Annotated in this window: 94 protein-coding genes and 2 tRNA genes (1 of these 96 cut by a window edge); 30 read left to right on the top strand and 66 right to left on the bottom strand. The window is 58.5% G+C overall.

The features are described 5' to 3' along the window. Positions 1-227: 227 nt before the first annotated feature. Together ykgO and HMPREF2681_RS01605 are read right to left on the bottom strand one after the other, a co-directional pair. Positions 228-350 (bottom strand): type B 50S ribosomal protein L36, encoded by a 123-nt coding sequence (ykgO, locus tag HMPREF2681_RS01610; protein WP_005511141.1) that lies wholly within the window; start codon positions 348-350, stop codon positions 228-230. Between the two features lie 251 nt (positions 351-601). Beyond that, positions 602-2083, bottom strand: a complete 1482-nt coding sequence (locus tag HMPREF2681_RS01605; protein WP_141744329.1) for a sugar porter family MFS transporter — start codon at positions 2081-2083, stop codon at positions 602-604. Between the two features lie 38 nt (positions 2084-2121). Here HMPREF2681_RS01605 and nadE point away from each other — a divergent pair, with 38 nt between their 5' ends. After that, on the top strand, positions 2122-2973 hold the full coding sequence (gene nadE, locus HMPREF2681_RS01600) for an ammonia-dependent NAD(+) synthetase (protein WP_070545790.1): 852 nt from the start codon (positions 2122-2124) through the stop codon (positions 2971-2973). 51 nt (positions 2974-3024) lie between these two features. Here the strand turns inward: nadE and HMPREF2681_RS01595 are convergent, their stop codons facing one another. The 6 genes from HMPREF2681_RS01595 to pgm form a co-directional block, all read right to left on the bottom strand. Next, positions 3025-3621, bottom strand: coding sequence for a TetR/AcrR family transcriptional regulator (locus tag HMPREF2681_RS01595; protein ID WP_052317807.1), 597 nt, complete (start codon positions 3619-3621; stop codon positions 3025-3027). 179 nt (positions 3622-3800) lie between these two features. After that, positions 3801-4235: a pyridoxamine 5'-phosphate oxidase family protein gene (locus tag HMPREF2681_RS01590; protein WP_070545787.1), complete on the bottom strand. Its 435-nt coding sequence runs from the start codon at positions 4233-4235 to the stop codon at positions 3801-3803. Between the two features lie 135 nt (positions 4236-4370). Beyond that, positions 4371-4446, bottom strand: a tRNA-Ala gene (locus tag HMPREF2681_RS01585). 175 nt (positions 4447-4621) lie between these two features. Continuing rightward, complete coding sequence (locus HMPREF2681_RS01580; RefSeq protein ID WP_070429782.1) at positions 4622-5353, bottom strand: DsbA family protein; 732 nt, start codon at positions 5351-5353, stop codon at positions 4622-4624. A 144-nt stretch (positions 5354-5497) separates the two neighbouring features. Next, positions 5498-5938, bottom strand: coding sequence for a MauE/DoxX family redox-associated membrane protein (locus tag HMPREF2681_RS01575; RefSeq protein WP_048733317.1), 441 nt, complete (start codon positions 5936-5938; stop codon positions 5498-5500). Positions 5939-5992: 54 nt separating this feature from the next. Next, the gene (gene pgm / locus HMPREF2681_RS01570) at positions 5993-7648 is read right to left on the bottom strand and encodes a phosphoglucomutase (alpha-D-glucose-1,6-bisphosphate-dependent) (protein WP_048733320.1); all 1656 of its coding nucleotides are present in this window, start codon (positions 7646-7648) and stop codon (positions 5993-5995) included. 282 nt (positions 7649-7930) lie between these two features. Here pgm and HMPREF2681_RS01565 point away from each other — a divergent pair, with 282 nt between their 5' ends. The 3 genes from HMPREF2681_RS01565 (at position 7931) to HMPREF2681_RS01555 (ending at position 10269) form a co-directional block, all read left to right on the top strand. Next, complete coding sequence (locus tag HMPREF2681_RS01565) at positions 7931-8350, top strand: fluoride efflux transporter FluC (protein ID WP_224784093.1); 420 nt, start codon at positions 7931-7933, stop codon at positions 8348-8350. Continuing rightward, complete coding sequence (locus HMPREF2681_RS01560; RefSeq protein ID WP_049172850.1) at positions 8347-8772, top strand: fluoride efflux transporter FluC; 426 nt, start codon at positions 8347-8349, stop codon at positions 8770-8772. The genes HMPREF2681_RS01565 and HMPREF2681_RS01560 overlap by 4 nt, the downstream gene beginning before the upstream one ends. 69 nt (positions 8773-8841) lie before the next feature. Continuing rightward, entirely contained in the window at positions 8842-10269 is a 1428-nt protein-coding gene (locus HMPREF2681_RS01555) for an alanine/glycine:cation symporter family protein (RefSeq protein WP_048733326.1), read from the top strand. A gap of 38 nt (positions 10270-10307) precedes the next feature. Here HMPREF2681_RS01555 and HMPREF2681_RS01550 read toward each other — a convergent pair whose 3' ends face one another. Then, on the bottom strand, positions 10308-11381 hold the full coding sequence (locus HMPREF2681_RS01550) for a YlbL family protein (protein WP_048733327.1): 1074 nt from the start codon (positions 11379-11381) through the stop codon (positions 10308-10310). A 139-nt stretch (positions 11382-11520) separates the two neighbouring features. On the opposite strand from HMPREF2681_RS01550, the gene HMPREF2681_RS01545 reads away from it, so the two are divergent. Beyond that, on the top strand, positions 11521-12999 hold the full coding sequence (locus HMPREF2681_RS01545) for a zinc-dependent metalloprotease (RefSeq protein ID WP_069359468.1): 1479 nt from the start codon (positions 11521-11523) through the stop codon (positions 12997-12999). Positions 13000-13003: 4 nt separating this feature from the next. Here the strand turns inward: HMPREF2681_RS01545 and HMPREF2681_RS01540 are convergent, their stop codons facing one another. Beyond that, entirely contained in the window at positions 13004-13534 is a 531-nt protein-coding gene (locus HMPREF2681_RS01540; RefSeq protein WP_016422236.1) for a YgjP-like metallopeptidase domain-containing protein, read from the bottom strand. A 68-nt stretch (positions 13535-13602) separates the two neighbouring features. Between HMPREF2681_RS01540 and HMPREF2681_RS01535 the strand changes: the two genes are divergently transcribed. Beyond that, positions 13603-14538: a TOMM precursor leader peptide-binding protein gene (locus tag HMPREF2681_RS01535; RefSeq protein ID WP_070545786.1), complete on the top strand. Its 936-nt coding sequence runs from the start codon at positions 13603-13605 to the stop codon at positions 14536-14538. 26 nt (positions 14539-14564) lie between these two features. On the opposite strand, the gene HMPREF2681_RS01530 is transcribed toward HMPREF2681_RS01535, so the two are convergent. From HMPREF2681_RS01530 to HMPREF2681_RS01500, 7 genes are all read right to left on the bottom strand, one after another. Beyond that, positions 14565-16634 carry an ATP-dependent DNA helicase UvrD2 gene (locus HMPREF2681_RS01530; protein ID WP_070545807.1) on the bottom strand — a complete coding sequence of 690 codons (2070 nt, stop codon included), beginning with the start codon at positions 16632-16634 and terminating at the stop codon, positions 14565-14567. A gap of 119 nt (positions 16635-16753) precedes the next feature. Beyond that, on the bottom strand, positions 16754-17821 hold the full coding sequence (locus HMPREF2681_RS01525) for a potassium channel family protein (RefSeq protein ID WP_016422233.1): 1068 nt from the start codon (positions 17819-17821) through the stop codon (positions 16754-16756). A gap of 115 nt (positions 17822-17936) precedes the next feature. Beyond that, entirely contained in the window at positions 17937-21431 is a 3495-nt protein-coding gene (locus HMPREF2681_RS01520) for an ATP-dependent helicase (RefSeq protein ID WP_048733333.1), read from the bottom strand. A gap of 2 nt (positions 21432-21433) precedes the next feature. Further along, positions 21434-24784, bottom strand: a complete 3351-nt coding sequence (locus HMPREF2681_RS01515; protein ID WP_239272284.1) for an ATP-dependent helicase — start codon at positions 24782-24784, stop codon at positions 21434-21436. 103 nt (positions 24785-24887) lie between these two features. Next, entirely contained in the window at positions 24888-25739 is an 852-nt protein-coding gene (locus tag HMPREF2681_RS01510) for a TIGR02569 family protein (protein WP_048733339.1), read from the bottom strand. 9 nt (positions 25740-25748) lie between these two features. Further along, positions 25749-26657 carry a DUF3152 domain-containing protein gene (locus HMPREF2681_RS01505; RefSeq protein ID WP_049172838.1) on the bottom strand — a complete coding sequence of 303 codons (909 nt, stop codon included), beginning with the start codon at positions 26655-26657 and terminating at the stop codon, positions 25749-25751. Then, the gene (locus HMPREF2681_RS01500; protein ID WP_042388469.1) at positions 26657-26881 is read right to left on the bottom strand and encodes a DUF3107 domain-containing protein; all 225 of its coding nucleotides are present in this window, start codon (positions 26879-26881) and stop codon (positions 26657-26659) included. The genes HMPREF2681_RS01505 and HMPREF2681_RS01500 overlap by 1 nt, the downstream gene beginning before the upstream one ends. 94 nt (positions 26882-26975) lie before the next feature. Between HMPREF2681_RS01500 and HMPREF2681_RS01495 the strand changes: the two genes are divergently transcribed. Together HMPREF2681_RS01495 and HMPREF2681_RS01490 are read left to right on the top strand one after the other, a co-directional pair. Next, positions 26976-28340, top strand: coding sequence for a DEAD/DEAH box helicase (locus HMPREF2681_RS01495; protein ID WP_049172835.1), 1365 nt, complete (start codon positions 26976-26978; stop codon positions 28338-28340). 68 nt (positions 28341-28408) lie between these two features. Then, on the top strand, positions 28409-29740 hold the full coding sequence (locus tag HMPREF2681_RS01490) for an Rv3212 family protein (RefSeq protein WP_049172833.1): 1332 nt from the start codon (positions 28409-28411) through the stop codon (positions 29738-29740). Here HMPREF2681_RS01490 and HMPREF2681_RS01485 read toward each other — a convergent pair. Next, positions 29737-30195, bottom strand: coding sequence for a hypothetical protein (locus HMPREF2681_RS01485; protein WP_224783785.1), 459 nt, complete (start codon positions 30193-30195; stop codon positions 29737-29739). The genes HMPREF2681_RS01490 and HMPREF2681_RS01485 overlap by 4 nt on opposite strands. Positions 30196-30295: 100 nt before the next feature. Here HMPREF2681_RS01485 and HMPREF2681_RS01480 point away from each other — a divergent pair, with 100 nt between their 5' ends. From HMPREF2681_RS01480 to HMPREF2681_RS01450, 8 genes are all read left to right on the top strand, one after another. Continuing rightward, positions 30296-31402: a diacylglycerol/lipid kinase family protein gene (locus HMPREF2681_RS01480; RefSeq protein WP_246815961.1), complete on the top strand. Its 1107-nt coding sequence runs from the start codon at positions 30296-30298 to the stop codon at positions 31400-31402. A gap of 485 nt (positions 31403-31887) precedes the next feature. Then, complete coding sequence (locus HMPREF2681_RS01475; RefSeq protein WP_005511107.1) at positions 31888-32157, top strand: WhiB family transcriptional regulator; 270 nt, start codon at positions 31888-31890, stop codon at positions 32155-32157. Between the two features lie 75 nt (positions 32158-32232). Further along, entirely contained in the window at positions 32233-32307 is a 75-nt protein-coding gene (locus HMPREF2681_RS11310; protein ID WP_014300525.1) for a 50S ribosomal protein bL37, read from the top strand. 327 nt (positions 32308-32634) lie between these two features. Further along, positions 32635-32710, top strand: a tRNA-Ala gene (locus tag HMPREF2681_RS01470). A gap of 408 nt (positions 32711-33118) precedes the next feature. Further along, complete coding sequence (hsdR, locus tag HMPREF2681_RS01465) at positions 33119-35503, top strand: EcoAI/FtnUII family type I restriction enzme subunit R (RefSeq protein WP_083301574.1); 2385 nt, start codon at positions 33119-33121, stop codon at positions 35501-35503. 13 nt (positions 35504-35516) lie between these two features. Then, on the top strand, positions 35517-36989 hold the full coding sequence (locus HMPREF2681_RS01460; RefSeq protein ID WP_070545782.1) for a class I SAM-dependent DNA methyltransferase: 1473 nt from the start codon (positions 35517-35519) through the stop codon (positions 36987-36989). Then, positions 36986-38422, top strand: coding sequence for a restriction endonuclease subunit S (locus HMPREF2681_RS01455; RefSeq protein WP_070545780.1), 1437 nt, complete (start codon positions 36986-36988; stop codon positions 38420-38422). Before HMPREF2681_RS01460 ends, HMPREF2681_RS01455 begins: the two co-directional genes overlap by 4 nt. A 32-nt stretch (positions 38423-38454) precedes the next feature. After that, complete coding sequence (locus tag HMPREF2681_RS01450) at positions 38455-39012, top strand: hypothetical protein (RefSeq protein WP_141746265.1); 558 nt, start codon at positions 38455-38457, stop codon at positions 39010-39012. 303 nt (positions 39013-39315) lie between these two features. Here the strand turns inward: HMPREF2681_RS01450 and rsrA are convergent, their stop codons facing one another. Both rsrA and HMPREF2681_RS01440 read right to left on the bottom strand, forming a co-directional pair. Further along, complete coding sequence (gene rsrA, locus HMPREF2681_RS01445) at positions 39316-39624, bottom strand: mycothiol system anti-sigma-R factor (RefSeq protein ID WP_083295705.1); 309 nt, start codon at positions 39622-39624, stop codon at positions 39316-39318. Further along, complete coding sequence (locus HMPREF2681_RS01440) at positions 39621-40250, bottom strand: sigma-70 family RNA polymerase sigma factor (RefSeq protein ID WP_070545775.1); 630 nt, start codon at positions 40248-40250, stop codon at positions 39621-39623. The genes rsrA and HMPREF2681_RS01440 overlap by 4 nt, the downstream gene beginning before the upstream one ends. 98 nt (positions 40251-40348) lie before the next feature. Here HMPREF2681_RS01440 and ybaK point away from each other — a divergent pair, with 98 nt between their 5' ends. Further along, on the top strand, positions 40349-40861 hold the full coding sequence (ybaK, locus tag HMPREF2681_RS01435; RefSeq protein ID WP_070545773.1) for a Cys-tRNA(Pro) deacylase: 513 nt from the start codon (positions 40349-40351) through the stop codon (positions 40859-40861). Between the two features lie 39 nt (positions 40862-40900). Here the strand turns inward: ybaK and HMPREF2681_RS01430 are convergent, their stop codons facing one another. After that, positions 40901-41596 (bottom strand): SOS response-associated peptidase, encoded by a 696-nt coding sequence (locus HMPREF2681_RS01430; protein ID WP_070545770.1) that lies wholly within the window; start codon positions 41594-41596, stop codon positions 40901-40903. A 70-nt stretch (positions 41597-41666) separates the two neighbouring features. On the opposite strand from HMPREF2681_RS01430, the gene aroA reads away from it, so the two are divergent. The 3 genes from aroA to HMPREF2681_RS01415 are packed head-to-tail and all read left to right on the top strand — an operon-like array spanning position 41667 to position 45566. After that, the gene (aroA, locus tag HMPREF2681_RS01425) at positions 41667-43145 is read left to right on the top strand and encodes a 3-phosphoshikimate 1-carboxyvinyltransferase (RefSeq protein ID WP_070545768.1); all 1479 of its coding nucleotides are present in this window, start codon (positions 41667-41669) and stop codon (positions 43143-43145) included. A 2-nt stretch (positions 43146-43147) separates the two neighbouring features. Then, positions 43148-44194 (top strand): ribosome small subunit-dependent GTPase A, encoded by a 1047-nt coding sequence (gene rsgA, locus HMPREF2681_RS01420; protein ID WP_070545764.1) that lies wholly within the window; start codon positions 43148-43150, stop codon positions 44192-44194. Beyond that, positions 44181-45566 carry a chloride channel protein gene (locus HMPREF2681_RS01415; protein ID WP_070545763.1) on the top strand — a complete coding sequence of 462 codons (1386 nt, stop codon included), beginning with the start codon at positions 44181-44183 and terminating at the stop codon, positions 45564-45566. Before rsgA ends, HMPREF2681_RS01415 begins: the two co-directional genes overlap by 14 nt. On the opposite strand, the gene HMPREF2681_RS01410 is transcribed toward HMPREF2681_RS01415, so the two are convergent. The 4 genes from HMPREF2681_RS01410 to HMPREF2681_RS01395 all read right to left on the bottom strand — a co-directional run bounded on the left by HMPREF2681_RS01410 (position 45563) and on the right by HMPREF2681_RS01395 (position 49268). Beyond that, positions 45563-46903 (bottom strand): fatty acid desaturase family protein, encoded by a 1341-nt coding sequence (locus HMPREF2681_RS01410; protein ID WP_070545760.1) that lies wholly within the window; start codon positions 46901-46903, stop codon positions 45563-45565. The two genes, HMPREF2681_RS01415 and HMPREF2681_RS01410, sit on opposite strands and share 4 nt — an antisense overlap. 69 nt (positions 46904-46972) lie before the next feature. Beyond that, positions 46973-48037: a flavin reductase family protein gene (locus tag HMPREF2681_RS01405; protein ID WP_070545757.1), complete on the bottom strand. Its 1065-nt coding sequence runs from the start codon at positions 48035-48037 to the stop codon at positions 46973-46975. 329 nt (positions 48038-48366) lie between these two features. After that, the gene (locus HMPREF2681_RS01400) at positions 48367-48858 is read right to left on the bottom strand and encodes a DUF6912 family protein (RefSeq protein WP_070429792.1); all 492 of its coding nucleotides are present in this window, start codon (positions 48856-48858) and stop codon (positions 48367-48369) included. After that, positions 48858-49268: an HAD-IA family hydrolase gene (locus tag HMPREF2681_RS01395; RefSeq protein ID WP_038627918.1), complete on the bottom strand. Its 411-nt coding sequence runs from the start codon at positions 49266-49268 to the stop codon at positions 48858-48860. The genes HMPREF2681_RS01400 and HMPREF2681_RS01395 overlap by 1 nt, the downstream gene beginning before the upstream one ends. A 290-nt stretch (positions 49269-49558) precedes the next feature. On the opposite strand from HMPREF2681_RS01395, the gene HMPREF2681_RS01390 reads away from it, so the two are divergent. After that, positions 49559-50182, top strand: coding sequence for a hypothetical protein (locus HMPREF2681_RS01390; protein WP_049172812.1), 624 nt, complete (start codon positions 49559-49561; stop codon positions 50180-50182). Positions 50183-50185: 3 nt separating this feature from the next. Here the strand turns inward: HMPREF2681_RS01390 and secA are convergent, their stop codons facing one another. The 9 genes from secA to HMPREF2681_RS01345 form a co-directional block, all read right to left on the bottom strand. Beyond that, complete coding sequence (gene secA / locus HMPREF2681_RS01385; RefSeq protein WP_070545755.1) at positions 50186-52888, bottom strand: preprotein translocase subunit SecA; 2703 nt, start codon at positions 52886-52888, stop codon at positions 50186-50188. Between the two features lie 161 nt (positions 52889-53049). After that, positions 53050-53709 (bottom strand): ribosome hibernation-promoting factor, HPF/YfiA family, encoded by a 660-nt coding sequence (gene hpf, locus HMPREF2681_RS01380; RefSeq protein ID WP_016422210.1) that lies wholly within the window; start codon positions 53707-53709, stop codon positions 53050-53052. Between the two features lie 161 nt (positions 53710-53870). Further along, positions 53871-54269 carry a hypothetical protein gene (locus HMPREF2681_RS11155; protein WP_210384523.1) on the bottom strand — a complete coding sequence of 133 codons (399 nt, stop codon included), beginning with the start codon at positions 54267-54269 and terminating at the stop codon, positions 53871-53873. 352 nt (positions 54270-54621) lie between these two features. Further along, positions 54622-56463 carry an LpqB family beta-propeller domain-containing protein gene (locus HMPREF2681_RS01370; RefSeq protein WP_049193303.1) on the bottom strand — a complete coding sequence of 614 codons (1842 nt, stop codon included), beginning with the start codon at positions 56461-56463 and terminating at the stop codon, positions 54622-54624. Continuing rightward, entirely contained in the window at positions 56464-58137 is a 1674-nt protein-coding gene (mtrB, locus tag HMPREF2681_RS01365; RefSeq protein WP_210384522.1) for an MtrAB system histidine kinase MtrB, read from the bottom strand. 78 nt (positions 58138-58215) lie between these two features. Continuing rightward, positions 58216-58890: an MtrAB system response regulator MtrA gene (mtrA, locus tag HMPREF2681_RS01360; protein ID WP_016422206.1), complete on the bottom strand. Its 675-nt coding sequence runs from the start codon at positions 58888-58890 to the stop codon at positions 58216-58218. Between the two features lie 54 nt (positions 58891-58944). Continuing rightward, the gene (locus HMPREF2681_RS01355) at positions 58945-59574 is read right to left on the bottom strand and encodes a dTMP kinase (protein ID WP_070545752.1); all 630 of its coding nucleotides are present in this window, start codon (positions 59572-59574) and stop codon (positions 58945-58947) included. Between the two features lie 45 nt (positions 59575-59619). Continuing rightward, positions 59620-61074, bottom strand: a complete 1455-nt coding sequence (gene ahcY, locus HMPREF2681_RS01350) for an adenosylhomocysteinase (protein WP_070545750.1) — start codon at positions 61072-61074, stop codon at positions 59620-59622. Between the two features lie 67 nt (positions 61075-61141). Next, positions 61142-61516 (bottom strand): DUF4259 domain-containing protein, encoded by a 375-nt coding sequence (locus tag HMPREF2681_RS01345; RefSeq protein WP_049191146.1) that lies wholly within the window; start codon positions 61514-61516, stop codon positions 61142-61144. 349 nt (positions 61517-61865) lie between these two features. On the opposite strand from HMPREF2681_RS01345, the gene HMPREF2681_RS01340 reads away from it, so the two are divergent. Next, complete coding sequence (locus HMPREF2681_RS01340; RefSeq protein ID WP_048731662.1) at positions 61866-62624, top strand: hypothetical protein; 759 nt, start codon at positions 61866-61868, stop codon at positions 62622-62624. Here HMPREF2681_RS01340 and manA read toward each other — a convergent pair. The 4 genes from manA to HMPREF2681_RS01320 all read right to left on the bottom strand — a co-directional run bounded on the left by manA (position 62621) and on the right by HMPREF2681_RS01320 (position 66869). After that, a complete protein-coding gene (gene manA / locus HMPREF2681_RS01335; RefSeq protein WP_048731660.1) occupies positions 62621-63823 on the bottom strand; it encodes a mannose-6-phosphate isomerase, class I in 1203 nt (400 codons plus the stop codon). The genes HMPREF2681_RS01340 and manA overlap by 4 nt on opposite strands. 86 nt (positions 63824-63909) lie before the next feature. Beyond that, positions 63910-64926 carry a hypothetical protein gene (locus HMPREF2681_RS01330; RefSeq protein ID WP_070545747.1) on the bottom strand — a complete coding sequence of 339 codons (1017 nt, stop codon included), beginning with the start codon at positions 64924-64926 and terminating at the stop codon, positions 63910-63912. 38 nt (positions 64927-64964) lie between these two features. Further along, entirely contained in the window at positions 64965-66344 is a 1380-nt protein-coding gene (locus HMPREF2681_RS01325; protein WP_080971513.1) for a phosphomannomutase/phosphoglucomutase, read from the bottom strand. A 117-nt stretch (positions 66345-66461) separates the two neighbouring features. Next, positions 66462-66869 carry a DUF3499 domain-containing protein gene (locus HMPREF2681_RS01320; protein WP_005509890.1) on the bottom strand — a complete coding sequence of 136 codons (408 nt, stop codon included), beginning with the start codon at positions 66867-66869 and terminating at the stop codon, positions 66462-66464. Between the two features lie 172 nt (positions 66870-67041). On the opposite strand from HMPREF2681_RS01320, the gene HMPREF2681_RS01315 reads away from it, so the two are divergent. Further along, positions 67042-67524, top strand: coding sequence for a metallopeptidase family protein (locus tag HMPREF2681_RS01315; protein WP_049172790.1), 483 nt, complete (start codon positions 67042-67044; stop codon positions 67522-67524). Positions 67525-67894: 370 nt separating this feature from the next. On the opposite strand, the gene HMPREF2681_RS01310 is transcribed toward HMPREF2681_RS01315, so the two are convergent. The 4 genes from HMPREF2681_RS01310 to rfbD all read right to left on the bottom strand — a co-directional run bounded on the left by HMPREF2681_RS01310 (position 67895) and on the right by rfbD (position 71692). Next, the gene (locus HMPREF2681_RS01310) at positions 67895-68263 is read right to left on the bottom strand and encodes a WhiB family transcriptional regulator (RefSeq protein ID WP_005510060.1); all 369 of its coding nucleotides are present in this window, start codon (positions 68261-68263) and stop codon (positions 67895-67897) included. Between the two features lie 320 nt (positions 68264-68583). Continuing rightward, positions 68584-69741, bottom strand: a complete 1158-nt coding sequence (locus HMPREF2681_RS01305) for a mannose-1-phosphate guanylyltransferase (RefSeq protein ID WP_048731655.1) — start codon at positions 69739-69741, stop codon at positions 68584-68586. Between the two features lie 41 nt (positions 69742-69782). Next, positions 69783-70706 (bottom strand): glycosyltransferase family 2 protein, encoded by a 924-nt coding sequence (locus HMPREF2681_RS01300; RefSeq protein ID WP_048731652.1) that lies wholly within the window; start codon positions 70704-70706, stop codon positions 69783-69785. An 11-nt stretch (positions 70707-70717) separates the two neighbouring features. Further along, a complete protein-coding gene (gene rfbD / locus HMPREF2681_RS01295; protein ID WP_070545744.1) occupies positions 70718-71692 on the bottom strand; it encodes a dTDP-4-dehydrorhamnose reductase in 975 nt (324 codons plus the stop codon). Between the two features lie 184 nt (positions 71693-71876). Between rfbD and HMPREF2681_RS01290 the strand changes: the two genes are divergently transcribed. Beyond that, positions 71877-73463 carry an LCP family protein gene (locus tag HMPREF2681_RS01290; protein ID WP_048731647.1) on the top strand — a complete coding sequence of 529 codons (1587 nt, stop codon included), beginning with the start codon at positions 71877-71879 and terminating at the stop codon, positions 73461-73463. On the opposite strand, the gene HMPREF2681_RS01285 is transcribed toward HMPREF2681_RS01290, so the two are convergent. Together HMPREF2681_RS01285 and HMPREF2681_RS01280 are read right to left on the bottom strand one after the other, a co-directional pair. Further along, positions 73460-73720 (bottom strand): HypC/HybG/HupF family hydrogenase formation chaperone, encoded by a 261-nt coding sequence (locus HMPREF2681_RS01285; RefSeq protein WP_016422191.1) that lies wholly within the window; start codon positions 73718-73720, stop codon positions 73460-73462. The two genes, HMPREF2681_RS01290 and HMPREF2681_RS01285, sit on opposite strands and share 4 nt — an antisense overlap. A gap of 21 nt (positions 73721-73741) precedes the next feature. Further along, complete coding sequence (locus HMPREF2681_RS01280; RefSeq protein ID WP_070545741.1) at positions 73742-75079, bottom strand: nickel-dependent hydrogenase large subunit; 1338 nt, start codon at positions 75077-75079, stop codon at positions 73742-73744. Between the two features lie 40 nt (positions 75080-75119). Here HMPREF2681_RS01280 and HMPREF2681_RS01275 point away from each other — a divergent pair, with 40 nt between their 5' ends. Beyond that, positions 75120-75479, top strand: coding sequence for a hydrogenase maturation nickel metallochaperone HypA/HybF (locus tag HMPREF2681_RS01275; protein WP_172954599.1), 360 nt, complete (start codon positions 75120-75122; stop codon positions 75477-75479). On the opposite strand, the gene HMPREF2681_RS01270 is transcribed toward HMPREF2681_RS01275, so the two are convergent. The 6 genes from HMPREF2681_RS01270 to HMPREF2681_RS01245 form a co-directional block, all read right to left on the bottom strand. Beyond that, on the bottom strand, positions 75476-76060 hold the full coding sequence (locus HMPREF2681_RS01270; RefSeq protein WP_070545799.1) for a hydrogenase maturation protease: 585 nt from the start codon (positions 76058-76060) through the stop codon (positions 75476-75478). The two genes, HMPREF2681_RS01275 and HMPREF2681_RS01270, sit on opposite strands and share 4 nt — an antisense overlap. 61 nt (positions 76061-76121) lie before the next feature. Then, a complete protein-coding gene (gene cybH, locus HMPREF2681_RS01265; protein WP_016422187.1) occupies positions 76122-77390 on the bottom strand; it encodes a Ni/Fe-hydrogenase, b-type cytochrome subunit in 1269 nt (422 codons plus the stop codon). Next, complete coding sequence (locus HMPREF2681_RS01260; protein WP_049193295.1) at positions 77387-79135, bottom strand: nickel-dependent hydrogenase large subunit; 1749 nt, start codon at positions 79133-79135, stop codon at positions 77387-77389. The genes cybH and HMPREF2681_RS01260 overlap by 4 nt, the downstream gene beginning before the upstream one ends. Before the next feature lie 13 nt (positions 79136-79148). Beyond that, positions 79149-80387: a hydrogenase small subunit gene (locus HMPREF2681_RS01255; RefSeq protein ID WP_016422185.1), complete on the bottom strand. Its 1239-nt coding sequence runs from the start codon at positions 80385-80387 to the stop codon at positions 79149-79151. Between the two features lie 332 nt (positions 80388-80719). Next, positions 80720-81538 carry a hydrogenase nickel incorporation protein HypB gene (hypB, locus tag HMPREF2681_RS01250; RefSeq protein WP_049193294.1) on the bottom strand — a complete coding sequence of 273 codons (819 nt, stop codon included), beginning with the start codon at positions 81536-81538 and terminating at the stop codon, positions 80720-80722. Positions 81539-81554: 16 nt separating this feature from the next. Next, positions 81555-81872, bottom strand: a complete 318-nt coding sequence (locus HMPREF2681_RS01245) for a hydrogenase maturation nickel metallochaperone HypA (protein WP_081636710.1) — start codon at positions 81870-81872, stop codon at positions 81555-81557. 76 nt (positions 81873-81948) lie between these two features. Here HMPREF2681_RS01245 and HMPREF2681_RS01240 point away from each other — a divergent pair, with 76 nt between their 5' ends. Then, entirely contained in the window at positions 81949-84357 is a 2409-nt protein-coding gene (locus HMPREF2681_RS01240) for a carbamoyltransferase HypF (RefSeq protein WP_083301571.1), read from the top strand. Here the strand turns inward: HMPREF2681_RS01240 and hypE are convergent. Then, on the bottom strand, positions 84354-85496 hold the full coding sequence (hypE, locus tag HMPREF2681_RS01235) for a hydrogenase expression/formation protein HypE (protein ID WP_049193292.1): 1143 nt from the start codon (positions 85494-85496) through the stop codon (positions 84354-84356). The two genes, HMPREF2681_RS01240 and hypE, sit on opposite strands and share 4 nt — an antisense overlap. Positions 85497-85619: 123 nt before the next feature. Here hypE and HMPREF2681_RS01230 point away from each other — a divergent pair, with 123 nt between their 5' ends. Beyond that, complete coding sequence (locus HMPREF2681_RS01230) at positions 85620-85889, top strand: HypC/HybG/HupF family hydrogenase formation chaperone (protein ID WP_049172773.1); 270 nt, start codon at positions 85620-85622, stop codon at positions 85887-85889. A 16-nt stretch (positions 85890-85905) separates the two neighbouring features. Beyond that, positions 85906-87057, top strand: coding sequence for a hydrogenase formation protein HypD (gene hypD / locus HMPREF2681_RS01225; RefSeq protein WP_049193290.1), 1152 nt, complete (start codon positions 85906-85908; stop codon positions 87055-87057). Here hypD and HMPREF2681_RS01220 read toward each other — a convergent pair whose 3' ends face one another. The 14 genes from HMPREF2681_RS01220 to HMPREF2681_RS01155 form a co-directional block, all read right to left on the bottom strand. After that, positions 87058-87921: an HpcH/HpaI aldolase/citrate lyase family protein gene (locus HMPREF2681_RS01220; protein ID WP_070545736.1), complete on the bottom strand. Its 864-nt coding sequence runs from the start codon at positions 87919-87921 to the stop codon at positions 87058-87060. It lies immediately after the preceding gene. A gap of 132 nt (positions 87922-88053) precedes the next feature. Then, positions 88054-89262 (bottom strand): acetyl-CoA C-acetyltransferase, encoded by a 1209-nt coding sequence (locus tag HMPREF2681_RS01215; protein WP_070545733.1) that lies wholly within the window; start codon positions 89260-89262, stop codon positions 88054-88056. A 58-nt stretch (positions 89263-89320) separates the two neighbouring features. Continuing rightward, on the bottom strand, positions 89321-89989 hold the full coding sequence (locus HMPREF2681_RS01210) for a CoA transferase subunit B (protein ID WP_005509864.1): 669 nt from the start codon (positions 89987-89989) through the stop codon (positions 89321-89323). Then, positions 89990-90742 carry a CoA transferase subunit A gene (locus tag HMPREF2681_RS01205; protein ID WP_049172764.1) on the bottom strand — a complete coding sequence of 251 codons (753 nt, stop codon included), beginning with the start codon at positions 90740-90742 and terminating at the stop codon, positions 89990-89992. A 4-nt stretch (positions 90743-90746) separates the two neighbouring features. Next, entirely contained in the window at positions 90747-92501 is a 1755-nt protein-coding gene (locus HMPREF2681_RS01200) for an AMP-binding protein (protein WP_048731620.1), read from the bottom strand. 103 nt (positions 92502-92604) lie between these two features. After that, complete coding sequence (locus HMPREF2681_RS01195; RefSeq protein WP_049172762.1) at positions 92605-93483, bottom strand: HpcH/HpaI aldolase/citrate lyase family protein; 879 nt, start codon at positions 93481-93483, stop codon at positions 92605-92607. A gap of 7 nt (positions 93484-93490) precedes the next feature. Beyond that, a complete protein-coding gene (locus tag HMPREF2681_RS01190; protein WP_049172760.1) occupies positions 93491-94033 on the bottom strand; it encodes a MaoC family dehydratase in 543 nt (180 codons plus the stop codon). Between the two features lie 2 nt (positions 94034-94035). Then, complete coding sequence (locus tag HMPREF2681_RS01185; protein WP_049193284.1) at positions 94036-95205, bottom strand: acyl-CoA dehydrogenase family protein; 1170 nt, start codon at positions 95203-95205, stop codon at positions 94036-94038. A 62-nt stretch (positions 95206-95267) separates the two neighbouring features. Beyond that, the gene (locus HMPREF2681_RS01180) at positions 95268-97361 is read right to left on the bottom strand and encodes an acetyl-CoA carboxylase biotin carboxylase subunit (RefSeq protein ID WP_049172756.1); all 2094 of its coding nucleotides are present in this window, start codon (positions 97359-97361) and stop codon (positions 95268-95270) included. A gap of 54 nt (positions 97362-97415) precedes the next feature. After that, positions 97416-98996: a carboxyl transferase domain-containing protein gene (locus HMPREF2681_RS01175; protein ID WP_049172754.1), complete on the bottom strand. Its 1581-nt coding sequence runs from the start codon at positions 98994-98996 to the stop codon at positions 97416-97418. Between the two features lie 307 nt (positions 98997-99303). Further along, positions 99304-99897, bottom strand: a complete 594-nt coding sequence (locus HMPREF2681_RS01170; RefSeq protein ID WP_070545730.1) for a TetR/AcrR family transcriptional regulator — start codon at positions 99895-99897, stop codon at positions 99304-99306. Between the two features lie 199 nt (positions 99898-100096). Further along, positions 100097-101644, bottom strand: a complete 1548-nt coding sequence (purH, locus tag HMPREF2681_RS01165) for a bifunctional phosphoribosylaminoimidazolecarboxamide formyltransferase/IMP cyclohydrolase (protein WP_016422167.1) — start codon at positions 101642-101644, stop codon at positions 100097-100099. Continuing rightward, a complete protein-coding gene (gene purN, locus HMPREF2681_RS01160; protein ID WP_016422166.1) occupies positions 101641-102294 on the bottom strand; it encodes a phosphoribosylglycinamide formyltransferase in 654 nt (217 codons plus the stop codon). The genes purH and purN overlap by 4 nt, the downstream gene beginning before the upstream one ends. Positions 102295-102351: 57 nt before the next feature. Then, the gene (locus HMPREF2681_RS01155) at positions 102352-104181 is read right to left on the bottom strand and encodes a cell division protein PerM (RefSeq protein WP_016422165.1); all 1830 of its coding nucleotides are present in this window, start codon (positions 104179-104181) and stop codon (positions 102352-102354) included. Positions 104182-104716: 535 nt separating this feature from the next. On the opposite strand from HMPREF2681_RS01155, the gene HMPREF2681_RS01150 reads away from it, so the two are divergent. Together HMPREF2681_RS01150 and HMPREF2681_RS01145 are read left to right on the top strand one after the other, a co-directional pair. Beyond that, on the top strand, positions 104717-105424 hold the full coding sequence (locus HMPREF2681_RS01150; protein ID WP_016422164.1) for a M23 family metallopeptidase: 708 nt from the start codon (positions 104717-104719) through the stop codon (positions 105422-105424). Positions 105425-105576: 152 nt separating this feature from the next. Continuing rightward, positions 105577-106068 carry a hotdog fold domain-containing protein gene (locus HMPREF2681_RS01145; RefSeq protein WP_038627827.1) on the top strand — a complete coding sequence of 164 codons (492 nt, stop codon included), beginning with the start codon at positions 105577-105579 and terminating at the stop codon, positions 106066-106068. Between the two features lie 67 nt (positions 106069-106135). On the opposite strand, the gene HMPREF2681_RS01140 is transcribed toward HMPREF2681_RS01145, so the two are convergent. Beyond that, a protein-coding gene (locus HMPREF2681_RS01140) for a UvrD-helicase domain-containing protein (RefSeq protein WP_070545727.1) crosses the window boundary here: on the bottom strand, positions 106136-108780 show its 3' portion. The gene runs 55 nt beyond the window's last position; only the last 2645 of its 2700 coding nucleotides appear in the window; the start codon falls outside the window, past its right edge; it ends in the stop codon at positions 106136-106138.

The following is a 108780-nucleotide window of genomic DNA, read 5'->3' as shown; positions in this document are numbered from 1 at the left end:
GTGGTGATGCATTCACCGCCTGAACCTACCGGGCCAATTTTGACATAAACGCAGTCAGTAACTTCCATCGCCCCACCGCCCCCAGCCATAAACGCTGTCACCGCCTGAACCTACCTCCTCCAAAAACCAAAAACCGCAACCTTTGGCCACAGTAAAACTGCGACTTCAGATTGCGGTTTTGGCAATAAATGAGGAAGCTATTTGCTTCGCGCTAGCCTAAATAAGGCTTAGCCCTGACGGGCCTTGAAGCGCGGCTCCTTCTTGTTGATCACGTAGACCTTGCCACGACGGCGCACGACCTGAGCGCCCGGCTTGTTCTTCAGCGACCGAAGGGACTTGCGGACCTTCATTCGGGCGCTCCTTTCTACTCGGCTCCGAAACGGGAATGTGCACACTGCACTCTCCCCGGACAATCACCCCAGTGACTGCCTGGCAACGCACCCTTCCTGATAATCCGAAGAAATATCAAAGAGGATGCGTTACGACACGAGTTGCCATACTACCTAATAAGCGGAATAACTCCAAAAATCCGGGGGAAACATGTTCTTTGACGGGCAACCCCAAGATCGCGACTCCCCACGTTGCAACTGCTTCCACTTCTCTACTTGGCAGCGGCAATCATGTACTCGCGGACCTCGGCAAGCGTCTTACCTGAGGTCTCCGGCACCGCCTTGATGGTGAATACCAGCGCAATTGCGCCCGTAATGGCAAAGAAGAAGAACGACCACGCACCACCGACAGCATCCACCATCGGAAGAAAAGCCTGCGCCACAAACCAATTCGCAACCCATAGCGCGAGCCCTGCCAGCCCCATACCCAGGCCACGAGCCTCTGTCGGGATGATCTCGGAAATCAGGAGCCAGGTCGCCACCGACACAGCCGCCTGCTGAAACACGATAAATACGGTCATCAGCAGAAGCGACATCATGGCACCCGTCGAAGAGTTACTCGACAAACCATAGACGGGCGCCAGCACGAGCAGCGAGCTTGCACAGCCCACCAAACCGATAATCAGCATTCGCCGACGACCAACGCGGTCAATGATGCTCATACCAATTGCACACGAAATCACCGAGGCGATACCGATGATGATGGAGGTATAGACAGAGCTTTCCGTCGACAAGCCAACCTTGTTCATCATCGTCGGCGCGAAATACATAATCGCGTTCGCGCCCGTGACCTGTTGCGTCACACCAATGAGCATCGCAATAATGACGGTGCGTCGCACCCACGGGGTTTTCACGGCAAGGCGCTCGGCTGCACGCTGATCGGCGCTTGACGACGCCTCATCAACGGCAACCTCAGCCAGGGTCGCCTCATCTCCCTGCATCTGACGCAGCACGGCCAGCGCCTTGCCCTCCTGTCCTCGACGGACGAGGTAGGCCGGAGTGTCCGGCAGAACCAGCATGCCGATGAGCAGCACGATGCCGGGGACAGCGCCGAGTCCAAGCATGAGTCGCCAGTTACCGGAGGAGGCTAGGGCGGAGTTGGTGAGGAACGCCACCAGCTGACCAATCACGATCATCAGCGAGTTCAGGCTGACCAGGCGTCCACGCACATGCGGTGGTGCCATTTCGGAGATGTACATCGGTACGACGATGGAAACACCACCGATACAGACGCCGAGCAAAGTACGCGCAGCACCCAGCGAAAACGCACTAGTAGCGAAAGCACACCAGATACTGCCGATGATGAAGCCGACCGCTCCGAGCAGGATGGTGCCACGGCGCCCCAGGGAGTCCGCTACGCGACCGCCCAGGAACGCACCGATAGCCGCACCGACCAAGAGCATGGCGGTGACAGTGGACTCCTGTCCTGGAGTCAGCTCAAAAGAGCGCTGGATATACAGCAGCGCGCCCGAGATGACACCGGTGTCGTAACCAAAGAGGAGGCCGCCCAGAGCGGCGATGATAGCCACGGCTATCGACCGAGTTGTGGTGGTTTCCCGGTTCGGTCCAGTCTTATTCTGTTCGGTTGTACTCACGCTGGAAATCTTGCCACCGTCCGGCCAAAGACCCCCTATCCGAACAGCACTTACTCGATAAAGATGAGAGTTTTGGCACTCTTCTGGCAGGAAAATCATCCCTTTTCCCGTCCTGAACTAGCGGTAGAGTGAGGCTCATGACACCAGTAGGCACACAGGATTTCCCACACCCCCTCCAGTCGGAGATTATTAACGACCTCCACGTCCAGCCCACCATCAATGCCGCCGAGGAAATCAGCCGCCGAGTCGATTTTCTCTGCGATTATTTCCGCGCCGCGCACGCCAAGGGATTCGTGCTCGGAATTTCCGGCGGTCAAGATTCCACGCTAGCCGGACGTCTAGCGCAGTTGGCCGTCGAAAAGCTTCGCGACGGCGGCGAGGACGCCACCTTCATTGCCATTCGCCTCCCCCACGGCGTGCAGGCCGATGAGGACGACGCACAGGTGGCACTGCAATTCATTCAACCTGACCAAAGGCTAACTATCGATATCGAACCGGCCACCGCCGCGATGACCGCCCAGGTCACCGATGCCCTGGCCGGCAGCGCTATCAGCGACTTCAACAAGGGAAATATTAAGGCCCGCATGCGCATGATTGCCCAGTACGCAGTGGCGGGTGTTGACGGCGCTTTGGTCATCGGCACAGATCACGCCGCGGAGGCTGTCACCGGCTTCTACACCAAGCACGGCGACGGCGCCTGCGACCTCGTTCCGCTGCAGGGGCTGAGCAAGCGCCAGGGCGCGGCCTTACTCCGTCACCTCGGCGCACCAGCCAGTACGTGGGAGAAGGTGCCGACGGCCGACCTGGAAGAAGATCGCCCTGCGCTTCCCGACGAAGTTGCACTCGGGGTGACCTATACCGCCATCGACGACTACCTCGAAGGCAAGGCCGTCTCAGATGAGGATGCCGCGCGAATCGAGTATCTCTACTCCATTTCCCGGCACAAGCGAGCCGTCCCTCCCGGACCGGCCGATTCCTGGTGGCGCTAGGCTACTGCCCCGGGCCACCGATCCAGCGTCCCGGACAGAGCAGCAAACCCCTTAAGAGAAGGCCTCCGCGCCAGCGTCCCAAATAGCCCCAACTGCGGCCAAGCTGTCTGCCACACCGGCTTCGGCGCTGGGTTCCAGCGCAGGTGAACCATCCTGGACGAGCTCGGCGGTCACCAAACCGTGGGCGAACGCCCACATGGCCAATCCCTTAGGCTCATCGCCGGCAACCTTAATGAATGCATCACGAATCCAGGCATCCAACGACGAAGGCGAGACGACATTCACGAAATTAGTGCGACTCATCAGCCGGTAACCATGCGGATCGTCGAGAACTGCCTGGCGGTACGCCTGCAGCAGAGACGCCGAAGTGCATTCCTCATCAATGGCAGCGTGAATACGCTTGCCCAGATTCTCGAGGCTCTCGGTCAGCAGCAGCTGAAGGAGCTCTTCTTTGCCGCTGATGTGCTTGTACAGCGATGGCGCCTTCACATCGAGCCGCGCCGCTAGGCGGCGCATGCTGATAGCACTCCAGCCCGATTCGCGCAGCATCGCGCGCGCTTCATCTACGATCTTCTGCATACGTGGGGACTGCCTGCGCACATCGGGCTGCGCTGGCACCCCATCGGTCGATTCTATGGTGCACGTCACATTTGCGACTGTAACGCGTTGAATCTCACTTAGGGCGCTTTTGGGTAATTTAACCCAACAATTTTTTAAAAAACAGCTAACGGCGGTGCTCAGTCACTAAAAGCTGCCTTTGCACGCTACAAGCTTTGCTTCACGACGGAGCCCCCACCGTCGTAAAGCAAAAGTGCCGTATGCCACCGCTACACTTCGTAGCGATTCGGCTCCTCCCCGAGGTGGAAATGGCGACCCGAAACATCGTTCGGGGTAATGCGCACGTAGTTGTACTTTAACGTCGGCAGCCAGGGCTTCAGCGGCAGCTCATCTGCAGCGTTAATATCCGCGCGGGAGGTGAGAACCTCTGCGTCACCCTTTACGATGACCGACCAGGCCTTCTGAGCATCCTTGTCAACAAAGTCGGCCTCAAAAAGAACATCGTGGTTCAGAGAAACAGTAAAGAGCTTCGACCCCTCGGCAGTGCGGAAGTAAATGTTCCCCTCATGAACGACGTAGTTCAGTGGGAAAAGATCCATATCGTCTTTACGACGAACAACCAGTCGCCCAAAAGTCTGCGTAGCCAGCAGCTCAAGGGATTCTTCGGTGGACAGTTTCTGAATAACGGAGTCGTTGTGTGCCATACCCCCAGTATTCCACCGTTCAGACAAAGTTGCTACAGCCATACGGATTACCAATCATTGAGGTAAACGGCGAGCACACTACCCAGGGGCAGATACAAGAAAACCCCCGGTCATAACGACCGAGGGTTTTTCTACTGGTGGAGCTAACGGGACTCGAACCCGTGACCCCCACACTGCCAGTGTGGTGCGCTACCAGCTGCGCCATAGCCCCAGAATCAACATCGAAGTGGCTTTCACCCTCCGCTGTGGACTCCTCAAAGGCTACATGGCACTGTCATGTATCACCAAATCCGCATGTAGAACACTCTTTTACGTATTCGCCGAGTGCCCCAGAGTGGATCTGCCGAACATGAACTGAAGATGAATCGTGTGAGCGTGCACGGAACCTAGCGCAGGGCCACCTTGACCCACTGCCCCAGTCCGCCATCACCGGAAATGTTCTCCAGAATATCCTTGCCATCGACAAAGACGTGCGGTGAGGAAACCTTGCCCAAGCGCTTCTCAAGGTCATCGAAGTTGGCATTTGCGCTTGCCTTAGCCTCGGTGGTGTCGATGCCGGAACGGACTTCGCTGACAATTTCGTCAGCAACACCGAGCTGCTCCAGACGGTCAGCCAACTCATCATCGCTCCACGTGACAGAGTTCTGCTGGTCAGCCATCATCATCGTGCGGAAGTTCCAATATGCGCGAGCATCACCGGTCTCAGCAATCTTGCGGGCAACCGCGAAGACGCGAGTGGAGTGACCGTCACGCTGCTCCTTCTCCTGACCATCCAGGAAGTTCAGCGTGCGGTATTCAGCGACAAGCTTGCCGTCGTTTAGCGCCTTGAGCTCATCATCGTGGCCCTCTTCGCTCATCTGAGCACAGTAGTGGCACGAGTAGTCCTCAAAAATCGTGGCTGTTTTAGCCCCTTCGGCGCCGTCCTTGCTCAGTCGGATGACATCGCCGTCGAGTGCGACGGAGAAGTCGACGTCCTCATCTGGCAGTCCCTCAATCGGCTGCGACCGGCCGATGTAGATAACGCCACCAATAACAACTGCAACGACAGCAAGAAGAGCAATCAGGCCGACGACGAAGCCACTGCCCTTTTCATTTGGATTCTTAATCTTCTGACTCACACCGCTTACGATAGCGGTGTTTTCTTGCCAATGACACAATTGCGCCTGAGAAAACGGAAATGGTTGTTAGGCCGCATCGCTAGGCCCCATCACCTTGCCCCATTCCCCTGGCCTATCCCCTAGGCTTCCCCTCTAGCCAGCGGACTAGGCGTAAATGGCAAACTTCTTCCACGGCCACACGTACACAAATACAGCCAAGGCCAGAAAACCGATGTCTCGGGCGATTGACTTTAGATATGAAACCGCGTCAGCGTTCTCGTCGTAGCCACCGCCACCAAAGCAACCGCAGTCAATCTGCAGGCCGCGCGCCCACGCCGAGATAATGCCGCCGATAAACACCAGCAAGAGCGCGCCAGACAACACCGCTACCGGGCGCAGGAAAAGCCCCAATACCAGCAGGAGTCCAAGGATGACTTCGAAAGCGGGCAGCGCAACCGCTACCATCGGCACCAAATCGCTCGGCAGCAGCTCATAAGCTTGAACTGCCTGACGCGATTCCAGCGGGTTCAGCAGTTTGATAAGACCCGAGTACAACCAAACTGCAGCCAGGCCGAATCGTGCCACCACGCCTACGAAATTCTTCATACACAGAAATGTTAGTACAGGCTAACTGTTTACAGCTAGCCCAATGGTTACCGATTACCCGTTCAGGACTGCCGAGACCACGTCCTGCGCCTCAGCCTGAACCTGTGCCAGGTGATCCGCGCCTTTGAAGGACTCCGCGTAGATCTTGTACTTATCTTCAGTGCCCGACGGACGCGCCGCGAACCAAGCGTTCTCCGTAACCACCTTGAGGCCACCAATCGCAGCGCCGTTGCCCGGTGCTTCAGTCAGTTTGGCTGTAATGGTCTCCCCTGCCAGGGTGTCGGCCTTGACCTGCTCCGGCGAGAGCTTCTTCAGGATTGCCTTCTGCTCACGGGTTGCGTCCGCATCGGTGCGGGCGTAAGCCGGGGCACCGTACTTATCGGCGAGTTCTGCGTAGAGCTGCGATGGAGTCTTCTCGGTCACAGCCTTGATCTCGCTGGCCAGGAGGTCCAGGATGATGCCGTCCTTATCGGTAGACCACACAGTTCCGTCGTGACGCAGGAACGATGCACCAGCGGATTCTTCACCGCCGAAGCCGATGGTGCCGCCGAGCAGACCCGGGACGAACCACTTGAAGCCGACTGGAACTTCCACGAGCTTGCGGCCCAAATTGGCAACGACGCGGTCAATCATCGACGAAGACACCAGCGTCTTACCGACCGCGGTCTCCTGCGACCAGCCCGGACGGTGCGCGAAGAGGTAGTCAATGGCAACGGCCAGGTAGTGGTTCGGGTTCATCAGACCCGCGTCCGGTGTCACAATTCCGTGGCGATCGGAGTCCGCGTCATTGCCGGTGGAGATGTCGAACTTATCGCGGTTACCAATCAGGGACGCCATCGCATTCGGCGAGGAGCAGTCCATACGAATCTTGCCGTCTGTATCCAGCGTCATAAAACGCCAGGTCGCATCAACCAGCGGATTGACCACGGTCAGGTTTAGGTTATGCGCATCGCCAATTGCGCCCCAGTAATCCACCGACGCACCACCCATTGGGTCGGCGCCGATACGCACGCCGGCATCACGGATGGCGTCGAGGTTGACAACATTCGGCAGGTCCGACACGTATGCGTTGAGGTAGTCGTGCTTTACGACGAGGTCTCCGGCCTTATCCACCAGCTGGCGCTTAACCCCATCCAGGCCCTTAGCCAAGTATTCATTAGCACGAGCTGCAATCCAGTCCGTCGCATCCGCGTCCGCCGGACCACCGGTCGGCGGGTTGTACTTAAAACCACCATCCCGTGGCGGATTGTGGGAAGGGGTAATCACGATGCCGTCGGCACGCGCGGCGCTACTCCCCGTCGGACCTCCCTCCACGTCGCGGTTGTACGTCAGAATCGCGTGGCTGACTGCCGGAGTCGGCGTGTAGCGATCCTGAGCGTCAACCATCACGGTGATGCCGTTGGCCGTGAGCACCTCGAGGGCGGAAATCATTGCCGGCTCGGACAGGCCGTGGGTATCGCGACCGACGTAGAGCGGACCTTCAATGCCCTGGCCCTTGCGGTAATCCACGATTGCCTGAGTAGTGGCGTGAATGTGGTCTTCGTTGAAAGCGCCGTCGAGGGAGGAACCGCGGTGACCGGAAGTACCGAAGACGACCTTCTGGTCGGGGTTATTCGGGTCCGGGTGCTTTGTGTAGTAAGCAGTGACCAGTTCCGCGACATCGATAAGGTCGGATGGCTGGGCCAATTGCCCGGCGCGCTCATGAGCCATTGTGGGTATCCTCCTGCTGAATCGGCGAACTGCGCAACCACCGATTTCACCGCCGACGAGCCGGCCGGAATGGGGAAACCGGACTTAAATGCGCTTCCTCTTCCCCAGTGTCCCCGTTTTAGGGTCAGCGCGCATGGCAAGAACCACTCGGTAAGGCAAACTCGCCCCTGCAATAGGGTGCAGTAGGTAGATTGTCGCGTGCCGACGGGAACACCTCCTGGTGAAAGATTCCGAATTGTCGGCGCCTACCTCCCCTTTCGCCACTGTGCTAGCGTTTTCACCGTGAATGAGGAATCTGTCGTTGCGAAACTGCCATCAGCAGGACGGGCGCAGGTTCTCATGGCCCTGGTTGTCGCCGGCGGTGCCGCTATTGGCGCGGTAAGTCGCTTTCTGCTCGGCGCGGCAATCGATGCGATTGTGAGCTCGGGAACTAGCGCAGTTTCGACCACTGCCATCAACTTGTTGGGCTGCTTTCTCTTCGGCCTGGTCAGCAGTATCGCGTTTGCTAATCCTCGGCTTTCCGCTTTCTGCGGTACTGGCTTTTGTGGCGGTTTCACCACTTTCTCCGCATTTGTCATTCTCTTGTTGGTGCAAGCGGACACGTCAGTCGTACTGATTGTGAGCGTCGGACTTATTCATCTGCTGTGCTGCCCTCTCGCCTACTGGTTGGGCACCAAGTGCGCACGGGAGGTCGCGGAATGACCGGCGATCTCCTCGGCTCTTTTTCCTCGGCACTCTCTGCCATCCTCGCTATCGCAGTTGGCGCGGCAGTAGGTGGAGCGCTGCGCTATGCGCTGGCCGAACTTGCGGTGAAGTGGGCTGATTCCAAACTACCCGGAACGTGGACCGCGAATATGATTGCCTGCTTCGTCGCCGGTGTCGCTGCTGTGGTGTGGTCGCGGGGAACGTCGATAAGCAATGGCATGACGCCTGCTCTGGCCTATGCGACGGTAATGATTGGCTTCGCCGGCGGCCTGTCGACGTGGTCCACACTCGCCGGAGAGATCGTACGCCTTAAGAACCAACACTTTTGGAGGGCATGTGGGTACCTTGCTCTCACACTGATTGGCGGAATAGTTTTTGCTTTCGTCGGAATGTGTTTACCCCCACTTGTGGCGAATTAGTAGCACAATAATCATTTTCTGAGAAATTAATGATCGAATTTAGGCTTTCTACCAGTAAAGTTCCACAGCATGGAAAGCTTCAGCGATTTTGCCTCAGCGGCGGATAGTTTTATTTGGAGTCCGTATCTCCTGATCCCCGCGCTGATCGGCACCGGAATCATTTTGACCATTCGCCTGGGTGCAATTCACCTGGTCAAACTCGGCCCGGCACTGCGCCTCGGACTCATCGACCGTAACGACGAAGACGCCGAGGGAGATATCACCAACTACCAGGCGCTTGCGACGGCTCTCGCGGCAACAGTCGGTGTCGGCAACATTGTCGGTGTCGCTACCGCGATCGGCCTGGGTGGACCCGGTGCGCTGTTCTGGATGTGGGTGACCGGCCTGCTTGGTATGGCATCGAAGTACTCCGAGGCATTCCTGGGTGTGAAGTACCGTCAGGTCGATGCAGCTGGCGAACAGTCCGGTGGCCCGCAGTACTACCTGCGCAAGGCCATCCCGAATGGTTTTGGTAAGACGCTCGGTATTCTCTTCGCCGTCTTTGCTGCGCTGGCAGCGTTTGGTATCGGCAACCTGACCCAGGGCAATGCCGTGGCCTCGAACCTGGAAAACAGCTTCGACATCGATCCGACGCTCTCCGGCATGATCATGTTCATCCTGGTAGGTGCGGCGCTGATGGGTGGCATTAAGTCGATTGGCCGCATCACCGCCGGCTTTGTGCCGATGATGATTGTGCTCTACATCGGTGCGGCCGTGTGGGTGCTCGTCGCCAATGTCTCGGCGCTGCCCGAGACCTTCAAGCTCATCTTCACCGATGCTTTCACCGGCACCGCGGCCGTTGGTGGGTTCGCAGGCTCCACGCTCATTCTCGCCCTGCAGATGGGTGTTGCCCGCGGCCTGTTCTCCAACGAGTCGGGCCTGGGTTCCGGTGCTATCGCCGCTGCCGCCGCATCGACCACTCACCCGGTTCGTCAGGGTCTGGTCTCCATGACTCAGACCTTCATTGACACCATCATCGTCGTGTCCTTCACCGGCCTGGTTATCATCAGCACCGGTGTTTGGCAGGATGGCAACGTCGACACTGGCGCTCTGACTGCTGAGGCATTCTCCCGCGGTCTACCTGGCCACTGGGGTGGCACAATCGTCACGCTGTCGGTTGTCTTCTTCGCATTCTCCACCATGCTGGGCTGGTCCTACTACGGTGAGCGCGCATTCGAGTCCCTGGTCGGTCGCCGCGGCACCGGTCTCTACCGTGCGGTCTTCACCTGCGTAGTCTTCGTCGGCGCTGTTACTCATCTGGAAACCGTCTGGTCCGTCGCCTCGGCTCTCAACGGCCTGATGGCGCTACCGAACCTCATCGGTCTGATTGTCCTGTCCGGGCTCATTGCGCGCGAGACAAAGGCCTACCTCAAATTTGACCCGCAGTTGCGCGCAACGGCGGCAGAGATTGATAAATGGCAGTCTCAGCAAAACTTCGAGGCCTTCAGCAAGAACTAGCTGAAACTAGCAGCTGCTCGTAGGGACTACGACAAAAACTACGAGCAGGTCTGCGCGGTCTCCGGCTTTTCGATTGCCGCAAGCGCGTCGTCAAGCACAGAGACCTTTACCAACTTCATATCGCCTCGGTCGGCAGTCACAGCCTCTGCGCAATTGCCTTCCGGCACGAAGAACATCTCGGCGCCCTCATCTCGGGCGGCCGAGATTTTGTGTGTAATGCCACCGATTTCGCCCACGTTGCCGGCAGCGTCAATAGTGCCGGTGCCAGCGAGGTGCTGCCCCTCGGTCAAATCGCCTGGACTCAGCTTGTCAATCACTCCGAGCGTCATCATGAGACCCGCAGACGGACCTCCAATGCCGCTGAGCTGGTACTCAACCTTGGTGTCGTCCGCGGATTGCGCCCCCATCCCAACGCCGAGCAGCGCGGCATTCTTCTGATGCGGATTTTCCGCCAGTGTCACAGAAATATCGACGGCTTTCTCGGGGTCAGAGTCCTCGCCCTTAGCAGTCTTCTGCTTGTCGACGGTCGCAGACTTGACCCTCAACGTGACAGTATCGCCCGGGTTGCGTCCGGCAATAATCGCCTTGACTTGCTCAGGCTTGCTTACGGCCACCCCATCCACGGCGAGAATCACATCGTCTTCATGCAGTCGCCCATCGACGGGACTATCCGGCACTGTGTAGGCGACGGTGACTTCCATCGGCAACCCGAGATGTGCCAGCGCAGCGGAGGTGGCGTTGGCCTCTGACTCGGTGAATGCAGCCTTGTTCTCCTCTTCCACCTCGTCCTGACTCTGGCCCGGAGGGAAGACCGCCTCAATGGGGACGATATCGTTGTCACGATCGAACCACAGGCCAATGACCTGCGGCAATGTCAGGTTATGTCTGACTGCGACGGTTGTCATATCCAGCGTGCCCTTAGAGAGTTCGGAGTCCGCAGCACTGCCACTGACCGAGATAATGCTCTTGCCCTCGACATCGCTGAGAACATCGAAGACCGGGCCAGGCCCCTGCGCGGCATAGGGCACTGTCAGCGTTGGCAGCGAGAGCACAGTTGCCAACGCGGCGATGGGCACAGCGCCCGCAACAAGAGTTTGGGTACGACGATTCACAAATAACACCCTACATTCTCGCTATCTGCCTACTGGACACCTGATGAATCTTGTCCGTGTCTGTTCGCTGGGCGCGAAGTTGCCAATAAAGTGGTGCTTTTAAGTACTCACGCGGGTCATTGCCCGGTACGGTGGGAGCATGAGTTCTAACGGATTTGGCTTTGGTCCGAACGACAATGATGACGATCGCGACGACGCTGGCAACAATGACTCCGGTCAGGGCGGTCAGGGCGGCCAGGGCGGTCCTTTCGGTTTCTTCGGGTTTCCCTTCGGTGGCATGGGCGGCGCCGGTGGCTTCGGTTTCGGCGGCCCCGGGCAGCCCGGCAGCGGCGCCTCCGGCAAGGGGGACCAGCCGAACTTGGGCGATATTCTCAACCAGTTCGGCGAGATGTTCTCCGGCATGGGGCAGCGATTCCAGGAGTCTAACTCTGGCCCTGTCAACTACGACGCGGCCGAGCGCGTTGCGCGGACCCGTCTTGGTAACCCGGCTCCGGTGAAGGACTCGGCCCGCGAGGCGCTGACTGATTCCCTGCGCCTGGCCGAACTGTGGCTAGATGACGTCACCTCCCTGCCGGCTGGTGTCAACCGCGTAGAAGCGTGGAATAGCCTGCAGTGGTTGGAGAACACCAAGTCGACATGGACTCGCCTTGTCGATCCCGTCGCCAGCCGCATGAGTGATGCCTCCCTCGAGGGTGTTCCAGAGGAAGCTCGCGAGATGATGGGGCCGATGCTGGGCATCATGCGCCAGATGAACTCGATGAGTTTCGGTACTCAGCTAGGAAATGCGCTGGCGGAGTTGGCACAGACGAGCCTGACTGGTTCTGACCTCGGGCTGCCGCTACACACCACTGGTGCGGCGGTACTGCTGCCAACGCATCTCGTCGCTCTCGCGGAGGAACTCGAGGTTCCAGCGCGCGATCTGTTTATCTACGCCACTGCCCGCGAAGCTGCCCACCAACGTCTCTTCGACCGCGTGCCATGGCTGGCTGAACGCATGATTTCCTCTGTCGAGGAATACGCTGCCGGCATCGTCATCGATTACTCGGCGATTGAAGAGGCCGCCCGCGGTCTGGATATTGAGAACATGCAGGATCCGCAGCGTATGCAGGAGGCTATGAGCGAGCTGCAGAATATGGATCTGAGCCCGAAGATTCGTTCTCGTAACGAGAATGCTCGTACTCGTTTCCAGACGCTGCTAGCACTGGTCGAGGGATGGGTGGACATGGTTGTCACCGATGCCCTCGGTGAGCGTCTATCGGGTGCCGCACAGCTGGATGAAGCCTGGCGTCGTCGCCGCGCCACCGAAGGTGCTGAACAGGCGCTGGAGAAAGCCACCGGCATTGACCTCGGATCCCCCAAGGTGCGTGAGGCAACCAACTTGTGGCACCGTCTGACCACCGCTGTGGGCATCGAGCGACGCGACAAGGTCTGGGATCACCCGGACTTCCTGCCCGTGGCAGAGGATTTGGATGAACCCGCGGCCTTTATTGATTCGGTCCTTGGCGGCTCGGAAAACGATGACTTCGACCCGATCGCAGAGCTTGAAGAGCAGCTGCGCAAAGAGGCCGAAAAGCGCGCGGCTGAGGGCAACGACAGTGACGCCGACGACGATAAGTAGCGAGTTAGCTCTGGGTTCCCCAGCGTTGATACGCCTCTAAATAGCCCCGTGCCCGTTCGTGGTACGGGGCTTTTGCCGCCCAATACCAGAACTCTTCGGTATGACCACCGTCGACGAAAGTGTGCACCAGTTCGTGCACAATGACATCGTCGAGGACGTACCCCGGGACGTCGGCAAGCCTGTGCGAAATGCGAATGCGCCCAGGACTATCGACACCGCCGGTGACGGATGCCCACCTGCGCGACATGTTCTTGACCCATTTGATTGACTCGAACCGCGGGCGATCTTCCAGCACCGTACGAGAGAGCAGCCGTGCGCGGCGCTCCAGCTCGGAATTATCCAGGTTGCTGCCAACTTTCTTCCGCACTCGCGCAACAATTTCATTGACCTGCTGTTTTTCCGCAGCGGCGCTGAGATCGTCCGGAACCATGACAATGATCCGGTTTCCCTCCGCGCGGGCGGACACAGTACGGCGGCGGCGCTTCGAGCGCCGAACCTCAACATCCGGGCCGTACTCAGGTCGCTTGGTGCTCATGCTTTTTAAGCGTATATGCTCTGCGCTGCGATTGCGTAAAAGCTGGCCCCGGGGTAAAAGATATTTTTATGGGGGAATACAGGGATACGTCTCGGGGGCGGGATGGTACGGCTGGCGTAATAGGTTCGCACGCACCCGCTGCACAAACACTTGCCGCGCCTGCCACGGACTACGCACTGCGGCCGGAGGTACCGATTGTCATGCGCCCAGGCGCGCGGATTCAGTTCGGCGTGGAACCGGAGCGCAGCATGATTCTGCCGCTTTCCGACGGCACCCCGCCGGGGCCTGTCTTCTCGGCGCTTCTTGCAGCTCATAGAGGTAGCACCTTAAGCGAGGCCTTTACTGACAGTCACGACAAACTGTCACCGCAGTTCATTACCGCACTTATCTCCGACCTTCACCGAGCCGCGCTGGTCCAAAAACCACCGACACGGCGGAGGATTACGCTGATTGGTCGGGACAGCTTGCGCACCGGACTTTTAAAGGAGCTTCGTCGCACGGGTTGTGGTAGTTGGACGACGGCAATGTCGCCCACCCGCAATGCGACGCTGAAAATATCTCAATCCACACCGGAAGAGATCGGGCTCGCGGTGGTCACGGGCATGGAAGTACCGAGCATGCCCTTGGTTCGCGCTCTGTTTCATCGTGGAATTGAGCATCTGCACACGCATTTCCGCGATGGGGCACTGATTCTTGGGCCACTTGTTCAACCAGGTCAAGGACCCTGCTCGATGTGTTTCGAAGCTTATCGACGAGACCGCGACCCCGTCCGGGCACTGATTGCGCTACAGCTTCGCACTTTTACGCCCGTGGCCGCACCGGAATGGCTGAACACAGCGGTGCCACTGTTGGTTGGGCAGCTGCGGCGGCCGGATCTCTCAGATCTATGTGCAACGGAGGTGCGCATAGATCTGGAAAGCCTCGATATCACTCGCACTACTGTTGCTCCCCACCCGCAGTGCCCAGTGTGTGGTCATGGAAACTCGCAGATGCAGTTCATGTAATTCGAAGTGCCTTGAGCAGAATCTGACTAGGAATTCACGAAAGAATTGACGATTCCCAAGATGCCTTCGCCGAAATGATTGAGCTTCGCTTCTCCAATTCCGGGAATCTGCAGAAGTTCCTCCGGCGTAGTCGGCTGCTGCTCACCGATGGCCAGAAGGGTCGCATCGGAGAAGATTACGAATGCGGGGACCGTCATTTCCCTCGACATTTCCAAGCGCCATGCACGCAATGCTTCCAGTAGTGCAGGATCCGCACTGACTGGGCACTCTTCACAACGCCCTGAAATCCGCTCGGCATCGGTGTGCAATGGCTTAGTACAGCCCTTGCACTGTTTGGACTGCTGACGCTTACTGCGGGAACTAGAGCTCCTTGAGCTTCGCTGTGCCTCAGCCGAGTAGTCAGAGACATCAATGTCGAGTTCATCGAGGAATCGTGTGCGGCGACGTGACCTGCGGCCGCCTTCTGTCCGCGACAATGACCAAGATAGCTCCAGATGTTCGCGGGCTCGAGTAATGCCGACATAGAACAGACGGCGCTCTTCTTCGATGGCTTCCGCCCCCTGCGCAGGAGAACGGTCGAATTTATTCAGCGCATGTTGGATAGGCAGCGAACCGTCGGTAAGCCCAACGAGGAACACCGCATCCCACTCCAGCCCCTTGGCTGCATGCAGGCTAGCCAGCGTCACGCCATCCAGCGTCGGTGGATGTTTGGCCTGCTGCCGAGTGTGCAATTGGCCGAGGAGCGCCTGGATATTGACCTCGGTGTTGGCATGAACGATGTCTTTACACAGGTCAAATAGGGCGCGTAGTGACTGCCAACGTTCCCTGGCACCAGCGCCTTCCGGCTCTTGGTCAGTCATGCCAAGACCCGCGAAAACCTGCTTGACCAAATCCAATAGATTCGTGCCCTGCAATGTCGGAACAGTCCGTGAGGAACGGGAAACTCGCACAAGTGCAGCGATGGCATCGCGGATCTCGGGACGCTGGTAGAAACCGCCCCCGCCACGAACCTGGTAGGCGACTCCTACCTCGGACAAAGCCTGCTCAAAAACTGCGGACTGTGCGTTGATGCGGTACAAAACGGCAATCTCCGATGCCGGTGTACCCGCGTCGATAAGTCGCTTGATGCTGCGCGCGGTCGCGCGAGCTTCCATCGGCTCATCGTCGTACTGGTTGAAAGTCGGCTCCGGGCCGTCTTGACGCTGTCCAATCAGCTTCAGCCGCGAGCCGGCGATACGCCCCTGTGCACGGCCGATGACATTGTTGGCCAGCTCAACGACCTGTGGGGTCGATCGGTAGTCCCGCTGCAGGCGGACCACTGTGGCTTCGGGGTAGTCCCGAGAGAAGTTCATCAGGTATTGCGGAGTCGCACCTGTGAAGGAGTAAATCGTCTGGTTGGCGTCCCCGACAACTGTGAGGTTGTCACGGTCTCCCAGCCAGGCGTTGAGAACTCGCTGCTGTAACGGGGTGACATCCTGGTACTCATCGACGACGAAGCACCGATACTGGTTGCGGAATTCCTCCGCCACTGCACGGGAATTCTCCATCGCACCGGCGGTGTGAATGAGTAGGTCGTCGAAGTCAAGCAATAGCCCGTCAGGAGTAGTTTTTATGTCCTCGTAAGCGCGATAGCAATCGACAATTTTTTCCGCAGACAGAGGCGCCGTGCGCCCATGTTCCCGCAACGCGACCTGGTACTGATCCGCACCGGCCAGAGTGGCCTTCGCCCACTCAATCTCGCCCATGACATCGCGGATCGTTTCCTTGGAGGTGTCCAGGCCCACCCGGCGTACTGCTTGGGCGACGACACGGAATTTCTTGTCATCCAACAGCTGCCAGGGCATATCACCGGCGACTTGGGGCCAGAAGTAGCGCAGCTGGCGAAGAGCTGCCGAGTGGAAAGTACGCGCCTGGACTCCAGGCGTTCCCATCTTTGCCAGGCGGTCGCGCATCTCCCCTGCTGCACGCGAGGTAAATGTCACCGCTAATACCTTCTGCGGCTGCACAAACCCCTGGTCAATGAGGTACTTGATGCGATGAGTAATTGTTCGGGTCTTACCTGTACCGGCTCCAGCAAGAATGCACACCGGCCCCATCGGAGCCGTTGCTGCCTCGCGCTGGTCTGGATCCAGCCCAGCTAGATAATCCGGCTCGTTCACATCCGCCTCTGAGTAAGTCAAAAGTTGTTAGACCCCATTTTTAAACTGGTCGAGTGCTATTCGTCATTGCTGTAGACACGGCGGACGTACAGCAGCCGGTCGCCTGGCTCCACCGACTCACACTCCGGTGAATCAATTCGGTACAGCTCACCCGAGCGCACCACGCCGAGTGCAATATCCGCGAGGTGCCGTGGGCTGGCACCGATTTCCTCTTCGGTGACCAGCCTCTCTGCAACAGAGAATCCTTCATCCGGGCTCAGGAGATCTTCCATCATCTCAACCACCGAAGGAGTCACCGTGGCCAGCCCCAGCATTCGGCCGGCGGTTTCAGAAGAAATAACCACTTGGTCTGCACCTGACTGCGTCAACAAGTGGCGGTTTTCTGATTCACGCACCGAGGCCACAATTGAGGCACCCGGCGCCAACTCACGGACCGACAACGTGACCAGCACCGCTGTGTCATCTTTGTTCGGTGCAACGACTATAGAGCGGGCACGCTGAATACCAGCTAACTTCAGCACATCGGATTTAGTAGCCGACCCATGCACCGTCGCCAAGCCTTGATTCGAAGCGTGGTCGAGTGCTTCCTTGTCCGTATCAATGACAACGATTTCTGCCGGATCTACGCCGTCCGCGAGAAGAGCTGCAATGGCAGAACGACCCTTGGTGCCGTATCCGATAACGACGGTGTGGTTGCGCAACTGTCTCCTCCAGCGCTGAATTTGCAGGGTTTTCCGAGATTCTTGGGTCAAAACGGTCAGAGTAGTACCGACCAAGAGAGCAAGGAAGGCCACACGCAGTGGCGTAATGATCAAAATATTGAGTAATCGAGCCCTCTGTGTCACCGGCGTGATGTCACCGTAGCCCGTCGTCGACAGGCTGACAGCCGAGTAATACACCGCATCGATGAAGGTGAGAGGCTCCGTATATCCGTTGCGGTCGTAGTAAACCACGACGGATGCAATCAGCAGCAAAAATACGGCGTAGTTCAAACGACGTATGATTAGCCGCCAAGGATTCTTCGGCGCGGACTCAGGCAGGCCAATGACTCCCAGCAGTGCATGCCCGGGAAGATCATTGAGCCCGGTTTCGTATCCCGAAGATTTCCGAATTGGATTACGCAACCGCTCCTCGCCTGCCTTTCATGAAAATTCCTCCCGGTGAAAAATAGCGCATACAAACTGCTGCTTTCACCTGGATAACTGGCCACGGCCACGCGGCAGTTACATACGTAGATGATTATCCAATCAGCTCGCGCATTTTCCTGTCTAACTCTATCCTGCTTGGCAGTAGCGCTTCATCTGGTATTAGCGTCCGTCCTGCCGAAACGTAGAAGAACCCGGCTTCAATGTCTTCGGGGGCAGTTTCCATTCCCATCTCGCGCAGCCTATCCGACCACGCCAGGCGGTAAATCGCCAGCTGTAGCGCCGCTACTTCCCTTTCCTTTCCGCGCGGCATCTGGCCTGTCTTCCAGTCAATGACGCTCCACTTCCCGTTGTCGTTAAACACCGCGTCGATTCGGCCGACGACCCGCCTCTGCCCGATGGCAATTTCAAACGGCACCTCTACATGCGTTGGCGTGCGGTCAGCCCACTCAGATGCCTCGAAATTCGCCTTCAATTTCTCCAGTTCGCGTTCGGACGCGACTTGCTCTGTGCCGAGGAAGTCATCCAGTTGATCCCCGAAGAGATCCTCATCGTCCAGCAGACTGTGTGCACCGAAGCGATTCTCCAACCAAGCGTGGAATGCCGTACCTCGGCGCGCGAATCGGTTTGGCTTAAACGGCACCGGGCGTGCTTTCCGACGAGCAAACGCGACCGGATCCGCAATCATCGCTTGGTATTCGCTAGTGGACATGCTTGTCGGCATTGGTAGATGAATCTCCGCGGCCTTAGCTCGAAGGATTTCATCCACGAGAATGGTCGTTTCCGTTTCCCATACCTCAGACAGGTCACCTGCAATGGGGCGCTCATCCTGGTCTTCGCCCATGTAGCGCATGACGCTTTCGGCTGCTCGCTGCACACTATCTCGGCGGTTGCCCAGGGTATCGACGGGCCAGACCACCCCATCAACCGCAGTGTCGCAGTCCAAATCGACTTCAGTGTCCTCTACCTCAGGGTCCTCCCCATCTGTCCACGACACCACATAGTCACTGAATTGAGTGGCGATGGCTGCGAAGTCCGCCGACACGTCGGTGGGTTTCTTCAAGCTCGGATTAGGCCGCCTGCTTGCAGTGACAATGAGCTTTTTCGCGGAGCGAGTCATGGCAACGTAGAAGAGGCGCTGTTTTTCTTCCCTCTCCACTTCTCGCAGCTCTTCCTTGTAGGCTTTGATCACCTTGTTGAGGTCGGTCTGGTTATCGGTGCCTGATATGTCCAGTTCGGGGGCGTTGCTATCGACAGAATCAGCGACAGGAGCCCAATCGCCTGCTGCAAGCTGCGTTGCATCCTCTGTTGTTTCTGCACTAGCCGTTAGCGGATCCACTTGAGTAATTGCGCCAGGAGGAAGCTGAACTGAATTGGTGAGCCACGATGACAAATCAACTCTGTCGAACTTGCTAGTGGTGATGCCCGGAACAGCAACCGTTTCCCACTCCAAGCCCTTTGACTTGTGCATAGTCATGATTTGGACACAGTTTTCCGGCATGTTCATAGGTGCCCGTTCCAAGCCATCATCGTGTTCGACAGCGAATTCCAGATAGTTCAAAAACCCTGTCACATCGTCCGAGATATTTTGAGAATACGTCGCAGCGATATCGACAAACCTATCCAGATGTGCGGTTGTCGGCCTGGTTATCGCGGTAGCAGAACCGTACTGTCCAGCCGCTGCTTCTACGCGAATTCCAAACTCAGTAGCGATGTCCTCGACCAGTTCCGGCAGAGGCTTATTCAGCGAGAACCGGCGTAGTTTTCGTAGGCTTGCACCCAACTGTGCGATGCGCACCATTGCTTCATCTGTGTAGTTCAGTGACTCGCTACAGACCAACCGCCCATTTTTTTCCACACTGCCGCGCGCCAGCGGGGTGCCGTCGTAAAAACGAATATCCGGGTCGGCGATGGCGTGCCCCAACCCCACCGCAGACGATGCTGCTTCGGCATCTTCCACGAGCTTGTCATACTGGCGAGCGAGCTGGGAAAGCGGTGAGGAGTCTGAAGTCTCTTCGACATTGCCCTTCTTTCGGGCCAACTCGTCCTTGCCTGCCATTGCCAGCTGGTCTACACGAGTGCGAAGTGCCTCCACGTCCGCGGCACCCAAATTGAACTGTGGGCTGAGCAGCAGACGCAGAGCATCCGGGTCTGAACTGGGGTCGACCAATATCTTCATCACCGAGGTGATATCCATGACCTCGGGCAAGTGCAGCAATCCAGCGAGTCCCACAATGATTGCAGGCACACCCCGCTCAGACAGTGCCTCTAAATAGACAGCCGATTCAGCATTTGTCCGAACCAGGATGGCGGCATCGAGCTTGTTGCCAGCTGCTTCACATTCGCGTAATTGCGCCTCCATGCAATCTGCGATGTATGCAACTTCTTCCTCACCGGTTGCAGTGAAAGCAAGCTGCACCTCGCCCTGGCCTGCTTTTGGCCCTGCATCCAGTGCCTCTACCGTACGAGCCTGCCCCGCAAAAGCACGGTCGGAGACTGCGTTAGCAAGCTGCAGCACTGACTGCGGGTTTCGCCAAGAAATGGTCAGTTGCTTTTTCTCCGCTGGCTGCCCATCCGACCGCGGAAAATCATTGACAAACTGCACAAGGTTTTCGGCCGTTGCTCCTCGCCAGCCATAAATTGCCTGCATCGGATCGCCGACAGCGGTGACACAACCACCGGAGAACAGCGCACGCAGGAACAGCCGCTGTGTGTGCGACGTGTCCTGGTACTCGTCGAGCATGATGATCTTAAAGCGACGCCGCTCCTCCTCCCCGACTTCCGCGAAGTCGGTGGCTAGCCGGGCCGCCCGAGCCATCTGCATACCGAAGGTGGCGACATTTTCTTCATTGCACCGAGCTCGAACCTGCTCTACCAGCGGCAAAATCTCTAATCTCTCCCGCTGCTTATCGACGATGCCCTGTAGATCGCCAATTAGTCCCTCGCGTTTACCCTTCTGCGGGGTCTGCTCAATATTGCTGATGAACGCTTCGGTTTCCTCGCGAATCGCCTGCGGGGTAGATAAGTTTGAGTCGATGTTCGACCCCAGCTCAATAATGCGACTAGCCAGCGTTGATGGTGCAATATCGACATCAATTTCGGTCACATTGCGAGCTGTTTCCCAGGCCAACTGCCACTGCGTCGCGCCATCCATAATGGTGACCCCCGGCTCCGTCGGCAGCAAAAGACCATAATTGCTCACGACTTCAGAGGCATAAGCATCGTAAGTAAGCGTGGTTGGGGCAATGACCTCGAGGCTTGCTAATACCTCTGGTGAAGCTTGTGCACGAAATGCAGCGGAGGAAGCAAGCGCATTCAGCTGTTGGCGGATACGGACGCCGAGCTCGCGCGCTGCCTTCCTGGTGAAGGTCAAACCTAGAACTTCTTCTGGGCGGATAAAGCCGTTGGCGACCAACCACACGACACGGGCAGCCATTGTCGCTGTTTTACCAGCACCGGCACCGGCGACAACAAGCATTGGTTCCATCGGTGCACCGATTACCGCCGCTTGTTGCGGAGTGGGCGGAAAGTCCTGCCCCATCATCTCCGACAGGGTGACGGGATCAATGATGGTTCGTTCCTCCGACATGACTACCGATTCCCTTCTGCTGCCGGGCACGCCTTCGAAAGCGTGCAGAACTTGCAATGATCACCAGCGAGCGCCAAGGCACGCGGGCCAGACGTCGCACGTGCTACCTGCTCCACGCGACGCTCCCAGTCAGCCAACTTGTCTTCCGTGAGCTTTGACTGTTCTCGGCTAGTGATAATGGTCTTATTGTGTGACTTTCGCGGAAATACCAGGTATGCCCCAGATTGTTCAATGCCTTCGCCGTTGTCCACAGCGAGCCCATCTCCGCTTTCAACGAGCTTCCCCTTCGACAGCGCTAGTTGATATGTAGCTAGCTGTGCGTGTCCTTCTACTTCTTTACCGGAGGGCGCTGTCTTACCGGTTTTGATATCGACGATTTGAACTGCACCATCAGCGTCTTCAATCAACCGGTCGATTCGTCCGACAATCACGATGTCATCGTTGATGTTGACATTTACTGGGACCTCGGTTCCGATATCTTTCTTAGTCTCAATCCACCGCTGCCAATCCTCCAGCCCGGTCAACCAGGTCTCTTCCTCAGTACGCTTACGCCACTCCGGATCATCGGACAGGTCCCCAAAAACACGCCGGATCTCAGACTGAGCCTCAGGCACAGTCACTCCCTTCGCGACTGCTTCTACCGCCTGATGCAGTAGAGAGCCCAGATACATGGCCGATGTCGGTGCTGATTTATCCAACATGGCCTTCAACGGACAACTCAGGGTTGCTTCCACCTTGGAGGGATTGATCCTCATCGGCTTCTTGTCATTTACCGGCTTCGAAGTCGACGGTGCACGGAGCCCCCACCAGGTGTCTGGATGTGCGCCAGCAACCTCAACCTGCGCCAATCGCGCGAGTTGACGTGCAGCTTGTCGACGCCGCGTCTCAGTCTCCGCATCGTCCACAACGGCTGCACGCAGTTCTGCCAGCAGTGACTCCACAGAGAGCACCCGTGGCAGGCCTTCACCGGCCCATGCGACATCTTCTGCCTCTGCAACATCCGGATTGCCGGCGTTTACTTCATTAGCCGTAGCCCCGACTCCGTTCGCAGACGACGAGGCTTCCGATTGTTTCGCCAGCTCCGTCACCGAATTACCGAGCTTTTCAACGAGCTCGATAATAAACGGACTGGGAACTCCAACATCGTCAGGAGAATCGACTGCGGTCAGCAGTACCCTGTCGCTCGCCCGTGATACCGCGACGTGCAGCAAACGACGTTCCTCCGCCAGCGCATCCGCCATGGAATTGATGTACTCCCGCGGCTCAATTCCGTGATCGACGAGACCGATGAACTCGTTCTGCTTCATCACCGAGCCAGTCACACCGAGGCTGGGCCACTGGCCTTCCTGGACTCCGACAACCGCTACTGCTTTCCACTGCCTGCCCAGAGCCGCATGGGCTGAGAGAATGCGCACGGCATCGCGCTCTACCCCGCTACGGTCACGTGCGCCGATGGGCAGCTCCTGCTCTTCCACAGAAGCGATAAAACCGTCAACCGTCAGTTTTGGATTCAGCTCCACACGGTCACCAGCAAAGTCGAACAGTGCCATCACAGCATCCAAATCGCGGTCAGCCGATGCGCCAGCTGTACCGCCGCGCAACGATGCCGCCACCAGATGGTCTGCCAAACCAGTGGACTGCCAAATTGCCCACAAAGTTGCTTCCACACCATCGCGCAACGCTTCACGAGCTGCGCTCAACAGATCCAGCGGCACCTGCAGCGCCTGACGTTCACGCTGCGACAGAGACTCAATAAGCTCCAGCTGTTCAGCTGTGAGTCCCTCTGCCTTCAAGATTCCGATGAGCTGAGTCATCGCGGCCCCGCCGAACAGGTCGGCCTTCCGGATTCCGCGCAGCAGACGCTCTTTGACAATCGGATCCATGTTGACCAATGGGCCGGAGAGGAACTCGTCCCACTCCACGTCATCGAGCTGGTTCATAGTTGCCCGCAACGCCACCATCAGCGCTCGCACCAATCGCTGATGACTTAGCACGATGTCCGTTGGGTCAATCTGCACAGGCACACCCGCACGCGACAACGCACGGAACAGAGAGGACTCCCCTGCACCGGACCGGACGATGACCGCCATATCCTTCCATGCCACTCCCTCGTCAATATGAAGGCGCCGGAAGTAGTCCGCGACTGTGGCTCGCTGTGCACGTTCAGAAGGATGAATAGCTATTTTTACTGCACTTTTAGCTGCGTACGAGTTTTCCGCTGCGACGGTATCGCTGTTGTTTCCAACTTCGGATTCACGAGCTTCCTGTGCTCCAACTGAACCGACAATGCCACGGTATGCAGGCGCCTTAGGCAAGCGCTGAGAAACTGCGTTGACTAAATCCGCGATATCAGCGTTACAGCGGTAAGACTGCTGCAAGTGGATTGCCTTGTACTCGACCTCACCAGTCCCCCGGAGATAGTCATTATTAGCACCGCGGAAATGGAATACCGATTGATCTTCATCACCAGTAATGACGGCTACGGCCGCCTGCGACACAAACCGATCCACAAGACGCGCAGCTTCCGGGGATAGGTGTTCAGCATCATCGACCAGCACCACCGACTTTCCCCACCGAGCCAGTGCTTGCGCGTCTGTATCCAGCTCCATCAATGCCGCAGAGACAATCTCTGCAGCGTTCAGGCTGGGCTCCCACGCCAACCGCATAGTCTGCTGATACTCCGCCATAAACTTGCCAGCCGCACACCACGACTCAATGCCATAGTCCACGCCGAGCTGCTGAAGCCTCGGGGCGTCAATCCCCCGCTCAGCTGCACGCAGCAGAAAGTCACGAACCGCACGGGAAAAACCGACTAACGGAAGAGCCGGGCGCAACCGCTCTGGCCAATACGCACCACCATCTTCCGCATGTCCGGCCAAAAGTTGCCGCACGACAGCATCTTGGCGTGCACCAGTGGTCAACGATGGTTCAGGCTCTCCCCGACTGACAGCGGCATCACGTACTACTGCATAGGCAAGCGAATGCACGGCACGCACCATGCCACCTTGACCTGCCCCGACCGAACCACCTTCCCCCAGTTCAGAGGAAAAACGCCTGTCAATATCCCGCCTCAATTCCGCAGCGGCCTCTTTTGACTGTGACACCACCAAAATGCTGTCCGCCGGAATGCCCGCCTGCATGTAGTCCACCGCGAGATCTGCCAGCAGCGAACTCTTTCCAGTCCCTGGGCCGCCTAAAACGCGCACAACAGACTGGTTTACAAGCTTGTTCTCTACCACGAGCGCCTGATTATGGGAAGGGAAAAGCGCCTCTACCGCAGTACCCAACCACTGCCGACGACGAGGAGGTTCCTCCTGGACGAACCGAACCTTCGGCATTCCATCTACGTTCATGTGCACCATTGTGGCACAACCTCCGGACCGATACTCGAACCCCCATTCGAAATAAGGAGAAAAATACCCCCGCCCCAAAAACTCCCGTAAATACTGCCCGGCGTTACTTAGACACAAACGCGCGAACTAGCGAAGCCGCGCGGAACAGACCGCGATACGCACTCGGCTGCGATTCTGGACTAACAGCGTGGACAAAAAGTCGATAACACATCGCACGAACGAGCAACTGACCGAAATCCGGCAGGTGATCGAAGCGCCGCAGTAGCTCCTCATCAGCCCCCATCATGGACAGGCAATCCACTGCCGCCAAGGCAGCTGTCCAACCACGGACATGCCACGCTGGCACGATATCGGTGAGAACCGGGGCGGCCGTGCCGTCGTAAAGCAGCGTGCCGACGAGGTCTGCGTGACAGACCTGCAGAAGCTCCGTTGGCACAACCATCTCTGCCCGCAGCTGGAGAAGATCACCGGAGATCGTGAGAGCCTCGGCACAATCGGCGCGGGGGACGCTATCCGCGTCGAGAAGCTGCTCGAGGATGCCGATTGGGTCAGAGTCCCAAGCTGCGCGATTACACATGACGAAGTAATCGGGCTCCTTATCAAGGAGAAACTGTGGCCGTTCAATACTGGCAAGCGACTCTTCCACGCGACCAGCGGCCACAATGGTTTCATCGGCACGTGGCGCGAATCCCCCCGGGATGAAATGACGAGCCTGCCACCCAGCAATAACCAAGCGGCCGTCACTGGTACGCACAGATTTCGCCACTCGGACGCCATCGACATCTAGCGCACTGCGAACCTTTGCAGACCACAGCGCCTGCGCCGAATTATGTACCGGCGAAAGGACAATGGAATCGTCGTAGACCCAGCCATTGTCCCAAGCTCGCCCGGCACGATGCGGCTCGCCCTCGGCACCAAAGGCCTCTAAAACACGGTCGGGAGGAGTGGCGATCATAATCTGCTACTACCTTGCTTTCTGAGTCGGTGCGGCCGTATCGTCGTCCGCCCCAAATGGGTACGGCCAGCCGTTGACAGAACACGTCTTACCATCGACCTGATAGACCTCGCTGCTGTCGATTTTGTGCAGTTCATCGTTCGACACGCTCAGGGTCTGCTGCATCATGATTGGCGCGATACCGCCGTCCCTCGGACAGGGCTCGTGAACCGCGTACCCAAGTCCGTGACCAACCTCGTGATTAATAAGGTATTGGCGATACAATCCCAGGTCCCCCTCAAAAGGCAGGGCACCTCGAACCCACCGGGCGATACTGACGACCACGCGCCCAGGCTCACCTTCCCGCTGCCCAGACAGGTAACAGGAGGTCTCCATTCCCAAGGTGTTGCCGCACAGCTGATGTGCGGTTCCAGTCGCGGAAAGCTGCACGACAATCGTCGGATCCTGGTCGCGAGGCACTGCCTCGAAAGAAAAATCTGGATTAGCTGTCCAGCCACGTGGATCGGCCAGAATCGAGTTCACCGTCTCTGCAAAGGCGCGCTCGCCACCAATCGAAGGAACATCAATGTTGTCTTCAATTTCCACGGAATACCTGACCGCATTGTCGCGCCCCTCCCCAACACGGGGATGCGCCACGGTGACATCTTTAAAATTTCCCGAGGGTTCCGTGGCAAAGGCCGGACCGGGTGGCAACTGCCCTCCCTCGTAACCATCACCGTATCCCTCACCGGGCACCGGACCAGGGCGACCATTGCCACTCTGCGAGGCGACAGTGCCAGTGCCGGAACCTGAAGAATCATCTTCAGCAGTGAAGATGTCGAAGAGAATGATGACTGTGAGCACCACAAGTACAGGGATGGCATAGGCTCGCCACCCCCAACTCCTTGCAATGCGTACGAGAAAGGGTTCTTGCGTCATTAGGCGAAGAAGCCAACCTTACGGTCTGCGTTATTACCGGTACGGACGTAGGCGACCTTGTCAGCATTAATCAGGTACTCCTGACCAGCGCCGTCGCTGAGCTCAATCACACCTTCGCCAGCAGCCAGCTTCTGGGAGATCGCAGCCTTGACCTCCTCACCACCAGCGACGTTTTCAATGTTCAGCTCACGCGTATTGTCTGCAAATCCAATAGTGATGTCCATAGGTGACATCATAACCATTCCCAAAGCGGCTAGGATTAGAGAGACCGATTAAGCCGTCGTGTCACGTGAGGTTACAAACAGCAAAGGAGTCGCCGTGGCAGAGTCCCAGTCCCCGACATTCGTCGAATTGGGGGTCGCCGCGGAAATCTGCGACGCACTCGCCGACGAAGGAATCACCCGCACATTTGCAATCCAGGAACTGACGCTGCCCTTGGCACTCGACGGCACGGACATTATCGGCCAAGCCCGTACTGGCATGGGAAAAACTCTTGGTTTTGGTGTCCCCCTTATTGACCGCGTCTTTGATGACGCCCGCATTCCAGAACCGGATGGCACTGCCCGCGCAATCATCATCGTCCCCACCCGTGAGCTATGTGTGCAGGTCGGCGAGGATTTGGCCCGCGCTGCGCACTCAACCAATCTGCGTGTGTGCACTATTTACGGTGGCCGCCCCTATGAGGAACAGATTGAACAGCTAGACCGCGGTGTGGACATCATCGTCGGTACTCCCGGCCGTCTCATCGATCTTTACCAGCGCAATAATCTAGAGCTGTCAGGCGTAAAGATTTTGGTTCTCGACGAGGCCGATGAGATGCTCGACTTGGGCTTCCTGCCGGACATCGAGAAGATTCTGGCTGCGGTGCCAGATGAACGTCAGACCATGCTCTTCTCGGCAACAATGCCGGGCCCAATTCTGACTCTCGCACGTACCTTTATGAATCGCCCGGTGCACATCCGCGCCGAATCAGGCGAGGAAGAGGCCACAGTCCACGAGACCACTAAACAGATTGTTTTCCAATCGCACCAGATGGATAAGGTCTCGGTCATTGCCCGCATCCTGCAAGCCAACGATCGTGGTCGCACCATCATTTTTGCTCGCACGAAGCGCGGCGCCGCCTCGGTTGCTGAGCAGCTCGGCGAGCGCGGCTTCCTGGTCACCGCCGTCCACGGCGATATGGGCCAGCCTGCACGTGAGCGCTCGCTGACGGCGTTCCGCAATGGCGACGTCGACGTCCTGGTCGCAACCGATGTCGCGGCTCGCGGTATCGATATCGACGATGTCACCCACGTCATCAACCACCAGGTGCCCGATGACGAAATGACCTATGTCCACCGCATCGGCCGCACCGGCCGCGCGGGACACAGCGGTGTCGCCGTTACGCTCGTCGGCTGGGATGAAACCACAAAGTGGAAGGCTATTTCAGATGCTCTCGACCTGGACATGGCCGAGATTCCGACGTGGTTTTCCACCTCCCCCGAGCTCGCCGAAGCTCTAGACATCCCCGAGGGGATCGATGAGAAGGTCGGGCCAGCCCGCCCGGTATTGGGTTCCCGGCCACCTCGCGGGCGTGGCGGAAGAGGCCCGCGAAACAACCGCTCACAGTCTCATCATCGCAATCGCGGCCAAGGACGAAGCTCAAAGCGGGACGGCCACTCCAATTCTCATCGTCGCAGCTAGGCCGCTGCGCGTGCCAACTCCCCACCTCACCTCTCGCCACGACCACTCGTCGACAGGACATTCCAACCGTGCTGCAGTCACCACAAGCCAACGCTGAGCCCACCACTGCAGAGACCCGACTGCGCCGCAATCGAATCGCATCAGTAGTTCTCATCATCGCCGTAGTGCTAGTCGTCGGTTGGACATGGGTCGCTTCTCCGGCTCGTAAGGTCGATCGCACTGAATCCACGGCACCGACGAGCAGCACAGCGCAAGCCCCGGCCGCGAACGATCCGGAGGCAATGCCACATACTCTCCGGCCGGTGTGGTCCACCGAATCGTCGGCAAGCACAAGCACGCACACCATCTCCCCGGCGCCACTGGTGATGGACAACTCCCTCATCGTTGCTGAGGACCGGGGCGTGCGTGCTATCTCGCTTAACGACGGCACGGAGCGCTGGCACTATCGACGAGATATTCCGCTTTGTGCGCTCTCGGGCAGTGATGGCCAAGTTTTCGCGACTTTTCGTGGGGCAGCTGGCTGCGGTGAGACCGTTGCACTCAAGCCCGACTCGGGGCAGTATGTCGCGACCCGTAAATCGATTGCGGCTGACAGCCCTGCCGCCGTGCGCTCGAACTCATACGCGGGTGTCTACGACTCTGGATTCCTGGAGCTGTGGCGCTCTGACCTGGTCCGAGTAGTCGAGTACGGCAAGATTCCAGCGTCTCCAGAACCGAAGATGCAGCCGCATCCGGAGTGTTCGATTATCAGTGCGCTCACGCGCGTGGAGCTGCTGGCCCTCGTAAACAACTGCGATGGTCACGGACGCCTGGTCATGCAGGCGGCAAATCCGGAGGAATCTCGGAAGCCGGAGGTCAAGAGCGATATTGACCTTGGTCCGGCAACTGCAGATATGTCGCTGGTATCGATTGGCCAGGACACGGCGGCGGTACTGTCAGACAATCGCATCCGAGTTTTTCGTATGGACGGCACGATGCTGACTGAATTGGCGCTGGATGAGACTACCCTGCGCCCAGCACCGGCGGAAGCTAACTCCGACGGCGATGCCCCGCGTGCGCCTTTTACGACGGATCTTCCCCATCACATGACGTGGTGGTCGCCGCGTGGTTTACTGGGCTTCCGCCCGAGCACCCTGGCGCCGGATTTCGAGTTTCCTGAGGCCACAGGAACCCCAGCTCCATGGGGTGAGCATGTTTTCATGCCAGTCACTGACGGAGTCGCGGTATTGAATGCCAAGACTCTGGAGATTATCGGCACACTCCCGTTGCCTGCAGCTGCGAAGTCCACTCAAGCAAATAATGCGGACAAGCCGGAAGTGCCCGTGCGCCTTGCGGTTGTCGGTGACACGCTACTAGTTCAGCGCGGTGAGTCAGTCGACGCGTTCGCCATCGAAGCTTAGAAAGAGCGGGCAGCCCAATCAATCGCCTTCGGACTAAACATACAGGCCAGCGCAGCAATTGAAGCTGCCGCCGTCGGTAGAGCGAGCAGAAAAGCGCTCGAGCGGAACATGTAATAGGCCACGCCCAGCAAGCAGAGGTTGAGCATAATAATCGGCCCGCGCCCCCATCGGGCGCCACGCAGCAACATAATCGCACCAGCGAGAACAGCGCCGAAAATGAGAAGGAACCACAGCGCGGTACCCCAACCGGAAATGACCGCGGCCTCGTCGCGGTACCCCATCAAATCACGAATGAGAAGGAAGATCCCGTAGCCCAGACCGAGGGCACATTCGGCGACACCAATCCACGCACCGACCATAACAACCTGAGGTGCGGCAATCGGCCCGTCGGCTGCCGCAAGCTGGTCGGTAGTACGCGATTTGGGCGCATTGCTGCTGTTTTTCTGGTTACTCACGCCCTACATGTTAGCCCGGTGCGAACCGATGAATACACCCTGGAGGCATACCGGCTAATGCGCCCATCACAAGTCTGCTCATGCACTATTCTTGGTGCCTGTGCGTGCGTTGCTAATCTCCAATCCGAATTCGACCAGTAACACTGCTCGACGTATGCCCGGCGTTGTGCGGGCGCTTCGCTCGGTCGAGGGGATTCGCTTGACATCCATGTTTACCGCCTACCCTGGCCATGCTGCGGAAATGGTGGCGGGTAAAACGGTTCGCGATTACGACGTCATTATTTCTCTCGGCGGCGACGGAACCATTAACGAGATTGTCAATGGGCTCATGAACTCCAACCCATTCTCCGCACTGTCTGCCACTGACCTGCCTGCCATCGCGACAATTCCCACCGGCAGCGCCAACGTTTTGGCAGGTGCGTTGGGTATTCCCCGCGACCCCGTAGATGCCGCGTGGTACATCGCAAGTCTGCTGCGCTCCCGAACCCGCAGCACTATCAGCGTTGGACATGCAGCGGAGCGATGCTTCGTGGTCAATGCCGGTATCGGCATCGATGCGGAAGTCATTTCCACCATGGAACAGCTCCGACAAAACGGTACCCGCGCCAAAGCCGTGCGCTATTTGCCGGCAATTTTCACCGCATGGAATCAGTTGCGCAAAAGCCCGCCACAAATCACCGCAACTATCGACGGCACGGAGTTTGGCCGTGATCTCGCAATGGCCGTGGTGTCCAACTCCAATCCATGGACATTCCTCGGCGACCTCCCCATCGTCACCAACCCCACTGTGTCACTGCGCAGGGGTCTGGGGTTTTATGGCTTCACTTCTTTAAAGGGAGTGACGGGGCTTGTCGCCGCAGCCAATTTGGCCGGTTTCTTCACCCGACTGCGCTCCCCCTTCCACATAGAAGCCCGCGAACGACGCGTTGACAACGCTCAGCGCATCCAGCTCACCGCTACTGCTCCACTTCGTCTCCAATTGGACGGCGAGTACATCGATCAGTGCGACTGCCTCAACATCCGCGTTAAGCAAGGCGCAATCAATTTTGTGGCGCGTGCCGACGATTACACCGAGGACCAGTTCACCAAGAAGGTCGCTACCCGCCCCGTGGACGAGCGCTTGCTCGTTGTGGTGACCAAAAAGGCCATGGATCGCACACGCCGCCTGTTCAGTACTAGCCAAAAGACCGAGGCAAACCCGGCTTAAGCTGTAACTGTTTACTGACAAGCCAACAAAAACGCGCTATACACCCTTACTACTGCAATTACCAAAACTAAAATCACCCCCACAAGGGGCTAGTTTTGACCTGGCGTTTTAACCAAAACTTCACTTTTCTGTGAGGTTTGGCACTTTTATTCATTTTGCTCTTTACGAACCGCTCCAGTCGTGAAAACATGTAAATCGTCAGCGAGACAGGCACGCAGTTCACTGGATGTGCAACCATGCAAGTCTCGCCTTTTTAGGCGCAAACTCTTTGGTGAGTCCCCACTACCTTTCACGTCGCATAGGCGATGCAACAGGTAGCCCCTCCCAAGATGCCTAATACCCCTGGGCAACCGGGAATGAACCCCAACCCTCGTTGAGATACGGCGATTTGTCGTGTCTGACGAAATCCATTTCCGGAGCTGCCTTCCCGCAAGGAAATTTAACCCTGCCCTCACCCGGGGCTCGTAATGTTTTAGGAGTTTGTCATGGATTGGCGTCACAAGGCCGTTTGTCGTGAAGAGGATCCGGAGCTGTTCTTCCCGGTCGGTAACTCCGGCCCGGCTCTCGCCCAGATTGCTAAGGCCAAGGTCGTTTGCAACCGCTGCCCCGTTACCGCTCAGTGCCTGGCTTGGGCACTTGAGACCGGCCAGGATGCAGGTGTCTGGGGCGGCATGAGCGAGGACGAGCGTCGCGCACTGAAGCGCCGTCGCAACCGCGGCCGCACTCGTCGCACTCGCACCAGCACCGCAGTCTAATTAAAAGACTTACCCCTTACCGTGTAATCTATAGCGGTTGATACCTGTTTAACCCGATAGAAAGAGAGCCCAGCTATGAGCAAGCGTGGCCGTAAGCGCAAGGACCGCCGTAAGAACAAGGCTAACCACGGCAAGCGTCCGAACAGCTAAGTTGCCCTTAGTTGCAGCAGCCTTAGCCATCGTCGGCTAAGGCATCTCGCTCCACCCCGACATAACTCGGTATTGCGCCGATGCAGTGGGGTGGAGTTTTTATGTCTCCAGCGAATGTCTCAACGAGTAGCTAATAACGGGTAGCAGATGACAAGGAACAGATAGCAGGTAGCAGAACTGAAAGTGACTCGTCGATGCCTAATCCCCGCTTTCAGGACTAACCATCCGCCAGATGCCTATCAGCGAGTTTGGAGCCCAAACCCCACCGGAGTAACGTCTAAAAACAGAGCTTTTACAGCAGCTTAAGCTAGGTTGCTCAAAAGCAATGGGGCTATAGCTCAGTTGGTAGAGCGTCGCGTTCGCAATGCGAAGGTCAGGGGTTCGATTCCCCTTAGCTCCACCATTTGTACTCACCTTTGGATACAAGGATCGCAACCTCTTGCAGTGAGCGTTTGGCCTAGTCAGATGCTTACGGCGAGAGGTTCTTTCTTTGTATGACGTTTGTGGCGGATTCAATTATCGGGATCTCTTGCCATTGTCGACTCCTTTGGCAACAAGACGAACCGAAGGGCGTCAAAAAGTATGGGTCTCCGACAGAAAGTGTGGGTGGGTGTCAAATTGTTTACCCCGTGGCGTCCAAAGGTGTCCGCGCCGGTGCAGCGTGGAGCTTGCTGACTCCGGTGCTCATGTCGCGTGGCAGGACCAGATCGGGTGATTGCGCGGTAAACTTGTTAACTGAAGATTGTCCCGCTTCGGGTGGATTTGCGGCTGTTCGTATCCGGCGGCGTTGCCGATGAGAGAAGGAGTTCACATGAGTGATATCTCTGGCGAGCGGCTGAGCGAAGAGGACGTCAAACTCCGCTACATCACTCCCGCGCTGGTTGATATTGCTTGGTGGAAGCCAGAGCAGATCAAGATGGAAGTGATCACGCCGGGGCAGATCATCGTTCGCGGCGAGAAGGCAGTGCGTGGCAAGTCGGGCAGTGCCGACTATGTGCTCCGGCGGGCACGCAACCGCAAGCCGCTGGCTGTGGTTGAGGCGAAGAAACTTGAGCTCAGTGCTGATGCTGGCCTCCAACAAGCTCTCGACTACGCCGAGAAGCTCGATGCACCGTTCGCTTATTCAACGAATGGTACGTCCTTTGTTGAGCATGACCGCCTGACTGGTCGTGAGCGTGAGTTCAGGATGGATGAGTTCCCGACCGAAGACGAGTTGTGGCAGCGCTATCTGGATGCAAAAAATCTGCACGGACGTGAGGTAGAGCTAGTTGATGAGCCGTACTACTTCGACTCATTCAAGAACAAAGTTCCTCGTTACTACCAGCAGGTAGCGATTGATCGCACGATTGAGGCGATCGCGAATGGACAGAAGCGTCTTCTGTTGGTGATGGCTACTGGTACGGGTAAGACGTTCACGTCGTTCCAGATCATTTGGCGGCTATTAAAATCGGGCGCGGTCAAGCGCGTTCTGTACCTCGCTGATCGGAATGTGTTGATCGATCAGACGATGCGTGACGATTTTTCGCCGTTCTCAGGCAAGATCACAAAGGTTCAAAACAAGGAGCTCGATTCCTCTTACGAGGTTTACATGAGTCTCTACCAGCAACTTGCTGGTGATGAAGGCGATGAGCCGTTCCGCCAGTTCAAGCCGGAGTTCTTTGATCTGGTGGTGGTGGATGAGTGCCATCGTGGTTCGGCACGTGAGGCGTCGCTGTGGCGTAGGGTGCTCGATTACTTCTCGGGTGCGATCCACATCGGTATGACTGCCACGCCGAAGGAGACGAAGGACGTCTCAAACATCACCTACTTCGGCGATCCGGTTTATACGTATAGCTTGAAGCAGGGCATTGAGGACGGCTTCCTTGCGCCTTACAAGGTGTTACGTGTCGGATTGGATGTTGATCTTGAGGGCTGGCGTCCCTATCAGGGGCAGCGCGATGTCGATGGCAACGAGATCGAAGATCGCGAGTACAACGTCAAGGACTTCGACAAGAACTTGGTGATCGATGATCGCACCAAAATGGTAGCCAAGTATGTCGCCTCGTGGTTGCGGCGGTATGGCACGGATTCAAAGACGATCGTGTTCTGCGTGGATATTGAGCACGCAGAGCGGATGCGTCGTGCACTGATCACCGAGATGCCCGAAGAGGTAGCCAAGGACTGGCGCTACGTCACGCGCATCACCGGTGACGAACAAACCGGCAAGGCTCAACTCGACAATTTCCAGGACGTCAACGAGAAGTATCCGACCGTAGTGACTACCTCGAAATTACTCACCACAGGTGTGGATATTAAGACAGTGAAGTTGATTGTTCTTGAGTCCAACATCGGTTCGATGACGGAATTCAAGCAGATCATCGGTCGCGGCACCCGCCTCGCGGAGGATCACGGCAAGCAGTTCTTCACCATTCTCGATTTCCGTGGTTCAACGCGTCTGTTTGCCGATCCTGATTTCGACGGCGAACCAGTGGTCTTAATACCAGTCGGGCCTCCAGTTCCAGGAGACGACGGGGAAGAGGTTCCACCCGAGTGGCCCGAAGATGACGAGGTCGATCCGAATACTCCGCCGATTCCCACGGGTGGAGAGGATCCTGAACCACCGTTGCCGCCGGGGCGTGAAGAGAAGATCCGGGTGTGTGGCGTTGATGTAAAGCTGCTCAATGAGCGTGTGCAATACATCGACCCAACCACAGGCAAGTTGATTATCGAGTCTTTGCGCGATTTCTCTCGCACCACGTTGCGCGGCACGTACAAGACATTGGATTCATTCATTCAAGCCTGGAATGATGCCGACCAGAAGACAGCCCTCGTGGCCGAGCTCCAGGAGAAAGGTGTGTTCTTGGATGCGATCCGTGCCGAGGCCGGAGGGCATTTCGACGACGTTGACGACTTTGATTTGATTATGCACGTCGCTTTCGACCGTCCACCGCTGACCAAGAAGGATCGGATCGATCAGGTGAAGAAGCGCGGATACCTGCATCAATACTCGTCGGCAGCCGAACAGGTGTTGGCCGCACTGCTCGACAAGTACGCCGACGTGGGTATTAGTGAGCTTGAGGATGTTCGAGTGCTCACCAATGAGCCATTCGTGCAGTTCGGTTCGCCGGTGAAAATTATTTCTTTGTTTGGTGGTAAGAACGAGTACTTGGCTGCGGTCAAGGATCTGCAAGACGTCATCTATGAGACCGCTGCCTAGGAGCAACTAACCAATGAGTCTGTCTACGTTCATTTCTTCCTCGCGCAACATTATGCGTGGGGATGCCGGTGTCGATGGCGACGCTCAGCGCATCGCCCAACTCACTTGGATGCTCTTCCTCAAGGTTTATGACGCGAAGGAAGCCAACTGGGAAATCATGATCGACGACTATGAGCCGATCATCCCCGAACGGCTTCGCTGGCGCCGCTGGGCACCAGACCACAAGGACGGCCGCTCCATGACCGGCGATGAGCTGCTGACCTTCCTCAACGAAGACCTATTCCCAACACTGAAGACTTTGCCGATCACGGAGAACACCCCGTTGAGCCAGACGATCGTCAAGGGTGTATTTGAGGATTCCAACCAGTACATGAAGGACGGCATCCTCATCCGTCAGCTGGTGAACCTCATCAACGAGATCAACTTCGATGACTACGCAGACCGCCACGCCTTCGGAGAGATATACGAAACCCTCCTCAAGGAACTCCAGAGCGCTGGCAGCTCCGGTGAGTACTACACCCCGCGCGCGGTTACTGACTTCATGATCAAAATGCTGAACCCGAAACTCGGGGAGCGGGTCGCCGATTTCTCCGCAGGAACCTCGGGCTTCCTCACCTCGGCACTCAAGCATCTGGATCCTCAGGTGGAGTCGGTGGAGGATCGCGAGAAATTCCAGAATGCCGTGTTCGGTATTGAGAAGAAGCCAATGCCGTACCTGCTGGGTGTCACCAACCTGCTCCTACATGACGTCGACGAGCCCGCCTTCTTTCACGGCAACTCACTCTCGCGAAACGTTCGCGAATACAAGGAGCACGAGAAGTTCAAAGTCATCGCGATGAACCCGCCCTACGGAGGAACCGAACAAGAAGCAGTGAAGGCGAACTTCCCGCAAGCCTTTCGATCCTCCGAAACTGCCGACCTTTTCGTCGCGCTCATCACCTACCGACTCAAGAAGAACGGCCGAGCAGGCGTGGTGCTGCCAGACGGATTCCTCTTTGGTAGCGACGGCGCGAAGCTGGCTCTCAAGGAGCGACTTATCAAAGAATTCAACCTGCACACGATCATCCGACTACCAGGTTCGGTGTTCTCGCCGTACACCTCCATCGCGACCAACTTGTTGTTCTTCGACAAGACTCACCCCACGAAGGACGTGTGGTTCTATCGGGTAGATAAACCCGAAGGTTACAAGAACTTCTCTAAGACCAAGCCGCTTCTGCTTGAGCACCTGCAACCTGCGATGGACTGGTGGGGCAGCCGAGATGAGATCAGCGACGCTGACGGTAATCCGAAGGCCAAGCGCTACTCCGCCCAAGAGATCATCGAGGGCGGTTACAACCTCGACCTGTGCGGCTTCCCACAAGCCTCCATTAAGGTGCTCAGCCCAGCCGAGACTATCGCAAACTATAAGACTCGACGTGCTGAGTTGGACGCCCAGATTGACGCCCAGATCGCGTTGATTGAGTCATTTCTGGCGGTGAAGGAATGATCGCCGGCAACCTCCGCCAAGCAGTATTGCTAGCGGCAATCAGCGGCCAACTCACCGAGCAGCATCCCGAAGACGGCACCGCGGCGGAGCTCTTAGAGAAGATAGCCGATCAGCGTTCTAGGCTGGTGAAAGAGGGAAAGCTTAAAAAACAGAAACCCCTTCCGCCCGTCACCAGCGACGAGAAACCGTTTGAAATTCCAAGCACATGGTCATGGGTGCGGCTTTTAGAAATTTCAATCCAGATGAGTCCAGGCGGAAAGACTGCAAAGACTGGAAATCTTTCCTCAGATGGCAAGTACCCAGTAGTTTCTCAGAGTGCTCAGACCATTGATGGGTACATCGACGATCGTAAAGGGCTTCAATACGTTGAGGAACTACCCGTTGTAATTTTTGGTGATCATAATCGTGTCGTCAAAATTGTTTCCGATCCGTTTGTCGTTGGCGCTGACGGGACGAAAATTCTCCGACCAGTATGCGTTGACTTCAAGTATCTGCACGCCTTGCTGCTTTATGCATCGGGAGAATTACGCGACCGAGGGTACGGTCGACACTTCGGTCTCCTAAAGGCAATGGCGCTGCCTCTTCCGCCCCTTGCTGAGCAGGAGCGGATCGTCGCGAAGCTCGATCAGATCATACCTATGATCGACAAACTCGAGAAACTCGAGAGAGAGAGAGCAGATCTAGACCGCACTTTCGCCAAGGCAATCGAAGCTGCAATCCTGCAAGCTGCCATCAGCGGCCGACTCACTGAGCAGCGCCCTGAAGATGGCACCGCCGCCGAACTCCTCGAACAAATCGCCGCCGAACGCGACGCCCTAGTCAAGGTAGGCAAGCTTAAGAAGCATAAGCCCCTCCCACCCGTCACCGACGACGAGAAGTATTTCGATATCCCTGACACCTGGGAGTGGGCTCGGTTCTCCGAACTGGCGATCGAAGTTTGTACAGGTCCCTTTGGAAGCGCGTTACATAGGAGGGACTACGTTGACGACGGAACGCCGGTGATCAATCCATCTAACATCGTCGGAGACACCTTTGTTCCGACGGTCTTCGTCAATGAAGAGACCTCCGCAAAGCTGTCTTCATTTGAGTTAGCGCACGGCGATCTTGTAATCGGTAGGCGAGGGGAAATGGGGCGATCTGCAGTAGTGAGTGAGGCGGAAGCTGGATGGCTATGTGGAACGGGATGTTTCTATGCTAAGAGCGGGGAAAATCATGTATTCGATTATGTGGCATTAACCTTGAAGGCGCCATCAGTGCGTGCTCAGCTCTCGTCGTCGTCGCTAGGCACAACAATGCAGAACTTGAATCAAACCACTCTACGACGGCTCCCGTTAGCTGTCCCTTCATGGCGGGAACAACTACGGATCGATGCCAAGTTAGGGCAGCTGAAAGCGCCAATGAGGTCACTCCAACAACTGCTTCGAAATGCATAGTGTTTCCTTGGCCGAACGGAATTGGGAAAAAGATGGATCTTGCTTCGTGGATTTCTGCTGGTGCGGCTGTTGTTACGTTGTTTGGTGGAGGATTCGCATACTTTCAGGCGCACCTATCGAAGAAGGCACGTACTGCTACTAAGGGCGAGCGAGAGCGTGCCGAGCGATCAGAATATCGTGCACAGGAAGCCGCTTATGTGGCCGAGCAACAGCTTCAAGCTGCGCGGGATCAAGTTGGCGTACTCGAACAGCAATTGGCTGCCATTGCCAACGCTGTTAAGGAGACTGCGTCCCAGGCGCCGATACAAGTTGAGGCAAGCGGGTCAAAACGTGTTCGAGTGCAGTGGGTCAAGAATTCGTTGTATGCGATCGTTAACGATAGTCCCGTACCTGTACAAATTGAGCTCGTGCGAAACCGAGAGGACTTTGTGCGCATTGAATTGGCTGATTCCTTCACTTTGTCCCCAGGTCAGCAGAAGACGTTTCTCGCAATCGGGGCTTGGGGGCATCCGATTCCAGACAACTTGATACTTGATGAAGTCGGAGCAGACGTGCCGTTGTACCTACCGATACCTGAAAAGCAGGCGTGAGTACCCAGCCATTCGGCTAATGAATCCTAAATCTCACGGTAAAATGCCTAGTCAAGTGCTGGGTGCATCGAAATCTCGGTGCATCGAAATCTCGAAAATGCACCCACCTGGGTCGAGAATTCCGGTAACTTGCACCCACCCTCGCCGGAAATGCACCCACCTAGACACCCTGTATCCAAATGTGTGTGCCAGCCACAAATAGCTTCACAAAAACATCCCAGGCCATATCACCCTGACCCGGGATTTTCCGCATTACCGCGTTACGCATCAAAAGAATACACGCCAAAACCCAGCCGCCAGCAACTACCTGCGGTACTCCACCCGCGTATAGGACACGCGAATACGGGTGGTAATGCGCTGGCGGAGGTCCTCAGGGGCAGGTTGCTGGCAGCACCGGCGCAGCAGCCGTCGGATAGCTTGCTCGGAACCGAAATCTTCTAAGCACTGAGGGCATTTGTGAATGTGTTCCTCGAGAAAGCGGCGCTCCTCCGAATCACACTCGCCATCCAAAAATGCGTGTAGGCGCGAGTGGACATCCTGACAGAAAGCATCTTCACAGGCGTGCCCGCGCTCTGGCGTCTGCTCCATATCTTGGCTCGACTCTCGGCTCATCGCGGAGAATCTCCCTTCTCTTCTTTCAAGAATCCACGTTCCGCGGCCACGTTGTGCAACGCGTCTCGGAGCTGTTTTCTTCCACGGTGGAGCCGACTCATCACAGTTCCGATGGGCGTGCCCATGATTTCGGCGATTTCCTTGTAGGGCAATCCCTCGACATCGGCGTAGTAGACCACCATCCGGTAATCCTCTTTGAGACTCATCAAAGCGTCACGAATTTCCTCGTCAGGAAGCTTTTCCAGCGCTTCAACCTCAGCAGAGCGCAGCCCTATCGAAGTGTGCGACGCGGTTTCCGCGATCTGTGAATCCGTGATGTCATCGGTGGCGTACTCGGCAGGACGTCGCTGCGCCTTGCGGTAGTTGTTGATGTACGCATTCGTCAGAATGCGGTAGAGCCACGCTTTCAGGTTCGTGCCCGGCTTGTAGGAGCGGAAGCCCTGAAAGGCCTTGATATAGGTCTCCTGCACCAGGTCTTCGGCATCGGCGGGGTTGCGTGTCATCCGCAGCGCCGCTCCATAGAGCTGATCCAAAAGCGGCATGGCATCACGCTCAAAGCGCTGCGCAAGCTCCTCATCCGACTCATCAGTCCGGATGGCCGATGTTCCTGTCTGATCACCTGACATGCTACCTATCCTAAAACATCCGCACCCACGAGTCGGCCAGACCCCCGTCACCAGGCATTTCGTAGCGTGGCGGCACTGGTGTGCAACGATGGGAAATTATGTCGAAGAAGTCCGCCAAGAAATCCGCTGCCGCCACCCCGGCAATCGCCGTCTGTCAGAACGCCGGAATCGACTTCCACGTTCACCAATTCCCCCACGGCAGCGACAACTTCGGCGAAGAGGCCGCCTCTTGGCTACTAGAGCATCTCGGAGTCGAGCCCGAACGCATCTTCAAAACTCTCATTATCGAGCTATCCGGCAAACGCACTGGGCTGGCCATCGCCGTCGTCCCCGCCACCGGAATGCTCAACCTCAAGGCCGCCGCCGCGGCTGTCGGGGCTTCCAAGGCCATGATGGCCGACCCCCATGACGCGTCACTTGCCACCGGCTACGTTCCCGGCGGCATCTCCCCGCTTGGCGGTCGCCGCAAGCTCCCGACTGTCATTGATGAGACAGCTACTCTCTCCGACACGGTGTTCGTCTCCGGTGGTCGCCGCGGGTGGGACATCGAACTGTCACCCGCTGATCTGGTTTCGCTTTGCGACGCCACGGTCGCCGACATCGCCCGCTAACCCTGCGGCTACTCCTGCAATCTCCCCGCTGATACGGCCTTAAAACAGCTCCTCGTTGTGGCCGGGTGCTGCTCCATCGGGCCCATTCAGCAGGTGCGGCCCTTCATTCGCAACATTGCCGACGGCGCGGTTGACCGGCCGGATAGTCAGCTTGTCCACCACTTCTGCGCTGGTCATGCCAACATCTCCGTCTGCTGCCCAGGCCGAGAGATCCAACCAGTCACTGACTTCGTCGTCGGCAAGCACGCGCGGCATACGATGATGCAGATCCGCGAGCTGTCCCACGGCGTCGGTGGTGAGAATTGTGGCGGAGACGATATCGCCCCAGCGCGCCCACAGCCCCGCGACGGTGAAAAGCGGTGCGTCATCGCTGAAGCTGACGAAGTAGGGCTGGCGATTCTTCCACTCGTACCAACCGTTCATGGGGATTGCGCAGGGCAGGCTGTCCCGGAAAGTCGGTTTGGACTGCCAGGTTTCCGCACGAGCATTGAAGAAAGGTGTTGTTGGCACTTCGCGGGCCCACTGCGGAATTAAACCCCAGCGCACGGTGGCAGCAATGGTTCCTGTGCGGCCGGGGTGCTCGCGGGCAAGAGCAACTATTGGCATGGTCGGGCCGATGTTGTAGCGGGAGGTGGGCAACGGGCCGTCGGCACGCACGGGCGCCAAACCGGGAATCTCAGCCGTGGTGCTGAGCAGTTCTTCGGCGACTGTGAAATTGACGAAACGACCACACATACCAACTGATTGTGCCGTTGACTCCCCCTCTAGTCGAGGTATGGAGTGAAAGTGTTCCATAATTGGTTGTGTGTGTTCCCAAAATCAGAATTGGTCCGCCCCTACTGTAAGTGTCGACGGTGCCGAGGCCGGTCGACAGCCTTTTAGCGCCACGGTGCAGATTGCCGGCTCGAAGTCGATTACGAACCGTGCCCTTGTCATCGCGGCGATATCTTCGACACCATCGGTTATCCATGGTGCTCTGCGCTCTCGCGATACCGATCTTATGATTCGCGCACTGCAGGCCCTGGGAACTGACATCAGTGCCGACTCGACATATTCGGGTGCCCCGAACCACACGCTCCGCGTCACTCCACGCATGCTCCGCGGTGGTGTTGTGGAATGTGGTCTCGCAGGTACGGTTATGCGCTTCGTGCCACCTATCGCAGCTCTTGCGCAGGGGTCGGTGTTCTTCGAAGGCGACGTAGAAGCCAAGGCTCGCCCGATGTCGGCCGTGCTGGATGCCCTGCGCAGCCTCGGTGTGAACATCGCGGGCAATGGGCTTCCCTTCACGGTCAATCCGCAGGGTCCGAATCAGGGCAACCGCCTCGGTGACTCGGTCCAGGAGCAGGATCTGCCGGACATCGGCGGCGAAGTGGAAATTGACGCTTCGGCTTCGAGCCAGTTCGTCTCTGGTCTGTTGCTGTCAGCACCACGCTATGGCCGTGGCCTGGTACTTCGCCCGACCGGTGAGATTCCTTCCCGCCCGCACATTGACATGACCCTGGACATGCTTCGCGAGGCCGGTGTGCAGGTCGAGGAGACCACGGCCGACACATCTGAGGGACCACGCACAACGTTCACCATTCACCCGACCGAAATGATGGGTCGTACTTGGCAGGTCGAGCCTGATCTGTCCAACGCCGCCGCTTTCCTGGCCGCTGCGGCTGTCACTGGTGGCAGCGTCACCGTGCCCGACTGGCCAGAGCACACCACGCAGCCGGGCGACCGCATCCGCGAGATCCTCACCGCTATGGGCGCTACCGTGACGTTGAACCGTCACGAGAGTGGCCGCACCAGCCTCACCGTCGTGGGCCCAAAGCCGTCGGAGCTGCGCGGAATCACGATGGACATGTCCGAGATTGGCGAGCTGACCCCCACTGTCGCCGCCATCGCCACCTTGGCCACTACCCGCACCGAGCTGACGGGTATCGCACACCTGCGCGGTCACGAGACCAACCGTCTTGCCGCGCTCACCACGGAAATCAACCGTCTCGGCGGTCGCGCGACCGAGCTTGACGACGGCATTGCGATCGACCCCGTTCCGCTCCACGGTGGTCTCTGGCACAGCTACGCCGACCATCGAATGGCCACCGCTGGTGCCATTGTTGGCCTGCGCACGGAGGGCGTGAAAGTCGAAAATATCGGTACCACTGCTAAGACCATGCCTGGATTCGACCTGCGCTGGCTGGAGATGCTCGGACTGGCCTCCCCCAGCCCTAGTTCGTTGGAAAAGTCAGCCGAAGCTCGAATTGATGGTGTGGACAACGGAACCGAGGCAGGGAAATAACAGTGGCGGCACGCAGGCGTGGACGGCAATGGGACGAGTCCGATGTACGCATCCGCCCCGGTAAAGGGTCGCGACCACGGACGAAGGATCGCCCCCGCCACGCAGATGCCCACTGGGGCATGGTGGTGACCAAGGATCGTGGTCGTTGGGGTGTAGTCCTCGATAACAACGCTGATGTTGCAGTGACATGCATGCGTGCCCGCGAGCTCGGCCGCACCAATATCGTTGTCGGTGACCGTGTCGGTGTCGTCGGCGATGTCAGCGGCCGTGAGGGCACACTGGCCCGCATCGTCAAGCTGGCAGAGCGCAGCACGGTTTTGCGTCGCACCGCCGATGACAATGACCCGTATGAGCGCATCGTCGTGGCCAATGCCAGCCTGCTGCTCATTGTGTGCGCAGTCGCCGATCCTGAACCTCGCACCGGTTTTGTCGAACGCGCGCTGGTCGCGGCCTACGCCGGCGGTGTCCGCCCCGTGCTCTGTCTGACTAAATCCGATCTGGCCGACCCAGAGGAATTTGCCGGGGAGTTCTCGGCACTCGGAGTGGATGTCGTTGTCTGCGGTATTAATGATGACTTGGCTCCCTTGTCAGAGCTCATCGATGTCCCCGGACGAGTGACAGCTTTGGTTGGGCATTCCGGTGTGGGGAAATCGACCCTTGTCAACCGGATTGTTCCTGAAGCCAACCGTGAGACCGGCGAAGTCAGTGGTGTGGGTAAGGGCCGCCATACCTCCACGCAGTCGGTGGCGCTGATGCTGCCGTCGGAAAGCGAAGACAGCGCGACGTCGTGGATTATTGATACCCCGGGCATTCGTTCCTTTGGTCTGGCTCATGTGACACCGGAGACGCTGCTGGCGGCGTTTCCAGATATCCAGGCAGCGACAGATGAATGCCCACGTGGTTGCACCCATTTGGGGCCGCCCGCGGATCCAGAGTGCGCCCTCGACAAGCTGGAGGGAGTTCAGCACCGTCGAGCGATGGCCGTGCGTCGCCTGTTGAGCGCCATCAGCGACAACGAGGATTGGGAGCTGGACATTGAAAGAGACTAGCCACACCGGTTCTGTGGAGACGCCCTCTGAAGCCTCGGCTGGAGCTGAGGCGGACAACGCGGGCTCCGGTCTCTACCCCGCTCCCGGCAGTTGGATTCGGCTGTGTATCTACACGCTTATCGTGGGTCTTGCGACAGGACTCGGCGCAGCCGGCCTCGCACTAATAATGCACGGCATCGAGTACGCAGTTTACGGACAACATGAGGGCGACGTAGCCGTCGTGACCGATGGCACCACTGGCCTCCAGCGCTTTGTCGGAATTGTGTTGGCGGGACTGATTGCAGGGCCGGTGTGGGCAGCGCTGCGCACAAAGGCCACGCCCATTGAGAGCGTTGAGGCAGGCATGAACGGTCGACTCATGCCGGTGTGGTCAACTCTTGTCAATGTGTTTTTGCAGATGGCGACCGTCGCTGCAGGTGCATCCATGGGACGCGAGAATGCCCCGCGTGAGCTCGGTGCGATGGTGGCCTCGCAGATGTCGCATCGACTGCGCATCGATCCGCTACACCGCCGTATTCTGGCCGCAGCAGCAGCCGGTGCCGGCCTGGGGGCGATTTATCACATCCCGTTGGCTGGAGCGGTTTTCTCGTTGGAGATTCTGCTGGGCTCGCTGAGTATTACCGCGGTGATGGTGGTGCTGGCGTGTTCAGCCATTGCCACGGTGACGTCGGGCATCGTGGTCGGCAGTAGCCCGCTCTACAGCCCAATTAATCTCTCGGACGGCTGGGGCAACCTCGGGGCAGCACTGCTCATCGGTGTTATCTGCGGTGCCATCGGCTACGCATTTCGCATTCTCAGCTCGCGGATGTCGGACAAAGCACCGACTGGCTGGCACTCTGCCTGGGCCATCCCCCTCGCATTTACGCTGGTTGGTGTGATTTCACTGTGGGTTCCAGAAGTCTTGGGCAATGGCCGTATCGCTGCGACCACAGTTCTCATGGACCGCCCGCTGCTGGGTTTTGCAGTCATCCTGCTGATTGCGAAAGCTATCGCGGTTCTCGTTACTTTCCGTTCTGGTGCCGTCGGTGGTCTCTTGACTCCCGGCTTTGCCCTTGGCGCGCTCAGCGGTTTCATCGTCGGCTGCTTCGTACAGCCATTGATGCCCTCAGTTCCGCTGAGCGACTTTGCGATTCTCGGCGCGGCGGCCTTCCTGTCGGCGTCCATGGCAGCCCCACTTTTCGCACTGATCGTGACCGTGGAGTTCACCGGCCAGAATTCCTCGGCTTACTTAGCACTCTTCCTCGCTGGTGCAACTGCGACGCTGACCGTGACCATGATTCGCGCCTGGCTACGGCTCCCCCACAAGCAATCAATGCCATGGAACCGCGAACCAGCAGTCGCGGCTGTGGTCCGCAAGCGGGCCGAGGGCTAACCGCGCGCAACAGTGTGCGTCGAGCGACCTGTGTAGGCCCGGACAATTTCCCGGGCACCTGGGCGAAGACGGCGGAGCATTCGCAGGCCCGTCGCTAAGCCCTTGCGTTGCGGGGAACTGGACTGGAGCTCCGCTTCAACCTGCGGATACTTCTTGAACGCCGCCTCCGAACGTACCTCTGGGGCGTTGTCCGGGTCAGCGACTAAGAAACGATCCGGCAGCGACAACTTCAGCAGCGTGCGCTGGACCTGGAAGAACTGCTTCGGGAACGACCCCGTGTTGTATGGCAGGTCGTATTCCCGGCAGATTTGCTGAACCTGCTTCGAAATCTGCGCAAGCCTGTTGGATGGCATGTCCGGGAACAGGTGGTGCTCAATCTGGTAATTCAGATTTCCTGAGAGCACCGACAGCGCCAGCCCACCGTGGAAGTTCGCCGAGCCCAGCATTTGGCGCAAATACCACTCACTCTTGTCCTCGGTGTTGTACTGCTCCTTGGTGAAAGTCTCGGCATCATCCGGAAAGTGTCCGCAGAAGATGACCGCGTAGGCCCAAAGATTACGGGCGAGGTTGGCCATCATGTTCGCAAAGGCCACCTCACGGTAACGCGGACCCGCCATCGCCGGGAAGAGAACGTAGTCCTTGAGCACCTGGCGCCCCGACTTGTTGAGCACCTCCATGAGCTGCGGTCGGGCCTCATCCCAGGATTTCTTGCCGGCGAACACGCGCCCGAGCTCGACGTCATAGAAGGCCACTGCCCATTGGAAAAGGCTGGCCAACGCCACGTTTGTCACCGGCTGCAGCAGCGTCGATGGCTTCCAACGGCGGTCACGAGTCACCCGGAGAATGCCATATCCCACATCGTTGTCCATACCGAGCACGTTGGTGTACTTGTGGTGGACAAAGTTGTGGGAGTGCTTCCACCCGCTGGATGGGCAGGAATTGTCCCACTCCCAGGTGGCCGAGTGAATCTCGGGGTCATTCATCCAGTCCCACTGACCGTGCATGGTGTTGTGGCCGATTTCGAGGTTTTCCAAAATCTTTGCCAGCCCCAGCGCTGAGGCACCCGCCCATTTGAAACCCCAGTGCGCGGTGTTCTTCCACGACTTCGGCAGCATCCCTAGTTTGTTCAGGGCCATGCCGGCTGTCGGTACCATCAGCAGACCTCGACCAGTCACCTCAAGGGTGCGTTGAATGCGGATGAGCGTGCGGATGTAGCGAGCATCCTTCTGCCCCAGCGAATCGCGGTGTTGCTTTTCGATTTCCGCAAATCGACGCCCAATCTCTGCGACGTCTTCTTCGCTCAAGTGCGCATACGATGCGATATCAGAAATTGCCATGGGAAGGGTCCCAACTCCTTTAGGTAGTTTCTCCTGGTTAATACAGGTTGAGATAGATGTGGGGCGAACTTACAGTTCGATACGCGCGTGCCCCGCCGGCGCACAGACGCACGTTCGGACCCGCTCCCCCGCCACAAACGTCGCACCGGTGCGGATGTCCCGCGCTGCGCCGTCGGAGAGCTGCTGCACGCACGTCGCACAAATTCCCATCCGACAGCCGTACGGCAGGTCAACCCCGACGCTCTCGGCCGCCTCCAGGATGGTGGTTGCACCGTCTACGTCGATATCGCCTCGGCTGCCTAAACTCACCGTGCCGCCGACCTCCCCTGCCGCCGAGCGGTCAACGGTGAAACGTTCCGTCCGCAGCCCGGGAAACTCCGGCTCAAGGTTTTTCAGCAGTTCAACCGGACCACAGGCGTAGGCGCTTGCCGACGATGCCAGCGCTCCAAAGTCAGCAATGATGTCGGTAACCGCCGCAGCGTCAATCCGCGGCTGCGTCTCCGTATTCCGGGCATGCAGGCGATACTTCAACGCGCTAGTAGCGCTGCACTGTTCCAGCTCGCGAAGCTCATTGACAAACACAGCTTCTGCCTCGCCGCGGTAGGAGTGAATGTGCTCGACTTCCACTGAGGCATTGCGAGCTGAAAGATCACGCAGCATCGAAATCACCGGAGTGACGCCGGAGCCTGCGGTAACAAACGCAATGCGGGCTGGGAGCGGCTCCGGAAGATAGAAGTCTCCAGCCGGGGCAGCGAGGCGGACGACAGTACCCGGCTTTACATTGGCGACGAGGTGTTGGGACACGTAGCCGTCGTTGAGCGCACGGATGTTGATAGTCAGCAGCCCGTCATGAGGCCGCGGCGCATTTGTCAGCGAGTAGGAGCGCCACAGGTATTTCCCCTTGACCTCTACGCCGACTCCGATGAACTGGCCTGGCTTGAAGTCTGTTGGCATCCCCCAACCCGGACGGATTATCAACTCTGCTGAAGTAGGAGATGTGGGATTAATGGCCTCAATCTGACCGCGCAGCTCGCGACTTGACCACAGCGGATTTAGCAAATGCGTGTAGTCATCGGGCAAAAGTGGCGTGGATAAATGCTTGAATACCCGGGAAACTCTGGTCTTAAGTCCCATTTTTGGCCCTCCTGACTATCACGGGCGAACACGCAATAACACTGTTCATCAGCAGGCATGCCCCACCCGATTCATTATTACGTGTCCGTAGGTTACTTAGACGTAGACTACGGAGCGGTAAGTTATTGGTCAAGAGAAACAAATGGTTTTGACACAAATAGCGAAATTGTCATTACCCCCACTCCCGTGCGAAACACCCCCTTTGACATGGAGCTTATCCACACAAAACAATCCCGCCTTTTATACCCCCGCTGAAAACACTTGTGCCATACAAAAAAGGGGCTGGGTTCCTAAACCCAGTCCCCTTCTTTAACGCCGAGCACGCGCTACTACAGGAAGTCGACCACCATGCCGAGCTCAGCTACGTCATACCACGCCAGCGGGATCTCCAGCGCGTCGCCGACAGTGAGCTCCGCATCCTCGTCACCGAGATCCGCCTTATCGACGGCATCAATCGCAGCCTCAACCTTGTTTTCCGCCTCTTTCACATCAATGTGGAGCGCTGCAACGTCGGCAAGCGAAATTGGGCCGCCGACCTTAACCACGGCATCTCCCATATCCGACTGCGGCTCCGCCTCCACATCAACGGAAATGACCACTCGACGGTGCGGGAACTTCTCTTCTGCGGCATCGAGCAGACGGAGCGACGCACGCGCAGCCTCATCAAAGGCTACGTCTGCCAGTTCCTCATCATCGCCCTCAGTAAAGAAATCGCGCAGCGATTCAGTGACAGCAAAGCCCCAACCACCGCGGGCGTGGAAGAGCTCATCCTCCTTCAGCGCCTCAAGCATGGAGAAAGTCGCTGGGATATAGACGCGCATTAGAACTCGCCCTCGAGACCCAGTAGACCGGCAATCTCGACCACTGCGCGGTCGAACTGCTGATAGAAGACTCCCACCATGCCGTTAGAGACGGCCGCATGGATGTTCTCAATCGAATCATCTACCAGCACGCAGTCCCGTGCCGGCAGTTCAATAGCCGCAGCGGCTGCATTAAAAGCCTCTGCCGAAGGCTTCTCATGGCCAATTTCACCAGAGAGCACAACTGCGTCTACCAGGCCCTCATCTTCGAGCTTGCGAATCGGATCCGCCGATGGGCCACCTGGGTCATTCGACAGGACTGCCAGGCCAACACCATTTGCACGCGCCTCTACCAGCAAATTACGCCAACGTGCCTGGTCTTCATCCGTGCCGTCAAGGACACCACAGTAATCGATAATCATTCCGCGCATGGCCTGTAGTTTATCGCATGACCTGCACGTTTGCCTTTTTTCCAGTTCAGCGTGTTAATTGGCTGTTCGTTACGCCCAATTGTAGGCGACCAGAACGGCCTTGACGGAAACCGATAGGACCATTAACAGCGAAACACTCAGCCCATTTCGCGACTGCGCCTTCTCCCCAATCCCCCCCCCCACGCCGGCCGTGAATTCCCCTTCACAAGCTGCACACTTAAAGCACTTGTAGGACAATGGTCTTCAGCAAGGGGGAACTTGCCAATGGAGCGTTTTAGGGGGATTAATCCATGGCACCAACGTCTCACGTACCAAAATCTCAGACACCGATGCCTTACGCGCTGTCGCACGCCGCTGAGCACCGCTCCAGTGGCAGGGAATCCATTGAACCGGCAACGGGCTTTTCGCTTCTCCACACAATTCAACTCGGCCAGTCAGCTAATGCCGCCGCCTCTCAAACCGCAAAAGTGGCACCGACCTACAGCGGATGCTCGGCTGCCACCGGAGCCGCTGTCATGACGGCATTACCGCCCGTCGCGGCCGCTCCTGCTGCAAAAAAGACGCCGCAAACACCGCACGTCGTCCAGCACTGTGAACAGAATCTGAGACAGGAGCTTGGCACGATTACTCGCCGCGTCTTCGACATCATCGCGGGTCGCAGGCGAGTCAACGATCTACGTCGCATCAATATCGACCCGATTATTCACGCTGCGATACTCACGCTGTCGAAGAACACCAGCCTCAAGGGTGTCGCGTTGCAATCCTTTCACGCCAGCGCTTCCGCGGACGGCAAGAAGGTCGAGTTCCTGGGTAGTTGCCGTGTCGGTCCGCGCGTTCGCGCGTTCACGGGCACTTTCCGCCGCGGAACAGCAAAAACGCGGCCATGGACCATGACCGCGTTTCGGGTGCTTTAGTGCTTAGCGACGGCGCTTGCGAGCCGCCTTCCGACGCTGCGCTCGGTTGCCCTCAGACTCTTGATCCACGCGCTGCTGCTCTGCACTGCCGTCCTCGCTGGGACCGGAGTAGGTCATCTGCTGATTTTGCTCAGCAGCTTCCGTCGGCAGAGCTGGAGCCTGATTCTCCTGTCCCTCAGTGTTTTCCACTGCGGGCATAACCTGCTTACGGATTAGGAACAGCTGACGAACCGATTCTTCCTTGATGCCGTCCATCATCGCGGTGAACATGTCGTAGCCCTCACGCTGGTACTCCACCAGCGGGTCAGCCTGGGCCATGGCGCGCAAGCCAATGCCCTCCTTGAGGTAGTCCATCTCGTAGAGGTGCTCGCGCCACTTCTGGTCCATGACGTTCAGGATGGTGAAGCGCTCGATGTTGCGCATCTGGTCGTCGCCGCCAATTGCGGAGACCGCATCCTCAAGCTGGTCGTAGCTGGCCGAGATGTCCGCGTGCAGAGCCTTGGACAGCTCATCGGCCGAGAGGTCACCCGGGGTACCGAAGTCAGAGCCATCAATGAGCTCTTGCGCGGTAAACGTCGGGCTATAGAGCTGCTCAAGGGCATTCCACAGCTCGTCGAGGTCCCAATCCTCCACGTAACCGTCAGCGGTGGCACCGTTGACATACGCATCGACTACGTCGTCCTGCATGTCACGGACCTGAGTCTTCAAATCCTCACCTTCGAGGATGCGACGGCGCTCAGCGTAGATGACCTTACGCTGCTGGTTCATAACCTCGTCATACTTCAGAACATTCTTACGGATTTCGAAGTTCTGGCTTTCCACCTGAGCCTGGACGCTCTTAATGGAGTTGGAGACAACCTTGGAGTCGATAGGAACGTCATCCGGGACATTCAGAGTGTTCATCAGCGCTTCCATGCGCTGACCGTTGAAGCGAACCATGAGATCATCGCGCATGGACAGGTAGAAGCGGGTAACACCCGGGTCACCCTGACGACCGGTACGACCACGCAACTGGTTGTCAATGCGGCGTGACTCATGACGCTCAGTACCCAGGACGTAGAGGCCACCGGCCTCACGTACCTTGTCAGCTTCTTCCTTCGACTGCTGACGAACACGCTCAATCTCAGCGTCCCACGCCTCTTCGTACTCTTCCGGAGTTTCCACCGGGTCCAGACCACGAGAGCGCAGATTCAGGTCAGCGATGATGTCCGGGTTACCGCCCAGCACAATGTCAGTACCACGACCGGCCATGTTAGTTGCCACGGTAACGCCTCCGAGACGACCCGCCACTGCGACAATCTCAGCTTCCTTCTCGTGGTGCTTAGCGTTCAGCACAGAGTGAGGAATACCTTCGCGCTGCAGGAGCTTGGAAAGGTACTCGGATTTCTCAACTGACGTCGTACCAACGAGAACTGGCTGGCCCTTTTCATGGCATTCGCGGATGTCCTCGACAACAGCGGCAAACTTTGCCTCCTGCGTTTTGTAAATCAGGTCGGGCAGATCCTCACGCTGCTTCGGGCGATTCGGCGGAATCGACATGACATTCAGCTTGTAAATCTGGTGCAGCTCAGCCGCTTCGGTCTCAGCCGTACCGGTCATACCGGACAGCTTGTCGTAGAGGCGGAAGTAGTTCTGGAGCGTAACGGTTGCCAGCGTCTGGTTCTCGTTTTTAATCTCCACCCCTTCCTTGGCCTCAATTGCCTGGTGCATGCCCTCGTTATAGCGACGGCCTGCCAGCACGCGACCGGTGAACTCATCGACAATGAGGATCTCACCATTGCGGATAATGTAATCCTTGTCGCGGGTGAACAGCTCCTTGGCCTTCAGGGCATTGTTCAGGTAGCTGACCAGCGAGGAGTTTTCCGGAGCATACAGGTTGGCAATACCCAGCTGATCCTCAACGAATTCAACGCCCTCTTCACGAATACCGATGGTGCGCTTACGCTCATCGACTTCGTAGTGAATGTCGCGCTTCATACGCGGCACAATCTTGGAAAACGCCAGGTACCAGTGCGGATCGCCATCTGCCGGACCGGAAATGATTAACGGGGTACGGGCCTCGTCAATCAGAATCGAGTCAACCTCATCGACGATGGCAAAGTGGTGCCCACGCTGCACCAAATCGTCGAGCGAATGCGCCATGTTATCGCGCAGGTAGTCAAAGCCGAACTCGTTGTTCGTGCCGTAGGTGATGTCGGCAGCATAGGCCTTGCGGCGCTGGTCCGGACTGAGCTCAGAGAGAATCACGGAAGTCTCAAGCCCCAGGAAGCGGTGGACTCGACCCATCCACTCCGCGTCACGCTTAGCCAGGTAGTCATTAACCGTAACGACATGAACACCCTTGCCTGCCAACGCATTGAGGTATGCGGGCAGCACACAGGTCAGGGTCTTACCTTCACCAGTACCCATCTCGGCAACGTTGCCGAAGTGCAGTGCCGCACCGCCCATAACCTGGACGCGGTAGTGCTTCTGCCCCAGCACGCGCCAGGATGCCTCGCGCGCCGTGGCGAAAGCATCCAGAAGCAAATCGTCTACATCGGCACCGTCAGCCAGCTGCTTCTTAAACTCCTCGGTCTTGGCACGGAGTTCATCGTCTGAAAGAGCTGCGTACTCGTCTTCCTTGGCGATGACCTGATCTGCAATATTGCCAAGCCTCTTGACAGCGCGGCCTTCACCAATGCGGAGCAACTTGCTGAGCGAAAACACTAAATTGGGACCTTTCCGGCCGATTCACGTCGAACTTTAATGTGCAACGGTTGATTATACGACGAACCCGCCTTCCCTTCTAAGAGAAGACGGGCTCATGTGAGCAATTACTTACCAATACACAGCTCTGCGCGGTATTGCGTGCTCTTTTTGGTGAAGACTTACTTCTCGTCTTCGTCTGCCAGCTCAATCAGACCGTAGTCGTATGCGTGACGACGGTAGACCACGGACGGACGAGAGGTTGCCTCGTTAACGAAGAGGTAGAAGTCGTGACCGACGAGCTCCATCTCAGACAGAGCATCTTCCACCGTCATCGGAGTTGCGGAGTGCTGCTTGGTACGCACAACCTGGCCAGGGGTCACGTCCTCAACCAGATCCTCGTACGGATCAGCCTTTTCCGGAGCCGCTGCCTCAGCCTCTGCAACCAGCGAAGCAGTTGCCTCGCCGACGGACATCGGTGCACGGTGGCCAGAACGGCTAATCTTGCGGCGAGCCTTCACCTTACGCAGGGAGCGCTCCATCTTGCCCAGAGCAGACTCCAGTGCAGCGTAGAAGCTATCTTCCTTCGCTTCCGCACGAGCCAGGTGCCCCTTGCCAGTAGCGGTGATCTGAATACGGTCAGAGCGGTCTGCACGGCGCGGATTCGGCTCGTGCTGGAGCTCCACGTGGAAGAAGGTCAAAGTCGGGTCGAGGCGCTCAATCTTCGCCAGCTTCGCCTTAACACGATCTGCGAAGTGCTCTGGAACCTCAACATTGCGCCCGGTGATGGTCACCTGAGCGTTCGGGCTGAGTACCTCGTTGTTGTCAGCAGGTGTGGACACTTGCTACCTACCTCCCGGTATGGCCACCGCCCTTCCGTGAGCGGGATTACTCACGGCGTCTACGGTGACGAGTCTTTCTGCACCCCCAGGATACAGTTCCGGGGGTAACCAATGCCACGTTCCCCTCGTTTATTTTTCGCTTGCCGACGACACCCCTGCGTCTACGCCCGGGCGAGCACCAACACCATGTCGATGCGAATCCCCAATGACGCTGCCACCAACTCGGTTTCCGCTGCAGTGGCACCAGTGGTGGCCACATCATCAACCAGAATTACTGTCGCCTGCGCACAGCGTTGTCGCAGCTTGTCGCTAATTCCGCGCTTGAATTCCGTCTGCGGCACAATGTGGCCAGAAAGATTTCGTCTGCGTTGAGAAGCCCCAAGCTCCGCGGAATCCCGCGTGCGCCCACCAATGCGCACCAGGGGCAATACCGAGCTGGAGGGCAGCTGGCTGCAGGCAAAATCGCAGGCAATCGTTACCGGATCCCCACCCCGTTGTCGACGGGATGACGATCTTGTCGGCGCGGGAATCAAAATGACGGGGGTAATTTCCGGGGGCATTATATGGCCATCAGAGGCCAGCCTTCGTACCGCAGCGGCGAACACGGCCCCCATGATTCGTCTGGCTTCACCACTGCCCCGTTCTTTGGCCGACAAAATGAGATGTCTCCTCGCACCCGAGTACGGACCGCAGGTCCACGCTGCTGCGCGTAACGCAGCCCGCGGTGAAAACCGCACTGGAGGTTGCTGAAGATCGTCCTTGCAACCGCGACACAGCGCCCCGGAGCAGCCGCACACCGGACAGGTTTCCGGTATCACGAGGCCGATCGCATCGCGGGTAACGTCGTAAAGCGCGCGCAGAAATTCCTGCGATGACCTACCCTGCGCCATTAATCCCCTCCCCGATTTGCGCTTATTCCACAGACACCGGAGCCATTCGACCGCGCGCACCCGGAACCTGGCGCCAGAACTGCTGCTGCCCCTCGCTGGAGATCAGCTCCATGACACCGGTGGCATCCAACGCGTAACGCTTCGACGAGGTCGCGGTAACCACAGGAATTGGCGGTGTCAGGTTGAGCTTCGGCAGAACGGAGCTGGTCGCACCGTCCGGGAAGGCACTCCACATCGGGGTGTCTCCGCTGTAACCGCCCACCGTGACCGTTTGATTCGGCGACCACGTCAGCGACACCGGGGAAACGTTTTCAGGGAGCGGCAGAGCACGCGGGTGCGTCAACTTCCACGGTTTATCGTCATGCCTTTCGATGGTGGCGATATAGACTTCACCAGCGATAATCATCGCTACCTGCGTGCCTGAAGAATCGACGCGGAATTCAGAAATACCGGCGCTCGGGCGCCCCGTGCCTGCGCCGCCGTCAAGAAGGTGATTGAGCTCAGAGGTATCAACCTCCTCCTGCTGAATCCGAGATGACGTCGACTGCCGAACCAGGCGTACGACGGTTGTACCGTCCTTCACTGTCCAGACCGCCTCGGCGTCTGGAGACCATGTCGGACGGGTGAGACTCTCGCCAGTCAGCACAGGAACCGGCTGATCTTGTATTCCGCCGAGCATCAATGTGGACTCCCCGAGGTCATACGACCCAGCACGACCATCCACGGCCGAGCGGAACACGGCGGCAATGAGCTCGCTGCCATTGGGGTTGGTGCCCACTGCCGCGGAGAACACCGCGGTGCTGCCGCTGGCGGTCCAGCCGCGTCCCACAGGTGTGGCGTGGCCGTCAGCGATCTCGTAGATACCGCTGCGGTCGACCGTCCGTAACGGTGCGTTATCAGCCGGTAGATGATTCGGGTCGTAGAGCTGGATTGTGTCGGTGTCCTTCGTCCACGGCTCGTCGTGGCTGGCAACTAGTGGTTCGCCGTCGGCCATGAGGATCCACGGACCACGGAAATCTGCCGAGTCGAGAGTCCAGATAATCTGCGCCGCGAGCATGACACGCAGTTCCTCGGAAACATCACCCAATCCGGTGATTTCGACCCTGCGACCGTCCGCGTTGGACACAGGTCCTGCTTCCACCGCAATTGAGGCATTGGGCTTGAGCACGGTGGTGACGCCCGGCCGCAGTGGTGCTGATGGGCCGTTCTTCAGCTTCGTCAACAGATTGGTCGCGCCATCGGTGACGCCACGATAGAGCCAACGACGATCTGTGACCAAATGATTACCCGCCGGATCGAGGAAATAGATATTGCGAGGCACATTGTTTTCCAGGAATGCCTGACGCTCCATGACAACACCGTCGGGCAGCGAGGAAATGCGCCACTGCCCATCCGAACCAAGCTTCATCTCCACGGTTTCCTCATAGTCACCGGACTGGGGCTCATACGCACCATCAGTACCGAATTGACCAACGCTGCGACCTCGGGCAACGAAGGACTGTCGCGATCCTCCTTCATCCCTCTGGGCGATGAGGTTGACACCGTCGAGAATGCGGGCACTATCCTGCGGTTTCCAACTGGCCGCAAGTTCCGGGGTCATGAAGGCACGCATAGCTTGAAAATCATCAACCGGATGCGCGGCCGCGGCGAAAAAGTCGCGCAGGACAATGTCTGCATTGACATTCGGTCGTGGCTGAGGAACTTCAATACGAACTTGGGGCGGCTCAAACGGACGCAGCACCTGGGGGCTGGTGTTTCTCGGAATGGTGGTACATCCTGCGGCCGTGCCCAAAATGATCACTGAGCTAAGCGCCACTGTCTTACGCAGGACGCGACGAGCCTTTGACTGTTGCTGCGCCGTCATTTAAATATCCTCCTCTCGTGCCTGTCGGGATTCGCTATCGCTAGTCCTCTGCTCCTTAGCCTGATCCTGGCTCTTGGCTTGCGGTGCATTCGATTCCGATTCCAACTCCCGTGCACCAATTTCCTGCTGGTGCGGAATCTGATCAGGCAGCGAGGGAACTTCCAGTCCGAGCGGATGCTCGCCGAAGCTCGCATCGGGCTCCGGCGGCACAGTCAGACGGAAACAGCTACCGACCGTCGGTACGCCAAATGCCTCCAGTTCCCCACCGTGCAATTGTGCGTCCTCGCGCGCGATTGCCAGGCCAAGTCCGGTACCGCCGGTGCGTCGGACACGCGAGGGGTCAGCACGCCAGAAACGGTTAAACACCAGTTCCTGCTGCTCCGGCTTTAGCCCCACACCGTGGTCAACTACCGTAAACGAAACCGCGGAATCGCTCGCCCGCACTGTGACATCCACCGGATTGCCCTCACTGTGATCAACAGCGTTGGCCATAAGATTGCGTAGCACGCGCTCGATACGACGCGAGTCGACTGTCGCCATTACCGGTTCATCGGGCAGATGGAAGCGGATGGGCGTACCGGTCTCCTTAGCCACGACTGTTACCTGCTGATAGGCAGCATCCACACAGCGACGGACATCGACCTTTTCTGCAGACAGGTCAGCAACGCCGGCATCGTGGCGTGAGATCTCAAGCAGGTCATTGAGAAGCATCTCAAAACGCTCAAGCTCCTCATTCATCAGCTCAGCTGCGCGGCGAGTCGCCGGATCGAGGTCCTCAGCGCCGTCAGCAATAAGATCGGCGGCCATACGCACCGTGGTCAGAGGTGTCCTCAACTCATGCGAAACATCGGAGGTGAACTGTCGCTGCAGACTGCCGTATTCCTCCAACTGTCTAATCTGCGTGGACAGCGATTCGGCCATCTTGTTAAAGCTCATTGCCAGTCGCGCCATGTCATCTTCACCTTGCACGACCATGCGTTCGCGCAAGTGACCGTCGGCAAAGCGCTGGGCAATCTGGGCAGCGGAACGCACTGGTGTCGTCACCTGATTGGAGAAGAACCAAGTAATACCACCGAGAAGCGCCATGATGATTACTGTCGCACCGGCGAGCAGACCACGAACCAACTTAATAGTCGATTCCTCTGCGGCCATAGAGGTGACCAGATAGAGCTCGAGCCCATCAACCGAGGTAGAAGTGGGACTACCGATAATTAACGCCGAGTACGTATCGCCGCGGTTATCAGTGACTTGGCGTACCTGATACGCAATTTGCCCTTGTCGGACTACTTCATGCAATCGTTCTGGGACATCAGCCTTAATCGGCGATGAAGCCAACACCGTGCCTCGCGGCACCGGCGCCACGAGCAGTGGTTCATAACTTGTCAATGGTGCAGCACCGGAACCGGCTGCACGGTTCACAAGGGCATCGCGCCCCACGTTGAGCAGAGCTTGCAGCTCGTTGGACGAAGAGTTCTCAATCGCCCGCTCCACCACTGCGCGAGCACGGTCAATTTCCTCGTCGGCAGCGGTAACCTTTGCGTCGATAAGCCGCTGGGTAACAATAGTCGCCAACGCGAAACCGAGTACCGCAATCACCATCGCGCTCAGTACCACCACAGAGGTCAGAATGCGCGCTTGAATAGACGTGCGCCAGAGTGTAACCGCCCAGGTCACTCCCCTATTGGTGAAGTCTCGAAGCTTCGTTATTAATCGACGCAAGAATCGGCTCCCACTAAAGCTGACTGGCCTTGTTTAGTCACCCGTCTTGTACCCGACACCGCGGACGGTCAGCACAATCTGGGGGTTTTCCGGATCCAGTTCGATCTTCGAGCGCAGACGCTGAACGTGAACGTTGACGAGTCGAGTATCCGAGGTGTGCTGATATCCCCAGACCTTTTCCAACAACTCATCACGGGAAAAGACCTGCTTCGGACGGGATGCAAGAGTGTGCAATAGGTCAAACTCCAACGGGGTCAGAGAAATCTCCTTGCCATCACGGAACACGGCGTGACCGGGCACGTCGATGGTCAAGTCGCCGACCTCGAGAGTCTCACTCGGGCTGTCTTCTTGACGACGCAGCCGAGCGCGCACGCGCGCCACGAGCTCCTTCGGCTTAAAGGGCTTCGTGACATAGTCATCCGCACCGGATTCCAGGCCGAGGACCACATCGACCGTGTCGGTCTTCGCAGTCAACATGATGATCGGCACCGCCGATGTCTCTCGCACAGTGCGACAGACATCGACACCACTCATGCCCGGCAACATGAGATCCAGCAGAATCAAATCTGGGTTCTCCCGCTCTGCTGCCTTGACAGCTTCGAGGCCATCGTCGACTACTACTGTGTCGAAGCCCTCGCGCTCCATCACCATCGTGAGCATTTCGGCGATGGCCGGATCATCATCAACAACCAGGATTTTTGAGCTCATGCGTCATATTCTAAACGTAAAGCTATCTAGTTCTGTAGTTTCCCGTTGAGGTGGCTAGCGCAGGCGTGCACTGATCCATTCCACAAGGCGGTCCGCCCCATCGTCCCCCGTAAGCATCAGCCATGGTGACTGCCACGAGCCTTCCGCGAACTTCTGGTACGCCGCCAGCGTGCGCTCCTGCAAACTCGAGTCCTTTTCGTAGGCGTCTCTCGTTCGCTGCACATCCGAGGCTTCCCGCTTGCGTGCACGGTCGGCTGCCACTCCCACCGACGTGGCCAGACAGACCTGAACGTCGGGAAGCGGAAGTTGGAAATCTCCGAATTCGGTCTTCTCAATCCACTCGACGATCGCCGGATCCTGTGTGCGCGCCAGGGAGTAGGCCGCGTTGGACGCGACGTAGCGATCGATAATCAGAACATCGTTCTCGCGCGCTGCATCAACAATCGCTTCACGACGTTCTTTGCGGTCCAGAGCGAACAGGAGTGCCATTGCCCAAGCGGAGTCCGCGGTGTCGCCGAGCTGACCGTGCAAGGCTTGATCGGCGAAATCAGCGAAGATTGTCTGCCGGTACGCCGGAAAGGTCATCGAAGAAACGGAGTGCCCTTGACTTCGGAGTTGATTGGTAACAGCTGTGACAAGCGTGTTCTTGCCAGCACCGTCGATTCCTTCGACTGCGATAATCAAATTCTTCTCCTCGCACACATGGCTACGGCCTAGCCTTGGCTAGAACTAGTAGCGGTAGTGCTCTGGCTTATACGGGCCCTCGACGTCAACGCCGATGTATTCGGCCTGTTCCTTGGACAGTCGGGTGAGCTCGCCGCCGAGTGCCTCGACGTGAATGCGAGCGACCTTTTCATCCAGAATCTTCGGCAGACGGTGGACAGAGTTGTCGTACTTATCACCGTTGCAGTAGAGCTCAATCTGGGCGATTGTCTGGTCGGCAAACGAGGTCGACATTACGAAGGACGGGTGTCCGGTGGCATTGCCCAGGTTGAGCAGGCGCCCCTCGGAAAGCACAATCAGAGAGCGCTCCTCGCCGTCAGCATGCGGGAAGATGTACTCGGTGACCTGCGGCTTGATCTCCACACGACGGACATCATCGCGGTGGTGCAGGCTGTGCATGTCAATCTCGTTGTCGAAGTGGCCGATGTTGCCCAGCAGCGCGTGGTTCTTCATCTGCTGCATGTGCTCGAAAGTGATGACGTCCTTGTTGCCTGTGGCGGTGATGACAATGTCGACATCTGCGATGACGCTCTCAGTAGCGACGACGTCGAAACCGTCCATCAATGCCTGCAATGCGTTAATCGGGTCGGCCTCGGTGACCTGAACGCGAGCGCCCTGCCCCGCCAGCGCCTCCGCGCAGCCCTTACCCACATCGCCGTAACCGCAAACCAGCACATTCTTGCCGCCAACCAGCATGTCGGTACCGCGGTTAATGCCGTCCAGAAGGCTGTGGCGGGTGCCGTACTTGTTATCGAACTTGGACTTGGTGACGGCATCGTTGACGTTCATGGCCGGGAATGGCAGCACGCCCTGCTCTGCGAAGTGGTAGAGGCGGTGGACACCAGTGGTGGTCTCCTCTGTGACACCCTTGACCGACTTTGCAATTCGGTGCCAACGGCCGGCATCCTTCTCCAAGCTGGCGCGAAGCATGTCCTTGAAGGCAATAAACTCGTCCGAATCCGACTCTTCTGCTGGCGGCACCAGGCCAGCATCCTCGAATTCCATGCCCTTAATAACAGCCATGGTGGCGTCGCCGCCGTCGTCCAGAATCATGTTGGCATCTTCATCGCCCCAGTCGAAGATGCGGTCGAGGCACCACCAGTACTCCTCCAGCGTCTCGCCCTTCCAAGCGAAAACCGGAACACCCTGCGGATCCTCCGGAGTGCCGTTTCGCCCAACGACGACAGCCGCAGCGGCCTCATCCTGAGTGGAGAAGATGTTGCACGAGGCCCAGCGGACCTCTGCGCCCAGCGCCGTCAAGGTCTCGATGAGCACTGCGGTTTGAACCGTCATGTGAATGGAGCCGGAAATACGGGCACCGGCCAGTGGCTGCTGCTCTGCGTACTCTTCGCGCAGCGCCATTAGGCCTGGCATCTCGTGCTCAGCCAGACGAATCTGGTGACGACCGGCCTCAGCCAGGGAGAGGTCTGCAACCTTGAAATCAATGTTCTTCGAGGACATGTAACGCTTTCTCTAGATTCTTTGACGTGAGATTCTTCTTAAAGAATCAGTACTGGGGACGCGAGAATTACTCTACCGCTTCGACGCAGTTTTCCAGCGCCGCCTGGTCAGACTCACTGAGTTCCCCCAGAAGACTATCGAACACCTCGGAGGCGATAGCCAACGCATCCTCCTCGCTGCCGTGTGCCTCCGAGATTCCCTCCCGAATGAAGCTGTAGTCCTCCACAATGTCACCGCCGCTAAATGGCGCACCATTCCAAATTGCAATAATCACAGCCGCCGCGAGTGCGCATGCTTTCTCATCGCTACTTTCGGAATCCACCCCAATGCGGCCAGCATCAATCAATGCACCAACGCGATCCTGCGAGTCGAGATCCTGAACCTCATCGAACAGTTCAATGACCGAATCGCTACCAAAAACCTCAGTCTCCCAGATGGACATGATAGGTGGCCACGCTCCTTTCGCGCTTCGAACCAATTGCCAGTTTTCGTCTTCGACGAGCGCTTTCCAAAGAGCGCTTTTCGACGAGCCCACGGTAATCTGGCCGCCGACCTAATAGCTGTCGCCTGCACGTACCGCTAGCCGGAAAACCGCATGTGGCCTTACCGAAGTTCTACCCGACTTTTCGCCACTTTTACAGTGCGAGAGACTTATTTAATCCCCTCAACACAATTTTCACCCTAGAGAGAAGATAACGGGCATGTTAAGTTAGTTCCCAGACCTCGTAATGTAACTGTTATCTTTTTCGTTACAGGGCGATTTCACGCATGACACGAAAGGAGTACCTACCATGGTGAAGAAGGCCTTTGGAGCTCTTCTGCTCGCAGCCCTTCCCCTGAGCGTTTCGCTCGTTGGCTGCTCCGATAGCAGTGCTGCCGAGGGGGCGAATCCGGAAAACGCCGGCTCTCAGTCGAAAATGGAGACCTCTGCTCCACTACCTCCAGTTCCTAGTGATGCCGAGCTGCAGCAGAGCACTGAATCGAATTCAGATTCCTCGCTGACTGAGACGACTGGCAGTCTGGTACCTCGTCCGACCACGCCATCGAGCACCGAGATTGTAGAGGATCCGTACCTGCCACCGCAGGCGTACATCCCGCCGACTTCCACAAACTCAAGTACGACAACTCCGACGTCGACCACATCAACACCTCCGACGACCACGGAGACCACAGAGCCCACGTCTGACGACGTTTCTTCGCCGACGCCCAGCAAGCCGGTGCCACTGCTACCGGAAGATAACTCGGAAAAGCCGAACGACAGTCTTCCGGAAGGCGACGGTGACGCAGCAGCTGAGCCGAAGCCGCCTTCATCGCAGGCGCAGTCTCAGTCGGGTACGCAAACCACAACTCCGTCCGAGACTCCTCAGAAAACTCCTTCGAACGAGCCAACGTCCCCGAAGGGGCCGACACCTCCGAACAACCAGGCCCCTTCGAAGGAGAAGGACACCGCTGGCGGCAATGGGGCTAGCAATAGCAAGATTTCCCCAATCCCGGAAAAGCCAAAGGACTCCGGATTCCTGGGAAATCTCTTCGATAACGACGAGGACTAACCCACCCGCGGGACGGTCGCGACAAAGACGGTTGCCCCGTCTTGGCGCGCAGTCAGCTCAATATCGGCTGCGTCGACAGCCGGAACCCAGGCCGCATGGCCGCTGGGAACCTCAACCACGGAGTCGTCGTGACGCAACGTAACCGTGCCCGCTGTAGACAGCACAACCGTGGCGGAATCTTCGTCGAGCAGAACATGTTCGCCCGGCTCCAGGTCCCGCGAACGAAGGCGGAACTCGCGCACCGGCGCGTCATAGTCATTCCAGCCATCATCGGTCAGCCGCGACTGCAGCACCGGATCTGGCAGCGGGCGGAAAGAGAGCACGCGCAGTAGCTCTACGACATCGACATGCTTAGAGGTCAGGCCTCCGCGCAGCACGTTGTCGGAGTTGGCCATGATTTCCACGCCCATGCCATTGAGGTAAGCATGCAGCTGTCCCGCACCAAGGTAGATGGCTTCGCCCGGCTGTAAGCGAAGGCGATTAAGCAGCATCGAGCCCAGGACTCCCGGGTCCCCCGGATACTTTCGAGCCAGTTCGCAGGTGGTCTCGGCTACTCGCGAGAACTCCTCGTCCTCGCCACTGTAATCCGCGCACTTGGCAGCCACGGCTTCGACCAGCTCATCGAGGACATCCTGGGGCAACGTCAACCACGTTGTAAACAATGCCCGCAGAGCGCTCTCGTCATCGGCGGCATCGAGCAGTCCCATGTAGTGGTCGAACTCCGGTACCGCCAGCGCCGCGAGCAACTCCTTCGTGCGCTCCACCGGGCGGAATCCGGCCAACGCGTCGAAGGTAGTCAGGGCGACAATGAGTTCTGGCTTGTGGTTATTGTCCCGGTAATTGCGGAAATGTGCAGTGGCCGGAATGCCCTCCGCATTTTCGCGTGCAAATCCCTCCTGAGCTTCTGCCAAGGTGGGGTGTGCCTGCAGCGACAGCGGCTCATCGGCTGCGAGCAGTTTCAACAGGAACGGCAGCCTGCCGTTGTCGGTGTCAATTGCGCATCCGAGCGCAGCCGCCGGATCCTGCGCAATGAGCTCATCCAGCGGCGTGCCGGCTACGGTGGCCGATGCCAGTGCATGCGCACCAAACCACAGTTCCGCCCAGGGCTTCGATGTGGGAGCGTCCGCACCGGTGATTCTCGCCAAATGTGTACGAGACCCCCAGGGGTACGACTGCAGCACGGGGTCCAACAGCTCCATGCCCGTATCACTCCTCTAATAGTCACTACTGGCGCAAGCACGCCAATCTCACCGAAGCCCCAAAAGCCTTCGGTGACACCCGGCGATTACGCAGAAAACGCCGCAATCGCACCAACTCTGGCTGCAGTAACACATACTTCAACCAGTGGATGATGAGTCTCCGCATCGAGCGCAGGGCACTCCACACGAGCCCATCCAGCTTCGCCGTAGTGGTCCCGGTAGTGGCTCACATTGTTCGGCGCAGCTAAAACAATCGCCCCCAACGGTAGCACTGTCGCCCCTTCATCCCCACCATCAATGAACGGGTCATAGAAAATATCCCGGCTTGCCTGGGGTTCTGCAGCGAGCAATGCGCCCACGCTAAGAGACAATTCGCTTATCGACGACGCTGCCGAGACCACGCCTGCCTCGAGCATCTGTAACGATGCCAGCTCCGCTACCGGCGCCAGCGCCGAGGTCGTCGACACTGCAAGCATTCTGCGGCCTGCCACCCACTGCGCTACCTGCCGCGCGGGGTTAACTGTTTCATCTCGCTGCGGAGCACAAGCGGCAATATCGGCGTCCACCGCATCGGCGACTTCCTCGACTATCCCAGCCGGAGCCAGAGCGGTGGCGCCACATTCGGTGAGCGCGCTGGCGATGGCACCGACATAGGCGGTAAAGGACGCCGACTCCGCCATCGCCGGGCGCGGAACCACAACCGTATCGGGGCTACCTGCGGCACGCAATGGCCCTTCACCGGGATCCACCACGACCGTGGCTGCTCCTCGCCTATGAGCTTCAGCCAGAGCTGCCCCCAGTGGGCTGCCGGGGTTGTCGTCACAGACGATGACCAAGTCGAGGGCACCGACATAACTGGGCAACTGATGCGCAATTACCACCGGACAGCGGATATCGTCGGCAAGCGCGCGCACGGATTCGGCGGCGAGCTGCGCCCGACGATTTCCCACGAGGATGACCGCACTGCGCGGCAGTGAAAGTTGAGCAAACGCACCCCCGCGAGTCGCGGAAGCAGCAGCTCTGAGACCTGCACCGGCAGTGGCCATACGATAGAACAGGGCCTCTTGGCGCGGGTTATGGGAGGAGTCGAATGACGAGGTCATACTCCCAAGCATGCCTGAAAACGGGCGCGTGGGGTTGATTAACCGCGGATGATGCCGAGAACTTCGTCGACAAGAGCGTCGACCTCAGCACGCGTCGGAGCCTCGACGTTCAGACGCAGCAGCGGCTCCGTATTGGAGGCCCGGACGTTGAACCACGCCTTGGAGTCCGCCAGCTCAATGGTCAGGCCATCCATCCAGTCCGAGGACTCCGTGCGATCGGCAAACGCGGCCTCGATTTCCTTCTGCTTGGCCTGCTGCTCCTCGGCACTACCCAGGCGGGAGTTAATCTCACCGGAGGCCTCGTAGCGGTTGTACTCGGCCATGAATTCACTCAGCGGCTTATCCTGCTCGGCCAGTGCGGCCAGGACATGCATGGCAGCCAGCATGCCGGAGTCTGCGTTGAAGAATTCCTTGAAGTAGTAGTGCGCTGAATGCTCGCCACCAAAAACAGCACTGTGCTCGGCCATTTGCGCCTTAATAAAGGAGTGCCCAACACGGGTACGAACCGGGGTTCCGCCGTTTTCCACAATCATCTCCGGCACGACGTGCGATGTGATCAGGTTATGGATGATAGCCGCACCCGGGTTCTGCTCCAGGTAGCGGGTGGTCACCAACGCACAGATGGCCGATGGGCTGACCGGGTTGCCCTTCTCGTCGACGACGAAGCAGCGGTCAGCGTCGCCATCGAAGGCAATACCGATGTCTGCGCCCTGCTCCACCGTAAACTTCTGTAGGTCAACGAGGTTGGCGGGCTCCAATGGATTGGCCTCGTGATTCGGGAAGTTGCCGTCGAGCTCAAAGTAGAGATCAGCAACATCCATGTCTTCTCCGAGCACTGCCGGAACTGTCAGTCCCCCCATACCGTTACCGGCATCGACTGCAACCTTCAGGCGACGGCCGGAGCGAATGTCGACCAGCCCATGGAGGAACGCCGCGTAATCCTGCAGAACATCCTCACGATCAATTTCGCCCGGAGTGCCGGTGTACTCCGGGATTCCGTCGACAAGCAGATCCTTAATCTGAGCAAGCCCTGTCTCCTGCCCGATCGGGCGGGCGAGCGAACGGCACATCTTGATGCCGTTGTATTCAGCTGGGTTGTGGCTGGCAGTGAACATCGCGCCCGGGCATTCCTTTACTCCGGAGGCGAAATACAGCTCGTCCGTAGAGGTCAGGCCGAGCAGGGTGACGTTGAGCCCCTGTGCAGCCGCGCCGTCGGCGAAACTAGCCGCCAACTCCGGTGAGGACTCACGCATATCGTGGCCAACTACGGCACGTGTTGCGCCCTCTGAACGCATGATGTGTCCGAAGGCGGCGCCGATGGCTCCGACAAGATCCGCGTCGATGCCCTCACCGACAACACCGCGCACGTCATAGGCCTTGATGACGGCATCCAAATCGGAACGATTGTAAGTGCCCACGAAAAACCTCTCTGTGGCTAGTATCAGTTTTGTGAAAAATGATACTAGCCACAGAGAGGCTCTCACAAAGAAATGCCGCGGCAAGATGGCATGAGCTGGGGCACGGCGCCCGACCCGTTAGTCGTCCGAATCCTCCGGATCGCGAACTACATGCAGGTGACCGCGCGCGGATTTCCGCGTCGACGGGTGGCGGCTGGAATCAATCTTGTAGGTTTGCGGACGGTTGTCGACCTCATCCCGCAGCACCAGGCCAGTCGCGTTGCGGCCAGCTTCACGGACGGCTTCCGCCAGTGCGGTCAAATCATCATCGTCCTGGGCGGGCGTCGGCACGTCGTAACGCACGAGCTCCCACCCCAGCGGTGCGGTGATAGAACGCGCGTGCTTCTCACAGAGATCCCAGCTATGCGGTTCGGACGCGGCGGCGAGCGGACCCACCACAGCCGTCGACTCCGCGTAGGCATACGTCAACGTAGCTACGGCAGGTTTGCCACAGCCGGGCCGGCAACAACGTCTAAAAACACTCACGGCATCAAAGTCTAGACCCTAACTTTAAGTTTCGATAGTTTTTCTCCCACTCGGGCGTTTTTCGCTTTCCGACGCTCCCCCGGGGCACCCCAGCCTTACCCAGTAAACCTGCGACATGGCCGGAAGCTGGCCTCACCCACGTTGACGATCCGACCGATTAAGCTCAACAAATATGAATTCATCGGCTTATACTCCGCGCTCTTTGCGACGCTCACTGCGACGCGGTCGCGGACCTCGGGGTCCTCTGTTGCCGCCGGAGGTACCCCGCTGGAAGAGCCGTTCAGAAGCTTTTGACCAGGCGGTTATTGACGCCTACGCCCCATTGGATCAGCACTGGTCCCGGCAACTGTCACACCTGGACATCGCCATCGACACGATTCCTCGCATGCAGTTGCGCCCGGACATGTATTTCCCGGAAGAGATTGTCGCTGACGGACCTGTACCGCTGGGACGGCTTATCCCCGCTGGCATTGACCGCGTAGGCAACCCCACCCGCCCCTGCGTAGTAGTGTTCCGCCGCCCCATTGAGCGCCGTGTCTCGGGTCGAGTGGAACTGGACCAGATGCTGCAATATGTACTGATCCGCCTGGTGGCGGTATATCTGGGCATTGATCCGGTTGAGGTGGACCCTAGTTTCAACGAGAACTTCCTGTAGAAAGCTTTCTCCTAAGGAGCTCCCTAGAGACCGGGTTAATAGACAAACAGTGTGTGATTCTCAAGATAGTAACTGGTCAGGCCCCATAAATTACCGGCTGCACGCGTGAATACGGGCTGCAAATGTGAAACTGTGCAAGTTTATGACACTTTCAGGCCATTTTTCGGGCGATTTTTGTCATAAACGCAGTCAGTAACTCGCATTAAGAACTAAGCGACAAAAGGGCCCACCCAGCGACATGCTGAGCGGACATATTTTCGTCTATTAACCCTAGAGAGCAGGAAAAACTCGTTCACCGAAAAATCCCCCAGGGTATTACCCAAGGGGAAACTGTGGCATTGCGTGCACACGAAAAACTAGCCGCGCGATCCTAGCCAATCTGCCGCTTCAAACGGCGGCGCTCACGCTCAGAGAGGCCACCCCAAATACCGAAGCGCTCATCATGCTCGAGAGCAAACTCCAGGCATTCATCTCGCACACCACAAGCACGACAAATACGCTTTGCTTCGCGAGTGGATCCACCCTTCTCAGGGAAGAAAGCTTCTGGATCGGTCTGGGCACACAGAGCTTGCTCCTGCCAGTCCTGATCGACGGCTTCAAACAACCCCGAAAGGTCATCTGCCCACTCTGTCAACGGCCGAGGCTGGTTTTCAGAGGAGCTATCATTCACAGCGATGTCACCCGCATTCGTCTCACTATCCACAGCAGAGCCGCCATCAAACATGCTGGACTTTTCCATGCCGAGGGCCTCCTGATGGTTGTTGCTGCGGGTCTTTAAATTGGGCTTAGTGTGCGAAACACACATTTGTGATTACACACGTGTAACCCACCATCGGTCAAGCCGAATAGAGAATTTGCCCCAATACTTTTCATTGCCCCTGAAGCCCCTCCCCCCGCGTTGGGGATTAAGTTCAGGTTGAAGGATGGTGCCCGAACCCTAAACCTGCCACCCAAACTCAATCACATTCACCACATGCCTCTCACCAGCAACTTTGGCGACACTTCGGCAACTCTAATCAGATATTGCCGACAAAAGTCTGACACGCCGAAGGCTGCAGACTAGACATCCGTCGAAAAACGTACTCCGTGATCGGGGATCTGGACGCCCGGCCACACACGGATACCGTTGATCAATTCACAGCGCGCACCAACGACGGCACCCTCGCCGATAATGGCATCACTGATGACCGTTCGCGGGCCAATATCGGCACCATCGGCAATCACAGAGCGCTCGATTACAGCACCGGCACCGATGCGTGCGCCGTCGAAGATCACCGATTGATCAATCCGAGCTCCCGCACCAATCTCCGCCCCACGGCCGACAACAGAGCCACCGTAGAGAAGAGCACCGCCACCGACCGACGCAGATTCGTCGACAAGCGCTTCGCCGTGCTTACCCTCTAGAAGTGGTGACGGCGCGATACCGCGGACCAAATCAGAGGAGCCGCGGACGAAGTCACCCGGAGTCCCCATGTCACGCCAGTAGGCGTAATCAACGTGACCGTAGACGTTCATACCGCGGTCAAGCAGCGCTGGGAAGATTTCACGCTCAACGCTAATGGGGCGACCAGCCGGAATCGACTCGATAATCTCGCGGCGGAACACGTAGATACCGGCATTAATCTGATCGGTCGGCGGATCCTGGGTCTTCTCCAGGAACTCCAGGACGCGCCCATCCTCATCGGTCGGAACACAGCCGAACGCGCGTGGATCCGGCACACGGACGAGGTGCATCGTGACGTCCGCATCCTTCTCCGCGTGGGTGCCCAACACCGCGCGCAAGTCGGTACCGCCGAGGACATCGCCATTGAAAATCATTGCGGTGTCATAGCGCAGCTTGTCTAGGACGTTTCGGATACCGCCACCGGTTCCCAGCGGCTCAGCCTCAAAGACGTATTCAATTTCGAGACCCAAATCCGAACCGTCGCCGAAGTGTTCTTCAAATACTTCAGCTCGGTAGGAGGTGCCCAATACCACGTGCTTCATACCTGCTGCACGAATGCGGCCAAGCAGATGCTCCAGGAATGGATGCCCTGCCGTGGGCAGCATCGGCTTCGGCGTATTCACGGTAAGGGGACGCAAACGCGTACCTTGCCCGCCGACCAGAATGACAGCGTCAGTCTGTTCAGCCAACGTGGCTCCCGCCTGCTGTGCAGCATCCGCTCCCGGCTGGAAGGCGGAGCCATGCCCAGCACTCGGACGAACTTCGGTAGTCATGAAATCGGTAACTTTCTTCGATGGATCGTTCCAACAGTTAATTAATTCCTACGCTTTTTGACCGCGATTATGACTTTGCCACGCAGGAACAGCCCCAAACGCAATGCCAGTCGCACAGGTGCCAGCGCCGGCCCCGGCAGGCGATCTGACATAAAACGGTATGCCGACTCGTGATGGGCCCTTACGGTAATTTCTGGGTGCTTACTGGCAGAATGGCCCTGCGCGTGACGAATCTCTGCACGGGGACAGAAAATATTGCTCCAACCGGCCTTGCCCAGTCGGTCACCCAAATCCACGTCCTCCATGTACATGAAGTAGCGGGTATCAAAGCCATCAATCTGGTCGAACGCATCCCACCGCAGCAGCAGGCATGCACCCGACAACCATCCCGCCGATCGCTCACGATCCATATCCGTGTCATCCCGGTAGTGACGTGAGAAAGGGTTAGTAGGCCAGATATCGGCAAGCAGCGCGTGTCCGATACCACTGACAAGTTTAGGAACCGCGCGTGCCGACGGGTACACGCTGCCATCCGCCTCGCGAATCAGCGGACCAATCGCTCCAGCTTTGGGATTGCGCTGCGCGCATTCCAACAGAACATCGATTGCGCCAGGGGCAAACACCACGTCAGGGTTGACCAGCATGACGTAATCAGGATTGATTTCACCAGCACGGCGAGCCCGCCCCAGCTCCGCAATGCCACGGTTGGCGGCCGCGCCATAGCCAATGTTGCCGCCGGTGCGCAGAAGCTGAACATCCGCTCCGGTCTCCTTGGCCCGAGCTTCTTCCTTCTCCACGGAACCATCCGTCGAGCCGTTGTCGGCCATAATCAGACGCGTGGAGGCACTGGCGGCGGGGCCCAGCGAATCCACCAGCTTGCTCAGGTGCTCACCGGGCGAAAAGGTCACGGTGACCACACCGAGCGGAAGCTGCGAGGGTTGCGGGGAATTCGAGGTTTCAATCACAAACCTAGACCCTAGGTCAGGACTGCCCGCAAAGTGTCCTGCCACTCCGGAAGCGCATGTAGACCTACCTCACTCCATGCCGAACCATCCAACACGGACCAGGCCGGACGTGGGGCCGGACGTGGGAACTCACTGCTGGTACAAGCCACCACACGCTGCGGATCGTGACCGGTGAGCCGAAACACTTCGCGAGCCACCTCGAACCATGTCGCCTCACCGCTGCCCGTGACATGGAAGGTGCCGGTCGGTGCGCTGCTCGGTTCGGACAACACACGTTCGGACAACTCCCAGACAGCTCCGGCGAGATCACCGACAAATGTGGGGTTTCCGTGCTGATCGTCAACGACCTTAATAATTGCCGGATTGCCTTTGTCGTCAGTCGCCGTCTCTGCCAGACGCATCATCGTGGAAACGAAGTCCTTGGCCTCCGGCTGTGTGGGCCCCGACCAGACCCACGCCGTGCGCAAAATAGCGAAACGCGCACCCGAATCACGCACATTATTCTCCCCCACTAACTTGGTACGTCCATACATAGTCTGAGGCGCGGTGAAATCATCAACTCGCAGCGCTCGGCGCTGCCCCGTCATCTCATCGATTGCTACATCACCGAAGACATAGTCGGTGGAGATGTGAATGAGATACGCGCCTTCTTTTTTCGCCCGAGCCGCCAAGTACTTCGGTCCAAGTGCATTGATAAGGTGCGCCGAACCGGGATCGGATTCTGCGCCATCGACATCGGTCGCCGCTGCCGCGTTAATGATGATGTCGACGTCGTCAAGCAGAGGCGTTGCCTCCACAGCAGCCGAATCAGTGATATCCAACTGTGCCCGCGTAAGAGCGAGCACCTCAACATCGGCGGCGAAAGAATCACACTGAAGCGCAGTACCCAGCTGTCCCGCCGCGCCAGTTATGGCGACAATGGGACGCCGCGAGTTGCTGTGGGTTGGTCCAGGAGTGGCGAAATGCGAGACTGAGATTTCGGACATATTCTTCTTTATCACTATCGTAGATACGATTGACACTGTGTTGAGGTGTAACCGCACACGGTTGGACGGTTAAGGTTTATGTAGTTTCCGCAGCTGCTTACTGCGCTCCACGATGTGTGGAATGCCCACGCAGACATGCAGCACAAATTATATTTTCGAAAAACGGTTTAAGAGGAGCCCCGGTTTGAGCAGCCACACGCCACGCGCGCGTCACGCACGCGATATTCAAGCGCCACCGTCCTCTGCAGAGAGTACAGCCCAAGCTTGGCCGCCGATGCTACGCAATGCGCTTGTGCTGCTCTCAGCCATTATCCTGGTTATTTCCGCAGTTGGCTGGTGGACACTTGGTAGAACCACCGACAACTTGGGTTCGGGTGGCGACTTCGGTCTGGGCAGTGAGAAGGACGGTGCAACCGATATTCTGCTCGTCGGCTCCGACTCTCGCACCGATGCCCAGGGCAACCCGCTGACTCCGGAAGAAGTTGAGCTTCTGCGTGCCGGCGACGAAGAAGCCACGAATACAGACACGATTATTGTGATTCGTGTTCCTGCCGATGGTTCTTCAGCGACGGCAATTTCCATTCCGCGCGATACCTATGTCCACACCAATCGCCTAGGCAACACAAAGATTAATGGTGTCTACGGCAACACAAAGCAAATGGTGGAAGAGGAACTCGCAGGAAGCGGGGCCTCGCCGGAAGACATTGAGCGTCGCTCGACCGAGGCCGGACGTAGAGCTCTGATTGAAACCATTAGCGACCTCAGCGGTATCACCGTTGACCACTACGCAGAAGTTGGCCTGCTCGGCTTCGTCCTGCTCACCGATGCCATCGGCGGTGTCGATGTATGTCTGAATGAGGCTGTCTACGACGAGTTCTCGGGTGCAGATTTCCCAGCGGGCTCACAGACATTGAAGGGCGCCGACGCGCTCTCATTCGTCCGCCAGCGCCATGGTCTGCCCCGCGGTGACCTCGACCGAATTACTCGCCAGCAGGTCTTCATGGCCTCGTTCACCAATAAGCTGCTCGGCGCTGGCACGCTGTCTAATCCCGCGAAGCTGTCTGAACTGGGCAACGCCGTCCAGCGTTCGGTGGTGCTCGACGACAACTGGGATGTCACCGGATTTGCCACCCAGATGCAGGGCCTCAGTGGTGGCAACGTGAAGTTTGAAACTATCCCGGTGACCTCGATTGACGGTGTCGGTGACTATGGCGAGTCGGTGGTCACAATCGATAAGGGCCAGGTTCACAAGTACTTCGAGACCCTGCTGGGCACCAAGGAAGAAAAAGCTCCGGCGAAGGAAGAAGACGAAAAGAAGGCTGACCCCAACGCGGCTGAAACTACGGTCAGCGTTTACAACGCCACAGGCATTGAAGGTTTGGCCAGCGGCGTCTCAGGTTTCTTAACGGAAAAGGGCTACACCCAGGGCGAGGTCGGCAACGCTGAGTTCGCCGGCGTTGCCTCCAGCCAGATCAATGCGGCTGACCCAGAGGATCCGGCAGCGCAGGCCATCTCTGAGGCACTCGGTGGCGTACCGATTGTCCACGATCCATACCTCGACCCGCACCACATCTCAGTGACAATTGCCGGTGACTACGAAGGCCCGGGATTGACATCAGAGGGAATGGCCGCTGATTCGGGCGACGGTGCCGAACCCGCGCCTGAAGTCGAAGATGGTTCCAATGGCGATGTCATCGGCCAGGAAGGCGGGGCAATTCCGCAGGAAGATCGCCCCGCTATCGACGCCGCCGGCGTGACCTGCGTGAACTAGGCCCGTCCCTTCGGGGAGACCTCAGCGACATGTTCGATGAGGTTATATTCCTCAATTGCGGCCAAGGCCTCCTTGGCCTCCTGTTCGTCCAGCACGTTCATGATGAACCCGTTCTGGACGAACACCCAATCACCTGCCACCAGCTCAGGCACGTACATTGCCGAGCATTGCCGCTTCTGCCCCGCCATATCCACCGTCGCCATCGGCAATGGACCATCGGCGATTGCCAAAACCCGGGCAGGAATTCCAAGACACATCGTGTTACTTCGTCCTCTCCACTACAGTCGGGCGTCCGCCGAACCAGGGCTATCCGTTGTTATATTGTCCGCAGGTGCACCGGCATGTTCCTGCATCGTGAATGTCATCACTCCCGCAGGTGCCGAACTACACGGTAGGCACGGATCAGCGGCCCAAATCGACTTCTCGACCCCCGCAGTCTCCCCGCCACCGCACAGCTGCTCGGTAAGCATACGCGTCAGCCAGGGTTCATTCTGCGCAGTCGGTGTCATAATCTGACAATCCGTAATGATGCCGTCAGCTCCTGCCGTATAACGATGCACTAACAGCCCACGTGGCCCGTCAATCATCCCGACACCACTGCGATGTCCTTCAAAGTCAGCATTCTCAATCGCCGTCGCAGCATTCGGATTGCACACATGGTCGCCGAGCAGCTCCCCGTCGGCAAGCACCCGCTTCGCCCAGGCCACGGTGTCGGCGAGAAGCTGGCGTTGGGCGTCGCGTGGGCTGATTCCACGCTTATCGACGACAACCTGCCTGGAGACCGGCCCCACCCGGTAAAAATCTGCCCGCTGACCTTCACAATCATCCTTGCCCAGCTCCTTCGAGGCATCAAACACCGGCCTGGGAGCGGCATCGCCCGGACGGGATTCCCGAACACGTGTAGGCCAATCAGCAGCCGGGAAAATCTGCGCTGCGGTATCGGTGTCGTGCCGCGCGACTGCCAGGTAATTTCCCAGCGGAGCAAGTTCACCGTCAGCGTCGACGACTGCGACGTCGAGACCGTCAAAAGTATCCGTCCAAGCACCAGAAGCATCGGGGGCGGCAAGAAGCTCCACTTCCTTGATTACCGCCGTCTCAGCCAGCGCCTCCAGAGCACTTTCGGCCTCAGAAACAAGCGTCTTATCCACTGCCGCGCGCACACCGCCGGGGACGGCGACATCCGGGAAGTGCGACGGTTCCCCCGCTGCACGCATCAGAGCTTTTCCCGCACGCTTCATTGCCCGCGCCCCCTCGCGGTCGGCGGCCACAAACTTGGTCGCTAGATTATCCAAGGTCGACCCGGCCGCCAGCAGCTCTCGAATCAACTGTGCGGTGCGGGGAATATCGGAAATCCCGTAGAGGTCCTCCACCGCCCGTACACCTGCAAGATGATGCACAACCGGGCACAGGCCACACAGCCGCTTGGTGATATCTGGCACATCTAATGCCTGCTTGCCCACGAGCATCCCGTCGATACGCGGCAGCCCTGAAAGGTCGAAGGACACCTGTGTGATGGCGCCGTTGTCATCGCGATAGACATCCAGTCGTGCCTCGAATGGGTCAACAAGCTCATCGAGCTGGATGTGCTGGGTAACCGGAACGGATTTGGATGACATGGTCCGCCTGCGCCTCCTTCGCGCTGAGTGCTTCGCCATAATGGTATCTGTGCATGAGCTTGGATTGTTGACCAGCGTGGTGGAAAAGATTGCCGAGGTCTGCCCGGGACGTACCGTGACAAAGGTGTCAATGCGTGTGGGCGACCGCTCCGGGGTCGTCTACGATTCCCTCATCGCCGCATGGCCTGTGGCCAGTGCCGCGACGCAGTGTGAGGGCGCCGAGTTAGATGCCGAGCTCATTGTCTCGACGGTCTACTGCCCCACCTGCGAGGCTGAGCATGAAATTGATGAATTCTATGCTCTAACCTGCCCTGTCTGCGGCACCCCAACTGCGGATTTGCGGCACGGCCGCGAGTTTGAAATCTCCAGTATTGAGGTCAGCGCTGAGGGCGAGGGTTAGACGTCACTGTCGCGCTCGTCGGCAAGCCAGCTGTCGATGAGCTCGCGCGCAACCTCAGTCGCCTCCTCAATGCCGCCAAGTGCCGTGTTGCTGAGCCCCACCACCATGTCGGCAGACTCGTAGACCACTCCCACCACACCGACGCGCTCAGGCTCCTGCCCCAGCAGTCGCGCCGCGGTGAGCAAATCCAGCAAGCCGACCTGATGCGCGGACAGCTTTGCCGCCAATAGTCTAGGGATCTGGTCACCGACGAGCTTGACGACGGTACCGGGATCCCCCGGACCAGCGAGAGCGTCGAGCAACAATAGGTTCTTGGCCTCCTGCACGATGGGCAGCAACTCCATACCGCAGGTGCCACCATCGATGTAGGCAACCGCACCCGTCCATTCGTCCCCTCGCCCGGCGAGGTTCGCAGGATTATCGAGGTTGGAGGGCGACCAGACCAGATGCGCAGAATCCCCGGCCTGCGTTGTCTGCCCCATGCCTGCAGATTCCAGTTCTGGGGCAAGGCGCCTCAGCAGCTCGAGACCAATGCCGTCGTCGCCCATGACGGGGTTGCCGATGCCAAGAACCGTCACCAACGGAGTGCCAGCATCAGCACCGGTGACTGCGTCGGACACCTTATCGTTACCCAATGATCTCCTATCCAATGCGTGGAGAGTCAACCGGTTGCGTGCCGCGCGGTAGCCAGACAGAGCCACCAATCATCGAGGACAGACCACCGTGGTTGTGTACCGCATCAGAGCGGATAACCAGGTAGACGTGAATGATGGCGAAGAGCCAAATCAGGTACATGATGATTGTGTGAATCAGGCGGAAGTAGCCGATGCCAATCCAGTGCGTGGGCATAGCCAACAGCTGGAAGAACCAGTTGGACTGGTCCATCATCGCGTATAGCGACAAACCTGTGAGCATCTGGATGAAACACATCGCGTAAATGCCGGTGTACGCCAGCTGCTGCAGCGGATTGTGTGCGAAGTAGAACGGCCCTTCCTTGCGCAGGAAGAGGTAGTACTGCATCGTGTGCCAGAGGTCTTTAACATCCTGCTTGTTATAAATCGGCCATAGCGCACGCCATCGTGTTTGTCGGTCGTGGGTAACAAACAGCAGAATGACACGCCATAGCCCCACCGCGATCCATAGGAATCCGGCTAAGAAGTGCGCGAAACGGACATATCCCATCGCGAATCCCGCGGCCGAGCCGTCATAGGTGCGCTCAGTCAAATAGGGCTGCATGATGTACCAGCCAGTAAAGGTCATCACCAACATCAGCGCCAGGTTCAACCAATGTTGAACGCGCAGCGCCCATCCCCACAGGTGAACCTCGACCCACGAACCGGAGCCCTTCTTGTTCTCCGCAATGGCCTCGTCGAGTTTCCGCAGCCCCATTGCCACGAATCCTTCGAAGATGAACTCTCCGATGATATTTCCGTCTTTGTCAATGGGCGCAAGCGCGACGCCCATGCTGCGGTGCCCGCGACCATGATGCATGTTCGCGTTACGACGAAGTAGAACGCCTTCCTCACGGGACATCGTGGATGCCTCAACGACCGCATTCAATTCACCGCGCATGATGGCGACATCGACCGTTTGATCCGCAATGTTGAGGCCGTGCACCTTGGCAATGGAGTAACGGCGGTCAGGCGTCGCCGGGTCGTAGGAATCCGGGGTCAGTTTCATCAGTGGCGTGCCGTCGAGGTGGAAAAGATCGTCACGACGACGACGCAAGCTGACCTTTAGCGCAAGGTCGACAGGATCGCGGGAGTCGTCCGGGACAATTGCTGCGGCCTGAATGACCTCGGATGGCGACAACCAGTGGCTGGTGTGTGCGTCAATAACCGCAATAACCAGGGGGTTGCCCTTGGAATCTTTTAGTCGCAGTTCCGGATTTTCACTCACTGGGGGTGTCATGCCGTCGTCACCTTAAACATTTCCTGACCAGCCGGATCCAAAATGTGGACTGCGCAGGCCATACATGGATCGAAGGAATGAATCGTGCGAAGTGGTTCAAGCGGCTGCTCGGGATCAACCAGCGGATGTGTGCCATCGCCAGCCAGCGCGTGCTCGTATGGGCCAAGCTGCCCCTTCGAGTCACGGCCACCGGCCAGCCACGTGGTGGGAACCACGGCTTGGTAGTTGGTCACCTTGCCATTTTCAATTTTGACCCAGTGGCTGAGCATGCCACGAGCGACCTCGAGGAAGCCCACGCCCTGGCACTTTTCCGGCCACGTGGTCGGCTCCCAACGGCTGTTGTCGAAGACATCGATGTCGCCGTTCTTCAGGGCCTCAACGAACTCCGGGAAAATGTGATCTGCCAAGTAATTGGCGGTGGTCACAGACTCCACAGCACGTGCGTAGGTGCGTCCCGCAGTGGAGTTCATCTGCTCAATGCGCAGGTCGAGCTTATCCATGACCTCGTCGACCAGGCGCATTGTCTCCGGCTCCTTCTGCAGGTATGCCAACAGCACACGAGCAACCGGGCCAACTTGAACAGCGCGACCGTCGTAACGCGGCGCCTTCGACCAGGTGTACTTTTCATTGTCCGACAACCACTCGTACGGCGGCTTCGGGCCGGTGTAGTTCACAGTTGTTTCGCCGTCATACGGCTTGAGGCCGACATCATCGCCGGCTTCCTGCGTATACCAGGCGGAGTTGATGAATTCCTCGATCTTTTCCGGCTGGAATGGGTGGAGCTTGGTGTAGTCACCGTCGAGAATGACACCGGGCTTGATGTCTGGATGCACGGTCTGGACACGGGACTTAGCCGGGTCGCCGGAGTAAGTGGCGCCGGCCATGCCTACCGCCAGGAAGCTGTCGGAGGAGCGACCGATGTCGAAGTAGTCCTTGTAAACGCTCATGATGGCGACTGCATCTGGGTAGAAGCAGTCATTGACGAACTCCACAATCTCGTCGATCCAGGACTTGATCTGATCAATGCCGACTTGGTTGACCGTCTCAGAGCGTTCCGGGTCGATGGAGCACGCCATGCCTCCGACCAGGAAGTTCGGGTGTGGATTCTTACCGCCGAAGACGGTGTTAATGCGGATGATAGAGCGCTGGAAAGCCAAGGCGTCGAGGTAGTGCGACACTGCCATCAGGTTGGCCTCAGGCGGCAAGCGGTAGTCCTCATGTCCCCAGTAGCCGCCGGTGAAGATGGACAGCTGGCCGGAGTCCACAATGCCCTGCACGGTCTCCTTGACCCGGGCGAAGGTTTCTTCGTTGTTGCCCTTCCACGTCGAGCCGATCGACTGCGCGAACTCAACGGTCTTCTTCGGATCTGCCTCGAGAGCCTTCGTGACATCAATCCAGTCCAGACCGTGAAGATGGTAGAAGTGCACGACGTGGTCGTGAATCTCCTGCGAGCCAATCACCAGGTCGCGAATACGACGTGCCTGCGGGGGCGGTGTCGAGCCAATGGCATCTTCGACAGCGGCAATGGACGCCACCGAGTGAGTACCCGTGCACACACCACAGATACGACCAACGAATGCCCAGACATCGCGAGGATCGCGGTTTTTCACAATGGTTTCGATACCGCGGAACTGAGTAGTCTCACTCCACGCGGTTTTGATCTGGTCTCCCTCGCGTTCCAGCTCAATGCGAAGGTGTCCCTCGATTCGGGTAATCGGGTCGATTACAACTTTTTCCGTAGCCATGTCCTATGCCCCCTTAGTTGTCCTTCGAATCGGATGCTGTCTCGCTCTGCGTGCCTGGTGCGTTTGAAGGAAGGTCGACCATCGGTGGCTTCCGGCCTTCCACACCACCAAACGCAGCCAACACCTTTTCTTCGCCGTTGGAGCGCCTTATCTTCAGTTCCTTCACCAGTGTGAGTCCGCCATGGACCGCGGCACCTGCGGCAGTGGCAGCCAGCAGTCCAACGCCGACCGTGTTCACGCTGGACTCCACTCCAATACCCGGGATTCCCGGCAGCTTGTCGTAGAACGGAGTGAACTGGTCGAAGAAGTCCTTCTCAGTACAGCCAATACATGGGTGACCAGCACCAATTGGCCAACCGGACTTAAGGTTCCACTGCACGATTGGGCATGGGCTAAACGTGGATGGCCCCTTACAGCCGACCTCGTAAAGGCACCAGCCGTTTCGTGCGCCTTCGTCGTCGAAGGTTTTCACGAACTGACCGGCATCGTAATGCGCGCGACGCGGGCAGGAGTCGTGAATACGCTGGTCATAGGCAAACTTTGGCCGCCCCTCAGCGTCGACCTCCGGTGTCTTGCCATAAGTGAGTACGTACGTCAGGGTGGCCGTAATCACCTCACCAATCGGCGGACAACCAGAGACGTTAATCACCGGCTTGTCCTTGATAATCTCATCGACACCCTTGGCACCGGTCGGATTCGGCTTAGCAGCCTGGACAGAACCCCAGACTGCGCAGGCACCAACGGCCAGGATTGCCGTGGCCTTCTCAGCAGCCTCGAGCAGCACCTGTTCTGCCGACTTACCGCCAATGGTGCAGTACGCACCGTTCTCGCCGGTCGGAATCGAGCCATTGACCACCAGAATGTGATCCTCGGCATTCATGTCGTCCAAAGCCTTTTCAGCCGCATGCCCGGACGGTGCCATGAGCAGCTCGTTGTAGTCCATCGAAACCAGGTTCAGCACCACATCTTCAGCAGTGGTGCCTCCGGAACGCAATACGGATTCCATACATCCGGTACATTCCTGCAACTGCAGCCAAGCCACCTTCGGCTTCTTTACAGCCGAGAGCTTATCTGCGATTTCCTCCGCCGAGGGAGTCAGTGACTGCGCCGCAGCCTCACCGACATTCGGAGTTCCGGCGGCAAAAATTGCCGCCATAGTGCCACAAAACTTCATGAAACTGCGCCGTGAGACACCAGCTCTAGCGAGGTTTTCGCCGAGGGTCCCTTCCTGCCAATTCGCGCCACTAATCATTTTTTCGCTGCGCCTTCTGCTTAGTTATTAGGAATATTGGTTTCGAGGTTTTACAACTACCAAGGCCCATTGCCTATACATGGCCAAGTATAGCGACCTAAGAACAACCTGAATAATGGTGCTGCGCTGCGGTTATAACAAAATAATATGCAAGATAAATGTTGCGTAAATATAGCTCCAGGTACAGGTAGTGAACGTGAAAAACCGCCGCAGATTACAGCGGGATATCACCTATCCCCCACTAAGGTGGAGCGAAGCGAGGGGGGGTAACGGGGCCGTCGTCAAGCATGCTGTGACGCCCCCATTGCTTCACGACGGCCCCCGGCGCGCGCTTAATCAACCAGCGCAGGGTTGACCCAACGGAGCCATTCGTCGATGCCCTCCCCGGTCTTAGCGGAGACCTCAATCACCTTCACGCCTGGATTGACCTTTTCCAGGTTGGCGCGGAAGAGCTCCATGTCGAAGTCAAGGTACGGGGCAAGGTCCATCTTGTTGATAACCACCACCTGTACAGAGCGGAACATCACCGGGTACTTGACCGGCTTATCCTCCCCCTCGGTGATGGAGTAGACCATTGCCTTGCGAGTCTCACCGACCTCAAACTCAGCCGGACAGACAAGGTTTCCCACATTTTCAATCATGACCAGGTCAAGCGTGGACAGATCCAGCCCCTCGAGCGCGCGGGAGACCATCGGGGCGTCCAAGTGGCATTCACCACCGAATCCGTTGCCCGTGTTCAGCAGCGAAATCTGTGCCCCATAACCCTCCAGGCGGTCGGCATCGAGAGCCGTCTCAATATCGCCCTCGATAATGCCGACGCGCAGCTTTCCCTGCGCAGCCGCCAGTGTCTTCTCCAACAGCGCAGTCTTGCCTGAACCCGGGGAGCTCATCAGGTTGATGGCTTCCACGCCATGCTCAGCAAGCAGCTCGCGATTATGCTCCGCGCGGTGGTCGTTCTCGCTGAAGATGTCCTCGAGGATGGTCACGCGTTCCACGCCGGTTTCATAACCCGAGTGGTCGCCGTGGCTAGTGTCATCGGGATCGGCGAGATGAACGTGGTCATGGCCGTGATGGTGGTCATGGTCGTGGTCATGATGATGGTGGTGATGGTGGTGTGCGTCATCGCCGTCATGCCGGTGGAAACGTCCCATGATAAAACCGTCTTTCCTACTTGTGCGTGTCGACGTCGATGTCGACGATTGTGAACTCTTCCCCCGAGATTACGCGTCCCGGCTTTCCACACGTGGGGCACAGCAGGCCGTCGAGTGGCCCCACCTGTTCGCGATGCCCGTGCGCGCATTCGACAACCGCAGGTACCCAGTCAATATCCAATTTCGCGTCCCCCAAACCGGTATCGCGACTGACGAAATCCCACGCGTATGAAAGGGTTTCTGGCACAACCTGCCGTAGAGCGCCTATCCGCAGGTGCACAGTGCGTACAGTTCGACCTTCGGCTGCTCTCGTGACAACCTTCGCTAACTGCATGCTCAACGCTACTTCGTGCACAATCTCCAAACTAGCAGTGCGAACGGACCCGAGCCGCTTACGTAAAGTTGAATGCATGGAAAAGGCAGGCGCGACCGGGGCGGGGATGGGTACGAGCATTCAACGCATTCGCTGGCGTATCGAAGGTATCGTCCAGGGGGTCGGATTCCGCCCTTTTGTCGCCACCATCGCCCGGCGCGCGGGTCTCGTCGGCTTCTGTGGCAACGATGAGCAGGGCGTATTCATCGAGGTAGAAGGCACGTCGGACGCCCTCGCTGCCTTCCGCAGCCAGCTTTTCACCGAACTGCCGGCGCTTGCCCGCATCATCAATCACTCCGCCGAGCACATCGCGACACTGGGCCATGAGCGCGAGTTCACCATCGTGCCCTCTCGCCACAGCTACTCCGGCCGCGCACTGCTTCCGCCCGACACTGCACTGTGCCCGGACTGCCGCCGTGAGTTTTTCGACCCTACCAACCCGCGCTACCTCTACCCTTTCATCTCCTGCACCAACTGCGGACCGCGCCTGTCCATCATCACTGAACTGCCCTACGACCGCCCGCGCACCACTATGGCGGCCTTTCCGATGTGCACCCCGTGCGAGCGCGAGTACACCGACCCCACCGACCGCCGCTATCACGCTCAGCCAATCAGCTGCTTCGACTGTGGCCCGCGTCTGAGCTGGCACGATGCAGGCGGCACCACCACCGCCACCTCCCGCGAGGAGGTTCTCGCGCTCTTTCGTCGCGCACACGCACTGCTTGACGACGGCGCCCTGCTCGCCGTCAAAGGTATTGGTGGTTTTCACCTGGTCTGCGATGCCACCAATGACGCTGCCTGCGAGAAACTACGGATGCGCAAACGTCGACCCGACAAACCGTTGGCGGTAATGGCCCCCACTGTTGACACTGCTGCCCAACTGGTTGAGTTAACTGAGCAGGAGAAGCGTTTCCTCGACTCCCCTGAGGCACCGATTGTGATTGCACCGAAGCAGCGGTCGGGGCCGCTTTCCAATCTCATCGCACCGGGCCTCGACAGCTTCGGGATTATGCTTCCGTACTCAGGCATTCACCTGCTGCTTTGCGATCGCCCGCTCGTGGTCACCAGCGGCAACCTCAGTGGCGAGCCCGTCTGTACCGACAATGCCGACGCGCTGAAGAAGCTCGGTCACATCGCCGACGCTTTCATCCTCCACGACCGCGAAATCCACGTACCCGTTGAAGATTCGGTTTTCATCGGCACCGCCCCATCGCGCCGGTCCCGCGGCTTCGCTCCCGTCCCCGTTTCAATCACGCCCACCGATTCTCGTAGCCACACTGGCCCTGGCCCTGGCACTGGCCCTGGCCCTGGCACCAGCGCCCGGAGCACGTCCCAACCCACCATTTTCGCGACCGGCGGAGAGCTGAAGAACACTTTCGCTATCGCGCATGGGGACCTCGCTCACGTCTCTGCGCACATTGGCGACATGGGTTCGTGGGCCAGCCAGAAGGCCTACCAGAGAGCAGTTGACCAGCTCCTTTCCATGCGCGATGCGACCCCGAAAATTGTCGTCTGCGATCTTCATCCGGGCTACGCCACTACCACCTTCGCCGAACGCTTCGCCGCCGAGCACGACATCGAACTCCTCGCAGTTCAGCACCACTTCGCACACGCGCTCTCCCTACTCGCGGAGCACCGTCTCCTCTCCCCCAATGCGGGTCGCGCCGTCGTCGCCACCCTCGACGGCACCGGCTATGGCACCGATGGGTCCATCTGGGGCGGCGAGGTTCTCACGCTCAGTCGCAGTTCCGCAAACTGGGAACGCACCTGGCACTGCCCCACTTTCCCGTTGGTCGGTGGAGATCGCGCCGTCACGCACCCGTGGCGGCTCGCCCTCGGTCTCGCTCATGCTTGGGGGCTTGACGACGACCACCTCCTGCGCAATCTCTCCAACGAGCGCGAAGTAGCCCTGGTTAAAAGCCAGTTGGCGACGGGAGTTGGCACAGTGCAAACGTCTTCTCTCGGCCGCATATTCGATGCCGCCGCAGCTCTGCTGCTTCCTCGCTGGCGCGGTGGCGGGGCCATCAGCTACGAGGCGCAAGCGGCCATGGAGTTGGAGGCAGCGGCGACTCGCTACGTGAGGTCACATGCGGAAGCGCTTGAAGCGGTCAGTTCAGAGACCAAGCCAGTGCCCTTCCAGGACGCCATTCGGGAGGCGGTAGCATCGCCTGACGTTGAGCAGGCCGCATTTGTATTTCACGGTGGGGTCGCGGGTGTCGTCGCCAAGCGATTGGTGCAGGCTGCGGAGGAAGCCGGCACCGATGTTGTCGGCATCAGCGGGGGTTGCGCGAATAATGCGCTGTTGATGGAGCTGCTGCGGCGCGAAGTTGCAGCTGAGGGCATTACTCTGTTGCAGCATCAAATTGTGCCGCCGGGCGATGGCGGATTGAGTCTTGGTCAGGCGGTGGCCGGCCGCCTGCTGGCGGCAACGGGCATGGATGTCTAGCAGATGCGCGGCAGCGGGTCGCCGACCAACATGTCCACCATGCGGGTGCCACCGAATCCGGTGACCAGTACCACGGAAGCGGCGGGCTCGTCCTCGATGGAGCCGATATCACAAGCCTCGGAAGCCCCGGCTGCGTGGAGTGCACTGAGCGCTGCCTCGGATTGCTCGGCGGGGACAACGGCGACGAAGGTACCTTCATTGGCGACGTAGAGCGGATCGATGCCAAGCATGTCACAGGCGCCACGGGTCATGTCACGGACTGCAATGGATTCGTCGTCAAGCACGACACCAAGACCGGTGCCGCGGGCGAGCTCGTTGGCGACCGTGCCGAGGCCGCCGCGGGTGGCATCGCGCATCCAGCGAGTGCCGGGTGCAGCTTCAAGTAGCGCTTCGACCAGACCGTTGACAGCGCGGGTATCGGACTCAATAGGCGCGGCCAGAGCCAAGTCGCCGCGGGCGAGCATGACGGCCATGCCGTGATCGGCGATTGGACCGGAGACGAGGATGCGGTCTCCGGCCTCGATGTTTGCGTAGACAGATCCTGCCGTAGCGGCACCGGCGTAGTCGCCGCGGACCACGCCCACCCCGGCCGTGGTGATGTAGACCTGGTCACCTGCGCCCTTCGGCACAACCTTGGTGTCGCCGGCGACGATGCTCACCCCTGCGGCATCGGCAGCGACGCGCATACTCGCCACAATGCGGCGCAGAGTCGCAATCTCCAGCCCCTCTTCCAGAATGAACGATGCGGTCAGCGCCAGGGGCCTGGCTCCAGCTACCGCCAGATCGTTAATCGTGCCGTTGACGGCCAAATCCCCGATGTCGCCGCCCGGGAACTCGATGGGATTGACCACATAGGAGTCGGTGGACATTGCCAACCGCGCCCCACCATGTGCAGAAGCTGCCGCAGCCTCGACGACGGCATCGGCAGCGAACAGCCCGGAGTCGCCACCCTGCCCTAAAATTTCATTGCCATAGGCGTCGAAAAAGACCTGTTCAACCAGAGCTGCGGAGGCCTTTCCACCGGAGCCGTGTTGCAAGGTGACATAATCGTCGAGAAGCCTGAACGGACGTGCCCGAACGCGACCAATATTGGTGTTTACCTTGGCTTCGTTGGTGTTCAGACGATTCTTCGGCTGCATGCTCACTATCCCTAACTTCACAGCTGGTGGCGGACAAAACTGCTTGCGTCACTCGTCCTTCGAAAACGAGGTTCGCTGCCTCTGATGGTAGTCTCGATAAGTATTGCAAACGAGGAGAAGCGTATGTGTCTTGGTGTCCCTGCCGTCATCACAGAAGTCCACGATGCTGCCCGTGCAACAGTGGAAATTGGTGGCGTCGCACGCATGATTTCCACCGATTTACTTGTTGACGAGAACCTCACCGCCGGTGACTGGGTTCTCGTACATGTCGGTTTCGCCATGAGCAAGATCGACGAGGAAGAAGCCAGACTTTCGCTCCAGCAAATCAAACAGCTAGGCGGCGACACTTACGAGGATGAGCTGGAATCCTTCTCATCGTCACAGATCAACTGAGGGGCTGGACGGCACCATGAAATACGTTGACGAATTCCGCGATCCCGCCGCTGCGAAGAAGCTGCTCGCACGCATTGAACGCGAGGCCACCAAGCTGGAGAAGCCCATCGCGCTGATGGAAGTCTGTGGCGGGCACACGCACACCATTTACCGCTACGGCTTGGAAAACCTCCTACCCGAAAACATCGAGCTGATCCACGGACCCGGCTGCCCCGTCTGCGTCATCCCCATGGGTCGCGTCGACGATGCCATTTGGCTGGCACAGCAGGAAGACGTCATTTTCACGACCTTCGGCGACATGATGCGCGTGCCGGGGTCCGAAACGTCGCTGATGCAGGCACGTGCGCGCGGCGCCGATGTGCGCTTTGTCTACTCGCCTCTCGACGCGCTGAAGATCGCCACCGATAACCCCGATAAGCAGGTCGTTTTCTTCGCCGTTGGGTTTGAGACAACCGCCCCGTCGACTGCCGTGACCATTGAGGCCGCGCGCCGGCAGGGAGTGGAAAACTTCTCCGTATTTTCCAACCACGTACTCATCGAGCCGCCACTGCGCGCCATCGTCAACGGCGGCGAAACCAAGGTCGATGGTTTCATCGGCCCAGGTCACGTGGCTACAACCACCGGCACGGACGCCTTTGAGTTCCTGCCGCGCGAGTTTAATCTGCCAGTGGCGGTCACCGGTTTTGAGCCATTGGATGTGCTCCAGGCCGTCGTCATGCTGCTGGATCAATTCGTCAGCGGCGACGTTGCTGCCGGTAAGTCGCGGGTGGACAACCAGTACGCGCGCGTCGTTCGCTCCTCCGGCAACACCACCGCGCAGAAACTTATGGACCGCGTCTTTTCCCTCCGCGACACCTTCGAGTGGCGTGGCCTCGGCTGGATTGAAAACTCCGGCCTCGGCATCTCTGAGGAATACGCGGCATTCGACGCCGAGCGCCGTTTCCAGGTGCCGGGGCGCCGTATCCCAGATCCCGTGACCTGCGAATGCGGCTCTGTGCTCACCGGCCACATCAAGCCCTGGCAGTGCGCGGTCTTCGGCACCGCCTGCACCCCGGCGACCCCCATCGGCACCTGCATGGTCTCCCCCGAAGGCGCTTGTGCGGCGTACTACAACTTCGGCCGCATCGATCGGAAGGTCACCGAGAACCTGGCGAAATCCCGCCGCTAGTTACTCCGTAATTCCCGCACGCGCGAGCGCTGCCACCGCCTGCTTTACGACGGGCGCGTCAATCATCTCGCCATCGAGCTGAAAGGCGCCAGTGTGCGTACCTGCGTGATCGACAATCTTCCGGGCGCGGGCGAGCGTTGCTTCCGACGGCTTATATGCCTTGCGCACCGGCGGCACCATCGCCGGGTGGATGCAGGCCGTAGCCAGGAAACCACAGCCCACGGCATCGAGAGCCTCTAGGTACTGGCCGCGCTCATTGCGAAAGTCAGTATGAACGGCATCAATGGCGGCAATACCCGCCGCAGCTGCATGCACCTGAACGAGTGCACGAGCCAATCGCTGCGGATCGCGGTAGTGGCGACGAGGGTTTTCATCCACACTCTGGCGCGAGGACACGCCACCGAGTTCGGCGGTCAGGTCTTCGGCGCCCCAGAACAGACCCACAACGTCCGGGTGCATGGCAATCTGCTGGATATTAATCATGGCCTGCGGGGTTTCAATCATCGCGATGATCTTCAACCCTTCGAGCTCTGCGGGGATGGAGTCTCGAATCTTGGGCACCATGACGATGTCGTAGTCACATGCACGGGCAAAGGCGACATCCTCCGCGAAGGTCGGAGTCCCGGGACCGGTGATCCGAAGAATAGTCGTCTCCGGGTCGAGCGGATTGTTGATGATGTTCGCACGTGCCTGCTCGTGATTGTCAACGGCAGCGCCGTCTTCCAGGTCAATGATGACCATGTCCGATCGTTCAGCAGCTTTCTGGAAACGTTCCGGACGGTCAGCCGGGGCGAAGAGTAGCGCCGGGCCAGAGGGAAGCCAAGGGAAGGTCTGTTCACCATCGAGGGAGCTAAAGCCTGTCATAGCTCCTAACCTAATTGAAAACTCGAATCACCTTCGCGCAGGGGCTCCCCCAGGAGACAACAAAACCCGCGTTGTGGCATCCATAGAGTGGAAACCACAACGCGGGCTTGCTGAGTTTTCAGCCTTTGGCGATTAGTCGCGGTACAGCAGCAGCGCATCGCCCTGACCGCCGCCACCGCACAGGGACACACCAGCGCGACCCGAACCGCGACGGTTCAGCTCCATCGCAGCGGTCAGAGTCAGGCGGGCACCAGAGCAGCCAATCGGATGGCCGAGGGCAATCGCGCCACCGTGGATGTTGGTCTTCTCCAGCGGGTAGTCCAGCTCACGCAGGGACTTGACGGCCACCGCACCAAATGCCTCGTTGATCTCGATGAAGTCGAGCTCCTGCGCGTCCCACTCAGCGCGACGCAGGGCCTCCTTCAAAGAGTCCGCAGGCTGAGCGTGCAGGGAGTTATCCGGACCTGCGGTCTGGCCAGCCTTGCCCACAACTGCGAGGTAGTCCAGGCCGTGCTTTTCTGCGTAAGCACGCGATGCCAGCACAACTGCTGCGGCACCGTCGGAAATCGGCGAGGAGTTACCGGCAGTGATGGTGCCGTTTTCCTTCAGGAAGACCGGGCGCAGCTTAGCCAGGGTCTCCACCGTGGTCTCCGGGCGAATGCCCTGGTCGGTGTCGACAACTACCGGGTCACCCTTGCGCTGCGGAATCTCGATTGGAGCGATTTCCTGCGCGAAAACACCGTCTTCCTGCGCCTTAGCCGCACGCTGGTGAGAAGCGGCCGCAACCTCGTCCTGCTGCTCGCGGCTAATGCCGAGGTCGCTGTTCGGACCGTCGGTAAGCGTACCCATGGACACACCATCGAAGGAGTCGACCAGACCGTCGCGCTCCAAGGTGTCCTCCAGCTTCAGCGCACCGAAGGACTGGCCCTGACGAACACCGCGTGCAACGTGCGGAGCGTGCGTCATGGACTCCTGACCGCCTGCAACGACGACGTCTGCATCACCGAGACGAATCAAGCGAGCGGCGTGAATGACAGCGTTTAGGCCCGAGAGGCAGACCTTGTTAACGATCTCAGCGGTCGTATTCCATGGCAGACCTGCTTTAATGGCGACCTGTCGAGCCGGGTTCTGGCCAGCACCTGCGAGAATCACCTGGCCCAGAACGACGTGCTGAACCTCTTCCGGGGCAACGCCGGAACGCTGGACAGCGTGCTTGACAGCATGTGCGCCGAGTTCGACGGAAGTAAGCGGTGCCAGCTGGCCGAGCAGCTTGCCCTGCGGGGTGCGGGCACCGGCGAGGATAACGACATCATTCGGGCTGGGAGCTGGAAGGTTACTCATGGATGGATTCTCCTAAGTCAAATCTGATGAGTGTGGACTGACCATGATTGCTGCGTATTTAATTCTCGAGGTCAACCACGTATGCGGCTTCGGTGTTGGCCTCGATATCGGCTAGCGTCACTCCAGGTGCCAGCCTGCGTAGCACCAGGTGATCATCAGCGACATCGAAGCTTCCCAGGTTGCTAATAATCCTTTTCACTACTTTTGCACCTGTGAGGGGCAGTTCGCAGGCTTTTACCAATTTTGGTTTGCCATCTTTGGAAACGTGATCGGTCAAAACCACCACTCGAGGGGTACCAGCGACTAAGTCCATCGCGCCGCCCATGCCCTTTACCATCTTTCCCGGAATCATCCAGTTGGCCAGGTCACCGCACTGGCTCACCTCCATTGCGCCCAACACGGCCATTTTCACAGCACCGCCGCGAATCATGCCGAAGCTGGTGGCGGAGTCGAAGATTGCCGCGCCCGGCACCAATGTCACGGTCTGCTTACCCGCATTGATAAGGTCGGCGTCCTCTTCACCTTCATATGGGAAGGCGCCCATTCCCAAAATTCCGTTTTCACTCTGCAGCAGAACACGCACACCTTCGGGAATATGGTTTGCCACCAGTGTCGGAATGCCGATACCCAGATTCACATAGTCGCCATCGCGCAGCTCTTCGGCGGCCTGCTGTGCCATCTCGTCACGGCTCCAGCCCTTGTCCATAATTGTCTTCGCAGGTGCCATTTAAATCTCCTCCCCTGCTGCCGCGTCACCGGCATCGTGGCTGGAATCGGTATTGCGTTGCCGAGTTGTGCGCTTTTCAATGAGCTTCTCGCGGCCGTCACCGCGGACGATGTGCTGGATATGCACACCCGGAGTCATCACCAGATCCGGGTCGATCTCACCGCGGCCAAGCAAGTGCTCCACCTCCGCAACGGTCACCCTGCCGGATGCTGCACACAGTGGGTTGAAGTTCTGCGCGGTCCGGCGATAGACAAGGTTGCCGTCGATATCGCCGTGGTAGGCGTGCACCAGGCCAATGTCGGCAACGATGCCACGCTCCTGCACGTAGGTCTGCCCGTCGAAGTCGGCGTGGGGCTTGCCCTCTGCAACGAGCGTGCCGACGCCGGTTGCGGTGTAGAACGCCGGAATACCTGCGCCCCCTGCGCGAAGCCGCTCAGCCAGAGTTCCCTGAGGGGTGAACTCCACCTCGATTTCTCCTTCGAGGTACTGGCGGGCAAACTCCTTGTTCTCGCCGACGTAGGAGGCCACTACCTTTGCCACCTGTTTGTTCTCCAACAGAATGCCGAGCCCAGTACCGTCAATGCCCATGTTGTTGGACACGATGGTGAGGTCTTTTGCCCCGGAGTCGCGCACGCCTTCGATGAGGGTATATGGCACACCACACAGGCCAAAGCCGCCAACTGCCAGGGTCATTCCATCAGTGACAAGGCCTGCGACAAGCTCACGGCCGGTCTGATCAGTTGTTTTTGACATTCTTCTACACCCAGCCCAGGATTCGCGGAGCCATCTCACGCATCTCGACCTTGCGGACCTTGCCCGACGCGGTCATCGGGAACTCCTCGACGACGTGGACGTAGCGCGGAATCTTGTGACGCGACAGCTTGCCGTGGGCAAAGGCCGCCACATCGTCAGCGGTGAAGTCTTCCACATCGTCGTGCAGAATTACCCATGCCATAATCTCTTCGCCGTACTTGTCATCCGGCACACCGATGACCTGCGCATCGACGACAGCCGGGTGGGTGAACAGGAACTCTTCAATTTCGCGCGGGTAGATGTTCTCACCGCCACGGATGAGCATGTCCTTAATACGTCCGGTGATGGACAGGTAGCCCTCGTCGTCAAGCACACCCAAGTCGCCGGTGTGCATCCAACCGTCGGCGTCGATGGCCTCGGCGGTCTTTTCCGGGTGCTCCCAGTACTCCTTCATAACGGAGTAACCGCGAACGACAACCTCGCCCTGTTCGCCTCGCGGCAGCGTCTCACCCGTTTCTTCACAAATGATGCGGGCTTCCAAGTGCGGCATAATCTGGCCGACGGTGTTGACGCGCTTTTCCAGAGGAGAATCTGCGCGGGTCTGGAAGGACACCGGCGAGGTCTCCGTCATGCCGTAACAGATGGCAATCTCGCGCATATTGAGTTTATCCATCACATCACGCATGGTCTTCGACGGGCACGAGGTACCTGCCATCACTCCTGTGCGCAGGAGCGACAGGTCGTAGGGGGATCCGTATTCCTCCTGATCATGAGCTTCTTCAAGCTCATTGATGAACATCGTCGGCACGCCGTAGAGGCTGGTGGCCTTGGCCGAGTGCACAGCCTTGAGTGTTTCACGCGCCTTAAACGACGGGGCCGGGATGACAATAGCGGCACCGTGGGTGAAGGCGGCGAAGGTGCCAATCACCATGCCGAAGGTGTGGAAGAACGGCACCGGCACACAGATGCGGTCGGTCTCGGTGTAGCCCAACAGCTCACCGATGAAGTATCCATTGTTCAGCAGGTTGCGGTGCGTTAGCGTAGCGCCCTTGGGAAAGCCTGTCGTGCCCGAGGTGAACTGGATGTTGATTGGATCATCCGGCTTCAGCTGGGAGGTGTACTCGCTCAGGTCGTCGATTTCGCTGTGCATGTGCTCGTACCATTCGGACGAACCGAAGTAAATGACCTTGTCCAAGCGCACACCGCGCTGCTTGGAGGCCTCAATCAGCATGGTTCGGTAATCGGAGTCCTTGTAGCGGCGAGCGGCAAACACCATACGCACACCTGCCTTTTCCAGCACGTAGTTCAGTTCGTGCTGGCGGTAAGCCGGGTTGATGTTGACCAGCACCAGGCCGATGTGGTGGCAGGCGTACTGCACCACGGTCCACTCCCAGCGGTTGGTGGACCAAATGCCGATGCGGTCTCCTGGACGGTAGCCCTCCCGGATGAAAGCGCTGGCCAGGCGCAGAACCCGGTTATAGAAACGCTCAAAGGTAAAGGAGACATCCGCGTAGACGTCAACGACGGCGTCGCGGGAAGGAAATTTCTCCACAATCGCACGCAGGTTCTCACCGAGGGTCTCATCGCGAAGTGGAGCGGCGCCTTGCTCGACACCGGCGCCGAACACGTGGCTCATCTTGTTGCCATCGGCATCGACAACATCCTTGCCGTATGGTGCCGGCACAGTGGTGAAGCCCTCCGGCAGCTTCGAAGGATCAGCAGTGCGCTGTTCTGCGTGGTTCTTCAATGTCGCGGTCATGGGGAGATCTCCTTGGTTTAAGTGACTCCGCAGAGTGCGGAGTGTGTGAGAGGAAAATGTGTTCTTTAGGGGGATAAATCAGTGGTCGTTACCGGCCGTGGGACTAACCGGTTACAGCAGCTCGCCGAGCAATGGCTTCTGCTTGACGGAAGAGCGGCGCATCCACCATCTGGCCGTCAAAGCTGAAGGCACCGGTGTTCTTTTCCGCTTCCGCCAAGAGCCGACGCGCCCAATCAATCTCCTCGTCGCTGGGGCGGTAAGCCTTGCGGATTGTCGGGACCTGACCGGGGTGGATACAGACGGTGGCGGCAAATCCCAACGCAGCGGCATCTGCGGCCTCCGCAGCTAGCCCATTTGCGTCGGAGATATTGACGTAGATGGAATCCAGACTGGCCTTACCGTGCGCCGCTGCAGCCAGGTGAACGTGGCTGCGGGTATGTACCGCCACACTGCGGTAGCTACCCGCATGGATACGGCCCGGCGCGAGTGCAGCCTCTGCTTCGCTAAAGCGTGATGACGTTCCCGCCAATCCCGCCACCAGGTCCTCTGCGCCCCAGAACAGTGCAACGACACCATCGGCCTGCGCCAGCTCTTCGGCGCGCATGACCCCAAGCGGAGTTTCAATAAGGGCAATGACCTGGGTCTTCTCCCCCAGTGCCGCTACCAACTCATCCACTTGCTGAGCCGAGGAAGCCTTGGGCAGCATCACCTGGCGGAAAGCGGTGCCACGCAGCATGTCAATATCCGCTGCGTAGTCCTCAACCTCCGGTGGATTGACACGCACAATCGTGCGGGCCGGGTCGAGGTCACAGGAGGCGATATCCTCGCGGGCAGCCTCACGGTTTTCTGCGCGACAGCCGTCCTCCAGGTCCAGAATCACCATGTCGGCACGGTCAGCAGCTTTAGCGAATCGTTCCGGCCTGTCTGCCGGCGCAAACAGAATTGCAGGGCCCAGCGGCTGCCAGGATTTATGCGTAGACATGAGCCACTCACTTCCCCGCTGAAGCTGCGTTCTCGGAGCCGTCGTCAAGCGAAGTCGGTGCGCATTGGACGAGCGTGGACCGGACGGCGCGGCAGACGATCGTGCCGTCCTGATTGCGACCGATGTGCTCGAGCTCGACAATGCCCTGGTTGGGGCGAGACTTGGACCGACGCTTGTTACGGCAGACGGTCTCTGCATACAGGGTGTCGCCGTGGAACATCGGTGCGGGAAACGCCACTTCGGTGAAGCCGAGGTTGGCGACGATGGTGCCGAGCGTCAGCTGCCCGACGGACAGCCCGACAACCGTCGACAGCGTCCACATGGAGTTGACCAGACGCTCGCCGCCGAATCCCGGCTGCTGGCTCGACCAGTGCGCATCCAGATGCAGTGGCTGGGTGTTCATGGTCAGCGTCGTGAAGAGGACGTCATCGGTTTCAGTGACGGTTCGCCCCGGACGGTGCAGGTAGCGCGCGCCGACCTCGTACTCTTCGAACCACAGTCCGCGCTGGACGACGTCGTGGGTGACTTCGGTTGCGTTGTTGTCAGCCATTTTTACAGCCCCAATCCACGTGCGATCAGCATGAGCTGAACTTCGGTGGTGCCCTCGCCAATCTCCAGAATCTTGGAGTCGCGGTAGTGACGTGCCACGCGGTACTCGTTCATGAATCCGTAGCCACCGAAAATCTGTGTCGCGTCGCGCGCGTTGTCCATCGCTGCCTCGGAGGCGATCATCTTGGCGATGTACGCTTCACGACGGAAATCTGCGCCCGCGGCCATCTTTGCGGCTGCGTCGTACCACGCCATGCGTGCGGCATGCGCACGCGCTTCCATTCGTGCGATCTTGAAGGAAACAGCCTGATACTCGCCAATTGCACGGCCCATGGACTGACGTTCCTTGGCGTGACGGACCGACTCATCGACACAGCCCTGGGCGGCACCGGTGGCAAGCGCTGCAATCGCGACTCGGCCCTCCGCCAAGATGGACAGGAAGTTAGCGAAGCCGCGTCCACGGGTGCCCAGCAGGTTCTCCTGGGGGACGCGGACATCGGTGAAGGTCAGTGGGTGGGTGTCGGAGGCATTCCAACCGACCTTGTCGTAAGCCGGTTCCGCGACAAAGCCCTCCGTGCCACTCGGGACGATGATGGTAGAAATCTCCTTCTTTCCATCGTCCTTCTGGCCGGTGACTGCGGTGACAGTAACCAGCGAAGTAATATCCGTGCCGGAGTTGGTGATGAACTGCTTGGCACCGTTGATGACGAAATCATCGCCGTCTTCACGGGCGTTGGTGCGGGTGGCACCGGCGTCGGAACCTGCATCCGGCTCGGTGAGACCAAAACCGGCGAGCTTCTTACCAGCAGTCAGCTCGGGCAGGTAGGTCTCCTTCTGCTTGTCATTGCCGAAGTGGAAGATCGGCATGGCACCTAGGCCAACGCCCGCTTCCAGGGTGATAGCGACCGACTGATCGACCTTAGCCAGCTCCTCCAGAGCGATACCGAAGGACAGGTAGTCGCCGCCCATTCCACCGACTTCCTCAGGGAATGGCAGACCGAACAGGCCCATTTCTCCCATCTGCGAGACAATCTCGTACGGGAAGGTGTGGTTGCGGTCGTGCTCGGCGGAAACCGGATCGACAACTTCGTTGGCAAATTCGCGAACTACTTTCTGCAGTTCCACGTATTCGTCGTCGAGGATGGCGGTTGCAATCTTGGTGCTTTCGGACATGATGAGTGCTCCTTAAAGATTTTGTAGGTGTAGGACCTGATTGGTGCGTTTTGTGTGGGCTTTTATTCTTCGGCTTCGGCCACGGTGATGACGGCCAGCTGCTGGTCACCGGCGACCTGATCGCCCGGCGCGACGGTGAAGCTAACCTCACCTGCAATTTCGGCAGTGAGAGTGTGCTCCATCTTCATGGCCTCCATGACCAACAGAGCCTCACCAGCTTCGACGCGGGCTCCCTCCTCCACCGCCAACGCGATAATCGCGCCGGGCATCGGAGCTTGGATGACGCCAGAGCCGCCTGCATCGGCTTCGGCACCGGTGGTGACTACCTCGGTGCGGGGCAATACCCAGGTGCCGTGGGCACCGGCGACGACGTACTCTTCGTGGTTCGCCGACCCCGCATTGTCGATGGTCTCGACCAGGAAGTGCTGTGCGACTCCGTCGCGGACGATGCGCAGATGTTCCCCGTCGCGAAAGACCGAAACTTTGTAATTTCGCGGTTCTGGAACGTCGATATCTTCGTTCTCCGCTTCGGCCGACAGACCTGCGACTACGTCACCGACAACGACGTCAGCACTCGCCGGGGTGCCCACAATCGAGATCAGACGCGAGTCCTCCCCTGCCCCAAAGCGAATGCGCTGCGCGGCAGGCGCACTGGCACGCCAGCCATCCGGGGTCAGCCACGGTGAGTCGGTGGCTTGTTCAAAGCGGGAAGTCAGCCAGTCCATCGCAGCGGCGAGGTAGACATCGTCCGGTGTTTCGGAGGTGGCGAAGCCTTCCGCCACGCGGTCGAGCAGACCGGTATCAAGATCGCCGGCGCGAACCTCGGGGACGTTCAGCAGGTAGCGACAAAAGTCGATATTGACTCCGACACCTGCGACAACGGTGTCTCCGAGCGCTCGGTCCAACCGCTCGAGCGCCTGCTCACGGTTTTCCCCATGGGAGATGATCTTCATCAACATCGGGTCATAGAGAGATGAGACCTCGGAACCGTCGACAATGCCGGAATCCACCCGGATTCCCGCCCCGCTCGGCTCGACGACACGTGTGACCGTGCCACCGGTGGGCAGGAATCCCGCCGCCGGGTCTTCGGCATACACGCGAGCTTCAATCGAGTGACCGGTGAGAGTTACATCTTCCTGAGCAACCGGCAGTGGGCGTCCCGAGGCAATGTCAACCTGCAGCGCCACCAGATCCAGGCCGGTGACCTGCTCAGTCACGGGGTGCTCAACCTGCAGGCGCGTATTCATCTCCATGAAGAAGAACGACGACGGGTCCTTCGCCGGCACAATGAACTCCACCGTGCCCGCGCCGACGTAGCCGACCGAGCGGGCCGCGTCACAGGCCGCTTCACCAATTGCGCTGCGCGTTTCCTCATCCAGCAGAGGGCTCGGTGCTTCCTCGATGACCTTCTGATGGCGTCGCTGCAGCGAGCACTCACGCTCGCCCAAGTGGATTACATTGCCGTGTTTATCTGCGAGAATCTGCACCTCGATATGCCGCGGGGTGTCGACGAAGTGCTCGATGAACAGGGAGTCATCGCCGAAGGCACCCGCCGCTTCACGACGGGCCGTCGCGAGCGCAGCCGGCAGGTCAGCAGCGTTTTCCACGCGGTGCATCCCCTTGCCGCCACCGCCTGCCGACGGCTTAATCAGTACCGGAAAGCCAATCGATGGGGCTGCCTCAATGAGGTCCTCGTCGCTAAGCCCGGGGCGAGACAGACCCGGCACGGTGGGAACATCGCGGGCTTCGACGGCAGCGCGGGCGGAGATTTTGTCACCCATGGTGTTGATGGCACTGGCCGGTGGGCCAATGAATTCAATACCTGCTTCCTCACAGGCGGTCGCGAAGTCTGCGTTTTCAGACAGAAAGCCGTAACCGGGGTGGATTCCGTCTGCGTCGCAGCGGCGAGCGGCATCGATAATCTTGTCGATAACCAGGTAGGACTCACGTGCCGGAGATGGGCCAATGTGGATGGCCATATCCGCCATGCGGACGTGAGGGGCGTCGGCATCGGCATCCGAGTAGACCGCGACGGAGCGAATTCCGTTGTCACGAAGGGTTCGAATAATGCGGCAGGCAATCTCCCCGCGGTTTGCGACCAATACGGTACTCAGGCTGCCGCCAGCTGCGTGGGGCTGCGTGTTGTGCGCTGTCATGTGCCCTGTGTTTCCTTTCCAGAAAATGCGGTGTCGAGAGTTTTTAGCTGGTTACTACATGCGGAAGACGCCGAAGCCCTGTTCATCCAGGGGCGCGCCACTTGCCACATCGAGGGCCATGCCAAGAATTCGGCGGGTATCTGCGGGATCGATGACACCGTCATCCCACAGGCGAGCCGATGAGTAATAGCAGTGCGACTGGCGCTCAAACTGCTCACGGATCGGAGCTTCAAACTCCTCCTGCTCTTCCTGCGACCAGCTCTCACCTGAGCGTTCAATCTGGTTGCGACGAACCGTCGACAGCGTCATCGCCGCCTGTGGACCGCCCATGACGGAAATGCGAGCATTCGGCCACATCCAGAGGAAGCGCGGCGAATATGCGCGACCGCACATGGAGTAGTTGCCGGCGCCGAAGGCACCACCGATGACTACGGTGAACTTGGGCACGCGGGTGGTAGCCACGGCGTTGACCATCTTGGCGCCGTGCTTTGCGATACCGCCGGCCTCGTATTCGCGACCAACCATGAAGCCCGTGGTGTTCTGCAGGAATACCAGTGGGATGCCGCGCTGATCACACAGCTCGATGAAGTGCGCGCCCTTCTGCGCAGATTCCGCGAAGAGAATGCCGTTGTTGGCGATAATGCCGACGCGGTGGCCGTGGATGCGGGCGAAAGCAGTGACCAGGGTCGTACCAAATTCGGCCTTAAACTCCTGGTATTGACCTCCATCCACAATAATTTCAATAACCTCGTGAACGTCGTAAGGCACTTTGGCATCGACGGGGACGACATCGTAAAGATCGGTCTGGTTGCGAGTCGGCGAGACGGTGGATTCTGTGTCCCACGGAACTTCCGGGTCCTTGGGGAGCGTTGCGACGATATCGCGGACACGACGCAGTGCGTCGGCATCGTTAACCGCGAGGTGGTCAGTAACGCCGGAGGTCTTGGAGTGCAGTTCGCCGCCACCGAGTTCCTCTGGTGTGACATCTTCACCAGTTGCAGCCTTAACCAGTGGCGGGCCTGCCAGGAAGATGGTGCCCTGGTTTTTCACAATGACCGCTTCATCGCTCATCGCCGGCACATAGGCGCCACCGGCGGTACAGGATCCCATCACGGCGGCAATCTGCGGAATCCCGCGAGCGGAAAGGTTGGCCTGGTTGTAGAAAATGCGACCGAAATGATCGCGATCAGGGAAAACTTCATCCTGGTTGAGAAGCATGGCCCCGCCGGAGTCGACCAGGTAAATGCACGGCAAGTGGTTAAGGCTGGCAATCTCCTGTGCGCGCAGGTGCTTCTTGACAGTCAACGGGTAGTACGTTCCGCCGGAAACGGTTGCGTCATTGGCTACAACCAGGCAGCGACGACCTTCGATGATGCCAATGCCGGCGATGACGCCAGCAGCCGGAACCTTGCCGCCATACATTTCGTGGGCCGCTAGCGGTGCGACCTCAAGGAAAGGGCTGCCGGGGTCAAGCAGTTGGTTGATGCGCTGACGTGGCAGCAGCTTACCGCGGGAAATATGGCGAGCACGGGCACGTTCGGAACCACCGCGTGCTGTTGTGCTAAGCAGCTCTTTGAGCTCTGCGACGAGCTCTTCGTGGCGCTGTCGGTTGGTCAATGCTGGAGCGTGAGTCATGGGCGAAATACTTTCCGTTAATGACTATTAACTTTCTTGACGAAAAGATTAATGTGACCCCAGTCACCTCACAACAAATTTTGTTTCTTAGACCACACTTTCACCCCCGGAAGTCTTTTATGCAGCTTGAAATACACACCTCTCCCTGAGGTCGCAACATGTTTCCAATAGAGATTTATGTTTCCCCTAGAAATCTGTTTCGGGGGTGAATTCAACTGAATGTGAGCGCCCTGCACCGCACAACAAAGCCGCCTGACCTCACACTGCTGAGCACAGTGAGGCCAGACGGCAGAAGAATGAATACGGATTATTGGTTGTTAATGCCCAGCGCAGCGAGGGCCATCTCAAAGGCATTTTCCCTTGTCGCCTCGGGGCCCGCCCATTTGAGCACATGCCTGGAAGAGTTAATCAACCCAGCGGTGAGCTGGACTTTAAGCTGCGCCTCGTCGGAGGTGAGTTCGGGCTGTAGTTCACGCAGAGCGTCCACCCATAAGACCATGTAAAGACGCTGCAAGGAACGCACTTTTGCGCTCTGCTCTGGCGCCAGATTTCCCCCTTCGCGCTCTTGGACACGAATGCGATCGGGCTCCGTGACTGCAAAATGCACGTGATGCGCAAGGAGGCCCCGAAGAGTCTCCTCTGGCTCCCAATCATTGCTCTTTGCTCGATCGAGAACTGCTCGCGCACCATCGACAAGTCGGATAGAAATATCGATGAGGATCTGCGCCAACAGCTCTTCCTTGCCGCTGAAGTAACGGTAAAGAGCTGGGCCAGAAATGCCGACAGCGGAGCCAACATCCTCCAACCGAGTCTGATGAAACCCTCGGTCGGCCAGGATCGCAGCAGCAGCGGAGAGAATCTCTGCTTCTCCACGCCGTCGCGCTTCGGTTCTACGTGACATAAGCCCTTATGTTAAACGCATTGGAGCCATTTCGTCTGCATAATTATCACCAGCGCCTGCCCTCAGCGTGTGTTCACATAGACCACGGCTCGACAACAGACACACATCCTCGCCCACAGGTCCCCACACGTCCGGGTAGAGAAAAACCGCCGAGGTGACAGTTAGCACCGCGGCGGTTAGCCCCTAATCCAGTAAGGAATTAGTGGAAGAAGTGACGAGTACCTGTCATGTACATGGTGACGCCAGCTTCCTTGGCAGCAGCTATGACCTCTTCGTCACGGATGGAACCACCTGGCTGGACAACTGCCTTCACACCGGCATCAATCAGGACCTGCAGACCGTCAGCGAACGGGAAGAAGGCATCGGACGCAGCGTAGGCCCCCTGAGTACGGTTTTCTCCGTCGGCAAGCGTATTTGCGCGCTCAACGGCGAGCTTTGCGGAGTCCACGCGGTTGACCTGGCCCATGCCGACGCCGACGGTGGCGTTGTTCTTGGACAGCAGGATGGCGTTGGACTTCACAGCGCGGACGGAGCGCCATGCAAACTCGAGCTCAGCCAGCTCTTCAGCATTCAATGCCTCGCCGGTGGCCAGCTCCCAGTTCTCCGGCTTATCACCCTCTGCCTGGTAAGTATCCGGATCCTGGGTGAGCAGACCACCCGAGATAAACTTGTTCTCGGTGGTCGGTGCTTCGTACTCGGCGACGAGAATACGCAGATTCTTCTTGGCCTTCAGCACCTCAACGGCACCGTCTTCGTAGGACGGAGCGACGATGACCTCGGTGAAGATGTCCTTGACCTGTTCGGCCATCTCAACGGAGACCTCGCGGTTGACGGCAATGACACCGCCGAATGCGGACATCGGGTCACATGCGTGAGCTGCGCGGTGAGCTGCGGCGATGGACTCATCCGAGACTGCGATGCCGCACGGGTTAGCGTGCTTGATGATTGCCACACACGGGCGCTCGTGATCCCAGGCGGCACGCCATGCGGCGTCGGCATCCTGGTAGTTGTTGTACGACATCTCCTTGCCGTTCAGCTGCTTGGCGTTTGCCAGCCCCTTGGTACCAATGCGGGTCAGAGTTGCCGACTGGTGAGAGTTCTCGCCGTAGCGCAGCGGAGTCGGAGTGGATCCCTCAGCGCCACCGAGCTGCTCAACAAACCAGTTGGACACAGCTGCGTCGTAATCAGCGGTGTGCAGGAATGCGTCGCGAGCGAACTCACGGCGCTGCTCGAGGGTGAAGCCGCCTTCCTTCACGGCGGTAGCGACATCGCCGTAACGAGCCGGGTCGACGACGATGGCAACCGACGGGTGGTTCTTCGCCGCAGCGCGAACCATCGACGGGCCTCCAATGTCGATCTGCTCCACGCATTCGTCGTAGGAAGCGCCCGAGGCAACGGTCTCCCGGAACGGGTACAGGTTAACGACAACGAGCTGGAAAGCCTCCACACCGAGCTCCTTCAGCTGAGCCAGGTGGTCTTCCTTGCGGGTATCAGCCAGAATGCCGGCGTGAACACGCGGGTGCAGCGTCTTCACGCGGCCCTCGAGGCACTCCGGGAAACCAGTGAGATCCTCAACCGGGGTCACAGGCACGCCAGCTGCAGCAATCTTGCCAGCCGTGGAACCGGTGGAAACGATTTCCACGCCAGCCTCGTGCAGGTCGCGAGCCAGCTCCTCGAGCCCAGTCTTGTCGTAGACGCTAATCAGAGCGCGCTTGATCGGTTTACGCTGCGTGTTGTCGTTGGTCATTTCAGATAAGCCTTTCGTCCGTCACGCTCAATTCCGTGATCGGCAATCGAGTGCAATACATCAACCAGGAGTCGGCGTTCGACAACCTTGATTCGTTCGTGCAGGGTCTCCACCGTGTCGTCGTCCTCGACGGCCACTGGCTGTTGCGCCAGAATCGGCCCGGTGTCCACTCCATTATCAACGATATGCACGGTCGTGCCGGTGACCTTCACCCCGTAGTCAAGTGCATCCGGTACCGCACGCGCCCCTGGGAAGGACGGCAGCAGCGCTGGGTGCGTATTAATGATGCGATTGCTGTAGGCCTCCACAAATGATGGCCCCAGAATGCGCATGAAACCCGCCGAGACAACGATATCCGGCGAAAAACTGTTCACGGCCTCTAAAACACGAATATCCCAACCTTCTCGGTCCTTCTTTGCCTCAGCATCGAAAGGCACCCGAAAAGTTGGGATATTGAGGTTTTGAGCCCTCTCCAGCGCCGGACAATCCTTGTCCGAACCAACCGCGACAATCTGAACCTTTTCAGCGTCCAGCAGTTCCAGCATCGACTGCAAAAGGGAGCCCAGGCCAGAGGCCAGGACTACGATGCGGAGCTGCTTGCTGGAGGAATTATTGTGCGAAATTTCTGCGACGGGCTGTGCTTCAGTCACGGCGTTTAGCTTACCCAGCCCGGCAGAGACCCCAAATTCCGCTCCCCCTAAGTTGGCTTAGCTCTTTTGGCTTGACGACGGTTCCCCGTCGCCGCCTTCCTCCGAGTCTTCGGTGTCCTCATCGGATTCGTCCTCGTCGGTCGCATCTACTTCGCCCGATGCTTCTCCGCCTGCGGCGCTTTCTGAATCCTCTTCAGAGTCGTCCGATTCCTCAGCGTCTTCTGAAGTGTCTTCAGACTCAGCACCGGACTCTGATTCCTCCTCTGTGTCGGACTCGGCTTCGTCTTCGGAGGTCGCTTCATCTTCGGAGGTCGCTACGACTTCCCCGTCGACAATCTCCTCCGACTCCTCCGAACCGCTCCCGTCATTGTCGGACTTATCGGCGTCGCCGGCATCCTCAGCCTCAGCATGACCGTTTCCATCTCCCGCAGGCTTCGGCGGGAACTTCTCGGCGGCCACTTCCGAGACTCCCTTGTCCCTACCAAGTGACGGCACACCGGTCATCGCAACAACCACGATGGCCCCCGGAACAACCAGCCACATCGAGCCGAGCAGTCCAGTCAGCCACCAGGAGGCACCGGCCCACCCAAAGATGCCAACCTCACCGCCGAGCAGCCAAGCCAGCCCCATGAGGAAGATGATCGACCACACGGCAGCGAGAACGACGACCAGGTAGGGCTGCTTCGGTGCAGATTTCTTCAGGAATGCCACGACGCGCCAAGCCGCAACGGCTGGCGGTAGCACAATCAGCACTCCGAAAGCCCAGTGCACCAGCGACTGAGGCATGGCAGCCAAAATCGGCAGCGGTGGCAGCTGAGCCGGGTGCACTGCGAACAGCCCAGCCTCCGCTGGCCCAAACGTCGATTTTCCGCCCACCAGCACACCGACAGCACCGAAGGCCACATTTGGCAGGTACAGCAGCGAGAGGCCGCTGACCGCAACACTTTCACCGACGGTATCCGTGATTGCAAATGTCTCTGCCAGCAACTCTCGATGCCAAATCAGCGAAACGAGTGTCACCACAACACCGGCCAGCCACAGCCATGCCACGTAGCTGCCCGCCAGACGGGCCGACCCGAGCAACCACTCCGGCAGCTTCCGGCGCAGCAGTAGTGCACGCAGCAACCGCTGCCCCATTCCCAGCACCAAGGCCACGAGATTTACAAGCAGCGCGGCTGCAATCGCAAGGCCGAAACTAGGGGTCTGAACGCGGGGAAACACCTTCGACGCGTCGTAAAGCATGAGCCACGCGATGATGGTGAGAACAATGGGCGTGCCCAGATACGCGCCGACCAACGCGCGGACATCCTTGATGCTGATGCGGTCAGCGACTTCGCGGCGTACACGCCAGGCGATGAACAACACCATCAGCACCGCGGGCAGTGCTGGTGTGAGCCCCAGCGTCGTGCCGTTAAAGCGGAACGGTGCGAGGTTAAAGATCATCCACATCGACGCGATACTCGCTGGAAGCGGAGACATTCCAGCGCCACTGACGATGACGCCAATCAGAGCTACCGAGATGATGAACAGCAATACGACGCCGTAAGAACCGGCAACAGACAGCCCAAACCGGCGTGTACGAGGCGAGTTAATGAAACGACGGAACCCCGAGGGACGCCCCTTGCGTGACGACGTTCCGGAGCCCCCCGCTTTCATCTTCGTCGTGGCGGCTCGATTGCTGTCGGCACCGACGCTGCGCGCACCGCCAGTCTGACCGGCCTGCGTATTCTGCCATGCGCGGGCAGTGCGCTCGCTGCGGACGCTACGGGAACCCCCGCCGCTGCCACCGGCACCGGTGCGGCTTCGCCGATTTCGATCGCTACCGGAGGAACCTCTCCGCGAATCCGCGCCTTTCACAGTGACATCGTCCTTCCCGCGTCTAATCATTGACAGCTGATTGCCCACCTATATAGATAGGGTGCCACGCAAGGGTGCGTCACAGCCATGGCCATATAGTGCCATACATACAACGCCTCTTTGTTTAGGCATTGCAGAGTCTAATTTGAAGGTACGGATCCCAGGACGGACGGTATCCGTTGAGTCCAATCTCCTTTTGCCCCCTCCCCCCCAAAAGTGGCTTCACCTTTGGTTTCCATTTGTCAACGCCGATGGGTTACTTTTTGCCACCCCCGCGACCACACCCTTAGTTCACCCGGAAACTACTTGCCGATCCCCCCTACCCAGCCCCTCGATTAAGGGGCATCCGCCATAAATCCCCTGGCAACACACCGGTTGCGCTTCACCGGATCCGTGATACAAGACAACAGCCCCACGGCCACAGCACGGCCCTATTGAACTGAAACTGACGAATCAGCGAACAAGTTCTCTAAAAACAAGTTGCTTGCCCTATATCGAACCGTTATTATCGCAGAAGTTAGATAACAGTTGGGTTACAAAGAGTTTCGTTGGCAGGGAGATTGAAGTGACGTTTTTCAATGCTCGTCGCGGAGGCGGAAAGCACCGCAAGGTAGAGGTTTCCGCAACTTCTCGCGCAGCACTGGTCGCACTGTCCGCATCGACGATCGCTTCCTCCAACGCGGTCGCCCACGCAGCTGAGACCGAGAATAAGGCTCCGGAGAACTCAGCTTCGACTCAGACCCGCGCTGCTCAGCCGAAGAACAACGCTCCGATGGTGCTGGCCTCCAGCTCCTTCAATCCGAGCACTAACCTCAGCGACCACCTCGCTACGGCGTTGCAGTACAACCAGGAGCGCGTTGCTCGCGACCAGGCTGCCCGCGCTCCGAAACTCTCCATCCCGACCGTGGGGCTGCTGACCTCACCGTTCGGCTCACGCTGGGGAACCTTCCACTACGGTGTCGACCTGGCTAACGTCACCAACACCCCAATCATGTCCGTCATGGACGGCACTGTTATCGATGCAGGCCCGGCTCAGGGCTACGGCCAGTGGATTCGCGTTCGCCATGACGACGGCTCTGTTTCCGTCTACGGCCACATCGAGTCCATCTACGTTGCTGTCGGAGAAGCTGTCCGAGCTGGTCAGGTCATCGCCGGTATGGGCAACCGCGGCTTCTCCACCGGTACGCACCTCCACTTCGAGATCCACCCGGATGGCACCACTCCGGTCGACCCGGTGACCTGGTTCATCCAGCGTGGTCTGAACCTGAACTAATCAGGTATCGGCACAGGTACGAGCAAGCCTGGCCGCTCTGCGAAGGCCCTACCTGTGCACCGGCCCCTGTTTGACCGCGGCTGCAAGCCTCCCCTGATTAAATTTTTCAGAAACCGGCATCGCCGCCGGTACTGGGGCTTTACTCTTGACACATGGCAGAGACTCAAACATTCCGCATGTGGAAGAAGTTGGCTGCGACTCCAGTCGTCGGCAAGCGTCTATTTTCCTTAACCGCCGCATTGACGGCGCCATATTTCCGCACAATCTGTCCCAAGCTAGAGACGATGCAGCCTGGACTGGCGGTAGCGCGCATGCCCGCTTGGTGGGGCGTGCGTAATCACATTAAGTCCGTGCATGCGATTGCTGCGTGTAACCTCGCTGAATTCGCGATGGGCATGCTCTGTGAGGCCAGCGTACCGACAACGCATCGCTGGGTTCCAAAGGGCATGACGACGAACTACAAGCGCATCTCCGTTGGTGGCCTGACGGCTGTGGCCAAGGCTGAGTTGCCGGACTTCTCCACCATCACACCGGAGACTGGTGGGGTAGATTTTCCCGTCCACATCGTGCTGACCGATGCCAACGGCACCGAAGTACAAGATGCCACCATCAACTGCTGGGTGACAGCGAAGAAGCCTAAGTAGCCTCCACGCGATAGTGGCACGTGCACGGCCGCGGGTAGGGACGGCCAGTCGGGCGGTGGTTGTTCTTTTACAACTTCTCCATGGGCACGCCGCCGATAAGCATCATGCGGACCTTACCTGCGGATCCAAAGTCAATCATCGCAGTTGCCCGGGGCGCGGCCCCTTGGACCTCAAGCACAGTGCCTAAGCCGTACTTGTCGTGAACAACCTTGTCACCGGGCTCTAGGTGCAAGACCTGATTCTTCTTTCGGGATGACGCACCAGAGTTAGAGGATCCACCAGAGCCGAAGCCCGAGCTGGAACCGAAGCCCGACGAGGCACCATGGCCACGACCAAACGCGCTGCCCGCGCCGTAGCCACCAGAACCAAAACCACCAGAACCGGCGCCCCAGCTGCGAGCCGGAGCCTCGCGCAGCCAATCGATCAGGTCGCTTGGGACTTCCCCCAGGAAACGTGAAGGCGGATTATTCTGCGGCGAACCCCACGAGGACCGAGTCACAGCGCGCGTGAGATACAGCTGCTTGCGAGCTCGGGTAATACCCACATAGGCCAGACGTCGCTCTTCAGCCAGCTCCTTCGGATCGCCCAGGGCGCGCAGGTGCGGGAACAGTCCGTCTTCCCAGCCAATGAGAAATACCACCGGAAACTCCAGGCCCTTAGCCGTATGTAGCGTCATCAACGTCACTACACCGGTGTCATCATCCGGAATCTGATCCGCATCGGCCACCAGAGAAACTCGCTCGAGGAACGCCTGCAGACTTCCCGGCTCCGCTTCCCCATCGTTGTCGAAGTCGGCCGTGAAATCACGCGCGAGGTCATTCGCGATCTCCGATTCCACCGCGGACTCGCCACTGGCATCAGCACCGCTTTCAGCATCAGCTGCAGCGCCAGAGCCTTGATTTACATCAGCGCTAATATCCACCGACGACATCATCCGCGCCTCTGCAGAGAACTCCCGCGCAACGCTGACGAGCTCATTGAGGTTGTCCAGGCGCGTGGCATCTTGCGGATCATTGGAGCGCTCGAGCTCCGACTTGTATCCACTGCGGTCAATAATCGCGTTGACCAAGTCACCGATATCGGCCAGTTCACCGGATGCCATATCCGCCGCCAGAGCATCAATCATCTCGACGAACGCCGCCATCGCGTTTCGACTCCGCGCCGCCACCGCCGGAACCTTGCCCTCAGCTACGGCACGTAGCGCCGTGCCAAACGAGCACCGCTCGTCTTCGGCATAGAGCGACACATGCGCCACCGCACGGTCACCGATTCCACGCCGCGGCGTATTGATAATGCGACGCAGCGAAACATCATCGTCGAAGTTCTCAATAACGCGCAGGTAGGCGACAATATCGCGTACTTCCTTACGCTCATAGAACCTGGTGCCACCAACCACCGTGTACGGCACGCCCATACGAATGAAGACATCCTCTAGAGCACGGGAGGAATTATTGGTGCGGTAGAAAATCGCCACATCCGAGTACGAGTACGGTCCGTAATCGACCAATTGCTCAATCTCGTTAGCGATAAACCGAGCCTCATCGTGCTCATTGTCCGCCACGTAGCCCTTGATCTTGCCGCCCTCACCGAGATCGGTCCACAGCTTCTTCTCCCGGCGATTCTCATTGCGCGCAATCAACGCATTGGCCGCCGACAGAATCGTCTGCGTCGAGCGATAGTTTTGCTCCAGCAGAATCGACGTGGCCTCCGGATAGTCCTTCTCAAACTCCTCAATATTGCGAATAGTCGCACCACGGAAGGCATAAATGGACTGGTCCGAATCGCCCACCACACACAGCTCGCTCGGAGGCACATCTCCACCGGGCTTGCCGACGAGCGTCGAGACCAAAACATACTGCGCATGGTTGGTGTCCTGGTACTCGTCCACCAACACATGCCGGAAGCGACGACGGTAATACTCTGCAACCTGCGGATGATTGGTGAAGATCCGAACGACCTCACCGATTAGATCGTCAAAATCCACGGCATTAGCTGCCCGCAGCCTGGTCTGGTACTCCAGGTAAACCCGTGCAACGACGTCATCAAAAGGATTGCGCGTCGTCGAGGCATCCGCGATGGCCTTCTCCGGGTCAATCAACTCATTCTTGAGATTGGAGATACGCGACGAGAGCACGCGGCCGGTGAACTTCTTGGCATCCAGGTCCATGTCCTTAGCGATCATGGACAGCAAACGCCGGGAGTCGTCCGAATCATAAATAGAGAAATTGGAATTAAGCCCCGGTACTAGCGCATGCTGCATGCGCAGGATGCGCACACACATGGAGTGGAACGTGGACACCCACATACGCTGCGCCTGGTCACCGACCAGACCGGCCACACGCTCGCGCATCTCGGCAGCGGCCTTATTGGTAAAGGTAATAGCCAAAATTTGGCTTGGCAGCACTCCACGCGCACCGATTAGGTATGCAACCCTGCGCGTCAGCACAGACGTCTTTCCCGAACCAGCTCCAGCCACAATCAACAGTGGTGAACCAATGTGCTCCACTGCTTGGCACTGCTGCGGATTAAGCCCCTCTAGCAGCGACTCTGAATCAAAACTGGGCTCGAAGCCGCCGCCAAAACCGCCGCCAAAGCTGGCAGCGCCACTCGGCGTGCTATTGCTACCAGCGCCGGCGAAGTGGCCGAAACCACCGCGGCCAGGCGTAGCACCGCCCGACTCACCGTGGTTCGAACCAGCATGGCTATCGCCAC

The sequence above is a fragment of the Corynebacterium sp. HMSC064H12 genome (genome assembly GCF_001809925.1).
GTDB classification, from domain to species: domain Bacteria; phylum Actinomycetota; class Actinomycetes; order Mycobacteriales; family Mycobacteriaceae; genus Corynebacterium; species Corynebacterium jeikeium_D.
Note: the sequence above shows the minus strand (reverse complement) of the source record. Positions and strands in the feature narration are given on the sequence as shown.

Bases quoted from the DNA above. Each gene is read 5' to 3' on its own strand.
- ykgO (WP_005511141.1), bottom strand. From the start codon at position 350: ATGAAGGTCCGCAAGTCCCTTCGGTCGCTGAAGAACAAGCCGGGCGCT.
- HMPREF2681_RS01605 (WP_141744329.1), bottom strand. From the start codon at position 2,083: ATGATTTTCCTGCCAGAAGAGTGCCAAAACTCTCATCTTTATCGAGTA.
- nadE (WP_070545790.1), top strand. From the start codon at position 2,122: ATGACACCAGTAGGCACACAGGATTTCCCACACCCCCTCCAGTCGGAG.
- HMPREF2681_RS01590 (WP_070545787.1), bottom strand. From the start codon at position 4,235: ATGGCACACAACGACTCCGTTATTCAGAAACTGTCCACCGAAGAATCC.
- HMPREF2681_RS01575 (WP_048733317.1), bottom strand. From the start codon at position 5,938: ATGAAGAATTTCGTAGGCGTGGTGGCACGATTCGGCCTGGCTGCAGTT.
- pgm (WP_048733320.1), bottom strand. From the start codon at position 7,648: ATGGCTCATGAGCGCGCCGGGCAATTGGCCCAGCCATCCGACCTTATC.
- HMPREF2681_RS01560 (WP_049172850.1), top strand. From the start codon at position 8,347: ATGACCGGCGATCTCCTCGGCTCTTTTTCCTCGGCACTCTCTGCCATC.
- HMPREF2681_RS01555 (WP_048733326.1), top strand. From the start codon at position 8,842: ATGGAAAGCTTCAGCGATTTTGCCTCAGCGGCGGATAGTTTTATTTGG.
- HMPREF2681_RS01545 (WP_069359468.1), top strand. From the start codon at position 11,521: ATGAGTTCTAACGGATTTGGCTTTGGTCCGAACGACAATGATGACGAT.
- HMPREF2681_RS01540 (WP_016422236.1), bottom strand. From the start codon at position 13,534: ATGAGCACCAAGCGACCTGAGTACGGCCCGGATGTTGAGGTTCGGCGC.
- HMPREF2681_RS01535 (WP_070545786.1), top strand. From the start codon at position 13,603: ATGGGGGAATACAGGGATACGTCTCGGGGGCGGGATGGTACGGCTGGC.
- HMPREF2681_RS01530 (WP_070545807.1), bottom strand. From the start codon at position 16,634: ATGGGGCCGGTGTGCATTCTTGCTGGAGCCGGTACAGGTAAGACCCGA.
- HMPREF2681_RS01520 (WP_048733333.1), bottom strand. From the start codon at position 21,431: ATGTCGGAGGAACGAACCATCATTGATCCCGTCACCCTGTCGGAGATG.
- HMPREF2681_RS01515 (WP_239272284.1), bottom strand. From the start codon at position 24,784: ATGAACGTAGATGGAATGCCGAAGGTTCGGTTCGTCCAGGAGGAACCT.
- HMPREF2681_RS01510 (WP_048733339.1), bottom strand. From the start codon at position 25,739: ATGATCGCCACTCCTCCCGACCGTGTTTTAGAGGCCTTTGGTGCCGAG.
- HMPREF2681_RS01505 (WP_049172838.1), bottom strand. From the start codon at position 26,657: ATGACGCAAGAACCCTTTCTCGTACGCATTGCAAGGAGTTGGGGGTGG.
- HMPREF2681_RS01500 (WP_042388469.1), bottom strand. From the start codon at position 26,881: ATGGACATCACTATTGGATTTGCAGACAATACGCGTGAGCTGAACATT.
- HMPREF2681_RS01475 (WP_005511107.1), top strand. From the start codon at position 31,888: ATGGATTGGCGTCACAAGGCCGTTTGTCGTGAAGAGGATCCGGAGCTG.
- hsdR (WP_083301574.1), top strand. From the start codon at position 33,119: ATGAGTGATATCTCTGGCGAGCGGCTGAGCGAAGAGGACGTCAAACTC.
- HMPREF2681_RS01460 (WP_070545782.1), top strand. From the start codon at position 35,517: ATGAGTCTGTCTACGTTCATTTCTTCCTCGCGCAACATTATGCGTGGG.
- HMPREF2681_RS01455 (WP_070545780.1), top strand. From the start codon at position 36,986: ATGATCGCCGGCAACCTCCGCCAAGCAGTATTGCTAGCGGCAATCAGC.
- HMPREF2681_RS01450 (WP_141746265.1), top strand. From the start codon at position 38,455: ATGGATCTTGCTTCGTGGATTTCTGCTGGTGCGGCTGTTGTTACGTTG.
- rsrA (WP_083295705.1), bottom strand. From the start codon at position 39,624: ATGAGCCGAGAGTCGAGCCAAGATATGGAGCAGACGCCAGAGCGCGGG.
- HMPREF2681_RS01440 (WP_070545775.1), bottom strand. From the start codon at position 40,250: ATGTCAGGTGATCAGACAGGAACATCGGCCATCCGGACTGATGAGTCG.
- ybaK (WP_070545773.1), top strand. From the start codon at position 40,349: ATGTCGAAGAAGTCCGCCAAGAAATCCGCTGCCGCCACCCCGGCAATC.
- HMPREF2681_RS01430 (WP_070545770.1), bottom strand. From the start codon at position 41,596: ATGTGTGGTCGTTTCGTCAATTTCACAGTCGCCGAAGAACTGCTCAGC.
- HMPREF2681_RS01410 (WP_070545760.1), bottom strand. From the start codon at position 46,903: ATGGCAATTTCTGATATCGCATCGTATGCGCACTTGAGCGAAGAAGAC.
- HMPREF2681_RS01405 (WP_070545757.1), bottom strand. From the start codon at position 48,037: ATGGGACTTAAGACCAGAGTTTCCCGGGTATTCAAGCATTTATCCACG.
- HMPREF2681_RS01400 (WP_070429792.1), bottom strand. From the start codon at position 48,858: ATGCGCGTCTATATCCCAGCGACTTTCTCCATGCTTGAGGCGCTGAAG.
- HMPREF2681_RS01395 (WP_038627918.1), bottom strand. From the start codon at position 49,268: ATGCGCGGAATGATTATCGATTACTGTGGTGTCCTTGACGGCACGGAT.
- HMPREF2681_RS01390 (WP_049172812.1), top strand. From the start codon at position 49,559: ATGGCACCAACGTCTCACGTACCAAAATCTCAGACACCGATGCCTTAC.
- HMPREF2681_RS11155 (WP_210384523.1), bottom strand. From the start codon at position 54,269: ATGCCCCCGGAAATTACCCCCGTCATTTTGATTCCCGCGCCGACAAGA.
- HMPREF2681_RS01370 (WP_049193303.1), bottom strand. From the start codon at position 56,463: ATGACGGCGCAGCAACAGTCAAAGGCTCGTCGCGTCCTGCGTAAGACA.
- mtrA (WP_016422206.1), bottom strand. From the start codon at position 58,890: ATGAGCTCAAAAATCCTGGTTGTTGATGATGATCCGGCCATCGCCGAA.
- ahcY (WP_070545750.1), bottom strand. From the start codon at position 61,074: ATGTCCTCGAAGAACATTGATTTCAAGGTTGCAGACCTCTCCCTGGCT.
- HMPREF2681_RS01345 (WP_049191146.1), bottom strand. From the start codon at position 61,516: ATGTCCATCTGGGAGACTGAGGTTTTTGGTAGCGATTCGGTCATTGAA.
- HMPREF2681_RS01340 (WP_048731662.1), top strand. From the start codon at position 61,866: ATGGTGAAGAAGGCCTTTGGAGCTCTTCTGCTCGCAGCCCTTCCCCTG.
- manA (WP_048731660.1), bottom strand. From the start codon at position 63,823: ATGGAGCTGTTGGACCCCGTGCTGCAGTCGTACCCCTGGGGGTCTCGT.
- HMPREF2681_RS01330 (WP_070545747.1), bottom strand. From the start codon at position 64,926: ATGACCTCGTCATTCGACTCCTCCCATAACCCGCGCCAAGAGGCCCTG.
- HMPREF2681_RS01315 (WP_049172790.1), top strand. From the start codon at position 67,042: ATGAATTCATCGGCTTATACTCCGCGCTCTTTGCGACGCTCACTGCGA.
- HMPREF2681_RS01310 (WP_005510060.1), bottom strand. From the start codon at position 68,263: ATGGAAAAGTCCAGCATGTTTGATGGCGGCTCTGCTGTGGATAGTGAG.
- HMPREF2681_RS01305 (WP_048731655.1), bottom strand. From the start codon at position 69,741: ATGACTACCGAAGTTCGTCCGAGTGCTGGGCATGGCTCCGCCTTCCAG.
- rfbD (WP_070545744.1), bottom strand. From the start codon at position 71,692: ATGTCCGAAATCTCAGTCTCGCATTTCGCCACTCCTGGACCAACCCAC.
- HMPREF2681_RS01285 (WP_016422191.1), bottom strand. From the start codon at position 73,720: ATGTGTCTTGGAATTCCTGCCCGGGTTTTGGCAATCGCCGATGGTCCA.
- HMPREF2681_RS01280 (WP_070545741.1), bottom strand. From the start codon at position 75,079: ATGTCATCCAAATCCGTTCCGGTTACCCAGCACATCCAGCTCGATGAG.
- HMPREF2681_RS01275 (WP_172954599.1), top strand. From the start codon at position 75,120: ATGGTATCTGTGCATGAGCTTGGATTGTTGACCAGCGTGGTGGAAAAG.
- cybH (WP_016422187.1), bottom strand. From the start codon at position 77,390: ATGACACCCCCAGTGAGTGAAAATCCGGAACTGCGACTAAAAGATTCC.
- HMPREF2681_RS01260 (WP_049193295.1), bottom strand. From the start codon at position 79,135: ATGGCTACGGAAAAAGTTGTAATCGACCCGATTACCCGAATCGAGGGA.
- HMPREF2681_RS01255 (WP_016422185.1), bottom strand. From the start codon at position 80,387: ATGATTAGTGGCGCGAATTGGCAGGAAGGGACCCTCGGCGAAAACCTC.
- hypB (WP_049193294.1), bottom strand. From the start codon at position 81,538: ATGGGACGTTTCCACCGGCATGACGGCGATGACGCACACCACCATCAC.
- HMPREF2681_RS01245 (WP_081636710.1), bottom strand. From the start codon at position 81,872: ATGCAGTTAGCGAAGGTTGTCACGAGAGCAGCCGAAGGTCGAACTGTA.
- HMPREF2681_RS01240 (WP_083301571.1), top strand. From the start codon at position 81,949: ATGGAAAAGGCAGGCGCGACCGGGGCGGGGATGGGTACGAGCATTCAA.
- hypE (WP_049193292.1), bottom strand. From the start codon at position 85,496: ATGCAGCCGAAGAATCGTCTGAACACCAACGAAGCCAAGGTAAACACC.
- HMPREF2681_RS01230 (WP_049172773.1), top strand. From the start codon at position 85,620: ATGTGTCTTGGTGTCCCTGCCGTCATCACAGAAGTCCACGATGCTGCC.
- hypD (WP_049193290.1), top strand. From the start codon at position 85,906: ATGAAATACGTTGACGAATTCCGCGATCCCGCCGCTGCGAAGAAGCTG.
- HMPREF2681_RS01220 (WP_070545736.1), bottom strand. From the start codon at position 87,921: ATGACAGGCTTTAGCTCCCTCGATGGTGAACAGACCTTCCCTTGGCTT.
- HMPREF2681_RS01215 (WP_070545733.1), bottom strand. From the start codon at position 89,262: ATGAGTAACCTTCCAGCTCCCAGCCCGAATGATGTCGTTATCCTCGCC.
- HMPREF2681_RS01210 (WP_005509864.1), bottom strand. From the start codon at position 89,989: ATGGCACCTGCGAAGACAATTATGGACAAGGGCTGGAGCCGTGACGAG.
- HMPREF2681_RS01205 (WP_049172764.1), bottom strand. From the start codon at position 90,742: ATGTCAAAAACAACTGATCAGACCGGCCGTGAGCTTGTCGCAGGCCTT.
- HMPREF2681_RS01200 (WP_048731620.1), bottom strand. From the start codon at position 92,501: ATGACCGCGACATTGAAGAACCACGCAGAACAGCGCACTGCTGATCCT.
- HMPREF2681_RS01195 (WP_049172762.1), bottom strand. From the start codon at position 93,483: ATGTCTACGCATAAATCCTGGCAGCCGCTGGGCCCTGCAATTCTGTTT.
- HMPREF2681_RS01190 (WP_049172760.1), bottom strand. From the start codon at position 94,033: ATGGCTGACAACAACGCAACCGAAGTCACCCACGACGTCGTCCAGCGC.
- HMPREF2681_RS01185 (WP_049193284.1), bottom strand. From the start codon at position 95,205: ATGTCCGAAAGCACCAAGATTGCAACCGCCATCCTCGACGACGAATAC.
- HMPREF2681_RS01180 (WP_049172756.1), bottom strand. From the start codon at position 97,361: ATGACAGCGCACAACACGCAGCCCCACGCAGCTGGCGGCAGCCTGAGT.
- HMPREF2681_RS01175 (WP_049172754.1), bottom strand. From the start codon at position 98,996: ATGACTCACGCTCCAGCATTGACCAACCGACAGCGCCACGAAGAGCTC.
- HMPREF2681_RS01170 (WP_070545730.1), bottom strand. From the start codon at position 99,897: ATGTCACGTAGAACCGAAGCGCGACGGCGTGGAGAAGCAGAGATTCTC.
- purH (WP_016422167.1), bottom strand. From the start codon at position 101,644: ATGACCAACGACAACACGCAGCGTAAACCGATCAAGCGCGCTCTGATT.
- HMPREF2681_RS01155 (WP_016422165.1), bottom strand. From the start codon at position 104,181: ATGATTAGACGCGGGAAGGACGATGTCACTGTGAAAGGCGCGGATTCG.
- HMPREF2681_RS01145 (WP_038627827.1), top strand. From the start codon at position 105,577: ATGGCAGAGACTCAAACATTCCGCATGTGGAAGAAGTTGGCTGCGACT.